Annotated in this window: 98 protein-coding genes, 4 tRNA genes, 1 other RNA gene and 1 pseudogene (1 of these 104 running past the window's edge); 36 read left to right on the forward strand and 68 right to left on the reverse strand. The window is 69.1% G+C overall.

The window, feature by feature from the left end; translation table 11 throughout:
• Positions 1 to 73 precede the first annotated feature (73 nt).
• The 11 genes from aroB to AC3RXY_RS05320 all read right to left on the reverse strand — a co-directional run bounded on the left by aroB (position 74) and on the right by AC3RXY_RS05320 (position 12,032).
• Positions 74 to 1,147: a 3-dehydroquinate synthase gene (gene aroB / locus AC3RXY_RS05270; protein WP_491510143.1), complete on the reverse strand. Its 1,074-nt coding sequence runs from the start codon at positions 1,145 to 1,147 to the stop codon at positions 74 to 76.
• A gap of 17 nt (positions 1,148 to 1,164) precedes the next feature.
• Positions 1,165 to 1,644, reverse strand: a complete 480-nt coding sequence (locus tag AC3RXY_RS05275; protein WP_491510144.1) for a shikimate kinase — start codon at positions 1,642 to 1,644, stop codon at positions 1,165 to 1,167.
• Positions 1,645 to 1,691: 47 nt separating this feature from the next.
• Positions 1,692 to 2,933 carry a chorismate synthase gene (aroC, locus tag AC3RXY_RS05280; protein ID WP_491509856.1) on the reverse strand — a complete coding sequence of 414 codons (1,242 nt, stop codon included), beginning with the start codon at positions 2,931 to 2,933 and terminating at the stop codon, positions 1,692 to 1,694.
• A 4-nt stretch (positions 2,934 to 2,937) separates the two neighbouring features.
• Positions 2,938 to 3,810 carry a shikimate dehydrogenase family protein gene (locus AC3RXY_RS05285; protein ID WP_491509857.1) on the reverse strand — a complete coding sequence of 291 codons (873 nt, stop codon included), beginning with the start codon at positions 3,808 to 3,810 and terminating at the stop codon, positions 2,938 to 2,940.
• 10 nt (positions 3,811 to 3,820) lie between these two features.
• Positions 3,821 to 5,170, reverse strand: coding sequence for an endolytic transglycosylase MltG (gene mltG / locus AC3RXY_RS05290; protein ID WP_491509858.1), 1,350 nt, complete (start codon positions 5,168 to 5,170; stop codon positions 3,821 to 3,823).
• Complete coding sequence (gene ruvX / locus AC3RXY_RS05295; RefSeq protein ID WP_491509859.1) at positions 5,167 to 5,667, reverse strand: Holliday junction resolvase RuvX; 501 nt, start codon at positions 5,665 to 5,667, stop codon at positions 5,167 to 5,169. Before ruvX ends, mltG begins: the two co-directional genes overlap by 4 nt.
• On the reverse strand, positions 5,664 to 8,324 hold the full coding sequence (gene alaS / locus AC3RXY_RS05300; protein WP_491509860.1) for an alanine--tRNA ligase: 2,661 nt from the start codon (positions 8,322 to 8,324) through the stop codon (positions 5,664 to 5,666). The genes ruvX and alaS overlap by 4 nt, the downstream gene beginning before the upstream one ends.
• Positions 8,325 to 8,519: a hypothetical protein gene (locus AC3RXY_RS05305; protein WP_491509861.1), complete on the reverse strand. Its 195-nt coding sequence runs from the start codon at positions 8,517 to 8,519 to the stop codon at positions 8,325 to 8,327.
• Between the two features lie 135 nt (positions 8,520 to 8,654).
• The gene (gene rpsD, locus AC3RXY_RS05310; RefSeq protein ID WP_491509862.1) at positions 8,655 to 9,284 is read right to left on the reverse strand and encodes a 30S ribosomal protein S4; all 630 of its coding nucleotides are present in this window, start codon (positions 9,282 to 9,284) and stop codon (positions 8,655 to 8,657) included.
• A gap of 204 nt (positions 9,285 to 9,488) precedes the next feature.
• Positions 9,489 to 10,490 carry a hypothetical protein gene (locus AC3RXY_RS05315; protein ID WP_491509863.1) on the reverse strand — a complete coding sequence of 334 codons (1,002 nt, stop codon included), beginning with the start codon at positions 10,488 to 10,490 and terminating at the stop codon, positions 9,489 to 9,491.
• 207 nt (positions 10,491 to 10,697) lie between these two features.
• Complete coding sequence (locus tag AC3RXY_RS05320; RefSeq protein ID WP_491510145.1) at positions 10,698 to 12,032, reverse strand: replication-associated recombination protein A; 1,335 nt, start codon at positions 12,030 to 12,032, stop codon at positions 10,698 to 10,700.
• Positions 12,033 to 12,197: 165 nt separating this feature from the next.
• Between AC3RXY_RS05320 and AC3RXY_RS05325 the strand changes: the two genes are divergently transcribed.
• Complete coding sequence (locus AC3RXY_RS05325; protein WP_491509864.1) at positions 12,198 to 13,535, forward strand: DUF349 domain-containing protein; 1,338 nt, start codon at positions 12,198 to 12,200, stop codon at positions 13,533 to 13,535.
• A 94-nt stretch (positions 13,536 to 13,629) separates the two neighbouring features.
• Complete coding sequence (locus AC3RXY_RS05330) at positions 13,630 to 14,196, forward strand: type IV toxin-antitoxin system AbiEi family antitoxin (RefSeq protein WP_491509865.1); 567 nt, start codon at positions 13,630 to 13,632, stop codon at positions 14,194 to 14,196.
• Here the strand turns inward: AC3RXY_RS05330 and AC3RXY_RS05335 are convergent.
• The 10 genes from AC3RXY_RS05335 to pdxS all read right to left on the reverse strand — a co-directional run bounded on the left by AC3RXY_RS05335 (position 14,175) and on the right by pdxS (position 24,531).
• On the reverse strand, positions 14,175 to 16,424 hold the full coding sequence (locus tag AC3RXY_RS05335; protein WP_491509866.1) for a RelA/SpoT family protein: 2,250 nt from the start codon (positions 16,422 to 16,424) through the stop codon (positions 14,175 to 14,177). The genes AC3RXY_RS05330 and AC3RXY_RS05335 overlap by 22 nt on opposite strands.
• A 105-nt stretch (positions 16,425 to 16,529) precedes the next feature.
• Entirely contained in the window at positions 16,530 to 17,513 is a 984-nt protein-coding gene (gene secF, locus AC3RXY_RS05340) for a protein translocase subunit SecF (protein WP_491509867.1), read from the reverse strand.
• Positions 17,513 to 19,213, reverse strand: coding sequence for a protein translocase subunit SecD (gene secD, locus AC3RXY_RS05345; protein ID WP_491509868.1), 1,701 nt, complete (start codon positions 19,211 to 19,213; stop codon positions 17,513 to 17,515). The genes secF and secD overlap by 1 nt, the downstream gene beginning before the upstream one ends.
• 79 nt (positions 19,214 to 19,292) lie before the next feature.
• A complete protein-coding gene (locus AC3RXY_RS05350) occupies positions 19,293 to 19,697 on the reverse strand; it encodes a preprotein translocase subunit YajC (RefSeq protein ID WP_491509869.1) in 405 nt (134 codons plus the stop codon).
• 75 nt (positions 19,698 to 19,772) lie between these two features.
• Positions 19,773 to 20,801, reverse strand: coding sequence for a Holliday junction branch migration DNA helicase RuvB (gene ruvB / locus AC3RXY_RS05355; RefSeq protein WP_491509870.1), 1,029 nt, complete (start codon positions 20,799 to 20,801; stop codon positions 19,773 to 19,775).
• On the reverse strand, positions 20,794 to 21,414 hold the full coding sequence (ruvA, locus tag AC3RXY_RS05360; protein WP_491509871.1) for a Holliday junction branch migration protein RuvA: 621 nt from the start codon (positions 21,412 to 21,414) through the stop codon (positions 20,794 to 20,796). The genes ruvB and ruvA overlap by 8 nt, the downstream gene beginning before the upstream one ends.
• A 9-nt stretch (positions 21,415 to 21,423) precedes the next feature.
• Complete coding sequence (ruvC, locus tag AC3RXY_RS05365) at positions 21,424 to 22,005, reverse strand: crossover junction endodeoxyribonuclease RuvC (RefSeq protein WP_491509872.1); 582 nt, start codon at positions 22,003 to 22,005, stop codon at positions 21,424 to 21,426.
• 71 nt (positions 22,006 to 22,076) lie between these two features.
• Complete coding sequence (locus AC3RXY_RS05370; RefSeq protein WP_491509873.1) at positions 22,077 to 22,835, reverse strand: YebC/PmpR family DNA-binding transcriptional regulator; 759 nt, start codon at positions 22,833 to 22,835, stop codon at positions 22,077 to 22,079.
• 213 nt (positions 22,836 to 23,048) lie between these two features.
• A complete protein-coding gene (gene pdxT / locus AC3RXY_RS05375; RefSeq protein WP_491509874.1) occupies positions 23,049 to 23,651 on the reverse strand; it encodes a pyridoxal 5'-phosphate synthase glutaminase subunit PdxT in 603 nt (200 codons plus the stop codon).
• On the reverse strand, positions 23,641 to 24,531 hold the full coding sequence (gene pdxS, locus AC3RXY_RS05380; RefSeq protein ID WP_491509875.1) for a pyridoxal 5'-phosphate synthase lyase subunit PdxS: 891 nt from the start codon (positions 24,529 to 24,531) through the stop codon (positions 23,641 to 23,643). The genes pdxT and pdxS overlap by 11 nt, the downstream gene beginning before the upstream one ends.
• 111 nt (positions 24,532 to 24,642) lie before the next feature.
• Between pdxS and AC3RXY_RS05385 the strand changes: the two genes are divergently transcribed.
• A complete protein-coding gene (locus tag AC3RXY_RS05385) occupies positions 24,643 to 25,992 on the forward strand; it encodes an aminotransferase class I/II-fold pyridoxal phosphate-dependent enzyme (RefSeq protein ID WP_491509876.1) in 1,350 nt (449 codons plus the stop codon).
• A 7-nt stretch (positions 25,993 to 25,999) separates the two neighbouring features.
• Complete coding sequence (gene pdxY, locus AC3RXY_RS05390; RefSeq protein WP_491509877.1) at positions 26,000 to 26,851, forward strand: pyridoxal kinase PdxY; 852 nt, start codon at positions 26,000 to 26,002, stop codon at positions 26,849 to 26,851.
• A gap of 68 nt (positions 26,852 to 26,919) precedes the next feature.
• On the opposite strand, the gene AC3RXY_RS05395 is transcribed toward pdxY, so the two are convergent.
• The 6 genes from AC3RXY_RS05395 to AC3RXY_RS05420 all read right to left on the reverse strand — a co-directional run bounded on the left by AC3RXY_RS05395 (position 26,920) and on the right by AC3RXY_RS05420 (position 31,883).
• Complete coding sequence (locus AC3RXY_RS05395) at positions 26,920 to 27,504, reverse strand: HIT family protein (protein ID WP_491509878.1); 585 nt, start codon at positions 27,502 to 27,504, stop codon at positions 26,920 to 26,922.
• Positions 27,501 to 29,483 (reverse strand): threonine--tRNA ligase, encoded by a 1,983-nt coding sequence (thrS, locus tag AC3RXY_RS05400; protein WP_491509879.1) that lies wholly within the window; start codon positions 29,481 to 29,483, stop codon positions 27,501 to 27,503. The genes AC3RXY_RS05395 and thrS overlap by 4 nt, the downstream gene beginning before the upstream one ends.
• Positions 29,484 to 29,620: 137 nt before the next feature.
• Positions 29,621 to 29,692 (reverse strand) — tRNA-Val (locus tag AC3RXY_RS05405).
• 26 nt (positions 29,693 to 29,718) lie between these two features.
• Positions 29,719 to 29,789, reverse strand: a tRNA-Cys gene (locus tag AC3RXY_RS05410).
• 55 nt (positions 29,790 to 29,844) lie between these two features.
• Positions 29,845 to 29,917: transfer RNA gene (locus AC3RXY_RS05415), tRNA-Gly, on the reverse strand.
• Between the two features lie 160 nt (positions 29,918 to 30,077).
• Positions 30,078 to 31,883, reverse strand: coding sequence for a D-alanyl-D-alanine carboxypeptidase family protein (locus tag AC3RXY_RS05420; protein ID WP_491509880.1), 1,806 nt, complete (start codon positions 31,881 to 31,883; stop codon positions 30,078 to 30,080).
• Positions 31,884 to 31,934: 51 nt separating this feature from the next.
• On the opposite strand from AC3RXY_RS05420, the gene AC3RXY_RS05425 reads away from it, so the two are divergent.
• The 7 genes from AC3RXY_RS05425 (at position 31,935) to glpK (ending at position 36,909) form a co-directional block, all read left to right on the forward strand.
• Positions 31,935 to 32,010 (forward strand) — tRNA-Val (locus AC3RXY_RS05425).
• Positions 32,011 to 32,292: 282 nt separating this feature from the next.
• On the forward strand, positions 32,293 to 32,466 hold the full coding sequence (locus tag AC3RXY_RS05430; protein ID WP_491509881.1) for a hypothetical protein: 174 nt from the start codon (positions 32,293 to 32,295) through the stop codon (positions 32,464 to 32,466).
• 178 nt (positions 32,467 to 32,644) lie between these two features.
• Entirely contained in the window at positions 32,645 to 32,815 is a 171-nt protein-coding gene (locus AC3RXY_RS05435) for a hypothetical protein (protein ID WP_491509882.1), read from the forward strand.
• Between the two features lie 5 nt (positions 32,816 to 32,820).
• A complete protein-coding gene (locus AC3RXY_RS05440) occupies positions 32,821 to 33,216 on the forward strand; it encodes a hypothetical protein (protein ID WP_491509883.1) in 396 nt (131 codons plus the stop codon).
• Positions 33,206 to 33,430, forward strand: a complete 225-nt coding sequence (locus AC3RXY_RS05445; RefSeq protein ID WP_491509884.1) for a helix-turn-helix transcriptional regulator — start codon at positions 33,206 to 33,208, stop codon at positions 33,428 to 33,430. Before AC3RXY_RS05440 ends, AC3RXY_RS05445 begins: the two co-directional genes overlap by 11 nt.
• Before the next feature lie 1,172 nt (positions 33,431 to 34,602).
• Positions 34,603 to 35,358 carry an MIP/aquaporin family protein gene (locus AC3RXY_RS05450; RefSeq protein ID WP_491509885.1) on the forward strand — a complete coding sequence of 252 codons (756 nt, stop codon included), beginning with the start codon at positions 34,603 to 34,605 and terminating at the stop codon, positions 35,356 to 35,358.
• A 36-nt stretch (positions 35,359 to 35,394) separates the two neighbouring features.
• Positions 35,395 to 36,909, forward strand: a complete 1,515-nt coding sequence (glpK, locus tag AC3RXY_RS05455; RefSeq protein ID WP_491509886.1) for a glycerol kinase GlpK — start codon at positions 35,395 to 35,397, stop codon at positions 36,907 to 36,909.
• A 99-nt stretch (positions 36,910 to 37,008) separates the two neighbouring features.
• Here the strand turns inward: glpK and AC3RXY_RS05460 are convergent, their stop codons facing one another.
• The 5 genes from AC3RXY_RS05460 to zapE all read right to left on the reverse strand — a co-directional run bounded on the left by AC3RXY_RS05460 (position 37,009) and on the right by zapE (position 43,525).
• A complete protein-coding gene (locus AC3RXY_RS05460; protein ID WP_491509887.1) occupies positions 37,009 to 38,217 on the reverse strand; it encodes an acetate/propionate family kinase in 1,209 nt (402 codons plus the stop codon).
• The gene (pta, locus tag AC3RXY_RS05465; protein WP_491509888.1) at positions 38,214 to 40,373 is read right to left on the reverse strand and encodes a phosphate acetyltransferase; all 2,160 of its coding nucleotides are present in this window, start codon (positions 40,371 to 40,373) and stop codon (positions 38,214 to 38,216) included. The genes AC3RXY_RS05460 and pta overlap by 4 nt, the downstream gene beginning before the upstream one ends.
• 52 nt (positions 40,374 to 40,425) lie before the next feature.
• Positions 40,426 to 41,046, reverse strand: coding sequence for a type II toxin-antitoxin system PemK/MazF family toxin (locus tag AC3RXY_RS05470; RefSeq protein WP_491509889.1), 621 nt, complete (start codon positions 41,044 to 41,046; stop codon positions 40,426 to 40,428).
• Between the two features lie 18 nt (positions 41,047 to 41,064).
• Positions 41,065 to 42,333, reverse strand: coding sequence for an ammonium transporter (locus AC3RXY_RS05475; protein WP_491509890.1), 1,269 nt, complete (start codon positions 42,331 to 42,333; stop codon positions 41,065 to 41,067).
• A gap of 157 nt (positions 42,334 to 42,490) precedes the next feature.
• Entirely contained in the window at positions 42,491 to 43,525 is a 1,035-nt protein-coding gene (gene zapE, locus AC3RXY_RS05480; protein ID WP_491509891.1) for a cell division protein ZapE, read from the reverse strand.
• A 125-nt stretch (positions 43,526 to 43,650) separates the two neighbouring features.
• On the opposite strand from zapE, the gene AC3RXY_RS05485 reads away from it, so the two are divergent.
• Together AC3RXY_RS05485 and AC3RXY_RS05490 are read left to right on the forward strand one after the other, a co-directional pair.
• On the forward strand, positions 43,651 to 44,547 hold the full coding sequence (locus AC3RXY_RS05485) for a sulfurtransferase (protein WP_491509892.1): 897 nt from the start codon (positions 43,651 to 43,653) through the stop codon (positions 44,545 to 44,547).
• A gap of 33 nt (positions 44,548 to 44,580) precedes the next feature.
• A complete protein-coding gene (locus AC3RXY_RS05490; protein ID WP_491509893.1) occupies positions 44,581 to 45,018 on the forward strand; it encodes a SufE family protein in 438 nt (145 codons plus the stop codon).
• Positions 45,019 to 45,035: 17 nt separating this feature from the next.
• On the opposite strand, the gene AC3RXY_RS05495 is transcribed toward AC3RXY_RS05490, so the two are convergent.
• Positions 45,036 to 46,199 (reverse strand): alpha/beta hydrolase, encoded by a 1,164-nt coding sequence (locus AC3RXY_RS05495; RefSeq protein WP_491509894.1) that lies wholly within the window; start codon positions 46,197 to 46,199, stop codon positions 45,036 to 45,038.
• Positions 46,200 to 46,227: 28 nt separating this feature from the next.
• Between AC3RXY_RS05495 and AC3RXY_RS05500 the strand changes: the two genes are divergently transcribed.
• The 4 genes from AC3RXY_RS05500 (at position 46,228) to AC3RXY_RS05515 (ending at position 51,455) form a co-directional block, all read left to right on the forward strand.
• A complete protein-coding gene (locus AC3RXY_RS05500; protein WP_491510146.1) occupies positions 46,228 to 46,806 on the forward strand; it encodes a DUF3000 domain-containing protein in 579 nt (192 codons plus the stop codon).
• Positions 46,799 to 48,016 carry a ribonuclease D gene (locus tag AC3RXY_RS05505; protein WP_491509895.1) on the forward strand — a complete coding sequence of 406 codons (1,218 nt, stop codon included), beginning with the start codon at positions 46,799 to 46,801 and terminating at the stop codon, positions 48,014 to 48,016. The genes AC3RXY_RS05500 and AC3RXY_RS05505 overlap by 8 nt, the downstream gene beginning before the upstream one ends.
• An 80-nt stretch (positions 48,017 to 48,096) precedes the next feature.
• A complete protein-coding gene (locus AC3RXY_RS05510) occupies positions 48,097 to 49,299 on the forward strand; it encodes a thiolase family protein (protein WP_491509896.1) in 1,203 nt (400 codons plus the stop codon).
• 14 nt (positions 49,300 to 49,313) lie between these two features.
• Entirely contained in the window at positions 49,314 to 51,455 is a 2,142-nt protein-coding gene (locus AC3RXY_RS05515) for a 3-hydroxyacyl-CoA dehydrogenase NAD-binding domain-containing protein (protein WP_491509897.1), read from the forward strand.
• A 175-nt stretch (positions 51,456 to 51,630) separates the two neighbouring features.
• Here AC3RXY_RS05515 and dxs read toward each other — a convergent pair whose 3' ends face one another.
• The 6 genes from dxs to AC3RXY_RS05545 all read right to left on the reverse strand — a co-directional run bounded on the left by dxs (position 51,631) and on the right by AC3RXY_RS05545 (position 58,942).
• Positions 51,631 to 53,571, reverse strand: a complete 1,941-nt coding sequence (gene dxs / locus AC3RXY_RS05520; RefSeq protein WP_491509898.1) for a 1-deoxy-D-xylulose-5-phosphate synthase — start codon at positions 53,569 to 53,571, stop codon at positions 51,631 to 51,633.
• Positions 53,572 to 53,704: 133 nt separating this feature from the next.
• Positions 53,705 to 56,539, reverse strand: coding sequence for an aconitate hydratase (locus AC3RXY_RS05525; protein ID WP_491509899.1), 2,835 nt, complete (start codon positions 56,537 to 56,539; stop codon positions 53,705 to 53,707).
• A gap of 250 nt (positions 56,540 to 56,789) precedes the next feature.
• Entirely contained in the window at positions 56,790 to 57,542 is a 753-nt protein-coding gene (locus tag AC3RXY_RS05530; RefSeq protein WP_491509900.1) for a DUF3159 domain-containing protein, read from the reverse strand.
• Complete coding sequence (locus AC3RXY_RS05535) at positions 57,539 to 58,114, reverse strand: DUF3710 domain-containing protein (protein ID WP_491509901.1); 576 nt, start codon at positions 58,112 to 58,114, stop codon at positions 57,539 to 57,541. The genes AC3RXY_RS05530 and AC3RXY_RS05535 overlap by 4 nt, the downstream gene beginning before the upstream one ends.
• A complete protein-coding gene (gene dut, locus AC3RXY_RS05540; protein ID WP_491509902.1) occupies positions 58,111 to 58,611 on the reverse strand; it encodes a dUTP diphosphatase in 501 nt (166 codons plus the stop codon). Before dut ends, AC3RXY_RS05535 begins: the two co-directional genes overlap by 4 nt.
• 49 nt (positions 58,612 to 58,660) lie before the next feature.
• Positions 58,661 to 58,942 carry a DUF4193 domain-containing protein gene (locus tag AC3RXY_RS05545; protein ID WP_491509903.1) on the reverse strand — a complete coding sequence of 94 codons (282 nt, stop codon included), beginning with the start codon at positions 58,940 to 58,942 and terminating at the stop codon, positions 58,661 to 58,663.
• A gap of 223 nt (positions 58,943 to 59,165) precedes the next feature.
• On the opposite strand from AC3RXY_RS05545, the gene sepH reads away from it, so the two are divergent.
• On the forward strand, positions 59,166 to 60,338 hold the full coding sequence (gene sepH, locus AC3RXY_RS05550) for a septation protein SepH (protein WP_491509904.1): 1,173 nt from the start codon (positions 59,166 to 59,168) through the stop codon (positions 60,336 to 60,338).
• A 42-nt stretch (positions 60,339 to 60,380) separates the two neighbouring features.
• Here sepH and AC3RXY_RS05555 read toward each other — a convergent pair whose 3' ends face one another.
• A complete protein-coding gene (locus AC3RXY_RS05555) occupies positions 60,381 to 61,508 on the reverse strand; it encodes an alkaline phosphatase family protein (protein ID WP_491509905.1) in 1,128 nt (375 codons plus the stop codon).
• A 139-nt stretch (positions 61,509 to 61,647) separates the two neighbouring features.
• On the opposite strand from AC3RXY_RS05555, the gene AC3RXY_RS05560 reads away from it, so the two are divergent.
• A complete protein-coding gene (locus tag AC3RXY_RS05560) occupies positions 61,648 to 64,095 on the forward strand; it encodes a DNA gyrase/topoisomerase IV subunit A (RefSeq protein ID WP_491509906.1) in 2,448 nt (815 codons plus the stop codon).
• Positions 64,096 to 64,130: 35 nt separating this feature from the next.
• On the opposite strand, the gene AC3RXY_RS05565 is transcribed toward AC3RXY_RS05560, so the two are convergent.
• Together AC3RXY_RS05565 and AC3RXY_RS05570 are read right to left on the reverse strand one after the other, a co-directional pair.
• The gene (locus AC3RXY_RS05565) at positions 64,131 to 64,376 is read right to left on the reverse strand and encodes a DUF4287 domain-containing protein (RefSeq protein ID WP_491509907.1); all 246 of its coding nucleotides are present in this window, start codon (positions 64,374 to 64,376) and stop codon (positions 64,131 to 64,133) included.
• 47 nt (positions 64,377 to 64,423) lie between these two features.
• Complete coding sequence (locus tag AC3RXY_RS05570) at positions 64,424 to 66,502, reverse strand: DNA gyrase/topoisomerase IV subunit B (protein WP_491509908.1); 2,079 nt, start codon at positions 66,500 to 66,502, stop codon at positions 64,424 to 64,426.
• A 179-nt stretch (positions 66,503 to 66,681) separates the two neighbouring features.
• Here AC3RXY_RS05570 and AC3RXY_RS05575 point away from each other — a divergent pair, with 179 nt between their 5' ends.
• Positions 66,682 to 66,897: a DUF7455 domain-containing protein gene (locus tag AC3RXY_RS05575; protein ID WP_491509909.1), complete on the forward strand. Its 216-nt coding sequence runs from the start codon at positions 66,682 to 66,684 to the stop codon at positions 66,895 to 66,897.
• A gap of 99 nt (positions 66,898 to 66,996) precedes the next feature.
• On the opposite strand, the gene AC3RXY_RS05580 is transcribed toward AC3RXY_RS05575, so the two are convergent.
• Together AC3RXY_RS05580 and AC3RXY_RS05585 are read right to left on the reverse strand one after the other, a co-directional pair.
• Positions 66,997 to 68,046 (reverse strand): alanine racemase, encoded by a 1,050-nt coding sequence (locus AC3RXY_RS05580; protein WP_491509910.1) that lies wholly within the window; start codon positions 68,044 to 68,046, stop codon positions 66,997 to 66,999.
• Positions 68,034 to 68,741 (reverse strand): alanine racemase, encoded by a 708-nt coding sequence (locus tag AC3RXY_RS05585; protein WP_491509911.1) that lies wholly within the window; start codon positions 68,739 to 68,741, stop codon positions 68,034 to 68,036. Before AC3RXY_RS05585 ends, AC3RXY_RS05580 begins: the two co-directional genes overlap by 13 nt.
• A 116-nt stretch (positions 68,742 to 68,857) precedes the next feature.
• Between AC3RXY_RS05585 and AC3RXY_RS05590 the strand changes: the two genes are divergently transcribed.
• Entirely contained in the window at positions 68,858 to 69,880 is a 1,023-nt protein-coding gene (locus AC3RXY_RS05590; RefSeq protein ID WP_491509912.1) for a sugar-transfer associated ATP-grasp domain-containing protein, read from the forward strand.
• Between the two features lie 71 nt (positions 69,881 to 69,951).
• Here the strand turns inward: AC3RXY_RS05590 and AC3RXY_RS05595 are convergent, their stop codons facing one another.
• The 3 genes from AC3RXY_RS05595 to AC3RXY_RS05605 all read right to left on the reverse strand — a co-directional run bounded on the left by AC3RXY_RS05595 (position 69,952) and on the right by AC3RXY_RS05605 (position 73,216).
• A complete protein-coding gene (locus AC3RXY_RS05595) occupies positions 69,952 to 70,656 on the reverse strand; it encodes a coenzyme F420-0:L-glutamate ligase (protein WP_491509913.1) in 705 nt (234 codons plus the stop codon).
• The gene (locus AC3RXY_RS05600) at positions 70,653 to 72,065 is read right to left on the reverse strand and encodes an RNA polymerase sigma factor (protein ID WP_491509914.1); all 1,413 of its coding nucleotides are present in this window, start codon (positions 72,063 to 72,065) and stop codon (positions 70,653 to 70,655) included. Before AC3RXY_RS05600 ends, AC3RXY_RS05595 begins: the two co-directional genes overlap by 4 nt.
• 206 nt (positions 72,066 to 72,271) lie before the next feature.
• Entirely contained in the window at positions 72,272 to 73,216 is a 945-nt protein-coding gene (locus AC3RXY_RS05605; protein ID WP_491509915.1) for a proteasome assembly chaperone family protein, read from the reverse strand.
• 153 nt (positions 73,217 to 73,369) lie between these two features.
• On the opposite strand from AC3RXY_RS05605, the gene AC3RXY_RS05610 reads away from it, so the two are divergent.
• From AC3RXY_RS05610 to sucB, 3 genes are all read left to right on the forward strand, one after another.
• Positions 73,370 to 74,845, forward strand: a complete 1,476-nt coding sequence (locus AC3RXY_RS05610; RefSeq protein ID WP_491509916.1) for a leucyl aminopeptidase — start codon at positions 73,370 to 73,372, stop codon at positions 74,843 to 74,845.
• Complete coding sequence (lpdA, locus tag AC3RXY_RS05615) at positions 74,845 to 76,218, forward strand: dihydrolipoyl dehydrogenase (RefSeq protein ID WP_491509917.1); 1,374 nt, start codon at positions 74,845 to 74,847, stop codon at positions 76,216 to 76,218. The genes AC3RXY_RS05610 and lpdA overlap by 1 nt, the downstream gene beginning before the upstream one ends.
• Before the next feature lie 63 nt (positions 76,219 to 76,281).
• Complete coding sequence (gene sucB, locus AC3RXY_RS05620; RefSeq protein ID WP_491509918.1) at positions 76,282 to 78,045, forward strand: 2-oxoglutarate dehydrogenase, E2 component, dihydrolipoamide succinyltransferase; 1,764 nt, start codon at positions 76,282 to 76,284, stop codon at positions 78,043 to 78,045.
• 90 nt (positions 78,046 to 78,135) lie between these two features.
• On the opposite strand, the gene AC3RXY_RS05625 is transcribed toward sucB, so the two are convergent.
• On the reverse strand, positions 78,136 to 79,527 hold the full coding sequence (locus tag AC3RXY_RS05625; RefSeq protein WP_491509919.1) for a hypothetical protein: 1,392 nt from the start codon (positions 79,525 to 79,527) through the stop codon (positions 78,136 to 78,138).
• Positions 79,528 to 79,685: 158 nt separating this feature from the next.
• Between AC3RXY_RS05625 and AC3RXY_RS05630 the strand changes: the two genes are divergently transcribed.
• Entirely contained in the window at positions 79,686 to 80,393 is a 708-nt protein-coding gene (locus tag AC3RXY_RS05630) for a DUF4191 family protein (protein ID WP_491509920.1), read from the forward strand.
• A gap of 66 nt (positions 80,394 to 80,459) precedes the next feature.
• Here AC3RXY_RS05630 and AC3RXY_RS05635 read toward each other — a convergent pair whose 3' ends face one another.
• Positions 80,460 to 80,855: an RDD family protein gene (locus AC3RXY_RS05635; protein ID WP_491509921.1), complete on the reverse strand. Its 396-nt coding sequence runs from the start codon at positions 80,853 to 80,855 to the stop codon at positions 80,460 to 80,462.
• Between the two features lie 162 nt (positions 80,856 to 81,017).
• On the opposite strand from AC3RXY_RS05635, the gene glnA reads away from it, so the two are divergent.
• The gene (gene glnA, locus AC3RXY_RS05640) at positions 81,018 to 82,442 is read left to right on the forward strand and encodes a type I glutamate--ammonia ligase (RefSeq protein WP_491509922.1); all 1,425 of its coding nucleotides are present in this window, start codon (positions 81,018 to 81,020) and stop codon (positions 82,440 to 82,442) included.
• A gap of 178 nt (positions 82,443 to 82,620) precedes the next feature.
• Here glnA and AC3RXY_RS05645 read toward each other — a convergent pair whose 3' ends face one another.
• From AC3RXY_RS05645 to AC3RXY_RS05660, 4 genes are all read right to left on the reverse strand, one after another.
• On the reverse strand, positions 82,621 to 83,544 hold the full coding sequence (locus AC3RXY_RS05645) for a diacylglycerol/lipid kinase family protein (RefSeq protein WP_491509923.1): 924 nt from the start codon (positions 83,542 to 83,544) through the stop codon (positions 82,621 to 82,623).
• A 79-nt stretch (positions 83,545 to 83,623) separates the two neighbouring features.
• Positions 83,624 to 86,617, reverse strand: coding sequence for a bifunctional [glutamine synthetase] adenylyltransferase/[glutamine synthetase]-adenylyl-L-tyrosine phosphorylase (locus AC3RXY_RS05650; protein WP_491509924.1), 2,994 nt, complete (start codon positions 86,615 to 86,617; stop codon positions 83,624 to 83,626).
• Between the two features lie 17 nt (positions 86,618 to 86,634).
• Positions 86,635 to 87,972, reverse strand: a complete 1,338-nt coding sequence (locus tag AC3RXY_RS05655) for a glutamine synthetase family protein (RefSeq protein WP_491509925.1) — start codon at positions 87,970 to 87,972, stop codon at positions 86,635 to 86,637.
• A gap of 3 nt (positions 87,973 to 87,975) precedes the next feature.
• The gene (locus AC3RXY_RS05660; protein ID WP_491509926.1) at positions 87,976 to 88,215 is read right to left on the reverse strand and encodes an SPOR domain-containing protein; all 240 of its coding nucleotides are present in this window, start codon (positions 88,213 to 88,215) and stop codon (positions 87,976 to 87,978) included.
• A gap of 57 nt (positions 88,216 to 88,272) precedes the next feature.
• On the opposite strand from AC3RXY_RS05660, the gene ppgK reads away from it, so the two are divergent.
• Positions 88,273 to 89,016 (forward strand): polyphosphate--glucose phosphotransferase, encoded by a 744-nt coding sequence (ppgK, locus tag AC3RXY_RS05665; protein ID WP_491509927.1) that lies wholly within the window; start codon positions 88,273 to 88,275, stop codon positions 89,014 to 89,016.
• A gap of 624 nt (positions 89,017 to 89,640) precedes the next feature.
• Here the strand turns inward: ppgK and AC3RXY_RS05670 are convergent.
• The 7 genes from AC3RXY_RS05670 to AC3RXY_RS05700 all read right to left on the reverse strand — a co-directional run bounded on the left by AC3RXY_RS05670 (position 89,641) and on the right by AC3RXY_RS05700 (position 96,419).
• Complete coding sequence (locus AC3RXY_RS05670) at positions 89,641 to 90,279, reverse strand: DUF6518 family protein (protein WP_491509928.1); 639 nt, start codon at positions 90,277 to 90,279, stop codon at positions 89,641 to 89,643.
• Positions 90,280 to 90,549: 270 nt separating this feature from the next.
• Positions 90,550 to 90,928, reverse strand: an RNA gene (rnpB, locus tag AC3RXY_RS05675) — RNase P RNA component class A.
• A gap of 39 nt (positions 90,929 to 90,967) precedes the next feature.
• Positions 90,968 to 92,707, reverse strand: coding sequence for a bifunctional 3'-5' exonuclease/DNA polymerase (locus AC3RXY_RS05680; RefSeq protein ID WP_491509929.1), 1,740 nt, complete (start codon positions 92,705 to 92,707; stop codon positions 90,968 to 90,970).
• 82 nt (positions 92,708 to 92,789) lie between these two features.
• Positions 92,790 to 93,281: a reverse transcriptase-like protein gene (locus tag AC3RXY_RS05685; RefSeq protein WP_491509930.1), complete on the reverse strand. Its 492-nt coding sequence runs from the start codon at positions 93,279 to 93,281 to the stop codon at positions 92,790 to 92,792.
• Positions 93,278 to 94,012 carry a zinc ribbon domain-containing protein gene (locus tag AC3RXY_RS05690; RefSeq protein ID WP_491509931.1) on the reverse strand — a complete coding sequence of 245 codons (735 nt, stop codon included), beginning with the start codon at positions 94,010 to 94,012 and terminating at the stop codon, positions 93,278 to 93,280. Before AC3RXY_RS05690 ends, AC3RXY_RS05685 begins: the two co-directional genes overlap by 4 nt.
• Before the next feature lie 17 nt (positions 94,013 to 94,029).
• Positions 94,030 to 95,586 carry a 5-oxoprolinase subunit B/C family protein gene (locus tag AC3RXY_RS05695; protein WP_491510147.1) on the reverse strand — a complete coding sequence of 519 codons (1,557 nt, stop codon included), beginning with the start codon at positions 95,584 to 95,586 and terminating at the stop codon, positions 94,030 to 94,032.
• A gap of 65 nt (positions 95,587 to 95,651) precedes the next feature.
• Positions 95,652 to 96,419 carry a LamB/YcsF family protein gene (locus tag AC3RXY_RS05700; protein WP_491509932.1) on the reverse strand — a complete coding sequence of 256 codons (768 nt, stop codon included), beginning with the start codon at positions 96,417 to 96,419 and terminating at the stop codon, positions 95,652 to 95,654.
• 70 nt (positions 96,420 to 96,489) lie between these two features.
• On the opposite strand from AC3RXY_RS05700, the gene AC3RXY_RS05705 reads away from it, so the two are divergent.
• Positions 96,490 to 97,938 carry a gamma-glutamyltransferase gene (locus tag AC3RXY_RS05705; protein ID WP_491509933.1) on the forward strand — a complete coding sequence of 483 codons (1,449 nt, stop codon included), beginning with the start codon at positions 96,490 to 96,492 and terminating at the stop codon, positions 97,936 to 97,938.
• A gap of 31 nt (positions 97,939 to 97,969) precedes the next feature.
• Positions 97,970 to 99,145, forward strand: coding sequence for an aminotransferase class I/II-fold pyridoxal phosphate-dependent enzyme (locus tag AC3RXY_RS05710; protein WP_491509934.1), 1,176 nt, complete (start codon positions 97,970 to 97,972; stop codon positions 99,143 to 99,145).
• A gap of 98 nt (positions 99,146 to 99,243) precedes the next feature.
• Here the strand turns inward: AC3RXY_RS05710 and AC3RXY_RS05715 are convergent, their stop codons facing one another.
• Complete coding sequence (locus AC3RXY_RS05715; protein ID WP_491509935.1) at positions 99,244 to 99,813, reverse strand: DnaJ family domain-containing protein; 570 nt, start codon at positions 99,811 to 99,813, stop codon at positions 99,244 to 99,246.
• Between the two features lie 428 nt (positions 99,814 to 100,241).
• Between AC3RXY_RS05715 and AC3RXY_RS05720 the strand changes: the two genes are divergently transcribed.
• Positions 100,242 to 100,679: a hypothetical protein gene (locus AC3RXY_RS05720; protein ID WP_491509936.1), complete on the forward strand. Its 438-nt coding sequence runs from the start codon at positions 100,242 to 100,244 to the stop codon at positions 100,677 to 100,679.
• Positions 100,680 to 100,891: 212 nt separating this feature from the next.
• Here the strand turns inward: AC3RXY_RS05720 and AC3RXY_RS05725 are convergent, their stop codons facing one another.
• From AC3RXY_RS05725 to AC3RXY_RS05740, 4 genes are all read right to left on the reverse strand, one after another.
• Positions 100,892 to 101,800, reverse strand: a complete 909-nt coding sequence (locus AC3RXY_RS05725; protein ID WP_491509937.1) for a phosphotransferase family protein — start codon at positions 101,798 to 101,800, stop codon at positions 100,892 to 100,894.
• Between the two features lie 152 nt (positions 101,801 to 101,952).
• A complete protein-coding gene (gene secA2 / locus AC3RXY_RS05730; protein ID WP_491509938.1) occupies positions 101,953 to 104,286 on the reverse strand; it encodes an accessory Sec system translocase SecA2 in 2,334 nt (777 codons plus the stop codon).
• 809 nt (positions 104,287 to 105,095) lie between these two features.
• Entirely contained in the window at positions 105,096 to 105,482 is a 387-nt protein-coding gene (locus AC3RXY_RS05735; RefSeq protein ID WP_491509939.1) for a hypothetical protein, read from the reverse strand.
• A gap of 113 nt (positions 105,483 to 105,595) precedes the next feature.
• Positions 105,596 to 106,417, reverse strand: a complete 822-nt coding sequence (locus tag AC3RXY_RS05740; RefSeq protein ID WP_491509940.1) for a hypothetical protein — start codon at positions 106,415 to 106,417, stop codon at positions 105,596 to 105,598.
• Between the two features lie 1,021 nt (positions 106,418 to 107,438).
• Between AC3RXY_RS05740 and AC3RXY_RS05745 the strand changes: the two genes are divergently transcribed.
• The 6 genes and pseudogenes from AC3RXY_RS05745 to AC3RXY_RS05770 form a co-directional block, all read left to right on the forward strand.
• The gene (locus AC3RXY_RS05745) at positions 107,439 to 108,599 is read left to right on the forward strand and encodes an ATP-binding protein (RefSeq protein WP_491509941.1); all 1,161 of its coding nucleotides are present in this window, start codon (positions 107,439 to 107,441) and stop codon (positions 108,597 to 108,599) included.
• Positions 108,596 to 109,246, forward strand: coding sequence for a response regulator (locus AC3RXY_RS05750; protein WP_491509942.1), 651 nt, complete (start codon positions 108,596 to 108,598; stop codon positions 109,244 to 109,246). The genes AC3RXY_RS05745 and AC3RXY_RS05750 overlap by 4 nt, the downstream gene beginning before the upstream one ends.
• Positions 109,247 to 109,326: 80 nt before the next feature.
• On the forward strand, positions 109,327 to 110,064 hold the full coding sequence (locus AC3RXY_RS05755) for an ABC transporter ATP-binding protein (protein ID WP_491509943.1): 738 nt from the start codon (positions 109,327 to 109,329) through the stop codon (positions 110,062 to 110,064).
• Positions 110,061 to 110,837 carry a hypothetical protein gene (locus AC3RXY_RS05760; protein WP_491509944.1) on the forward strand — a complete coding sequence of 259 codons (777 nt, stop codon included), beginning with the start codon at positions 110,061 to 110,063 and terminating at the stop codon, positions 110,835 to 110,837. The genes AC3RXY_RS05755 and AC3RXY_RS05760 overlap by 4 nt, the downstream gene beginning before the upstream one ends.
• Before the next feature lie 7 nt (positions 110,838 to 110,844).
• A complete protein-coding gene (locus tag AC3RXY_RS05765) occupies positions 110,845 to 111,588 on the forward strand; it encodes an ABC transporter permease (RefSeq protein ID WP_491509945.1) in 744 nt (247 codons plus the stop codon).
• Between the two features lie 107 nt (positions 111,589 to 111,695).
• Positions 111,696 to 111,860, forward strand: a pseudogene (locus tag AC3RXY_RS05770) (IS3 family transposase); the annotation flags it as partial.
• A 1,320-nt stretch (positions 111,861 to 113,180) separates the two neighbouring features.
• On the opposite strand, the gene AC3RXY_RS05775 reads toward AC3RXY_RS05770, so the two are convergent.
• The 3 genes from AC3RXY_RS05775 to AC3RXY_RS05785 form a co-directional block, all read right to left on the reverse strand.
• Positions 113,181 to 114,008 (reverse strand): AraC family transcriptional regulator, encoded by an 828-nt coding sequence (locus AC3RXY_RS05775; protein WP_491509946.1) that lies wholly within the window; start codon positions 114,006 to 114,008, stop codon positions 113,181 to 113,183.
• Positions 114,005 to 114,448 (reverse strand): GyrI-like domain-containing protein, encoded by a 444-nt coding sequence (locus AC3RXY_RS05780; protein WP_491509947.1) that lies wholly within the window; start codon positions 114,446 to 114,448, stop codon positions 114,005 to 114,007. Before AC3RXY_RS05780 ends, AC3RXY_RS05775 begins: the two co-directional genes overlap by 4 nt.
• An 86-nt stretch (positions 114,449 to 114,534) precedes the next feature.
• Positions 114,535 to 115,343, reverse strand: the final stretch of a protein-coding gene (locus tag AC3RXY_RS05785) for an ATP-dependent DNA helicase (RefSeq protein ID WP_491510148.1). 1,564 nt of this gene lie beyond the right edge of the window; 809 of the gene's 2,373 nt are visible here — the last part of the coding sequence; its start codon lies beyond the right edge, outside the window; the stop codon is at positions 114,535 to 114,537.

Consider the following 115,343-nt stretch of genomic DNA (forward strand, 5'->3'; position numbering starts at 1 on the left):
CGTTCAAGACCCCAAGTCAGTCAGGCGCAGAGTCAGGACGACCGCTGCGGGACTCCCACCACCATCATCACTGTCAGGCGCCGATCTCCTGGTAGGCGGCGAAGAGCAACGACTCGTCCGGCGCCTGCAGCACCGTCGGGCGGGCGATGTCATCGAGAACGATGAAGCGCAGCATCCCGCCGCGGCTCTTCTTGTCGCGCTGCATCGTGGCCTGCAACTGCGGCCACGCACCGGCCCGGTACGTCGTCGGCAGGCCGAGCGACTCCAGCACGTCGCGGTGGCGGGCGGCGGCGGCATCCGGGAGCCGCCCGGCGAGCCGCGAGAGCTCGGCGGCGAACACCATGCCGACCGAGACCGCCGCGCCGTGCCGCCAGCGGTAGCGCTCCGCGTGCTCGATCGCGTGCCCGAGGGTGTGCCCGTAGTTGAGGATCTCGCGCAGACCCGCCTCCCGGAAGTCCTCGGAGACGACAGACACCTTCATGTCGATCGCCAGCTCGATGCAGCGACGGAACTCGGCGCTGCGGACGTCCACGGCACGCTCAGGATCGCGCTCGATGATGTCGAGGATCTCTGGATGACGGACGAAACCGGCTTTGACCACCTCGGCGAAACCCGCCACCGCCTCGTTGCGAGACAGGCTCCCCAGCTCGTCGAGATCGCAGATCACCTCGCCAGGGGCCCAGAAGGCACCCACCAGGTTCTTGCCCTCCGCGGTGTTGATGCCCGTCTTGCCGCCGATCGATGCGTCCACCATCCCGAGCACGGTGGTCGGGATCTGGATCACCTGGATCCCCCGCAGCCAGGTCGCGGCGACGAAACCGGCGAGGTCGGTGACCGCACCCCCGCCGTACCCGATCACCGCGTCGGTGCGGGTGAAGTCGGACTGTCCCATGATCTGCCAGCAGAACGCTGCGACCTCGGCGCGCTTGCCCTGCTCCGCGTCGGGGATCTCGGCCAGCAGAACCTCACGCTGACCGTGCGTCGTGTCGGCCAGGATGCGCTCGCGCAGCGCAGCGGCCCGATCCGCCAGGGTGGGCGGATGCACCACCAGCACCTTGCGCACAGCGGGATCCAGCGCCTGCGACGCACGGTCGAGCAGATCGCGTCCCAGGGTGATCGTCGAGGCCGCAGCCCCGGTCACGTTCATCGTCGTCACCTGATCGTTCACCGGTTCTCCTTCGCCCATTCTGCGACCTTCTCGGCCACCCGGTACATCGGCGTGCTCGACGTGTCGAAGGTCACGTCTGCGACCTCGTCGTAGAGCGACCGCCGCTCTTCCATGATCGCGCTCCAGCGCGCGACCGGGTCCTCGTCCGCCGCCAGGAGCGGCCGGCCGGCTCCCCCGCGCAGACGCTCGGCGACCGCCGCGGCAGACACCCGCAGCTGCACCACCCACGTCCGGCGCAGCAGCGCACGCGTCTCCGGGTCCGTGACAGCCCCGCCGCCCAGCGAAACGACACCGTCGCCCGTCACCGCCTCCGCAACGGCCTGGCGTTCCCAGCCGCGGAAGACGGACTCGCCGTGGACGGCGAAGATGTCCGGGATGGGGCCGTGCTCCCGCACGATCTCTTTGTCCGTGTCGGTGAACGGCACGTCGAGGATCTTGGCGACCCGGCGCCCGACACTCGTCTTGCCGGCACCCATCGGACCGACCAGCACGAGCGCCGGGGACCGATCATCGGACGCGGGGGTCACAGCGCCGGGCCGGCGGCTTCCTCGTGGGCCAGCAGCGCCGCCTCCGAGGCCGGCGCCGTGCGCAGCTCCGCGGGGATCGCGGCCAGGTAGGACGCGAGGTTGCGCTGTGTCTCGGTGACGCTGTCGCCGCCGAACTTCTCCAGGACAGCGCGGGCCAGCTCGATCGCCGTCATCGCCTCGGCGACGACGCCCGCTGCCGGCACGGCGCACACGTCGGAGCGCTGGTGGTGAGCGGACGCGGCCTCGCCGGAGGCGACGTCGACCGTGCGCAGCGCCTTCGGCACCGTTGCGATGGGTTTCATGCCGGCGCGCACCCGCAGGACGGTTCCGGTGGACATGCCGCCCTCCGTTCCGCCGGCCCGGTCGCTCGAACGCGTGATGCCGTCCGCGGTGCTGAACAGCTCATCATGCGCTGCGGAGCCGCGGCGGCGGGTGGTCTCGAAGCCGTCGCCGACCTCGACGCCCTTGATCGCCTGGATGCTCATCAGCGCCTGGGCAAGGCGGCCGTCGAGTCGGCGGTCGAAGTGCACGTACGAGCCCAGACCCGGCGGCAGTCCGTATGCGAGTACCTCGACGATGCCGCCCAGGGTGTCGCCGTCCTTGCGGGCGTCGTCGACCTCTGCCACCATCCGAGCCGACGTCTCAGGGTCGGCGCAGCGCAGCGGGTCCTCGTCCAGACGCTGCACATCGTCCGGGGTGGGCAGCGGCGCTCCGTCGGGGACAGCGACAGGGCCGATGGAGATCGTGTGGCTGACCAGGCGGATGCCGAGCTCGGCGAGGAACGCCTTCGCGACGGCGCCGAGTGCGACGCGCGCAGCCGTCTCGCGCGCGCTCGCCCGCTCCAGGATGGGTCTGGCTTCGTCGAAGTCGTACTTCTGCATGCCCACGAGGTCGGCGTGGCCGGGGCGGGGCCGCGTGAGCGGGGCGCCACGCCCGCGGGAACGCTCCGTGAGCTCGACGGGCTCCGGGTTCATGACCTCGACCCACTTCGGCCACTCGGTGTTGCCGATGCGCAGGGCGATCGGGCTTCCGAGGGTGAGTCCGTGGCGGATACCGGTCGAGAGGGTCAGCTCGTCCTGCTCGAACTTCATCCGCGAACCGCGGCCATATCCCAGCTTGCGTCGCGCGAGATCGGCTTGGATCGCCTCCGCGGTGACGGGGACGCCGGCGGGAAGCCCCTCCATGAGGGCGATCAGTTCTTGACCGTGCGATTCGCCGGCCGTGAGCACACGAAGCATTCCCCTAGTCTTCCACGATTGCGGTGTCGTCCACGCCGGCCGGGCTCTCGATGGCGGCCCGCATCGCCACCACCACCGCAGACTCGTCCGGAAGGGGCGCTTCCGGGTCGCCGAGGAGAAACACCCGGACCTGCCGCACGGCCTGGTGCAGCAGCATCCCGCGTCCATCGACGGCACGGTGGCCTGCGGCCTGCCACGCCGCGGCGAGATCGGTCGGCCAGTGCCCGTAGACGACGTCGTAGAGCAGACCGCCAGACGCCGCGAGCACCGGCGCGAAGGCCGGATCCAGCCGCGCACCGCCAGGAAGGGTGGAGAGGGTCAGCGGGAGCGCGGGGTGCGGGCGGGCGTCGAAGGTGCCGGTGCGCACCGCGATGCCGAGCCGCTCCCCCAGGCCTGCCAGGGGCGCGGCGGCGTCCGGTCGCCGCACGATCATCTCGATGCCGCGCACGCCCAGCTCGCTCAGCGCGACCACAGCGGACGTCGCCGTCGCCCCGGCCCCGATGATGCGCACCTCGTCGGCCCCGTCGAAGCCGTGCTCGCGAAGATCCGCGACGATGCCGGCGACGTCGGTGTTGAAACCGTGCGGCCCACCCGCGCCGCCGAGCAGCAGCGTGTTGACCGCGCCGGTGAGCTCGGCCCGGCGATCGAGCACCGCGGCGGCGGCGTGCGCGACGCCCTTGAGGGGCATCGTGAGCGAGAGACCGCGCCAGCCGTCGTCCAGACCCGCCAGGGCGACGGCGAAGGCCCCCTCATCGACCCGGCGTCGGCCGTACGTCCATTCCCGTCCGAGCACCCGGTAGGCCGCCGCGTGGAGCTCCGGCGATCGACTGTGGGAGATCGGGTCGCCCCAGACGGCGAGCCGGGTGCGCGCGTTCATGCCACGCGCCTCAGCATCCGGAGTCGGGGTTCTCCGAGCACCACTGCTGCATCTGCTCGACGAAGACGAGGTGATCGGCGTAGGTCTCGGTGAACTCGGTCTGCCCGGTGTCGAGGTTGACCGTGACGAAGTACAGCCACGGGCCGTCCGCGGGCTTCAGAGCAGCGTCGATGGCGAGGTCTCCCGGATTGGCGATCGGCCCGGCGGGGAGGCCGGGGTGCACATACGTGTTGTACGGATTGTCGTCGTGCTGCGCCTCCTCCGACGTGCTCGCAGACCCCGCGTGCAGCTGCCCGTAGCCGTACTGCGCCGTCGAGTCCATCTGGAGCAGGCCATGCGTCTCCGGATTGTCCGGCAGCAGGCGGTTCTGGATCACGCGGGAGACCTTGTAGAAGTCGTCCTCGAAGCGAGCCTCGCGCTGGATGATCGACGCGATCGTGAGGACGCGCTGCTCATCACCGGCGGCGACGCCCGCATCGTTGAGCGACGTGCGGGTCCGCTCGACGAGGCGCGCGATGACGTCCGTGGCGGTCACGTCGGGCTCGAACTCGTAGAGCGCGGGGAACAGCCAGCCCTCCAGCGAGTCGGCCTGGACGCCGTAGGCCGACGGGTCGGCGACGGCAGCCTCCAGGTCTGCGAGGGGAATGCCCAGGCTCTCCGAGATCAGGGCGAGGCTCGCCGCCACGGTCAGCCCCTCTCGCAGCAGCACCGAGTTGTCCAGCTTGCTGGCGGGATCCAGGAGCGCGGTGAGCGCGTCCTCAGCCGTCATCTGCAGCTGCAGCCGGTACACCCCCGGGTAGAAGGTCGGCGATTCGTCCTTCTTCACCAGCAGATCGTAGAAGACGTCCTCCGTCTTGGTCACGCCGGCCTGGTAGAGCGACATCGAGACATCCGACCCGAGGTCGCCCTCGCTGATCGTCACCAGGGTCTCGCCATGCGCGAGCCCGGATTCGTAGTCCTTCGGCTCCCCCCAGCCCATCACCGCCACGATGCGGTCGCCGAACGCGTTCCACAGCGCCGCGACGCCCGCCCCGGCGCCGCCCAGGATCAGCAGCAGCACGATCACGCCCACCAGGCAGCCGCGCTTCTTGCGCGGTCTGTCGACCTTCCCGCCGCCGTCTTCGGTGAACAGCGCCGCGAGCGTGTCGGTGTCGTCAGGCACCGGTGCCGGGGTGGTCTGGCGTGGATCGGCTGCGACGGGTGCCGCCGCCTCTCCCGCCGTCAACGGCGCTGGGGCCGTGCCATCGTGCGGCGCCTGCCCGAGCGCGGCGGCCTCCGCTGCCTCCCGGGCAGCGCGGCGGCTCATCGGGGCGGGCGCTGCAGGGCCCGCGTCAGCACCATCGGGGGGCAGGTCGCTCATCGCTCTCCTTCTGTGCGGCTCCCCGGGGCTGGCTCATCAGGAGCCTCCCAGAGGATGCCGGCCGGTCCCCCCGTGCTCTTCTCGGTATCGATCGCGTGCTGCAGCAGCACGACAGCGGCGGCCTGGTCGATCACCGACCGCGAGGACCGCTGGCTGCGTCCGGCGGCGCGGAGCGAGGCGTGCGCGGTCACCGTGCTCAGACGCTCGTCCACGAGCCGTACCGGCACGGCGGCAGCCGCGGCGAGAGCGCCCGCGAACGCGCGCGCATCCTCGGTCGACGCGGTGTCCTCGCCGCGCAGATTCAGGGGCAGGCCGACCACCAACTCGAGCGGCTCATACTCCGCGGCGAGCTCCACCAGCCGGGCCACCGAGGCATCCGAACGGGGCACCGTCTCGACCGGGACGGCGAGAAGGCCGTCCGCATCGCAGCGCGCGACGCCGATCCGGGCTTTGCCCACATCGATCCCGAGCCGGATGCCCCGTCGGAAACCCGTCACGAGGCCGCCAGCGCCCGTTCGACGGCGACCAGCGCGGCCGGAATCGCTCCGGCATCGGCTCCGCCGCCCTGTGCGACGTCGTCCCGTCCGCCGCCGCCGCCCCCGAGCACCGACGCTGCCGTCTTGGCCAGCGCTCCGGCGCGCGCTCCCGCATCGCGTGCGGCGGGATTGGTCGCGACCACCACGAGCGGCCGTCCGGCGGCGACACCGGCCAGGGCAACGACAGCGGCGTCTGCGCCGAGCCGTTCCCGCACCGCGAGAGCGAGCTCACGCACGTCATCGCCGGAGCCGACGTCGCCGATCGACGCGCCGACGAAACGCACGCCGCCGACGACCGTCGCGGTCTCGGCGATGGCGGGGACCCGTCCCGCGCGCTCCTGGGCTTCGAACTGGGCGATCCGCTTCTCGGCAGCGCGCAGGTTCGCCGCGATCTCCGCGATCCGCTCCGGAAGCTGGTCCCGCGGGGTCTTCAACGCCCCGGTGAGCTGCGACACGATCGCGCGCTCCGCCGCAAGCTCACGGAACGCCTGCTGGCCGACGAGTGCCTCGATGCGGCGGTTGGAGGCACCCACCGACGACTCACCGACGATGCTGACCAGACCGACCTCCGCGCTCGTGCGCACGTGGGTGCCGGCACACAGTTCGCGCGACCACGGACCGCCGATGTCCACCATCCGCACCACGTCGCCGTACTTCTCGCCGAACAGCGCCATGGCGCCGGCGTCCTTCGCTTCATCCAGGCTGACGATTCGCGTCGTCACGTCAAGCGCATCCTGGACGGCGTTGTTGGCGATCTCCTCGATCTCGGTGCGCGTCTCGCCGGACAGCGCCTGGTTCCACGCGAAGTCGAAGCGCAGATAGCCCGGCCGGTTGAGCGACCCGGCCTGGGTGGCCGTGGATCCGAGCGTGTCGCGGAGCGCGGCGTGCACCAGGTGCGTGGCCGAGTGCGCCTGGCGGGCGGAGCGACGCCCCACGGCGTCGACGACGGTCGTGGCGCGATCATCGACCGCGACCGTCCCGCGTGAGACCTCCACGGTGTGGCTGATGAGGCCGGGCACCGGTCGCTGCACGTCCACGACGTCCAACGCGAAACCCGCGCCGATGATCGTGCCCTTGTCTGCCACCTGCCCGCCGGACTCGGCGTACAGCGTGGTCTCGGCGAGCACGACCTCTGCGGTCTGTCCCTCGGTCGCCTCGGTCACCGGCACGCCGTCGACGAGGATGCCGAGCACGCGCGACTCCGTCTCGAGGTCGTCATAGCCGACGAAGGCGGTCTCGCCGAGACCGCGCAGCTCGCGGTACACGGTGGTGTCGGCCAGCTGCCTGCGGCGGCTCTTGGCATCGGCCTTGGCGCGCGCCCGCTGCTCCTGCATCAGTGTGTCGAAAGCACCGCGGTCCACCTGCAGCCCGGCTTCCTCCGCGATCTCCAGAGTCAGGTCGATCGGGAACCCGTAGGTGTCGTGCAGGAGGAAGGCCTCGGACCCGGCCAGGGTCTCCGATCCGCTGTCCTTGGTCTCGGTCAGCGCGAGATCGAGGATCGTGGACCCCTGAGCGAGCGTGCGCAGGAAGGTCTCCTCTTCCGCGACCGCTGCGGAGGACAACCGATCCCAGTCCTCGACGAGCACCGGGTAGGCGGATCCCATCGCATCACGGGACGCGGTGAACAGTTCGGGGAATGTCGGCGCGTCGACCCCCAGCAGCCGCATCGCGCGGATGCTCCGGCGCATCAGGCGGCGCAGGATGTAGCCGCGGCCCTCGTTACCGGGACGCACCCCGTCGGAGAGCAGCATCAGCGAGGAACGCACATGGTCCGCCACGATGCGGAAGCGCACGTCGTCCGCATGGTCTGCGCCGTAGCGACGCCCGGACAGTTCGACGGCGCGGTCGAGCACCGGGCGCACCTGATCGGTCTCGTACATGTTCTCGGCGCCCTGCTTGATGAAGGCGACGCGTTCGAGACCCATACCGGTGTCGATGTTGCGCTTGGGCAGCGGACCTGCGATGTCGAAATCGACCTTGGAACGCACCTGCGTCAGCATGTCCTGCATGAAGACGAGGTTCCAGATCTCGGTGAACCGGCTGTCGTCGACCGCCGGTCCGCCGTCGTTGCCGTACCGGGGGCCGCGATCGAAGTAGATCTCGGAGCACGGGCCGCCAGGACCGGGCTGACCGGTGTGCCAGTAGTTGTCCTCCTTGCCCATGCGCTGAATACGCTCCGGGGGCAGGCCGGCGATCTCGCGCCAGAGGTCTGCGGCCTCGTCGTCGGTCTCGTAGACCGTGACCCAGAGGTCGCGCTCGGCGAAGCCGAGGCCGCCGTCCGCCTCCGATGAGGTCAGCAGCTCCCATGCGTAGCCGATGGCCTCGCGCTTGAAGTAGTCGCCGAAAGACCAGTTGCCGAGCATCTGGAAGAAGGTTCCGTGCCGGGCGGTCTTGCCCACCTCTTCGATGTCGTTCGTGCGGATGCACTTCTGCAGGTCGGCCGCCCGCGGGAAGGGTGCTGGCACGACTCCGGTCAGATAGGGGACGAAGGGCACCATGCCCGCGATGGTGAACATCACGGTGGGGTCGTCGCTGACCAGCGACGCCGACGGAACGATGGTGTGGTTGTTCTTCTCGAAGTAGTCGAGGTATCGCTGGGCGATCTCCGCGGTTCTCATTCAGCTCTCGTCGTCGTCAGTTGCGGAAAGGCGAGCCTCCTGCGCATGGAAGGCTTCGGTGATGAGCCCGGTGAACTCGTCGATGCGGGCATCGACCTCCGCCAGGACCTCATGCGTGCGCGGGTCTTTGTTCATGAAGTGCGCGGCGACGAATCCGCCGATCACGCCGGTCAGGAACCACACCAGGTTCTTCATGTCGTCTTCCTCGCCTTCGGGGCCGTGTTGTGCGGCCCGTCCATCGTATGCAGAAAGACCGCCGGCGGGTGGTTCTCGCGGGCGGGCGGATACGACAGGGGGCGCCGGTCTCCCGGCGCCCCCTGTCGCGCGCGATCAGCGAGCCGCGTAGTACTCGACCACGAGCTGCACCTCACAGGTCACGGGGACCTCGGCGCGCTTGGGGCGACGCAGCAGGCGGGCCTGCAGCTTGTCGAGCTCGACCTCGAGGTAGCCCGGAACCGCGGGCAGGACCTCGGCGTGACCACCGGCAGCGGCGACCTGGAACGGCTCCAGCGCCTCGCTCTTCGGCTTGACGTGGATGAGCTGCCCCGGCTTCACGCGGAACGACGGGCGGTCGACGAGCTGGCCGTCCACCATGATGTGGCGGTGCACGACGAGCTGGCGAGCCTGTGCGGTGGTGCGGGCGAAGCCGGCGCGGAGGACGAGGGCATCGAGACGCATCTCGAGCAGCTCGACCAGGTTCTCACCGGTCAGGCCGTCGGTGCGGCGGGCCTCGTTGAACGCGATGCGCAGCTGCTTCTCGCGGATGCCGTACTGCTCACGCAGACGCTGCTTCTCGCGCAGACGGACGGCGTAGTCGCTGTCGGCCTTGCGCTTGGTGCGACCGTGCTCACCCGGAGCGTACGGACGCTTCTCGAGGTAGCGGGCGGCCTTCGGGGTGAGTGCCACGCCGAGAGCGCGGGACAGGCGGACCTTGCGGCGGTCCTGGGACTTCGTGACCACGAAGCATTCCTTCCGATGACGCGGCCGTGGCTTTCACGACTCGCGGACGTATCGCCCCGCTCCGCCCGACCGCGCGCACGCCGGGGCGCAGTGGTTCGGTGTTCCAGAAGCAGGGGGATGCCCGAAAACACGGTTTCGAGCCGATCCAGCTTATCAGGTGTGGCCCCGCCCTTCTCCCGCCGAACGCGGTCGGCGCCGGCGGGCTCAGTCCACCGGCCGGAGCATCGAGTCGACCAGCACGGTCCCTGCGCCGAAGCGCCGGTCCATCTCCCGCTGGATGCGGCCGTCGTCGTGCACGACGCTGACCAGGACGACACCGGCCACGGGGTTCCACCCGACGCCCTGGTATGCACCCCAGCCGTTGCCGGGCCCGTTCTCCGCCTCGATTCCCGCGATCACGTCGTCCACGACGGCCGCGATCTCTGCCGCGGACCGCGACGCCTCGCTCACGCACAGCATGCCGCCCCACACCTCACGCAGCGCGGCCTCGGCGGCGACCGTGTCTCCCACGAGGCTGACGTTGTAGATCGTGAGCATCGGATCGTTCATCCCGGAGAGCTGGGCCTCGATCTCCGCCGTCGTCGCGTCGTCGCCCCGTTCGACATCCGACCACGGGTTCGGCGACGGGTCTGCCCACATCGCCGCGTATCCCTCGAGCTGCTCCGCGCGGGCCCCGAGCTGCTGTTCTGCCTCGAAAGTGGCGCGCTCCGGATCGAGCACGCGCCAGCCGCCGGTCGGCTCCGGGCAGGGCGTGGTCGGCTCGACGTCGGCCGCGGACGCGTTCGCCGGCGCATCGGATCCGTCGGCGGATGCCGCATCGACCAGCACGGCCGTCCCGGCCGCCTCGTCCCACCGCACCTCCACGAGGTAGACGCCCCACCGGATCCCGCCGGCGTCCTCGTAAGGTCCGGGAGCCGTCTCCCAGTCCCAGCCCGTCAGCTCCGGCCCACCGCAGCCGGGTGGGATGGTCTGCACGAGGCCGCCAAGACACAGCTGGGTACGTCCCCCGTCGGTCAGCACCGTCACCGGGTGCCCCGGTGTCAGGAGCCGGTCCGCCGCGGCCGAGGCCCCGGCCCCGGGAGCGCTCTCCTCGGCGGATACCGGCCCGGTGCACCCGCTGGCGAGCAGGATCATCACGGTCGCCACGCCGGCCGTCGCCGCGCGGCGCGCGCTTCGCTCGCCGATGCTGTTCCTCCGACCGATCATGTCTCCCCCTCCGCGCCGCTGGCTCCTCCGCTGCCCCTCGCAGAACCGGTGTCGCTGGCACCCGAATCGTCTCACGATCCCTCCGCAGGCGCAGATATCGGTGTCAGACGGGCACGCGGCCGGCTCTGGCGTGGCGATTCGTCGACGCGGCCGACCTCGGGGAGCCGTCGACGGAGAGCGGGTTCTGACCCGGGGCGGGGAGGGCGTTCAGCCGCCGTCGAGGATCTTCCGGATGCGCTCGAGCCGCGCCCCCACCTCGCGTTCGGTACCGGCGGGCTTCGGGGTGTAGTAGCGCCGGCCGCGCAGCTCGTCGGGCAGGTACTGCTGCGGCACCACGCCCAGCTCGCTGTCGTGCGGGTAGACATATCCCTTGCCGTGGCCGAGGCGCTTCGCTCCCGGGTAGTGCCCGTCGCGCAGGTGCACGGGGACCCGCCCGAAGCCGCCCGCCCGCACATCGGCGATCGCCGCGTCGATACCCGTGTACGCGGCGTTCGACTTCGCCGCCGTGGCGAGGTACACGGTCGCCTCCGCGAGCGGGATCCGTCCCTCCGGCATCCCGATGAACGCCACGGCATCCGCGGCCGCCACCGCCAGCGGCAGCGCATGGGGGTCGGCCAGGCCGATGTCCTCCGCGGCGGAGATCACCAGCCGCCGGGCGATGAAGCGGGGATCCTCCCCCGCCTCGACCATGCGCGCGAGATAGTGCAGCGCCGCATCCGGATCGGAACCGCGGATCGACTTGATGAAGGCGCTGATGACGTCGTAGTGCTCATCGCCCTGACGGTCGTAACGCAGCAGCGCACGATCGACGGCCTGCGCCACGTCGTCGGCGGTGACCTCTGGCGCCGCTCCCTCCACAGCGCGATCCGGAGCGCCCGCGACCGAGGCCGCCGCTTCCAGACCCGTCAGAGCGCGGCGGCCGTCGCCCGAGGCGAGCCGCACGAGAGCAGCACGGGCGTCCTCCCCCACCACGATCCGCCCGGCGAAGCCGCGGGCATCGGCGACCGCGCGGTCGATGAGGTCGCCGATGTCGTCATCGCTGAGCGGCTGCAGCGTGAGCAGGAGCGATCGGGACAGCAGCGGGGATATCACCGAGAACGAGGGGTTCTCCGTGGTCGCCGCGATCAGGATCACCCACCCGTTCTCCACGCCCGGCAGCAGCGCGTCCTGTTGCGCCTTGGTGAACCGGTGGATCTCGTCGAGGAACAGGATCGTCGATTGACCGTACAGATCGCGCTGGGTGAGCGCCTCCTGCATCGCCTCACGCACGTCCTTCACCCCGGCGGAGATGGCCGACAGCTCGATGAAGCGGCGGCCGGAGGACCGGGCGATCGCCTGAGCCAGGGTCGTCTTGCCGGTGCCCGGCGGGCCCCAGAGAATCATCGATACCGTGCCGCCGGACCGCAGCGGACCCTTCTCCTGCGAGTCGGGATCGGCAAGGGTGACGATCGGCGAGCCGGGCCGCAGCAGATGCTTCTGCCCGGCGACCTCATCGAGCGACACCGGGCGCATGCGCACGGCCAAGGGCGTATGACCGCTCATCAGGGGCGCAGGCGAACTCACCCGTCCAGGCTATCCGGGGCGTCCGACATCCGGCGCGGAACTCCGGCTCGCGCAGATCGCACGCCGCCTCCGGCCGCATCATCGCTAGGCTGACTGTTGTCCTGTCCCTACTCCCGCGGGCACGTCCCGCGCAAGGAGCTCCCCGTGACTGCCAACGAGTCCGCCGTCCCCACCCCGCCGCAGCCCGCGCCGACGCCCGCACCGGGTCCGCGCCCGGCCGCACCGAGCGTCGTCCCCGCCGCAGCCCAGCGCTCGGCATCGGCGTCGGAATGGGGCCGTGTCGACGACGCCGGCGTCGTCTCCGTCCGTGAGGGCGACCAGTGGCGCGTCGTCGGCGAATACCCAGACGGCACCCCGGACGAAGCCCTCGCCTACTTCGTGCGCAAGTACGACGACCTCTCCTTCAAGGTGCGCACCATCGAGCAGCGCCACGCGGGCGGCGGCGCATCGGCGTCTGAGCTGCGCCGCCAGGCGACACACCTGCTGGGCGAGCTCGCCGATGCCGCCGCCGTCGGTGACCTCGCCGCCCTCCGCGCTCGCCTCGACGTGCTCGTCGCAGAGCTCGCGGAGGCATCGGCCGCCGAATCGCAGCAGGCCAAGGAGGCCCTGGATCTGGCTATCGCTGAGCGCACCCAGCTCGCCGAGGCCGCGGAGGCTCTTGCGGCGAAGGATCCCGCGACGGTCCAGTGGAAGGCGATGACGGCCGATATGACGGCCCTCTTCGACCAGTGGCAGCAGCACCAGCAGACCGCGCCGCGCCTGCCCAAGGGTGTCTCCCAGCAGCTGTGGAAGCGCTTCCGCGACGCGCGCTCGATCGTCGATCGCAACCGTCGGGCGTTCTTCGCCGATCTGGATGAGCAGCACAAGAGCGCGCGTGATCAGAAGAACCGCCTGATCGCGCAGGCCGAGGCGCTCGCTCCCCGTGGTTCCGACGGCATCCCCGCCTACCGCGACCTGCTCGACGAGTGGAAGCGCAGCGGCCGGGCGGGACGCAAGGCGGACGACGCGCTCTGGGCCCGTTTCAAGGCGGCGGGCGATGCGCTCTACGCCGCGCGGGCCGAGCAGTCCGCCGCGGACGAGGCGGAGTCTGCCCCCAAGATCGAGCTGCGCACAGCGCTCCTCGAGGAGGCGAAGGCCGTCGCGGACGAGGCCGATATCGCCAAGGCCCGCGCCCTGCTCACCGGCATCCAGCGTCGCTGGGACGAGGTGGGCCGCATCTTCCCGCGGGACAAGGAGCGCGCCCTCGACGACCGCCTCCGCGTGATCGAGCAGGCGCTCAAGGCGCGCGAGGATCTCGACTGGAAGCGAAACAACCCGGAGACCAAGGCTCGCGCCGGATCGATGGCACAGCAGCTGCAGGATGCGATCGCGCGTCTCGAAGGCGAGAAGGCCGCGGCCGAGGCCGCCGGCAACGCCAAGGCGGCTGCCGAGGCCGCTGAGGCCCTCGAAGCGCGCCGGGCGTGGCTCGCCGCCCTCAGCTGAGCCCGGTTTTTCCGACTCCACCGGATGCCGCGGGTTCTCCACATCGTGTGGAACCCGCGGCATCCGGCATGGCGGTGCGGTGCATGCTCGTGGCATGAGCACACTCCTGCTACGTCCCTTCGATCGGCTCTCCCTCGCTGAGCTCAGCGCGGCGCGGCTCGACGGGCACCTCGTCGAGCTGGGCGACGCCTATGTCCCCGCAGACACGGCGGAGGACGCCGCCATGCGTGCGGCGTCCATCGCGCATCTCATCGCCGTATCGTCGCAGCTCGCGTTCTGCGGGCGCAGCGCCGCGTGGATCCACGGGGCGCGCGACGCCCCTCCCGCGCACCACGAGGCCCGGTCTGCGGGCTCGCAGCACGCTCGCACGACGCTCTCCGCGGCCATCGCGCTGCGCGCCAGGCCGATGCTCCCGACCGAGGTACAGCAGATCGGCGGGGTGCGCGTCGCCACGGCGGATGCCGTGCTGCTCGAGCTCGCGATGGACGTCGAACGCAGGCCGGACAGCATCGACTGGGTGCGCGCGCTCGCGGCGATCTCCCCCCACGCGCTCGTCCGCGCCCTCGCCCGCCTGGACAGCATCCGACGACGCCCCGGCAGTCGCACTGCACGGCGCGTGCTCGCCGCGTGCGCGACGGATCAGGACGAGGTCACGCGGTAGACGTCGTAGACCGCTTCGATCCGACGCACGGCGTTGAGCACCCGATCGAGGTGGACGATGTCGCCCATCTCGAACACGAAGCGGCTGAGCGCCAGCCGGTCGTTGGTGGTGGACACGGTGGCAGAAAGGATGTTCACGTGGTGCTCGCTGAGCACGCGAGTGACATCGGAAAGCAGTCCGGAACGGTCAAGCGCCTCGACCTGGATGTGCACGAGGAAGACGCTCTTCGACGTGGGCGCCCAGCTGACCTCGACCAGACGCCCCGGCTCGGCAGAGAGGGCCGCCACGTTGACGCAGTCCGTGCGGTGCACCGAGACGCCGCTGCCGCGCGTGACGAAGCCGACAATCTCATCGCCCGGCACCGGGGTGCAGCACTTGGCGAGTTTGACGAGGATATCCGACGCGCCCTTCACCAGCACACCGGAGTCGCCGCCCCGCGATGGTCGGCTGGGCACCGGAACCTCGATGGCTCCCGTGCTGGTGTCCTCCGCCGGCCCGACCAGCGCGGTCACCTTCTCGAGCACCGACTGGGTGGACACGTGTCCTTCGCCGACGGCGGCGTAGAGGGCCGAGACGTCCTCGTAGCGCATCTGCTGCGCCGCCTTGAGGAAGATCTCCTGGCCCATCAGGCGCTGCAGCGGCAGGTTCTGGCGGCGCATCGCGCGGGCGATGGCCTCCTTGCCCTGTTCGATCGACTCCTCGCGGCGTTCCTTGGTGAACCAGCCGCGGATCTTGTTGCGGGCACGGGTGCTCTTGACGAAGTGCAGCCAGTCCTGGCTCGGGCCCGCATCCGGGCTCTTCGAGGTGAAGACCTCGACGACGTCCCCGCTGTGCAGCTCCGTCTCGAGCGGCAGGAGGCGGCCGTTGACCTTGGCGCCCATGGTGCGGTGACCGACCTCGGTGTGCACGGCATAGGCGAAGTCCACCGGCGTCGCCCCAGCGGGAAGCCCGATCACGCGTCCCTTCGGCGTGAAGACGTAGACCTCCTTGGCGCCGATCTCGAAGCGCAACGAGTCAAGGAACTCGCTCGGGTCGGCCGTCTCCGCCTGCCAGTCCGAGATGCGCGCCAGCCACGCCATGTCCATGTCGGTATTGGTCGGCAGCGCATCGGACCGGCCACCCGCCATCCGCTCCTTGTACATCCAGTGCGCGGCGACGCCGAACTCCGCCTGCTGATGCATCTCGTGCGTGCGGATCTGGATCTCGACCGTGCGCCCTCCTGGGCCGATCACCGTCGTGTGCAACGACTGGTAGAGGTTGTACTTCGGGGTGGCGATGTAGTCCTTGAACCGGCCGGGCAACGGCGTCCAGCGCGCGTGAATCGCGCCGAGCACCGCATAGCAGTCGCGCACCGAGTTCACCAGCACACGAATGCCGATCAGGTCGTAGATGTCGTCGAACTCGCGCCCCCGCACGACCATCTTCTGGTACACCGAGTAGAGCTGCTTGGGGCGTCCGGCGACCTTGCCGCGGATGCGAAGATCACGCAGATCCTCCTCGACCGCGACGACCACCTGCTGCAGATAGCTTTCGCGCTGCGGGGTGCGCTGGGCGATGAGACTCTCGATCTCGGCGTAGATCTTCGGGTGGAGCACAGCGAACGAGAGGTCCTCGAGCTCGCTCTTGATGGTCTGGATACCGAGTCTGTGCGCAAGCGGCGCGTAGATCTCGAGGGTCTCCTTGGCCTTCCGCGCCGACTTCTCCGGCGGAACGAATCCCCAGGTGCGAGCGTTGTGCAGCCGATCCGCGAGCTTGATGAGCAGCACGCGGATGTCCCGCGACATCGCCACGATCATCTTGCGGACCGTCTCGGCCTGGGCGCTCTCGCCGTACTTGACCTTGTCGAGCTTGGTGACCCCGTCCACGAGCATCGCGATCTCCGCGCCGAACTCCTCGGTGAGCTCGGTCAGCGAGTATCCGGTGTCCTCGACGGTGTCGTGCAGGAGCGCGGCAGCGATCGCGCGGGGACCGAGGCCGAGGTCGGCGAGGATCTGTGCGACAGCGAGCGGGTGGGTGATGTAGGGCTCGCCGCTCTGGCGCTTCTGACCGGTGTGCTTCTCCGCGGCTACCGCATAGGCGCGCTCGATGATCGTCAGATCGCCACGGGGGTGGTTCGCCCGCACGGTGCGCAGGAGGCCGTCCAGCCCCATCACCTTGGGCGCACGAGAGAAGATCCGCGGCACCAGACGGCGCAGACTGGATCCCTGTGCGACGCCGACCTCGCTCATCGCCACCTCCCTAAGAGTTCAATCTTAGGGGGCCGCGCAGGCTCCCGATGTCCGGGGAGCGGAGTCCGCTGTCGCTGTGATGGGCGACAGCGGACTCCGGGGGATTCAGTCGTCTGCAGAGGCGTTGCGCTCGCGCTCCTCGCGCAGGCGGCGATCATGCCGGGCGATGTCCGACTCCCCTTCACGGAAGAGGGAGTACAGCGGTGCGGCGACGAAGATCGTCGAGTAGGTGGCGACGATGATGCCGACGAAGATCGACAGCGAGATGTCGGTGAGGGTCTCCGCCTTCAGCCAGAGCGCACCGAGGAAGAGGATCGCGCCGACCGGGAGAGCGGCGACCACGGAGGTGTTGATCGACCGGACCAGGGTCTGGTTGACCGCGAGGTTCACCGACTCCCCGAATGTTCGCCCGGATCCCCCTGTGGTGTTCTCCCTGATCTTGTCGAACACCACGGTGGTGTCGTAAAGCGAGTACGCCAGGATCGTCAGGAACCCGATCACCGCGGCCGGGGAGATCTCGAATCCCGCCAGAGCATAGACGCCCACGGTGATCACCAGCACGTCGAGGAGCCCGATGATGGCTGCGGCCGACATCTTCCAGGTGCGGAAGTAGATCGCCAGGATCAGGAATGTCAGGGCCAGGAAGATGGCCAGCCCCCACAGGGACTGCCGGGTCACGCTCTCGCCCCAGCTGGGGCCGATGAACGAGTCGTTCACGGCCTCCGCGTCCACGTCATAGGCGGCGGCCAGGGCGGCGGCGACCTGCTGGGTCTCGGTGGCGCTGAGCTGGTCGGTCTGGACGCGGATGTCCTGGCCGCCGATCGTCGTCACACGCGACGTGGCGCCCGGCACGATGTTGCGCACCGTCTCGGTCGCCAGGCCCTGGTCGGTGTTCGCCGGGGCCTCGACGGTGAACTGCGAGCCGCCGGTGAACTCGATCGAGAACTGCACCGGCCGGATCAGCGGGACCAGCGCAGACCCGACGACCAGCGCGATAGCGATGATGAACCACAGGCGGCGCTTCCCGACGAAGGGGAACGAGGTCTTGCCGGTGTAGAGATCGTTTCCGAACTGTTCGATGGTGCGCATCACGCGTCTCCCTCTCCGGTGCCGGCCTGAGCCTCGGCCCGTTTGCGCTCTGCGATGGTCTGACGACGCTCTGCCTCCCCGCGCGAGCGGGCGTTGCGTGCTGCGCGTCCCTCCGAGCCCACCCGCACCTGCCGGTAGCTGGTGCGGGAGTCGTAGACGGCGCCGAGTGCCTGCGGATCCATGCCAGAGAGTGGATGGCCGCCCCCGAAGAACCGGGTGCGCGCGAGGATCTGCATCACCGGGTGCGTGAACACGACGAAGATCAGCACGTCGATCACCGTGGTGAGGCCGAGAGTGAAGGCGAAGCCCTTCACCGTGGCGTCGGCCAGGATGAACAGCACCACCGCGGCGAGGATGTTGATGGACTTGGAGATGTAGATCGTCCGCTTGGCGCGCCCCCAGCCGTCCTCGACGGCCGCCGTGATCGACTTGCCGTCGCGGAGCTCGTCTCGGATGCGCTCGAAGTACACGATGAACGAGTCCGCGGTGAAGCCGATCGACACGATGAGACCGGCGACACCGGCCAGCGACAGGCGGAAGCCCATGCGCCACGCGAGGATACAGACGGCGATATAGGTGAGCACGGCCATCACAGCGATCGACGCGATGATGACGAAGCCGAGCGCGCGATAGCTGATGAGCGAGTAGATCGCCACCAGCGCGAGGCCGACGAGACCGGTGATCAGACCGATCTGCAGCTGCTGCGAACCGAGGGTGGCGGAGATCGTGTCGGAGCTGACCACGGTGAAGCTCAGCGGCAGCGCACCGTAGCGCAGCTGATCGGCGAGGACCGTAGCACTCTCCTGGGTGAAATCACCGCTGATGCTCGGGCGGCCGTCCAAGATGAGCGCCTGCATGCGCGGGGCGGAGATCACCTGGCCGTCGAGCACGAACGCGAACTGGTCCTGCGGAGACGCAGCCTGATAAAGACGGTTGCTGATCTCGGCGAAGGTCTTGGTGCCGGGGTCGTCGAAGGAGAGCTGCACGACCCACAGGCCGCGCTGCTGCTCGAAACCGGAGCGGGCGTCGGTGATCGCGGTGCCGTCCATCTCCACCGGGCCAAGCAGATAGCGCACCGCGCCGTCCGGGCTGCAGGCGACGAGGGCTTCGTCGGTCGGTGCATGGGCGGCGTCGTTGGACGAATCTGCGCAGTCGTAGGACAGCAGTTCCGCCTGCTTGTACTCGGTCATCCACGCCACGTCGCTGCCGTTGGTGGGCTCCGGCGACGGGGTCGACTGCATCGTCGGGTCCGGCGTCGGGTACGGCGTCTCGTTGCCGTCCTCCCCGACGTAGCTCGTAGGGCGATCGGTCGCGGCGATCACCGCGCGCAGCTGAAGCTGGGCACTGGCCTGGATGCGCTCGCGGGTCTCGTCATCGGCACGCCCGGGGATCTGGACGACGATGTTGCGGCCGCCCTCGGTGGTGATGTCCGACTCCCCCACGCCGGAGGCGTCGACGCGCTGACGGATGATCGCCGCCGCCTGATCGAGCTGGTCCTGCGTCGGGTTCGAGCCATCGGGTGTGTCGGCCTCGAGGATGATCTGGGTGCCGCCCTGGAGGTCGAGGGCGAGCTCGGGGGTCCAGGAGCTCTGCTGGAATCCGTAGACGCCGAGGGCGTTGATCCCGAACAGGACCGCCGTGGCGATGATCAGGCCGGCGAGGACACGCCGGGCATGACGGACGGGGGATGAAGCTGCCAAGGGGTTACGGACTTTCTAGGAAGCTCGCGAGAGCGCTGTCAGGAAAGCGGATTCACGAGGGTGAGCCGCCGAAGCGGGGTCACTTCTTGTCGTCGGCGTCGCCCTCGAGGCGGGCGCGGGTCTCCTCGGGCGTCTCGAGTGTCGCCTCAGAGGGGAGATCGTCGAGGATGACCTGCTCCTCCTCGACGTCGGCGCTCTCGTCGGTCGGGTCGATGACGCGCAGGATGGCCTGCGAGTGCATGTCGATCACGACGCCCGGGGCGATCTCCACCCGGACCGGGGCGTCGAGGTCGTCGACGTCGTAGGAGACGATCGTCCCGTAGAGGCCGCCCTGCATGAGCACGCGGGCGCCGGGAACCGTCTCGCGGCGCTTCTTCTCCTGCTCGTCGCGCATCCGCTGATTGCGGCGGCGGGTGCTCATGATCATGAAGACGAGCAGAGCGCCCAGGAGGATGAGCATGCCGTACTGGCCGAGGAAGTCCATAGTGAGGCGGGGCCTTTCGAAAGCGTTGCGCGCCGTCGACGACGCCGGACATGGGGCTGAGGACAGCCTTCAGAATTATAGGCCATCGAGCACGGCGTCGCCCTCGGATCTCGGCAGGCCCAGGTGCACGTAGGCCTCCGGCATGGCGATGCGTCCGCGCGGCGTGCGCCCGATGAAGCCGATGCGCACGAGATACGGCTCCACCACGCTCTCCACGGTGTCTGGTTCTTCGCCGACGGCGACAGCGAGGGTGCTGAGGCCCACCGGTCCCCCGCGGAAGCGACGCACCAGGGCCTCGAGCACGGCTCGGTCGAGGCGGTCCAAGCCGATGCTGTCGACGTCGTAGAGATCGAGGGCGCGACGCACGTCGTCGAGGGTCGCCGAGGGGCCGTCGCCGTGGACCAGCGCATAGTCGCGCACCCGGCGCAGAAGACGGTTGGCGATACGCGGGGTGCCGCGAGACCGCAACGCGATCTCATCGCGCGCCACCGCGGGGAGCGCGACGCCCAGGACACGGGCCGAACGGTCGATCACCTGCTCGAGCTCGTCCGCCCCGTAGTACTCCAGGTGACCGGTGAAGCCGAAGCGGTCGCGCAGCGGGTTGGGCAGGAGCCCGGAACGCGTGGTCGCGCCGACGAGGGTGAACGGCGCGAGCTCCAGGGGGATGCTCGTCGCGCCGGCGCCCTTGCCGACCATGATGTCGATGCGGAAGTCCTCCATCGCCAGATACAGCATCTCCTCTGCGGAGCGCGCCATGCGGTGGATCTCATCGATGAACAGCACTTCCCCCGGGGTGAGGGAGGACAGCAGGGCGGCGAGATCGCCCGCGTGCTGGATCGCCGGTCCGCTGGAGAGCCGCAACGGACGCGCGCTCTCGTGCGCGACGATCATCGCGAGGGTGGTCTTGCCGAGACCAGGCGGGCCGGCGAGGAGGATGTGATCGGCGGGACGGCTCTGGATGCGTGCGGCATCGAGCAGGAGCTGCAGCTGTCCGCGGACTTTGGGCTGACCCACGAAGTCGCCGAGACTCGACGGGCGCAGTGCGCCCTCGATGGCGAGCTCGACGTCGTCGACCGGCTCCGATGCGTCGAGGTGCTCAGCCACGCGCGCCGCCCGGAGCCCGGCCCAGGGAGGCCAGCGCCACGCGCAGCAACGCGGCGACGGAATCGCGGTCGCCGGGTGCGGCGTCTTCGATGGTCTGCGCTGCGGCCTCTGCGGCGATCTTCTCGCTCCAGCCGAGTCCGACCAGTGCTGCGGACAGCTGCTCCGTGACGGCGGGCGTCGACGGCGTGGCTGCGCCGCCGGGGGCCGTGGCGAGGGCGCCCAGCTTACCGCTGAGCTGGACCACGATGAGCTTGGCCGTCTTCGGGCCGATTCCCGAGACGCGTCGGAACGGGGCATCGTCATCGGCCGCCACGGCCCCGGCGATCTGCTCGACCGTGAGGTGCCCGAGCACGCCGAGAGCAGATTTCGGCCCCACTCCGCTCACGCTCAGGAGATGCTGGAAGACCTCGAGCTCGAGAGCGTCGCCGAAACCGTAGAGCGACAGCGCATCCTCACGCACGATCAGCGCCGTGTGCAGGAAGGTGTCGTCGCCGACCACGGCGGACGCCGCGACGGCGCCGGTCACGGCGACGGCGAAGCCGACACCGCCCACCTCGACGACGAGGGAATCGGTCCCGCGCGAGCGCACGGTTCCACGCAGGGAGGAGATCACCCTTCCACCCTAGACGCGCGGTCGTATATATGTTCGAGCGACACGCTCGGCATCAGCCCACGCCCGCTGCGCCGGGGTGAGCGCCGAGGAATCGGCCACGGCGCCGCCGGAACGCCAGGCGTGGCACAGCGCGATCGCCAGGGCGTCCGCGGCGTCCGCGGGGGTCGGCGGGGCATCGAGCCGCAGGATGCGGGCGATCATCGCCTGCACCTGCCGCTTGTCCGCGGCGCCGTAGCCGGTCACGGCGGCCTTGACCTCGCTCGGCGTGTGGGTCGCTGCCGGGAGACCGGCCTCCGCTGCGACGAGAAGCGCGACGCCACTGGCCTGCGCTGTGGCCATCACGGTCTGCTTGTTGTGCTGCGCGAACACCCGCTCGACGGCGACGGCATCGGGGCTCACCGCGACGATCACCTGGCGGATACCCGCTGCGACCGCCGCGAGCCGCTCGTGCACGGGGGCATCCGGCGGGGTGCGCACGACGCCGACGTGCACCAGGGTCGCCCGCCGCGAGCGATCGACGTCGACCACACCGACGCCACACCGGGTGAGACCGGGGTCGATGCCGAGCACGCGGCGGGTCGCAGACGTCACCGTCTCAGCGTATGCGGCGGCGCCCGGCCAGGGTCTCCCCCGCGCCGGGCGCCGCCGGATGCACAGGACTCTCAGTCGTCGTTCTCGAGCTCCGCCTGCACGTCCGCGGTCAGGTCGAAGTTGGTGAAGACGTTCTGCACGTCGTCGCTGTCCTCGAGGGCGTCGATCAGCCGGAAGACCTTGCGGGCGGTGTCCGCGTCGATCTCGACCTTCAGGTTGGGGACGAACTCCACGTCGGCAGACTCGTAGTCGATCTCGGCCTGCTGCAGCGCAGAACGCACCGAGACGAGATCGGAGGCCTCGGTGATGACCTCGTAGCCCTGGGCGTGCGGCTCGATCTCCTCGGCGCCGGCCTCGAGAGCCGCGATCATGACGTCGTCCTCGGTGGTGCCCTCCGAGCCGACCACGATGACGCCCTTGCGCGTGAAGTTGTACGCGACGCTGCCCGGGTCTGCGAGGTTTCCGCCGTTGCGCGAGAGCGCCGTGCGCACCTCGGCGGCCGCACGGTTCTTGTTGTCGGTCAGACACTCGATCATGAGCGCGACGCCGCCGGGGCCGTAGCCCTCGTACATGATCGAGACGTACTCGACGGCCTCGCCGCCGATGCCGGCTCCACGCTTGATCGCACGCTCGATGTTGTCCTTGGGGACCGAGGTCTTCTTCGCCTTCAGCACCGCGTCGTACAGCGTCGGGTTACCGGCCTGGTCGGGACCGCCGAGCTTCGCCGCGACCTCGATGTTCTTGATGAGCTTGGCCCAGGACTTCGCACGGCGTGCGTCGATGACCGCCTTCTTGTGCTTGGTCGTGGCCCACTTGGAGTGTCCGGACATATGTCTCCGCTCGTATCTGCACGCCCGTGCTCTGCGGGCGGTGGCTCGCGACGGTTCCGCGCCGGAGCCGTCGTCCATTGTAAAGGAGGGCGTGTCTGACCGTCGTTTCCGCGATCGGCCGCGCGCCGTTCTCGCACATGTGCACCGGACTCGGCCTGCCGGAGGGTCGCCGTGCGAGCGAGCACACATGGGCGAACGACGCGGCGAGACGACCTACGAGGCGCGTTCGGCCACCCGCTCGAGGAAGCGGCGGTGGAACCGCGTCTCCCCCGTGATCTCCGGGTGAAAGCTCAGACCCAGCAGATTGTCCTGTTCGACGGCCACCACCCGGCCATCGCCGAGGGCGGCCAGAACCGACGCCGCCGGTCCGACCGCCTCCACGACCGGGCCACGGATGAACGCTGCGTGCACGGCCTCCCGGCCGAGCGCCGGCACGTCGAGGTCGACCTCGAAGGACTCCGTCTGCCGCCCGAAGGCGTTGCGGCGCACCACGATGTCCAGGCCGCCGAACGACTCCTGCCCGGCGATCGCGTCGAGCACGGTGTCGGCGAGCAGGATGAGCCCGGCGCACGTGCCGAGCACCGGCATCCCCGCAGCGATGGCAGCACGGATCGGCTCCTGCATCCCGAACGCTCGCGCCAGCTTGTCGATCACGCTCGACTCGCCCCCGGGCAGCACCAGGCCGTCGACCGCGGCGAGCTCCGCAGGCCGCCGCACCAGCACCGTGTCGGCGCCCAGGTCCGCGAGCACGGACGCATGCTCGCGGACGTCGCCCTGCAGGGCGAGGACGCCGACCCTCAGGTTGTCACCAGCCACGCTCGGCCAGGCGGTGGGGTGCGGGAAGGTCGGCGACGTTGATGCCGACCATGGCCTCGCCGAGCCCGCGCGACACCTCGGCGATCACGGCGGCGTCGTCGGCGAACGTGGTCGCCTTCACGATCGCGGCGGCACGCTTGGCCGGCTCCCCCGACTTGAAGATGCCGGAGCCGACGAACACGCCGTCGGCGCCCAGCTGCATCATCATCGCGGCATCGGCCGGCGTCGCCACGCCGCCGGCCACGAACAGCACCACGGGCAGCTGACCGGTCTCCGCAACCTCTGCGACCAGGTCGTACGGCGCCTGGAGGTCCTTCGCCGCGACATACAGCTCGTCACGGGAGAGACTCGACAGGGCCGCGATCTCGCTGCGGATCCGACGGATGTGCTTCATCGCCTCCGAGATATCCCCCGTGCCCGCTTCGCCCTTCGAACGGATCATGGCTGCACCCTCGGTGATACGGCGCAGGGCCTCGCCGAGATTCGTGGCGCCGCAGACGAACGGCACGTCGAAGCCCCACTTGTCGATGTGGTTGACGTAGTCGGCGGGCGAGAGCACCTCGGACTCGTCGATGTAGTCGACGCCGAGCTCCTGCAGCACCTGGGCTTCGACGAAGTGACCGATGCGTGCCTTGGCCATGACCGGGATCGAGACGGCCTCGATGATGCCGTCGATCATGTCGGGGTCGCTCATGCGCGAGACACCACCCTGCGCGCGGATGTCGGCGGGCACCCGCTCGAGGGCCATGACGGCGACGGCGCCGGCGTCTTCCGCGATCTTCGCCTGATCGGGCGTGACGACGTCCATGATGACGCCGCCCTTGAGCATCTCGGCGAGGCCCCGCTTGACGCGGGCGGATCCGGTGGTGGCTTCGGTCATGGCCGCTCCCTGGGTTCGGTGCTGTCGCGGATGGCAGCGACGCACAGTTTGTCATAGGCCAATGATTGACCTATGCCAGAATCTACCATGTTCCTCTCGTACACTTCGAACATGCCTCGAACCGCGTCGGACCTCCGCACCGGAATCCGCGGCACCTCCGCCGCCGAGATCGCCGACAGCATCCGTGAGCTCCTCGAACGCGGCGAGCTCGGGGCGGGCGACGCGCTCCCTCCGGTGCGCTCCCTCGCCGAGACACTCGGAGTGAACCGCAACACGGCGATGGCCGCATACCGCCTGCTCGCCCAGGCCGGTCTGGTCATCTCGCGCGGACGGGGCGGAACCGTCGTCGCCGAACGCTCCCGAGCGCCGCAGGAGGGCTTCGCCGGAGCCACCGCGCTGCACGACATCGGCACAGGCAACCCTGACCCGCGGCTCATCCCGAGCCCCGCCGCAGCCCTGCCCCGCGTGACCGGCCGCCCTGTCCTCTATGGCGAGCCCGTGATCGACGCCGATCTGGAACGCTGGGCGGCGGCGTGGATGTCCGACGCCATCCCTGCCCGGCGGGCGTTCCGTCTGACGATCACCGCCGGGGCGGTTGACGCCGTCGAGCGCCTGCTCAGCCAGGCCCTCACCCGCGACGACGCCGTCGCGTTGGAGGACCCCTGCTTCCTCGCGAGCATCCAGACCGTGAAGCTCGCCGGATACCGCGTGGTGCCCGTTCCGGTCGATGCGGAGGGCATGACCCCCGACGGACTGCGCGCGGCGATCGCCGCCGGCGTGCGGGCGGTGGTGTGCACACCGCGCGCCCAGAACCCGACCGGCGCCAGCCTGAGCCGGCGACGCGCGGCCGAGCTCCAGGAGATCCTCGCGGCGCACCCCTACCTTCTGGTGATCGAAGACGATCACTTCTCGATGCTGTCGCAGCGCCCCTACCAGTCGCTCATCGGCGCGGGGCACCAGCGCTGGGCACTGGTGCGCTCTGTGTCGAAGTTCCTCGGCCCGGACATGTGCCTCGCCGTGACGGCGTCGGACCCGGAGACCGCGGACCGGCTCGGCCTTCGCCTGAGCCCGGGCACGACCTGGGTGAGCCACCTGCTGCAGCGCCTGACGGCGGCCCTCGTGACCGAGCCGGAGATCGTGGCGTCGATCGCCGAGGCCGGCCGTCACTACGCCGTGCGCAACGCCGCGTTCGCGGACCGCCTGCGCGCCCACGGCCTGGTCGCCGAGGCCGCCGACGGGCTCAACCTCTGGGTGCGGCTGCCGGTGCCCGCGCGCACGGTGGCGACCCTCCTGGAGGCCCGCGGCTGGCTGGCCCGCACCGGAGACGAGTTCGTGCTCGACGGCGCGAGCGCGCGGGATCATCTGCGCCTCACCGTGCATGACCTCGATGACGCCGACGCGGCGCGGCTGGCGGCCGATATCGCCGCGACCGTCTCGGCGGCCGCCGCAGAGGTGGGATGATCGAGCGATGAAGATCCTCTCCATCCAGTCCGCGGTCGCCTACGGCCACGTCGGCAACTCGGCAGCGGTGTTCCCGCTGCAGCGGATCGGCGTGGAGGTGCTTCCGGTCTACACCGTCACCTTCTCCAATCACACCGGGTACGGCGCGTGGCGCGGTCCGCTGATCGACCCGGCTGACGTCGCCGAGGTCATCACCGGCATCGAGGAGCGCGGCGTGTTCGGCGACATCGATGCCGTGCTCTCCGGCTATCAGGGCGGCGAGGGCATCGCCGACGTCATCATCGACGCCGTGGCACGGGTCAAGGCGGCGAACCCGCGCGCCGTCTATGCGTGCGACCCGGTGATGGGCAATGCGAAGTCCGGTTGCTTCGTCGCACCGGCCATCCCGGTGCTCCTGCGCGACCGGGTCGTACCGGTCGCCGACATCATCACTCCGAATCAGTTCGAACTGGGGTTCCTCACCGGCACGGAGCCGGACACACTGGCGTCGACCCTGGACGCGGTGGACGCGGCCAGGGCGATGGGGCCGCGCACCGTGCTCGTCACCAGCGTCGAGCGCCCGGACCGGGAGGCCGACACCATCGAGATGCTCGCCGTCGACGACCGTGGCGCGTGGGTCGTGCAGACCCCGCAGCTGCCGATGAAGGCGAACGGCTCCGGCGATGTCACCGCAGCGCTGTTCACCGCGCACTATGTGCGTACCGGCGACGCCGCCGACGCGCTCGCGCGCACAGCGTCGAGCGTCTTCGATCTGCTGTCGAACACGCTGACGTCCGGCGAGCGTGAGCTGCAGCTGATCGAGTCGCAGGAGGCCTACGCGCACCCGCGGATGCAGTTCGCGGTCCGGCAGGTGCGCTGACGCACCGCACGCACACCCACAGAGTGCACCGGCAGCGCTGACGGCCACCACCCGGGACCGTCTGGACGCTACGCCGGCCAGGCCTCGGCCATCAGCACGCGCACATCGCCGAGCAGCTGCGGCAGCGGCTTGGTCTTCGCGATGATCGGGAAGAAGTTCGCGTCGGACATCCACCGCGGCACGACATGCTGGTGGAGGTGGCCGGCGACCCCGGCCCCGGCGACCTCGCCCTGATTCATCCCGATGTTGAAGCCGTCGCAGTGCGAGACCTCTCGGAGAACGCGCATCGCGGTCTGGGTGAGCGCTCCGATCTCAGCGACCTCCTCGGGGGTCGCGAGATCGTACGTGGGAATATGCCGATACGGACATATGAGAAGGTGGCCGGAGTTGTACGGGAAGAGGTTGAGCAGGGCGTAGGCGGTTTCGCCGCGGGCGACGATCAGCGTCTCCGCATCCTCGTGGCGCGGAGCCTCGCAGAACGGGCAGTCGACACGCAGCGGTTCCGGACCCGCCGTGATGTAGGCCATCCGGTGCGGCGTCCAGAGCCGCTGGAACTCGTCGGGGACACCGACGAGGTGCTCGGACCCGGGCGTCGCGCTCCGCGCGGTCCCGGAGGACGACGCCCCCGGGACCGCAGCGGAGCCCTCGCTCATGCCAGGTCCTCAGCCGTCAGCACGCGGGCATGCGAATCGACGGCAGCGCGGATGCGGGCGATCGCCTCGCCGAGAGGAACACCGTTCTCCTGGCTGCCGTCGCGGAAGCGGAACGAGATGGTCCCCGCTGCCCTGTCCTGCTCCCCCGCGATGAGGAGGAGCGGAACCTTCGCGGTGGTGTGGTTGCGGATCTTCTTCTGCATCCGGTCGTCGGAATGATCGACCTCGGCGCGGATGCCTGCGGCACGCAACTGCCCGATGACCTCGTCGAGGTAGGGTGCGTACTCCTCGGCCACCGGAACCCCGACCACCTGGGCCGGCGCGAGCCACAGCGGGAAGTCCCCGGCGTAGTGCTCGAGGAGGATCGCGAAGAAGCGCTCGATCGACCCGAACAGGGCACGGTGAATCATCACCGGACGGTGCTTGAGACCATCCGGGCCGGTGTACTCCAGTTCGAAGCGCTCCGGCTGGTTGAAGTCGAGCTGGATGGTCGACATCTGCCAGGTGCGCCCGATCGCGTCCCGCGCCTGCACCGAGATCTTCGGGCCGTAGAACGCTGCACCACCCGGGTCAGCGACCAGCTCGAGCCCGGAGGATTCCGCGACCCGGCGCAGGGTGTCGGTGGCCGCCTCCCACTGCTCGTCCTCGCCGAGGAACTTGTCCTTGCTGTCGTCCTTGGTCGACAGCTCGAGATAGAAGTCGTTGAGGCCGTAGTCGCGCAGCACCTGGAGGACGAACTCCAGATTGCGGGTCAGCTCCTCTTCCACCTGGTCCTGAGCGACGTAGATATGCGCGTCGTCCTGCGTGAGGCCGCGCACCCGGGTGAGCCCGGACAGCGTGCCGCTCTTCTCGTAGCGGTAGACGGTCCCGAACTCAGCCAGCCGCAGCGGCAGCTCCCGGTAGCTGCGTCCGCGCGAGCGGAAGATCAGGTTGTGGAAGGGGCAGTTCATGGGCTTCAGGTAGTAGTCCTGGCCCTGACGGGTGACGTTTCCCTCGTCGTCGACCGCCTCATCGAGGTGCATCGGCGGGAACATGCCATCGGCGTAGGTCTGCAGATGACCGCTGGTCATGAACAGATCCGCCTTGGTGATGTGCGGCGAGTTCACCATCTCGTAGCCGTGGCGCAGCAGCTGTTCTCGCATGTAGCGCTCGATCTCGTACCGCACGATCCCGCCGCGAGGGTGGAACACGGCGAGCCCCGGCCCGACCTCGTCGGGGAACGAGAACAGGTCCATCTCCGCACCCAGGCGACGGTGATCCCGCTTCGCGGCTTCCGCCAGGCGCTCCTGGTAAGCGCGCAGTTCGTCCTTGGTGGGCCATGCGGTGCCGTAGATGCGCTGCAGCTGCGGGTTCTTCTCGCTGCCTCGCCAGTAGGCGGCGGCGACGCGGGTGAGGTCCCAGCCGTTGCCGAGCATGCGGGTCGAGGGAACATGGGGGCCCCGGCAGAGGTCCTTCCAGGCGACCTCGCCGTCTTTGGTGACGTTGTCGTAGATGGTCAGCTCACCGGCGCCGATCTCGACGGAGGCGCCCTCGGCAGCATCCGCGCCGGATCCGGGGCCGCCGGCGAGGTCGATGAGCTCGAGCTTGAACGGCTCGTCCGCCATCGCGGTACGCGCTTCCTCCTCGGTCACGACCCGACGGCTGAACCGCTGGCCTTCGCGGATGATCCGCTGCATCTCCTTGGAGATCGCTTTGAGGTCTTCCGGGGTGAACGGGGTGTCGACGCCGAAATCGTAGTAGAAGCCGTCGACGATGGGCGGACCGATACCGAGATTCGCCTGCGGCCGGATGCGCTGCACGGCCTGGGCGAGCACGTGCGCGGCGGAGTGGCGCAGGATGGCGAGTCCATCGGCACTGTCGATGGTGACCGGCTCCGTCGTCTGCCCGTCGGTGACCTCGGTGGCGAGGTCTTTGAGCTCACCGTCGACGCGCAGCGCGACGACGTTCTTGTCGGGGTACAGATCGAATCCTGAGGTCACTGACCCATCCTACGGCCGGGCTCCGGCCGCGAGAGAACGGCAGCCGTCCGAGACGATCGTGATGTCGGACGAGTGCACCGACAGCGGCGCTCGGCAGGAACGAGAAAAGCCCCTGATCTCTCAGGGGCTTTCGTCTGTGCGCGATACTGGGATCGAACCAGTGACCTCTTCCGTGTCAGGGAAGCGCGCTACCGCTGCGCCAATCGCGCCTAGAAGGCTGTTCAGTTATGAGGAGAGGTGGCGACGGGATTCGAACCCGTGTAAACGGCTTTGCAGGCCGGTGCCTAGCCTCTCGGCCACGCCACCGCGAGGTGGATTCGAACCCACATGCCGAAAACCCCCGGAGGGGTTCCTGCACTCGAGCGGATGACGAGACTCGAACTCGCGACCCTCACCTTGGCAAGGTGATGCGCTACCAACTGCGCTACATCCGCATTTTCTCGCCAGGATTTTGTCCCGGCGACAAGAATTACTCTAGACGAACTTGGCGCGGACGGCAAAACCTGAGGGTGATCCCGCGCGTGTCGCCCAGGGGTCGCGCACAGAAACCCGCGGTGAACGGCGAGAAACGGCATCGGTAACAGAACAGGGCGATCAGTACCCGGGAGCGGCGGCGTACCCGAGGTACTCCTCCAGCGAGTGGAAGCCGCTCGCCCGGTAGTCCAGAGCCAGCTCCGGCCCGACGTAACGCAGGTGCCACGGCTCGGAGATGTACCCGGTGATGTCGGTCTTTCCGCTCTCGTAACGGATCACGAACCCGTATTCCGCCGCGTGCTGCTCGACCCACCGATGCTGATCTGTTCCGCCGAAGTCCTCGATGGATCCGCAGACGCCGTCGCTGCAGGCCTGCACGTCCACGGCGAGCCCGGTCTGATGTTCGCTGTAGCCGGGGCGCGCCGATTCGAGCTCAGCGACGGCCTGGCCGCTGCTCTCGACGAATCCCGCGTGGAGCTCGACCTGATACTCGTACGACCGGTAGGCGCTCGCGGCCCGGATCTCTCCGGCGCCCGCGTCACGGGCAGCCGACACGAGCGTCTCGAATGCCGTCGCCGCATCGGCGCGCATGAGATAGCCACCGGACGCAAGCGTGACGAGGTCAGCGGGGGCGTAGTCGATCGGGCTGAGCGGGTTCCGCTTGTTCACCAGCACCCAGATGCTGTCCGGCTCCGTCGTGCTCCGACACTCGGCACGATCGGCCACGAGGCCACGCACCGATTGGGCACCACCGACCACGGTGACTTGCCCGGAGCCCTGCTGGTCGAGGTACGAGCGCAGCGCCTCGTCGGCGCACACCGGAGTCGAGACGATGATCGGGGCGCTGCGCGCCTCGGCGAGCCCGACTGTCGCCTGCGCCTCGGCGTAGTCACTGCCCGAGACCACGATGGCCGCACCGGCCGACGTCGGATACTGCTTGGCGATCTCCACCGATGTCTCCGACCTCGTCGCGCCGGCCACGCGTGCCACCGCGATCCCGGTGGCACGGATGTCCTCCTCGATGCCGGCCGAGATCTGCTCTCCGCCCCCGAGGAGGGTCGCGCTCGTGACACCAAGGTCCGTGAGGAGCTGAAGGAACGCCGCGCTGGGGTGCTCGGCATCGCCCGGAAGAATCAGCAGCGGCGCACCGGTGGCTGCCGCCAGCGCTCCCCCGCTCAAGGCGTCCGAGAAATCCGACCCATCCGCGACGTAGACGTGGGAGGCCGCGGCCTGTGCCGGGCGCGAGGCCTCATTCTCGGCCACCGCACGGATGTCGACCGCCTCCGCCGCGGCCGCGCCGGAGGCAGGCGCCGCCGTCGGCACAGCGGCCGCTGCGCCCGCTGGGAAGGCCAGCCGGACCAGGCGGTCGGCCAGCTCGAACTGGTCTGCGCCCTCGACCCGGATGATGTTGGGGGTGACTCTGCTGAGCTCCGCGACGACCGCGGAGGACACCACGGTCTCGCCGCCCACCACAACGACGCGACTCGGACGCAGGCGGCGCAGCTCGGCCAGAACGTCATCGCGGACCATCTGGCCGTCGGTGAGAAGCAGCGGTCCCCCGAGCTGCGCGGCGATCGGGCCGGCGCTCACACCGCCCGTCGCGTCCGCTCCGGCCGCGATCGTGACCGTCGACACGCCCGAAGCGTCGGGATAGGCGGCTTGAGAGAGCGCCACGGCCGTGGCATAGCTGTCGGCGCCCGCGATCCGCTCCACCGGCGGCGGATCGCTCGGCGGGGTCTCGGCGGGCGACGCGGCAGAGCCCGCTGTCGCACCAGCCGGGGACGCTGACGGCGTCACCGCGGAGGCCGGTGCGATCGGGGCGAGCGCGACGACGGCCGCGACCGCGACGGCCGCGAGGCACGACAGCGCCCGCTTGTTCTCCATGAATCCTCGTTCTCCCCCGAGCGAGCGCGATTCGTCACCCACCGTGGCCATACTATAGAGTTGGTTCTCGGCCCGAGAGTTCATCGGGCCAGAGGGCGATTGGCGCAGTTGGTAGCGCGCTTCCTTCACACGGAAGAGGTCGTCGGTTCGAGTCCGGCATCGCCCACCAGAAAGAGGCCCGGTCAGGAGAAAAATCCTGACCGGGCCTTCGTCATCCAGCGGCGCGATGTGGAGCACGTTCACGATGCCCGCTCCGCCGCGCACCCTCTCGCGAGGGTTCGAGATGAGCAGCCGCGTTGGCATCCGGCGCTGGCGACGCACGAGCCGGAGCCGCGAAAACCCGCCAGGCGTGGCCGCGGACGACAGCCCCGCCCCGGAGGAGCACCAGCGGTCCGCATCACCGCGGTGCAACCCGGGGCTCTGGACATGCACAGGGACCTAGGCTCTGGACATGGACATGGACCTCATGAATCTCATCGGACCGCACCTGATGATCACGCTGGCGATCTGGGGACTCATCATCCTGATCTTCTGGCTCCTCATCTACAGCGCCGTCCGCGCCGGCGCCCGCGCCGCTCTTCGGGGACACGCCGCGGAGGAACGCCGCCGCTCTCGCCACACGTGAACATTGACAGCCAAACCACCCCCGCTTCATCACGATGCGGAAGAGGGGACGATTCGCGTTGAGGGGTCGGGCGCGGCGGTCGCGGCCCAGCTGCGCGCGACGTGATCGGTTCACGTGCGCACGGTGGGACTGTCTGATCTCCGGCGTCTCTTGCAGGCCTGACCCAAAGGAACGGGCCGTGATGGACACGACACAGGTGATCGATCCCGTGACCAGGGAGATCATCGATGAGCAGCAGCGCGGGGAGCAGCTGCTGAAGCAAGCGAAAGAAAAGCGTGTCGATCTGCTGGGCCCGGATGAGCTGCCGCTCGGGCAGCATGTAAGACCAACTTTACATTCCGTGAGGTGAGAGATATGACGATCGGGAAGTTCTTCGTCGTTTTGGCCGTCACGCTGTCGTTGCTCGTCGCTGGTTTGGCGCTTGCGCATCAGCTCGATCTGCAGTGGCTGCGGACGGTGTCGTTCGTCGTTCCGATGCTGCTCGGAAGCGCCGCGGTGATGGTGATCAAGACGCGCGCACAGCGACGGTCTCGGTCGATGGCCGAGGGCAGCGTAGAGCGGGAGATCGACGTCCGCGCGCGGGCTGGCGCGTTCATCGATACGATCGTGCTGGCCGCCGTGACTCTGGCGGCATGCGCTGTGTTCCCCCAGGTGGCGAGCTGGATCTTCTTGCTCATCCTCATCCTCGCGATCATTGTCTCGTGGTGGGTGCGCCGGGCGTGGGAGGGTCGTCGTGCGGGTGGTGAATAGCCTCCGGGAGGCTCGACGTGACGCCGGGCTGACACAGGAGGAGCTCAGCAGCAGATGCGGTGTCTCACGTCAGACGATCATTGCGGTCGAGCGCGGAGCGCACGTTGCATCCCTGACCCTCGCATTGCGGCTCGCCGATGTGCTCGGTCATCCGGTATCCCGTCTGTTCGCGCTCGAGCGCACCTCGTCGGATGACGAGATGCGCTCGGCGTGAGGACGGCCTGACAGTGACAGACGACCGGTCGTCCTGCTGAAAGAGGTGGAGCCTGACCTGGTCAGGGCAGAGCGATGGCTGCGGGCTCCGCACGACCGAAGCAACGGCAAGAGCAGTCTGGATGATGCCGCATAAGACGCATCCGATGCCGGGCAGAGCGCACGCGGCCAGACCGATGACGGGGATGGCGCCAGAGGCGTGACAGGTGCATGCGGTCAACGCCGGGGCTCCGTCCATGAGCGGCAAGCGACGTGCCCGAGAACAGACGTCACCACGGCAACGAAAGACGGCGGCCAGAGCAACGACACGTGCCACCCGCGAGGAGCAGCACGTGGCCCACCGTCTTGGCAGCGGCCTCGAAGCGAGTCGCGATCTGCTCCCGACCAGTTCCGCGCGCCGTTCGGACTCAGCCGGTCGGCGTTTCCAGCGTGTTCGGAGGCACGATGCGCACAGCAGACCGGCCGGAGCATGTCGTGATGCCGTGTCGACGGGGAACCGTTCGAATCGTCCACGGTGCGTCCATGCTGTGGCCATGCGGCATGCAGCACAGCTGCGCAGCCCGCCGGCTGACCTGCACGAGTGTGCGCGAACGCGGAGGTCAACGATTCCCGCGTCCTGCACGTTCGTCTCAGCCGCCTCCTCCGCGCGCAACTCATACCAAATTGCTTGCACCTCCGTGCAGGCCACCGCCACTCTGAAGCGATCCGTCAGCGAACAGGAAAGGGCGGGGTCATGACCATCGCGTCCGGCAGAGCAGGCGGCACGGGCAGCACCGTCACGGTGCACCCGCCCGCCGACGTTCTCACCATCGGCACGGCCCCCGCTGATCCCCGCTCTGTTTCCGCCGTCGCCGTCGAAGCTGCCCCGGCCCGGCAAAACACGGCACAGCCATTCCCCCGCGCGACGCCCACGGCTACGCTGACGGGGGTGAGCGAAGCCACCGCGGAAACGCCGGGATCGATTCGGAAACCTGTGCCTACTCCGCGATCCACCGCCACGCCACGGAGCGCGCAGCAGCAGAGCGCGCACCGGCGGCACGCGGACCAGGTAGACCAGCCCGGGCACACGGACCGAGTCCCGACCGGCGCCTAACACGGCAGCGCCATCGCGCTGCCTCCCCCTGTCGCCGGCGTGGACGCCTGCGATATCGATAACGAAAGGTCGATGTAGACATGAGTGAGATTCACCTCGGGCTGTATTTCTTGTCTGAGCTCGTCGGAACCTCGATGCTGCTTCTGCTCGGTGGCGGTGTCGTGGCGAACGTCATCCTCGCCAAGACAAAGGGCAACGGCGGCGGAACGCTGATGATCAACTGGGGATGGGGTCTCGCGGTCTTCGTGGGTGTCATCGTCTCGGCGTACTCCGGCGCCCAGCTCAACCCCGCGGTGTCCCTCGCACTGCTGATCGCCGGGAAGATCGGCTTCACGCTGTTCCTCACCGCCGTCTCCGCCCAGCTCCTCGGCGGCATCCTGGGTGCGGTGCTCTGCTGGCTGGCATACCGTCAGCACTTCGACGCAGAGCCTGACGCCGCCACCAAGCTCGGCGTGTTCTCGACCGGCCCGGCGATCCGTTCGTACGGCTCCAACCTGGTCACCGAGATCATCGCCACGTTCGTGCTGGTTTTCGCCATCTTCGCCTTCGCCGACTACGGCGACATCCAGATCGGCACCCCCGGTGCGCTCGGCCCGCTGACCGCACTCCCGGTCGCCCTGCTCGTGGTGGGTATCGGCGCCTCGCTCGGTGGCCCGACCGGGTACGCGATCAACCCGGCACGTGACCTCGGACCCCGTATCGCCCACGCGATCCTCCCCATCAAGGGCAAGGGCTCGAGCGACTGGTCGTACGCCTGGGTTCCTGTCGTCGGCCCCCTCATCGGTGGCGCGCTGGCCGCCGTCGCCGCCCCGGCTCTGCTGAGCCTCGCCTCCTGATTACCCGCACACCCTCAAGATAAGGAAGTCAACAGCATGTCTGACTACGTCATCGCGATCGACCAGGGCACGACGTCGAGCCGCGCCATCATCTTCGACCGGTCCGGGAACATCGTCGCCACCGGACAGAGCGAGCACGAGCAGATCCTCCCCCGCGCGGGCTGGGTCGAGCACGACGCGATGGAGATCTGGCGCAACGTCCAGCTCGTCATCGGCATGGCTCTCGCCAAGGCGGATCTGACCCGCCACGACATCGCCGCCATCGGCATCACCAACCAGCGTGAGACCGCGGTCGTCTGGGACAAGAAGACGGGCAAGCCGGTCTACAACGCGATCGTCTGGCAGGACACCCGCACCCAGGCGCTCGTCGACGAGCTCGCGGGCGATGAGGGCGTCGAGCGCTTCAAGGAGATCGTCGGGCTGCCGCTCGCCACCTACTTCTCCGGCACGAAGATCCGGTGGATCCTGGACAACGTCGAGGGCGCGCGCGAGCGCGCCGAGGCCGGCGACCTGCTCTTCGGCACCACCGACACGTGGGTGCTGTGGAACATCACCGGTGGCGTCGACGGCGGCGTGCACGCCACCGACGTGACCAACGCCTCGCGCACCCTCTTCATGGACCTGGAGACCCTGGAGTGGCGTGACGACATCCTCGCCGAGTTCGGCGTTCCGCGGTCGATGATGCCGGAGATCCGCTCGTCGTCCGAGATCTACGGCTATGCGGAGAACTCGTCGCTGCTGCGCGAGGTGCCCGTCGCTGGCATCCTCGGCGACCAGCAGGCGGCGACGTTCGGCCAGGCGGCCTTCGACGCCGGTGAGAGCAAGAACACCTACGGCACGGGCAACTTCCTCATCTTCCAGACCGGGACGGAGATCGTGCGCTCCGACAACGGCCTGCTCACGACCGTCGGGTACAAGCTCGGCGACGGCCCCGCGCACTACGCGTTGGAAGGCTCGATCGCCGTGACCGGTTCGCTGGTGCAGTGGCTGCGCGATCAGCTCGGCCTCATCTCCTCCGCCCCTGAGGTGGAGACGCTGTCCGAGACGGTCGAGGACAACGGCGGGGTCTACTTCGTTCCGGCGTTCTCCGGCCTGTACGCACCGTACTGGCGTCCTGATGCCCGCGGCACCATCGTGGGCCTCACGCGGTTCGCGAACCGCGGCCACATCGCCCGGGCAGCGCTCGAGGCCACGGCGTTCCAGACCCGCGAGGTGCTCGACGCGGTCAACGCCGACTCTGGTGTGGCGCTGACCGAGCTGAAGGTCGACGGCGGCATGACCGCGAACGACACGCTGATGCAGTTCCAGGCGGACATCCTGGGTGTCGAGGTCGTTCGGCCGGTCGTGTCGGAGACGACCGCCCTGGGCGCTGCCTACGCCGCCGGTCTCGCCGTCGGATTCTGGGCTGACCTGGATGACCTGCGCGCGAACTGGCAGCAGGACCGCCGCTGGACCCCGGGCGCCGACGTCGAGGAGCGCGAGCGTCTGCTGCGCCAGTGGAAGAAGGCCGTCACGAAGTCGATGGACTGGGTCGACGAAGACGTGCGATAACACGTTCTGAAGCGAAGTGGGCTGCGACGGTTTCCCGTCGCAGCCCACTTCGCTTCCCGAGAGGCCGCATAGCGCTGCCATTTCGGGAAAATGGCAGCGCTATTCGGCCTCTCGCGGGGAGGAGATCAGGTCGAGGGTCTGGCGCGCGATCTGGAGCTCTTCATTGGTCGGCACGACCAGCACCGCCACGGCAGAGGCATCCGACGAGATCCGCCGGACGCCGCGCCCCGGCGCCTGGTTGCGCTCCTCATCGATCTCGACACCAGCGAAGCCGAGGGTGCTCAGCGCCCCGCTGCGCACGGCGGCGTTGTTCTCTCCCACGCCGGCGGTGAACGAGATGACGTCGGCACCGCCGAGCTGCGCAAGATATGCGCCGGCGTAGCCGCGCAGCCGGTGCACATACACGTCGAAAGCGAGCTGAGCGGCCTCGTCACCCGCCGCGATCTGCTCCTGGAGGTCTCGCATGTCGGAGACGCCGGCCAAGCCCGCCAGGCCGCTCCGGCGGTTGAGCAGGGTGTCGAGCTCGTCGATCGACATGTCGCCCTGCCGGGCCAGATGGAAGAGCACGCCGGGATCGATGTCTCCCGCTCGCGTGCCCATCACGAGTCCCTCCAGCGGGGTCAGGCCCATCGACGTGTCGATCGCCTTCCCGCGGTCGATCGCGGTCACCGATGCGCCATTGCCGAGGTGAAAGACGATCTGCCGGAGCTCGGAGACGGGGCGGCCGAGGAAAGCCGCAGCCGCCTCGGAGACGAACTGATGCGATGTGCCGTGGAAACCGTAGCGGCGCACCCGGTACTTCTCTGCGACGTCACGGTCGATCGCATAGGTGTAGGCCTCCGGCGGCAGGGTCTGCAGGAACGCGGTGTCGAACACGGCGACCTGCGGAAGGTCCGGATAGGCCGCACGCGCAGCACGAATGCCCTGGAGCGCTCCCGGGTTGTGCAACGGGGCGAGGACGGCGAGCTCCTCGATCCGCGACTCCACCTCCGGCGTCACCTGCACCGGGTCGACGAACTCCGCACCGCCGTGCACCACGCGGTGTCCCACGGCGAGAGGCGGGTGCTCCGCGAGCGACGGACCGTAGGCCGCGAAGGCGTTGAGCATGGCGTCGAAGCCGACGGTGTGATCCGGGATCGGCAGGTCGAGCGTGTGCTCTGTCCCTGCGGCATCACGATGCACGATACGACCGTTGTCCTGGCCGATCCGCTCCACCAGGCCCGACGCGAGCACCGCGCCGGAGGTCGGGTCGACCAGCTGATACTTGAACGACGAGGAACCGCTGTTGATCACCAGCACCGTGCTCATGCGAAAGCGCCTTCCTGTGCCTGGATCGCGGTGATCGCGATGGTGTTCACGATGTCGTCGACGAGGGCGCCTCGCGAGAGGTCGTTGATCGGCTTGTTCAGGCCCTGCAGCACCGGACCGATCGCGACAGCGCCCGCCGACCGCTGGACGGCCTTGTAGGTGTTGTTCCCCGTGTTCAGGTCGGGGAAGATGAAGACCGTCGCCCGGCCGGCGACGGCGGATCCCGGCATCTTGGCTGCGGCCACCGCCGCATCGGTGGCCGCGTCGTACTGGATCGGCCCCTCCACCAGGAGCTCAGGAGCCCGGGTGCGGACGAGCTCGGTGGCCGCACGGACCTTCTCCACCTCGGCCCCGCTGCCGGACTCGCCTGTCGAGTAGGACAGCATGGCGACCCGGGGCTCGATGTCGAAGCCGGATGCGGTCGTCGCGGACGAGATCGCGATGTCGGCGAGCTGCTCCACGGTGGGATCGGGGATCACCGCGCAGTCGCCGTAGATGAGCACGCGATCGGCGAGCGACATCAGGAAGACCGAGGAGACCACCGACACGCCAGGGCGCGTCTTGATGATCTCGAAAGCGGGCCGGATCGTGTGCGCTGTCGTGTGCATCGCACCCGAGACCATGCCGTCGGCGAGCCCCATGTGCACCATCAGCGTGCCGAAGTAGGACACATCGGTGACGACGTCGGCGGCCTGCTGATAGGTGATGCCCTTGTGGGCTCGCAGCCGCTCGTATTCACGGGCGAACATCGCGACGTACTCGGGGTCGAAGGGCGAGAGCACCTGGGCCCGGGAGATGTCGATGCCGAGCTCGCGTGCGCGCTCGCGCACGGCGGCTTCCTCGCCGAGGATGGTGAGCTCTGCGATCCCCCGGGACAGCACAGTCGCCGCTGCCCGGAGCACCCGGTCGTCCTTGCCCTCCGGCAGAACGATGTGGCGCGGGATGGAGCGGGCGCGTTCCATCAGCTGATACTCGAACATCAGCGGGGTGAGCACATTGACGCGGGCGACCCCGATCGCGGCGGTCAGTTCATCGCCGTCCACGTAGCGCTCGAAGGCGGCCAGAGCGGTGTCGTAGCGGCGCTGCGAGTCCACCGCGATGCGCCCGCGGGTCCGTGTGATCCGGGTGGTGGTCTCGTAGGTGCCGAACTCGGTCGTGATGATCGGCAGCGTCGGGTTCAGGCCGTCCAGGAGCCGGTCGATGGGCTCCGGCAGCTCGAACGGCCCGTTGAGCACGATGCCGGCGATCGAGGGGAAGGTGCCGGACGCCTGGGCCAGGAGCACCGCCAGCAGCACCTCCGTGCGATCGGCGGCGATCACCACGATCGCGCTCTCGGTCAGTCGGGGCAGCACGTTCACCATCGACATCCCGGCGACGACCACACCGAGGACCTCCCGGGTGAGAAGCTCGGTGTCGCCGCGAATGAGGGTGCCGTCGAGAGCTCGCATCACGCCACGCACGGACGGCGCGACCAGATAGCGGTCCTCGGGGATGGCCCAGACCGGGATCGGGTGCTCGTCGGCGGCCGCAGCGGGGGGCGCCGCCTCGAACATCGTGTCGATCACCGAGCGCACGGCGCCGATCGCTGCCTTTCGCGCGTCGGGTTCGACGCGGTTGACGATGACGCCGAGAAGCGCGGCGCGCTCGTCCTGCAGTTCCGCGAGTGCGAGCGAGGCGAGCTGGGCGATCTCGGCGGCGCTGCGGCCGTCGCTGATGCCGAGCTGCTCGCCGGATCCGGCCTGCGCTCGTCCGCCGAGGACGAGCAGCACCGGGGTGCCGAGGTTCGCCGCGATCCGCGCGTTGTAGCCCAGCTCTGCCGGGCTGCCGACGTCGGTGTAGTCGCTGCCCAGCACGACGACGGCGTCGCATGCGGCCTCGACCGCCTTGTACCGCGAGACGATCCGTGCCAGAGCGGCGTCCGGGTCGACGTGCACGTCCTCGTAGGTGACGCCGATGCAGGTGTCGGCGTCGAGGTCGACGCCGTCGTGGTCCAGCAGCATCTGCAGCACGTCATCGGGCTCGGAGGCCGAGCGCGCGATGGGCCGGAACACCCCGACCCTCACCCCCGCGCGGCCGAGGAGATCGATGACGCCGAGCGCCGCGATCGACTTTCCGGAGTGCCCCTCCGCGGACGTGATGTATATGCTCTGCGCCACATGCCCAGCCTAGGTGGTGCTTTTTCTCGGCGCCGGAGTACCGGGCGGATGCTCAGCCGATGCGCCATCCGTGGCGCGCAGACAACGCTGCGGCCACCCGGTCGAATCGGGTGCGATCGAGTTGCGCTGCCTCGCGGCGCATCCCCCGCGTGTGCACGCTGTAGAGCTGGTCGATGTCGACCCACGACTCCCGCCCCTGGGAGTCCCACGCCCCGGTGCCGATCGAGAGGAAGTCCCGGCGGCCGTCATGCGACTTGCTGGTCATCTTCACGGCGAAGACGCGCTCCGACCCGTCCTGCCCAATCACGAGGACGGGTCGATCCTTGCCGCGTCCGTCGTTCTCGGCGTAGGGCACCCAGGTCCAGATCACCTCGCCGGCGTCGGGATCGCCGTCCGGATTCGGTGCGTAGAGGATGCGCAGATCGCGGACGCGCGACGGATCGAGCTCGATCGTCTCGGTGCCGGAGCCCCGCCCCGTCTCGCCCGCCGGAGCGCCCGAGACGCCACCTTCCGAGCCCCGCGGAGTGCGCGGTTTCGGCGTGAGCACGGCGGTGGGCGCGCCGGAGCGCCCCGCCGAAGAGCTCGGACGGGGCGCTCGGGGCCGACCACGCGATGACAGCAGAGACGTCGCGAGGTCGATCAGCACGGTGAGCCAGCGGGTTCCGGAAGTCACTCCGTCACCCTACTCACCTCAGCCGGCGGAGGACGGCGCCGGTGCCGTCTGCTCCACCAGGATCGCGTAGCCTTCCTCGCCGTGCACGGCGAGGTCGACACCCGCGAGCTCCTCCTCGTCGCGAACGCGGAAGCCGATGGTCTTCTCGATCGCGAGGCCGATGACCAGCGCCGCGACGAAGGCGTAGAGGCCCACTCCGACGGCCGCGATCACCTGGACGATCAGCTGGCGGACGTCGCCACCGGTGAACAGTCCGGTACCGGTTGCGAAGAAGCCCAGGTAGACCGTGCCGAGCAGTCCGCCGACGAGGTGGATGCCCACGACATCGAGCGAGTCGTCGAAGCCGAGCGAGAACTTCATGTCGACGGCGATCGCGCACAGCACCCCCGAGAGCGCACCCAGCAGCAGAGCCCAGCCCGGAGTGAGGTTGGCGCAGGCCGGGGTGATCGCGACCAGACCGGCGACGGCACCCGATGCAGCGCCGACGGCGGTGGGCTTGCCGCCCCGGATGCGCTCGATGAGGATCCAGCCGAGGATCGCCGCCGCGGTGGCGCCCAGGGTGTTGATGCTGATGAGGCCGACCCCGCCCATGTCCTCGGACGCCCACTCCGCGCCCGCGTTGAATCCGAACCAGCCGAACCACAGCAGAGCCGCGCCGAGAAGCGTCAGCGGCACGTTGTGGGGCTTGAAGACGCCCTTGCTGAACCCGATGCGCTTGCCGAGCACGATCGCCAGAGCGAGCGCTGCAGCACCGGCGTTGATGTGCACCGCGGTTCCCCCGGCATAGTCGATGACCTCGACCCCGCTGTCGGCGCCGAACATGATCTCACCGAGGCTGCCGGCCCAGCCGCCGCCCCACACCCACGCGGCGATCGGGAAGTAGCCCAGCGTGCCGAACAGCCCGGCGAAGATCATCCAGGAGCCGAAGCGCGCCCGGTCGGCGATCGAGCCGGAGATGAGAGCGACGGTGATGATCGCGAAGGTCGCACCGTAGGCGACTCCCAGCAGACCGACGTTCGCGTCCGGCGCCTGAGCCATCTCGGACAGCCCGACGTCGGCGAAGGGGTTGCCCGCGAACTGCCACGGGCTGTCGACGGCGCTCATCGAGAAGCCATACAGGATCCAGAGCACGGCGATCAGCCCGATCGAGCCGAAGCTCATCATCATCATGCTGACCACGCTCTTGGCCTTGACCAGGCCGCCGTAGAAGAACGCCACGCCGGGTGTCATCAGCAGCACCAGCGCGGTGGCCGTGATCGCCCAGGAGATGTTTCCGGGAGCATCCATGGGGAGCCTCACTTCCGTTATCAGGAGACTCCCAGTGTCGGGAGGGGATGTTTCCGGAGCTGGCTCGATCTGTTACGGCGGCGTTAAGAGTCCGGCGTCGATGTGAACACCGTGTGACGATCGGCCGCCGGGGCCGTCGACGTTCAGCCGAAACGGGTCAGGAGTGCGTGAGCGCGACCAGACGGGAGATCGCGCGCAGATACTTCTTGCGATAGCCCCCGCCGAGCATCTCCGCGCTGAAGACGTCGTTGAGCGGGGTTCCGGTGGCCAGGATCGGGATCTGCGCGTCGTAGGCGCGGTCGACGAAGGCGACGAAACGCAGGGCTTCAGACTGGTCGGTGAGCTGGTGCACATCGCGCAGGCCGATCGCATCAACGCCGTCGATCAGACGGATGTACCGCGACGGGTGCACCTGCGCGAGGTGACGCACGACATCCCCGAATGCGTCGTCCGAGACCCGTTCCGATTCCGCGCGGTCGGCGATCGCCGCGGCGTACTCCGCGACGGAGAGCACGCGGGCTCCCCCGTCGAGCGAGCGCTGGCGGAAGTCGGTGCCGTCGATGCGGATGGTCTGGAAGCTGTCCGACATCTGATGGATCTCGCGGAGGAAGTCCTGCGCGGCGAACCGTCCCTCCCCGAGGGCGTTGGGCGGGGTGTTGGACGTGGCCGCCAGCCGTGTGCCCGTCGGCACGAGCTCGCCCAGGAGGCGCGTCATCACCATCGTGTCGCCCGGATCGTCCAGCTCGAACTCGTCGATGCAGAGCAGGTCGGCACCCCGCAGCAGGTCCACCGTGTTGCCGTAGCCGAGCGCCCCGACCAGGGCGGTGTACTCGATGAACGATCCGAAATACTTCCGTCGCGCCGGCATCGCGTGATAGATCGACGCGAGCAGATGGGTCTTGCCGACGCCGAAGCCGCCGTCGAGGTAGACGCCGGGCTTCATCTCCGGCTCCTTCGGTGCCCGACGGAACAGCCCGGAGCGCTTCACGGGCCCGCCGCGGTCGGCGAAGCGCACCAGGAGCTGCTTGGCATCCTCCTGGGACGGATACGCCTCATCGGAGCGGTAGCTGTCGAAGGTCGCACCGTCGAACTGCGGCGGCGGGACGAGACTGGCGAGCATCTCCGTGCCGGACACCTGCGGGTTCCGCTCGATGAGGTGGACAGTACCGGTCGGGGTGGTGCTGGAGGTCATGCGAGTCCTGTGTCGTCTTTTTACGGCGCGAGTGCACCCCCTCCGGTGGCGGTCTACCGTAGAAGGGACGGCTCAACCATACGCCGCCCGCGGGTCGTTCCCGCACCACACCGGAGGAGGATCCCGTGACGATCGAGTTCGACACCACGACCGAGAAGTTCGCCGCGTACGCGGAGCCCGGACGCCTGGTCAGCACGCAGTGGCTCGCCGATCGCCTCGGCACCCCCGGACTGGTGGTCGTGGAGTCCGACGAGGACGTGCTGCTCTACGAGACCGGGCACATCCCCGGCGCCGTCAAGGTCGACTGGCACACCGAGCTCAACGATCCCGTGGTGCGCGACTACGTCGACGGCGAGGGCTTCGCCCGCCTGCTGAGCGCGAAGGGCATCTCGCGGGACGACACCATCGTGATCTACGGCGACAAGAGCAACTGGTGGGCGGCATACGCGCTCTGGGTGTTCTCGCTCTTCGGTCACGAGGACGTCCGCCTCCTCGACGGCGGCCGCGACAAATGGATCGCCGAGGGCCGCGAGCTCACCACGGAGCCAGCGGGCCGCCCCGCCACGGAGTATCCGGTCGTGGAGCGCGACGACAGCGTGCTGCGTGCGTACAAGGAGGATGTGCTGGAGCACCTCGGCCGTGGACCGCTGGTCGACGTGCGTTCCCCGGAGGAGTACTCGGGCGAGCGCACGAGCGCCCCCGCGTACCCGGAGGAGGGTGCGCTCCGCGCCGGCCACATCCCGAGCGCGCACAGTGTCCCCTGGGCGAAGGCAGTCGCCGAGGACGGCACGTACAAGACCCGTGCCGAGCTGGAGAATCTGTACCGCGATGGCCTGGGTCTGCAAGACGACGACGCGATCGTCGCCTACTGCCGGATCGGGGAACGCTCGAGCCACACCTGGTTCGCCCTGAAGCACCTGCTCGGCTTCGACGACGTGCGCAACTACGACGGATCCTGGACAGAGTGGGGCAGCGCGGTGCGGGTGCCGATCGCGACAGGAACAGAGCCGGGCACGGTCTGACCGCGGGCTGCGCGGCGTGACACAATCGGGGTGATGACCGACGCGCCCGTTCCCGCGGCTCTCGCCGAGATCCGCGACGACTTCCTGTCCCTCCCCGCGGATGACCGCCTGCAGCTGCTCCTGGAGTTCTCCGGCGAGCTGCCGGACGTCCCCGAGGAGTATCGCGACAACCCCGCGTTCCTCGAACGGGTTGTGGAGTGTCAATCGCCGGTGTTCATCCTCGTCACCGTCGAGGACGGGGTCGTCGCGATGCACGCGACCGCGCCTGCCGAGGCGCCGACGACCCGGGGTTTCGCCAGCATCCTCGCGCAGGGCCTCACCGGGCTGTCGGTCGAGGAAGCCCTCGGGGTGCCGGACGACTACCCGCTCACCCTGGGGCTCACCCGCCTGGTCTCGCCGCTGCGCATCGGTGGCATGACCGGGATGCTGATGCGCGCCAAGCGTCAGATCCGGGAGAAGACCGCGGCCTGACGCCTGCCCCGCCCGGTTCAGCCGGCGAGCACGTTCGCACGCAGCCAGTCGACGATCGCCGTCGTCCAGCGCTTCTGGTCGTAGTTCCACAGCTTGGTGTGGCGCGCGACCTCGAAGGCGTGCAGCTCAACGAGGTCGGGCCGTGCAGCGGCGAGGGCATGAGAGGCCGACGACGGCACGAAACCGTCGTCGTCGCTGTGCAGGACGAGGATCGGCGTGCTCAGCTCGTCCGCGCGGGCGACCATGTCGAGCCTGTCGAAGGAGATCGCATCCTCCGCCCCGCTCAGCCGTGCCGTGAACGGCGCGGAGAGCGCCTGCATCGCCAGCCGCGGAACCGGCTCGCGCAGGCGTGCCTCGCGCGCCTGGAAACGCAGCACATCACGCCAGTCGACCACCGGCGAATCCAGCACGATACCGGCGATCCGCTCCCGGTAGGCCGAGGCGACCGCTGCCTGCAGCACGATCGCGCCGCCCATCGACCAGCCGACGAGCACGATGCGCTCGGCGCCGTGATCGATCGCGTATCCGAGAGCCGCCTCGATGTCGCGCCATTCGCGGTCGCCGAGCGCGTAGTCGCCCCCGCGGCTGGCGGGTGCCTCGCCGTCGTTGCGATAGGAGACGACGAGGTTCGTCAGACCCTCGGAGTGGAACACCGGCACGCCGCGCAGGCACTCCGCGCGCGCCGCTCCCCTGCCGTGCACATGGATCGCCCAGATCTCGGCGGCAGCGGACCCCGTCGCCGCCGGGAAGAACCAGGCAGGGCACGGTCCGACGGGCGCGTCGATCGACACCGGCTCATAGGGCAGGTGCAGTTCGCTCGGCGCCGCGTAGTACCACCCGCTGAAGGTCGCTCCGCGGTCGACCTGCGCGCCCGGCTCGATCTGGGTGAGGAGCTTGCGGCGCACGCGCTCGCCGTCCTGACCGAGCACGGCGCCCAGCTTGACGTAGCCGTAGGTCCCGCCGGTGAAGAGTCCGTACCGCCCGGGCAGCTCGGTGTCCGGGGTGCGGGCGAGCTCGATCGTCTGCGCTCCGGTGTCGACGCCGAGGATGATCGTGTCCCGTTGACGCGGCACGGGTGTGACCACCCGGCGCGCGACCCGGAGGATCACGAGTGCCCCGAGCGTCACCCCCGCCATCGCTCCGATGAGCAGGAGAGCCGCGGCGTGCCTGAGTCTGTTCATCGCCTCCTGACTCTAGTCTGTCGGCGTGATGGGTCTTCCCGGCGCAGACGCCGACTTCGACGCCGCCGTCGCGGAGTTGCGCGCGGTGGGTCTGCGTGACGACGTCGTCGTCGGGGATCTTCCCGCGCCCACCGGCATCGCCCCGTTCGCCGCGGCGTTCTCCGCGGATGTGCGTCCGGGCCCCGACGGTGAGTCCGTCTACGGTACGGGGCGCCTCGTGCTGCTCCACGATCCGGACGAACCGGACGCATGGGGCGGCGCCTGGCGCATCGTGATCTTCGCCCAGGCCCCCCTGGAACCCGAGATCGGGACCGACCCGCTGCTGGCCGACGTGGCCTGGTCGTGGCTGGTCGACGCCCTCGATGCGCGCGATGCCCGATACGATCATCTTTCCGGCACCTCCACCAAGACGTTGTCCCGCGGCTTCGGCGGTCTCGCCCATGAGGGCGATGGCGCGCAGATCGAGTTGCGGGCGTCCTGGACTCCGGCGGCACCATTCGGTCCGCATGCCGCAGCCTGGGTCGAGCTGGTGGGGATGCTCGCCGGCCTCCCTCCGGGGTCGGAGGGCATCGCCGTGCTGGGCGCACGAAAAGGAATCCATGACTGAAACGCCCTCCGACGCTCTCCCCGGCTACGCGGTGATCGACGATCCGCGCGACTTCGAGCGTGCTCTCGACGCCCTGGCCTCCGGCTCCGGTCCGGTCGCCGTGGACGTCGAGCGCGCGTCCGGCTTCCGCTACTCGCAGCGGGCCTATCTTGTCCAGGTCTTCCGCCGGGGCGCCGGTGTGCACCTGATCGATCCGGTGGCCCTGCCCTCCGTCGCCGGTTTGCAGGACGCCATCGGGGACGTGGAATGGGTGCTGCACGCCGCGAGCCAGGATCTGCCGTCCCTGCGTGAGGCCGACCTCGTTCCGGCCGCCATCTTCGACACAGAGCTCGCCGCGCGCCTGGCCGGATTCGAGCGGGTGGGCCTGGGCGCCGTCGTCGAGGAAACCCTGGGCATCTCGCTCGCGAAGGAGCACTCCGCCGCCGACTGGTCGACGCGCCCGCTGCCTGGTCCGTGGCTGGAGTACGCCGCCCTGGACGTGCTGCACCTGATCGACGTGCGTGACCGTCTCGCCGAAGAGCTGGAGAGCCAGGGCAAGGCGGAGTTCGCCGCGCAGGAGTTCGACGCCACCCTGCACCGGCTGCCCAAACCACGGCGCGCAGACCCGTGGCGCCGCCTCAGCGGGCTCCACCAGGTGCGCGGGGCCCGCAACCTCGCGGTCGCGCGCGAGCTGTGGACGGCACGCGAGGAGTACGCCAGGGAGCAGGACGTCTCCCCCGGGCGCCTGGTGCCGGATCGTTCCCTCGTGGCTGCTGTCCTCGCCGCTCCGCGGAGCCGTGGAGAGCTCGCCGCGCTGCAGTCCTTCACCGGGCGGGCGAGCCGTTCCCAGCTGGACCGGTGGTGGGCGGCCATCGAGCGCGGCCGGCAGTCCCCCGAGACCCCGCGGGAGCGCGTTCCCTCCGACGCCCTGCCCCCGCCCCGCGCCTGGGCCGATCGCAACCCGGAGGCCGATGCCCGGCTCCGTGCCGCGCGTCCCGCCGTCGAGGCGATCGCCGAGCAGCTGCGGATGCCGACCGAGAATCTCCTCACGCCGGAGTACCTGCGCCGCGTCGCGTGGGAGCCGCCCGGCACGGGCGCCGAGGAGATCGCTGCTGCGCTGCACGAGCAGGGCGCCCGGCCCTGGCAGATCACGCAGACCGCTGAGGCGATCGCGGCCTCGTTTGTCGCTGCCGCGCAACAGCAGGCCGCTCCGGAGACACCTTCCTCGTAGAGACGATCCAACCAATTCCGTGAGACTCAATCTCACCGTTTGGATCTAGACTGTTGTCCACCCTTAACAATGGAGGCAGAGTGGCCGAGATCTCAGAGGTCTTCTTCGTCGATGGAATGCGTACCCCCTTCGGGCGCGCCGGCGAGAAGGGCATGTACTGGAACACCCGCGCGGACGACCTCGTGGTCAAGGCGATCATCGGGCTCATGGAACGCAATCCCGAGGTTCCCAAGGACCGCATCGAGGAGGTCGCGATCGCGGCCACCGCGCAGACCGGCGACCAGGGCCTCACCCTCGGCCGCACCACGGCGCTCCTCGCCGGCCTCCCGCAGTCGGTTCCCGGTTACGCACTCGAGCGCATGTGCGCCGGTGCGATGACCTCCGTGGCGACGATCGCCGGCTCCATCGGCTTCGGCATGTACGACATCGCCCTCGCGGGCGGCGTCGAGCACATGGGCCACCACCCGATCGGCAGCAACGTCGACCCCAACCCGCGTTTCGTCGCCGAGAAGCTGGTCGACCCGCAGGCGCTCAACATGGGCAACACCGCCGAGCGTCTCCACGACCGCTTCCCCCAGCTCACCAAGGAGCGCGCAGACCGCTTCGGGATGCGCAGCCAGCAGAAGGCGCAGGCGGCCTACGAGGCCGGCAAGATCCAGCCTGATCTCGTGCCGGTGTCCGTCAAGGACGCCACCGGCGCCTGGGGCCTGGCGACCGAGGACGAGGGTCGTCGTCCCGGGACGACGATGGAGGATCTGGCGGGGCTCAAGACGCCGTTCCGTCCCCACGGCCGCGTGACCGCCGGGACGTCCTCGCCGCTCACCGACGGTGCCACCATCAGCCTCCTCGCCAGCGGCCACGCCGTGCGGGAGCTCGGCCTGACGCCGAAGATGCGCCTGGTCTCCTACGCCTTCTCCGGCGTCGAGCCCGAGGTCATGGGAATCGGCCCGATCCCTTCGACCGAGAAGGCCCTCGCCAAGGCCGGCCTGACGATCGACGACATCGGCCTGTTCGAGCTGAACGAGGCTTTCGCCGTGCAGGTGCTGTCGTTCCTGGACCACTTCGGCATCGATGACGACGACCCGCGCGTCAACCCGTGGGGCGGCGCGATCGCCGTCGGACACCCGCTGGCCTCGTCCGGCGTGCGCCTCATGATCCAGCTCGCGGCGCAGTTCGCCGAGCACCCCGAGGTGCGCTACGGCCTGACCGCGATGTGCGTTGGCCTCGGCCAGGGCGGCAGCGTCGTCTGGGAGAACCCGCACTACACCGGCCGCAAGAAGTGAATGAGAGATCAGAGATGACCGACTACGACTCCATCGACTTCAGCACGCTCGAAGAGCAGTCCGACGACGAGGTCGTCACGCACGCGCTGGTGCGCGACGTGACCCTCCCCAGCGGCCGGGTGCTCGCGCTCGTGACGCTGGACAACGGGCGCGACCACACCCGCCCGAACACCCTGGGCCCGCGCACGCTCGCCGAATACGGGCAGGTCCTCGACACCCTGCGCGATCGCGCAGCCGCCGGAGAGATCCAGGCGGTCGGCGTCACCGGAAAGCAGTACATCCTCGCCGCCGGCGCCGATCTCTCGCAGGTCTCCAGCGTCCCCTCGCGCGACATGGTCAAGATGCTCGCCCAGCGCGGACACCAGGTGCTCGGCAAGCTGCACGACATCGGGGTCCCCTCGTTCGTGTTCGTCAACGGCCTCGCCCTCGGCGGCGGCCTCGAGATCGCCCTGCACGCCGACTACCGCACGGTCGACGCATCGGCCGCGGGGATCGCCCTCCCCGAGGTCTTCCTCGGCATCATCCCCGGCTGGGGCGGCGCCTACCTGCTGCCGAACCTGATCGGCATCGAGAACGCCCTGGAGGTGGTGATCTCGAACCCGCTCAAGCAGAACCGTATGCTCAAGCCCGCGCAGGCGCACCAGCTCGGCATCATGGACGAGATCTTCCCGGCGGCCTCCTTCCTGGAGGACTCGCTGCGCTGGGCCGATGGCGTGATCGGCGGCACCGTCAAGGTCGAGCGCAAGAACGAGCCGGGCAAGATCGAGCGCATGACCAAGTGGCCGCTCGCGATCAAGGCGGCCCGCGGAATGCTCGAGTCGCGCATCGGCAAGGTGGCGCGTTCGCCGTACGCAGCGCTCGAGCTGCTGGACAAGGCCAAGAGCGGCACGCGTGAGGAGGGCTTCGCCCGCGAGGACGATGCCCTGGCCGACCTCGTCGTCGGCGACCAGTTCGCCGCATCCATGTATGCGTTCGACCTCGTCCAGAAGCGCGCGAAGCGCCCCGTCGGCGCACCGGACAAGGCACTCGCCCGCCCGGTCACCAAGGTCGGCGTCATCGGCGCTGGTCTCATGGCCAGCCAGTTCGCCCTGCTGTTCCTGCAGCGCCTGCAGGTGCCGGTCGTGATCACCGACATCGATCAGGAGCGCGTGGACCGTGGCATCTCCTACATCCACGATGAGATCGCCAAGCTCCAGGCGAAGGGGCGGCTCGACGAAGACGGCGCGAACAAGCTGCGCGCCCTGCTGCACGGCACGGTCGACCGCGGTGCGTTCGCCGACTGCGACTTCGTGATCGAGGCCGTCTTCGAGGAGGTCGGCGTCAAGCAACAGGTGTTCGCCGACATCGAGAAGATCATCTCCCCCGAGGCGATCCTGGCGACCAACACCTCATCGCTCTCCGTCGAGGAGATCGGTGCGAAGCTGGAGCATCCGGAGCGCCTGGTGGGCTTCCACTTCTTCAACCCGGTCGCGGTCATGCCGCTGGTCGAGATCGTCAAGCACCCGAAGGTCAACGAGCAGACGCTCTCGACGGCTTTCGTCGTGGCGAAGAAGCTCCGCAAGAACGCGATCCTCACCGACAACGCCCCGGGCTTCGTGGTCAACCGCCTCCTTGCCCAGGTGATGGGCGAGGCTGCGCGCGCGGTCTACGAGGGCACCCCCATCGCCACGGTCGAGAAGGCGTTCGCGCCGCTCGGCCTGCCGATGGGCCCGTTCCAGCTGATCGACCTGGTCGGCTGGAAGGTCGCCGCGCACGTGCAGGACACGATGACGGGCGCGTTCCCCGACCGCTTCTTCACGTCGGAGAACCTGCACGAGCTCGCCGCGCTCCCGAAGGTGGTCGAGAAGGACAAGGCCGGCAAGGTCACCGGCTGGTCCAAGGAGGCCCAGAAGGTGCTCAAGACCGACAACAAGCCGGTCTCGGAGGAGGAGATCCTCCGTCGCGTGCAGGACGGCCTGGCGCGGGAGATCCACATCATGCTCGAGGAGGGCGTGGTCCCGGAGGTCGAGGACATCGACCTCGGTCTGATCCTCGGCGCCGGCTGGCCGTTCATCGACGGCGGCGCATCGCCCTACCTCGACCGCGAGGGAGCGTCGGAGCGCGTGTTCGGCGGGACGTTCCACAACCCGCAGATCCGCGGCGCAGCCAACCGCTGACGCCCGACTGCCAGAAGGCCGCGACCCCGAGGGGGTCGCGGCCTTCTGCTTGCCGAGTCCTCAGAATATTCAGGTCGGCGGGGCGCGAAAGCGCCCCGCCGACCTGAATATTCTGAGGACTCGGCAGCCGCGCACAGCGCGGACTGCCGATCCGGGGATCGGCGGCGGGGCGTGGTCAGCGCTGGTCGTGCACCGGCACGTCGATCGCACCGGTCTGATCAGAGCCGCGCGCAACCGGGATACGGGTGCCGAGCACCTGCGCCACGACGTCCTGCGCGATCTTGGCCGCCGTCAGGCCGGCGTCCGCGAGGATCTGCTCCCGCGAGGCGTGATCGATGAACTCATCGGGCAGGCCCAGCTCGTCGACGGCCGTGTCGATCCCCGCCTCGCGGAGCACCTGACGCACGCGCGTGCCGATACCGCCCACCCGGATGCCGTCCTCGAGGGTGATGACCAGGCGATGCCGCGCAGCCAGCTCCACGATCGCGGGCTGCACCGGGATCGCCCACCGGGGGTCGACCACGGTCGCACCGATGCCCTGGGCGCGCAGGCGTTCGGCGATCTGCACCCCCAGCGCGGCGAAGGGCCCGATGCCGACGATCAGCACATCCTCGTCCTCGTCGCGGAAGAGCACGTCCGTGCCGTCTGGAAGCTGCTCGAGAGCCGCCAGGTCGTCGGCTACGGCCCCCCGGGGGAAGCGGATGACCGTGGGGGCGTCCGTCACCGTGACAGCCTCGGAGAGGGCCTGCTGCAGGCGCACGCCATCGCGGGGGGCCGCGATCCGGATGCCCGGCACGATCTGGAGCATCGCGAGGTCCCACATGCCGTGATGACTGGGGCCGTCCGGCCCGGTCACCCCGGCGCGATCGAGCACGAAGGTCACCCCGGCACGGTGCAGCGCGACGTCCATCAGCACCTGGTCCATGGCGCGCCCCATGAAGGTCGCGTAGATCGCCACGACAGGGTGCAGACCCCCGAACGCCATGCCGGCCGCCGATGCGACCGCGTGCTGCTCGGCGATGCCCACGTCGTAGACGCGATCCGGGAACCGTTCGGCGAAGGGGGCCAGCCCCGTGGGCCGGAGCATGGCGGCGGTCATCGCGATCACCTCGGGGTGCCGCTCCCCCACGTCGACCAGCGCGTCGGCGAAGACGTCCGTCCAGCCACGACCACCGCTGGAGAGGGCCCCGCCGGTGGCCGGGTCGATGCGGCCGACGGCATGGAACTGGTCGGCCTCATCGTTCAGCGCCGGCTGGTAGCCGCGCCCCTTCTCGGTGATCGCGTGGACCAGCACCGGGGCGCCGTACGCCTTCGCCAGCTCCAGCACCTCGATCAGGGCCGGCAGATCATGCCCATCGACCGGGCCGAGGTACTTGATGTCGAGATTCGAGTACAGCTCGTCATTGCCGGTGAAGCGCGAGAGGAAGCCACGGGTTCCGCCGCGCACGCCGCGGTAGAAGGCGCGCGTGAGCGGTCCGAGGCGGTGGAAGACGCGTCCGGACTTGTGCTCGAGATCGCGGTAGGTCTCGGCCGTGCGCATCCGGTTGAGGTAGCGGGCCATCCCGCCGATGGTGGGCGCGTAGGAGCGGCCGTTGTCGTTGACGACGATCACCAGGTTGCGATCATTGTCGTCGGTGATGTTGTTGAGCGCCTCCCACGTCATGCCGCCGGTGAGGGCGCCGTCTCCCACCACCGCCACCACATGCCGGTCGGAGCGCCCGGTGGCCGTCAGCGCCCGGGAGACACCATCGGCCCAGCTGAGCGAGCTGGAGGCGTGGGACGACTCCACCACGTCGTGCGGGCTCTCGGTGCGTTGCGGGTAGCCGGCGAGGCCGCCGCGCGATCGCAGATCGGAGAAGTCCTGGCGCCCCGTGAGCAGCTTGTGCACGTAGGACTGGTGCCCGGTGTCGAAGATGATCGGATCGTCCGGTGAGCGGAACACCCGGTGCAGCGCGATGGTGAGCTCGACGACACCGAGGTTCGGGCCGAGGTGCCCACCAGTACGGGCGACGTTCTCGATCAGGAATCCGCGGACCTCCGCTGCCAGTTCCTGAAGCTCGTCGATCGAGAGCGGATCGAGATCCCGGGGGCCGGTGATTCCCGACAGTGACGTCATACCCGCTCCCCTCATCGCGATCGCGGCCGCTCCGACGGCGACCTGACAATTCTACTCCCGGCCCCTGACGCAACGCCGGAGGGCCCGGTCGCGCTTCTCGCGTGACCGGGCCCTCCGATGGGGCTCTGTCGATTCAGACCAGCGAACGAAGCACGTACTGCAGGATGCCGCCGTTGCGGTAGTAGTCGGCTTCACCCGGGGTGTCGATACGCACCACGGCGTCGAAGACGACGGGCTCCTTGCCGGCCGGGGAGTGCTCGCTCGGGGCGGCGGTCACCCGGACGGTCTTCGGGGTCACCCCCTCGTTGAGCTGCTCCAGCCCTTCGATCGAGACGATCTCGGTGCCGTCCAGTCCCAACGACTCCCAGCTCTCGCCCGCGGGGAACTGCAGCGGGACGACGCCCATGCCGACCAGGTTGGAACGGTGGATGCGCTCGAAGCTCTCGGCGATGACCGCCTTGACGCCGAGCAGGTTGGTGCCCTTCGCCGCCCAGTCGCGCGAAGAGCCGGTGCCGTACTCCTTGCCGCCGAAGATCACGAGCGGGATACCAGCGGCCTGGTAGTTCATGCTCGCGTCGTAGATGTAGGACTGCGGACCGTCCGCCTGGGTGAAGTCGCGGGTCCAGCCGCCCTCGATCTGCTCCCCATCGTTCACGGCCTTGACCATGGCGTTCTTCAGGCGGATGTTCGCGAACGTGCCGCGGATCATCACCTCATGGTTGCCGCGACGCGAGCCGAAGGAGTTGAAGTCCTTGCGCTCGACGCCGTGCGCGACCAGGTAGTCCGCCGCCGGGGTGCCCGGCTTGATCGGACCAGCGGGCGAGATGTGGTCGGTGGTGACCGAATCGCCGAGCGTGGCCATGACGCGGGCACCCGAGATGTCGGCGACCGGGGTCGGCTCCATCGTCATGCCGTCGAAGTACGGCGCCTTGGCGACGTAGGTGGACTTCTCGTCCCACTCGAAGATCGGCCCCTCCGGGGTGGGGAGGCTGCGCCAGCGCTCATCACCGTCGAACACCGTCGCGTACTGCTTGATGAACTGCTCACGGGAGATCGACGTGTCGATCGTCGCCTGCACCTCATCGGCGGTGGGCCAGATGTCGCTCAGGAACACGTCGTTGCCCTCGGGGTCGGTGCCGAGCGGATCGTTCTCGAAGTCGAAGTGCATCGAACCGGCCAGCGCGTAGGCGACGACCAGCGGCGGCGAGGCCAGGTAGTTCATCTTCACGTCGGGGCTGATACGTCCCTCGAAGTTGCGGTTGCCGGAGAGCACAGCGGTCACGGCGAGGTCGTTCTCGTTGACGGCGGCCGAGACCTCCTCGATCAGCGGACCGGTGTTGCCGATGCAGATCGTGCAGCCGTAGCCGACCGTGTAGAAGCCGAGCGCCTCGAGGTCCTCGTTGAGACCGGACTTCTCGTAGTAGTCGGTCACGACCTTGGAGCCCGGACCGAGGGTCGACTTGACCCACGGCTTGCGGGTGAGCCCCTTCTTGCGCGCGTTGCGGGCGAGAAGACCGGCGGCGAGCATCACCGAGGGGTTCGAGGTGTTGGTGCAGGAGGTGATCGCCGCCAGCACCACGGCACCGTTGTCGAGGCGATAGCTGTCGCCGTCCGCGGTGGTGACCTTGACCGGCTTGGAGACGGTCGCCGGAGCACCGCTGGAGATCAGCACGTCGCGGGTGTCCGCGTCCTCATCACCGGGCACGGGGCCCGGGTCGGAGGCCGGGAAGGACTCCTTGCCCTCGAGGTCGGTCATCTCGTTCGACACAGCAGGCGCGGCGTAGCTGACGATGTCCTTCTCGAACTGCTGCTTGGCCTCCGAGAGCAGGATGCGGTCCTGGGGACGCTTCGGGCCGGCGATCGAGGGGACGACCGTGGAGAGGTCGAGCTCCATGTACTCGCTGAAGACCGGCTCGTTGGCCGGGTCGTGCCAGAGCTTCTGCGCCTTGGCGTAAGCCTCGACGAGGGCGACGGTCTGGTCGTCGCGACCGGTGAGGCGCAGGTAGTCGAGCGTGACGTCGTCGATCGGGAACATCGCGGCGGTCGAGCCGAACTCCGGGCTCATGTTGCCGATGGTGGCCCGGTTGGCCAGCGGCACAGAGCCGACGCCCTCACCGTAGAACTCGACGAACTTGCCGACGACGCCGTGCTTGCGGAGCATGTCCGTGATCGTCAGCACCACGTCGGTCGCGGTCACGCCGGCCGGGATCTGCCCGGTGAGCTTGAAGCCGACGACACGCGGGATGAGCATGGACACCGGCTGGCCGAGCATCGCGGCCTCCGCCTCGATGCCGCCGACGCCCCATCCGAGCACGCCGAGGCCGTTGACCATCGTGGTGTGCGAGTCGGTGCCGACACAGGTGTCCGGGTAGGCGCGCAGCACGCCGTTGACCGCGCGGTCGTAGATGACCTTCGCCAGGTGCTCGATGTTCACCTGGTGCACGATGCCGGTGCCGGGAGGAACGACCTTGAAGTCCTGGAAGGCGGTCTGGCCCCAGCGCAGGAACTGGTAGCGCTCACCGTTGCGCTCGTACTCGATCTCGGTGTTGCGCTCGAGCGCGTTCGGGGTTCCGAACAGGTCGGCCATCACCGAGTGGTCGATCACGAGCTCCGCCGGCGACAGCGGATTGATCTTGGCGGGATCGCCGCCGAGGTCCGTCATCGCTTCGCGCATCGTGGCGAGGTCGACGATGCAGGGCACACCGGTGAAGTCCTGCATCACGACGCGGGCGGGCGTGAACTGGATCTCCGTGTTGGGCTCCGCCGCGGCGTCCCAGTTGCCGAGCGCCTGGATCTGCTCCTTGGTGACGTTCGCGCCGTCCTCGGTGCGGAGCAGGTTCTCCAGCAGAACCTTCAGGCTGAAGGGCAGCTTGTCGTAGCCCTCGACCGTGTCGATACGGTAGATCTCATAGTCGGTGCTGCCGACCGTCAGGGTGCTCTTGGCACCGAAGCTGTTCACCGTGGACACGAATCCGTCTCCTTCTCCGTCGGATGGGGCGCGCTCGACGCGCCTCCATCATGCTCGCCCGGACCCTCTGATCACTAGCAAGGCGGACCTAACCAGCCGAGCCAGGGAATCCCGAGGCCCGTCGGCGACCGGGCGGCGTGCGGAGACCCGAGGAACATCCGGATCGCCGTACCGCCAGCACGCTGGGCAGTCGCGTTCGATGGGCGCATATTTATCTTGATGTCAAGATAAATCTACCATGCGGAATGCATCACTCCTGCCGCGCTGCCGTCGTGGCACGCGCGTTGACGGCCCGGATCACGAGCCACGTCACCGCGACCATCGGCGCGAACAGCGGAAGGCCCATGATGAGCTTGATCGTTCCGAGCGCGACAGCGCCGGCATCCGGGTCCCCCGAGGCGATCGCGCTGAAGTAGATGGGCAGCTGCACCCCGAGGCGCAGGAAGAACAGCCCGGCCCACCCGAGCGACAACATCGCGTAGGCGCGACGGCGGCGCCGATCGGCCCGCCAGGCGCTGCCCTCACCCGTGAGGAAACCCGCGACCAGCCCGATGAGCGGCCAGCCGACAAGCACCGACACCAGGAACGCGGTGCCGTATCCCGCGTTCGTGACGAAGCCCCAGACGAAATTGTCCGCACCGCGCCCCGTCCACATCGCCAGCGCCGCTGCGCCGACCGTGGCGACGAGCCCGCCGATGGCGGCGGCCGGAGGAGACTTCATCACCAGCCGGACAACGGTGAACACCACGGCCATTCCCACCGAGATGACCAGAGACCAGAACAGGTCCTGGGTCAGGGTGAACACCACGATGAACGCCAGGCTCGGCAGGATCGATTCGAGGATGCCACGCCACCCGCCGATCGCGCGCCAGACCACGGTCGGTGCACTGGCGTCGTCGGGGATGTCCACACCGATCCGGCGCACCGCGTCACCGACGGCCGACTCCAGGCTCGGCGTCGCGTCCGGGGCAGAGCCTTCGTCGCCCCCGCGGTCCTCGCTCACGCGGAACCGGGGGTTGCCGGGACCTTGAGCGGGATGAGGTCGCGCGGGGGCATCGGCGTCCCGCCGCGCACCACGACCAGCGAACGGAAGAGGTCTTCGACCTGGGCGGCAGCATCGACATCCGCCGCCGCCGCGCCGGAGATGACGCCGCGCAGGAACCAGCGCGGTCCGTCGACGCCCACGAAACGAGCCAGGCGGGTCTGACCCGCCTCGCCACCGGGGAGCTCGGCGAGCAGCTCGGGGCCCAGCGGGCCATCGCGCTCTTCGATGCGACCGCCCTGCTGGGTGACCTGGTCGCGGATCTGCTCGCGCGTCTCCGGCCACAGCTCACCGGAACGCGGCGCGGCAAAGGGCTGCACCTGCAGCGATGAGTTCGCGTAGTCCAGCCCCACCGCGACAATGCGCTTGGACTGCTCCTCGATCTCCAGGCGGAGGTTGAGCCCCTCGCGGGGCAGAACCTTGATGCCGCCGAGGTCGATGTACGGCCGTACCGGGTTCGCCTCGGACTCGTCGAACGGCCCGTCGACGGAGCGTTCGCCCTGCAGGGCCGCCGGCTCCTGGATGTCACTCATCGTGGTTCTCCTGTCTGCGCAGCGTCCTGCGCGGCGGTGCCGGATGTCGGCGCCGCGATCTCCGCGGCGTGGTAACCGGTCGAGCCGAAGCCGCCAGCACCGCGCACGGTCTCGTCGAGTTCATCGACCGGGATGAAGCGCGCCCGCACCACCGGCGAGACAATCAGCTGGGCGATCCGGTCCCCCGGCTCCACCCGGTAGGCGTTCTCGCGGTCGGTGTTGAGCAGGCACACCCGGATCTCACCGCGATAACCGGCGTCGATCGTCCCCGGGGTGTTGAGCACGGTGATGCCATGCTTGGCGGCCAGGCCGCTCCGGGGCACCACGAACGCCGCATAGCCCTCGGGCAGCGCGATGCGGACGCCTGTTCCGACGAGCTTGCGCTCGCCCGGCGCGATCACGGCGGACTCTGCGGCGACCAGATCGGCACCCGCGTCACCGGGGTGCGCGTAGTGCGGCAGCGTCGAGGCGACGACGGGAAGGTCGATGGGTTCCATCACAGGCACGGGCCGCGGTGAGACGGGGCGGACATCGTCCGCCCGCTCATCACGCGGCGCACTCCTTGCAGATGCCGTCGTGGGCGAGCTGCGAGCGGTGCTTCACGAGGAAGCACTCCGCGCAGGTGAACTCGTCTTCCTGAGCGGGGAGGACCACGACGTCGAGCTCGACGTCGGACAGGTCGGCACCGGGCAGCTCGAAGCCGGACGGGTTGTCCGAGTCCTCGACGTCGACGGACCCCGAGAGCTTGTCCGGAACGCGCTCCTTGAGCGCCTCGATCGACTCGCTTTCGTCCTCGCTCTTGCGGGGGGCGTCGTAATCGGTAGCCATGAATCTCCATCTCCTATCGAAGCGCCGGTCGAATGCACGGCGCTGCCCCAGGCAGCTCGGGCGCGGGTGCGGCGCTGACAGTGTGCAGGAGCGCCGCGCGATTCGCAAATGCGCACACCCAGAACCGCCGGACACAGAGGAAACTCACGGCGCGCCCGCATTATTCCCGCCCTCTCCCCCGTGCGCGTGAAAGCATGAACCGAACGACTGGAGGACACTCGCCATGGAACACGTCACCATCGTCGGCATCGAAGACAGCCTCCTGATCCTGGCAACCGAGTCAGGGGCGCGTTTCGCTCTGCCGGTCGACGATGTGCTGCGCTCGCATATCCGACGCGCGTCCGCGGCCGACCCCAAGCCGGCGCGCACCCTCGCGGCGAGCCCGAAAGAGATCCAAGCCCATATCCGGGCCGGGCTTTCCGCGCCGGAGGTCTCCGAACTGCTCGGCATCTCGATCGAGGACGTCGAACGGTTCGAAGGGCCTGTCCTCGCGGAGCGCGAGCATGTCGTCGATCAGGCCCTCGCCATCCCGGTGATGATCGGCAGTGACGTCGAGCCGGACGCGCAGCCCACCTTCGGCGCGGTGATCCGCGAGAAGCTCGAGAGCCTGCACGCACAGGGCGAGCGATGGACGAGCTGGAAGGACGACACCGGCTGGGTCGTCAAGCTCGAGTTCTCCGCGAACGAGGTCGACCACGACGCCCGCTGGAGTTTTGACCCGCGGCGCAGCGCCCTGGCACCGCAGAACGCCGATGCCACGCAGCTCTCGCGTCAGGGATCCTTGCCGGAAGGACTGATCCCCCGCCTGCGTGCTCTCGACTCCGACCGCGTGAGCGCCTACAAGGACGACTCCCGCTTCGACTCCGGTGCGTTCGGCCCGCGCGTGCTTCCCGATCCGGAACCGCAGCACTCGTCGCCCGAGGTGCAGGACGCCGCGATCAACAGAGCACCGGATGTGAGCGAACCCGCCCCCGAGACGGCTGACCTTCTCGCGGCGCTGCGTCGCCGACGGGGCCAGCGCGACTCCGACCCCCTCGTGCCGGGGCCCGCTGCGCCCTCGTCCGTCCCCGATGATGCGGAGACGGGCACCCCGTTCGCTCCGGCGCTGCCGGCGCGCGATCACGCGAACGAGCACCTTCCCGAAGCGCCGATCGCGTTGTTCGACGCCCTCGAGCCCGGTTACGAGCCCACGCGCCGTACCACGGCGCACGAGGAAACGCTCTTCGATGCCGCTGCCGACGAGGACGACGACGTGGTGGATGACTCCGCGGGCGCGCCGCGCCCGCGCAGCGCATCGTCCGCCTCGGAGCGCGAGCATCCCTCCTCCGCCTCGCGGCGACGGCGGGAGATGCCCTCGTGGGACGAGATCGTGTTCGGCGCTCGCACCGACGACTGATCGCCGGTTCACGCGTATCGATCCAGCGCGAACACACCCAGGTCAATCCGGCGCGAAGGCGCCGAGGCGGATCCAGGGAACCTGGCGTTCCTCCGGTGTGACCGATCCGTGCTGGCCGACCATGCGCAACGCGGTGAGATCGCCGCGGGCGTCGTAGAGTGCCCACCGGCCGCGTGCCGCCACCACGAGGTCGCCGATCCGCGGCGCCACCGCCGCGGTCACCTCGGGCCCGAACAGGCCGCCAGAGATCGCCTCGGCACGCGTGGCGACGTCTGCCACGCCCGCGCAGCCCGCGCGCCACGCCTCCGCGGCACGGTCGGGGTCCATCCCCTGCTCCAGGTAGACATGCAGCATCCGCGGCTCACCGGCGATGTGCCGCACGCCGTCCCAGCGCGCGTCGCCCTCCTCGATGAGCACCTGGCGATGCGCCGGAACGTCGACCATGCCGTGATCGGCGGTCACGAGAACCCCGACGCCAGCCGGGGGCCGGGCTGCCAGCGCGGCATCGATCTCCTCGACGGCCGCCAGCCATTCGGGCGAGCCGACGCCGTGGCGATGCCCGGCCTGGTCGGCCTCGGGCAGGTAGCAGTACACCACGGCACCGGGCTGGTCTGCGGCGATGGCATATGCTCGCGCGACGCGCTCCTCCGGCGTATCCGCCGAGACGAACTCTGCTCCGCGCAGGATCGCCCTGCTGAAGCCGCTGCCGCGGTACGCGCCGCTGAGCACCGCGAAGGCAGGGCGCCCGGCGGCCCCGGCCTGCTCGAAGAGCGTCGGCGCCGCCTGCCAGGTCAGCGGGTCGATGCGCGCACGATCCCAGTCAGAGATCTGGTTGAACACGCGGTCGCGATCCGGGTCGAGCACCCGGTAGCCGACCAGGCCGTGCCGGCCGGGATCGACGCCGGTGAGGATGCTGGTCAGCGCGGCGGTCGTGGTGGACGGGAAGACCGAATGCGCCACGTCCTTCCTGCCCATGCGCGCGGCGAGTCGGCGCGCATGGCCGGCGTGCTCGCGCAACTGGATCGCGCCGAGGCCGTCGATCACCGCCAGCACGACCGAGCGGGCAGGGGCGAGGTCGGCGCTCGCGCCCTCGAGGGAGGACAGCAGCGCCCGCGCCACCCCGGTCAGGCTCCGCGCTGTGGCCGCTCCGGCCGGTAGCATAAGGGTCATCCGGGCCAGTCTCCCACAGGGGATGCGCGCTCACCCGAGGTCGTGTCCCGCGCATCTGGATGCGCCGCCCGGACCGCCCGGATAGCATCCGACCTCATCGACTTTGACGTGCGACGCCGCTCGCACGCTGGCAGGAACCATGGCACGCAGCAACGCATCAGCACCGGAGCCGACTCCGGAGCGCATCCAGGACATCGATCTCGCCGATGAGATGCAGGGTTCCTTCCTGGAATACGCCTACTCGGTGATCTACTCCCGCGCCCTTCCCGACGCGCGCGACGGCTTGAAGCCCGTGCAGCGCCGCATCCTGTACCAGATGGCCGAGATGGGCCTGCGCCCGGACCGCGGCCACGTCAAGAGCGCCCGCGTCGTTGGCGAGGTGATGGGCAAGCTCCACCCGCACGGCGACGCTCCGATCTATGACGCCCTCGTGCGCCTGGCCCAGCCCTTCGCGCTGCGGGTGCCCCTGGTCGACGGTCACGGCAACTTCGGCTCCCTCGACGACGGTCCCGCCGCGGCGCGGTACACCGAGGCCCGCCTGGACCCGGCATCGCTCGCTCTCACCGAGGGCCTCGACGAGGACGTCGTCGATTTCGTGCCGAACTACGACGGCCAGTTCCAGCAGCCCGCGGTGCTGCCGGCCGCGTTCCCGAACCTCCTGGTCAACGGCGCCGCCGGCATCGCGGTCGGCATGGCGACGAACATGGCCCCGCACAACCTGGTCGAGGTGGTCTCCGCCGCGATCCACCTGCTCGAACACCCCGAAGCGACGGTCGAGGAGCTGATGGACTTCGTTCCGGGCCCCGACTTCCCCTCCGGCGGGATCGTGATGGGTCTGGACGGCATCAAGGACGCCTATCTGACCGGTCGCGGCGCCTTCAAGGTGCGAGGCAAGGTGTCGGTCGAGTCCCTCGGACCGCGCCGCACCGGCATCGTCATCACCGAACTGCCCTACATGGTCGGCCCGGAGCGCTTGATCGAGAAGATCCGCGACGCCGTCCAGGCGAAGAAGCTGCAGGGCATCAGCGACGTCACCGACCTGACCGACCGGATGAACGGCATGCGCGTCACGATCGGCATCAAGACCGGTTTCGACCCCAACGCCGTGCTCGAGCAGCTCTACCGGCTCACCCCGCTGGAAGACTCCTTCAGCATCAACAACGTCGCCCTCGTCGAGGGCCAGCCCCGCACCCTCGGGCTGCGCGAGCTGCTCGGGGTCTACGTCGGGCACCGGCTCGAGGTCGTCACCCGGCGCAGCCGATACCGACTGGCCCGCAAGCAGGAGCGCCTGCACCTGGTCGAGGGTCTTCTCGTCGCGATCCTCGACATCGACGAGGTCATCCAGGTCATCCGCTCCTCCGACGACTCCGAGCAGGCCCGCACCCGGCTCCGCCAGGTGTTCGACCTCTCCGAGCCGCAGGCGGAGTACATCCTCGAACTGCGGCTGCGTCGGCTGACGAAGTTCTCGCGCATCGAGCTGGAAGCCGAGCGCGATCGGCTGCGCCAGGAGATCGCCGAACTCATCGAGCTGCTCGGCAGCGAGGCGCTCCTGCGAGCCCAGGTCGCCCGTGAGCTGGATGCCATCGCCACAGAGCTGGGCACGCCGCGGCGCACGCTGCTGATGAACGCGAAGCCCGCCGCCCCCCGCCGGACCGCGAAGACGGCAGACCTCGAGATCGCCGACGGCCCCACCACCGTGGTGCTGTCGACCACCGGCCGTGCGGTGCGCGTCGATCTCGCCGAGGGGCAGACGATCGTCGCGCCGACCCGCCGCAGCAAGCACGATGCGCTCAGCGCTGTCCTGCCCGCCACGGTGCGCGGCGAGGCGGGGGCGCTCACCTCGGCCGGTCGTCTGGTGCGCTTCAGCCCCGTCGACCTGCCGTCCGTGCCGGGAAGCTCTGTCCAGCTCGCCGCGGGGGTCCCGCTGCGCGACTATCTCGGCCTCACCGACCGGTCTGAGCAGATCGTCGGCCTCGTCGATCTCTCCTCGGACACCCCCGTGGCCCTCGGGACCGCTGAGGGCATCGTCAAGCGCTTCGTTCCGGCCGCGCTCCCCGCCCGGCCCGAGCTCGAGGTGATCGGGCTCAAGACCGGCGATCGTGTGATCGGCGCAGCCGAGGCTCCCGATGACGCCGAGCTGGTCTTCATCGCGTCCGACACGCAGCTGCTGCGCTTCGCCGCTTCCTCCGTGCGTCCTCAGGGCGCATCGGCGGGCGGCATGGCCGGGATCCGATTGGGCTCGGGCGCCACAGCGATCTTCTTCGGAGCCCTGGCGCCGGACGCCGACGCTGTGGTCGTGACCATCTCCGGCTCTGATGCGATGATCGCCGGCGCCGATCCGGGTCGGGTCAAGGTGTCCGCGTTCGCGGACTTCCCCGCGAAGGGGCGCGCCACCGGCGGCGTGCGTGCGCACGCCCTGCTCAAGGGCGAGGATCGCCTGACCCTCGGGTGGGTCGGCGCCGTCCCGGCTTTGGCCGCAGGACCCGACGGCGCCGCGCGCTCGTTGCCGGCAGAGCTGTCGCGTCGCGACGCCTCAGGGCAGCCGCTCGATGCGGTGGTCGGGTCGATCGGGCATGCGCTGTCGTGATGGGCGCAGCCTGATCTGACAGGCACAGATCGGGCTCAGTCCAGCTCAGCGCGCACGTAGGCGACGATGGCGTTCGCGTGCCCGTGGCCGAGCCCGTGCTCCTCCTTGAGCCAGGCGACGACCTCGCCATGCCTCCTGCCGTCGAGGTGATCGACGACGAGATCGAGCCACTCCTGGATCGGCCGACCGGTGTTCTTCTCGATGCTCGGGAAGTACGACGCCGGCCCTTTCGGCTTCTGCCCCGCGGCGATGACGGGTGCGGTCACACGATGCGCGCTCATGGCCCCACCCTACGCAGGCACGGCGCCGCGCGGCAGGTTTGCCGTGGTCAGGCGTCGATCGTCTCGCGCGAGAGCCGGTCGGACGAGTCTACGATGAACTCCCGTCGGGGAGCGACCTCGTTGCCCATCAGCAGCTCGAACACGCGGCCTGCGGCCTCGGCGTCCTCCATGCGCACGCGCCGCAGCAGGCGGCCGGACCGGTCCATCGTGGTCGTCGCCAGCTGGTCGGCGTCCATCTCACCCAGGCCCTTGTAGCGCTGCACCGGCTCGTGCCAGCGCTTGTTCGCCTTGCGGAGTTTGGCCAGCAGCGCGTGCAGCTCCTGCTCGGAGTACGTGTACATGGTCTCGTTGGGCTTGGAGCCCGGGTTGATCACGATCACCCGGTGCAGCGGCGGCACGGCGGCGAACACACGCCCGTCCTCGATGAGGGGGCGCATGTAGCGGAAGAACAGCGTCAGCAGCAGGGTGCGGATATGGGCGCCGTCGACATCGGCGTCGCTCATCAGGATGACCTTGCCGTAGCGCGCAGCGGACAGATCGAACGAACGCCCAGAACCGGCCCCGATCACCTGGATGATCGACGCGCACTCCGTGTTGGAGAGCATGTCGCCGACGGAGGCCTTCTGCACGTTGAGGATCTTTCCCCGGATCGGCAGCAGCGCCTGGAACTCGCTGTTGCGCGCGTTCTTCGCGGTGCCGAGCGCGGAGTCGCCCTCGACGATGAACAGCTCGGACTGCGCGACGTCATTCGTCCGGCAGTCCACCAGCTTGGCGGGCAGCGAGGAGGATTCCAGCGCGTTCTTCCGACGCTGGGTCTCCTTGTGGGCGCGGGCCGAGACCCTGGCCTTCATCTCCGCGACGATCTTGTCGAGCAGCTGGGAAGCCTGGTTCTTGTCATCCCGCTTGGTCGAGGAGAACCGTGCGGCCAGCGCGGTGCGCACCACCTTCGCGACGATCTGTCGCACGGCCGGCGTGCCGAGCACCTCCTTGGTCTGGCCCTCGAACTGCGGCTCCGGCACGGTGACGTTGATCACGGCCGTGAGCCCGGCGAGCACGTCGTCCTTCTCGAGCTTGTCGTTGCCGACCTTGAGGCGCCGCGCGTTCTGCTCGACCTGCGCCCGCAGCACCTTGAGCAGCTCCTGCTCGAAGCCCTGCTGGTGGGTGCCGCCCTTCGGCGTGGCGATGATGTTCACGAAGGAGCGGATGACCGTGTCGTACCCGGTGCCCCAGCGCAGAGCGATATCGACCTCGCACGTCCGCTCCAGCTCGGTCGCGACCATCGCGCCGTTCGGCTGCAGGACGGGAACCGTCTCGGTGAACGTGCCGCTCCCCTGCAGCCGCCAGGTGTCTGTGACCGGAGCATCGGTCGCCAGGAACTCCGCGAACGCGCTGAGCCCGCCCTCGTAGTGGTAGGAGACCTCGATGGGCTCCTCGCCGCGCTCATCGCGCACGACGATCTCCAGGCCGGGAACGAGGAACGCTGTCTGGCGGGCGCGGGTCTCCAGATCGGCGAGCTGGAAGGCCGCATCCTTGGTGAAGATCTGTCGGTCGGCCCAGTACCGCACGCGCGTCCCCGTGACGCCGCGGGCCGCTTTGCCGACCACGCGCAGCTCACTGCCGTCCTCGAAGGGGGCGAACGCCGTATCGGGCCGCGGATCGCCGGAATCGGTGAAGACACCCGGCTCTCCGCGGTGGAACGACATCGCCCAGGTCTTGCCGCCCCGATCGACCTGGACGTCCAGGCGCTCGGACAGAGCGTTCACGACCGAGGCGCCCACGCCGTGCAGGCCACCGGATGCCGCGTAGGATCCACCGCCGAACTTGCCGCCGGCGTGGAGCTTCGTGAACACGACCTCCACACCGGTCAGGCCAGTGCGAGGCTCGACGTCGACCGGGATCCCCCGGCCCTCGTCGCGTACCTCGACGCTGCCGTCGGGATAGAGGACGATCTCGATACGCGAGCCGTTCCCGGCGACGGCCTCGTCGACGGAGTTGTCGATGATCTCCCACAGGCAGTGCATCAGGCCGGGAGAGCCGTTCGAGCCGATGTACATGCCGGGGCGTTTGCGAACCGCCTCCAGTCCTTCGAGGACCTGGAGGTGATGGGCGGAGTACTCGGTGCTCACAACCGTCCATGCTAGGACGCAGGCGCGCTGCCGGGCCGGAGGACACCGGCGATGCGCGGGAATCGGCTGCACGCTGTACGCGTTGAGCGAAACCGGCCGCAATCCGGGCATACACCACCCATCCGCATGGTTGTATTGATCAACGTCAGCGACCGCACCGCGACAGAGGGAGGCACCACATGAACGCGACGACCGAGACCCCGACCACCGCCGTTGCCCACCGTCTCACCGCCCTCGACCGCTGCGATTCGTGCGGCGCGCAGGCCTACATCGCCGCCGAGGTCAACGGCAGCGAGCTGCTGTTCTGCGCCCACCACGGCCGCAAGTACGAGGAGAAGCTCCGCGCGGTGGCCGCCAGCTGGCACGACGAGACTTCTCGCCTGCTTCAGGACTGAGAGGGAGGGCACCAGCCCTCCCCGCGCGTGATCGCCCGGTGTCCGAGTGACACCGGGCGATCATGCTTCTTCTGCGGCCCTCTTCGCGCCGATCGCGGCTCAGGCGTCCACGCGGAGCACGTGCGGCGTGAGCCGGCAGAGGATCTCCTCACCGACGGTGCCGATCGCCTCGGCGAGAGTGGTCGGTGTCGCCTCGCCGCACCGGCCGCGCCCGAAGAGCACGACCTCGTCGCCGATCGCCGCGCCCGGCCAGGCCGTGACGCGCGCGGTATCCTCCGCGACGGCCACCAGGTCGCGCGGACCGGCAGGGGTACCGACACGCACACGTCCGGCGAGACTGCTCGGCAGTCCGTCGAACGATCCGATGCCGATCACCGCTTCACCATCGGTGACCCCCAGCACCGGGGCGACGAGCTCGGCGGCGGGCTCGATGCCGGCGAGGTCCGGACCGTCAGCGGAACGGATCCCGTAGCAGAACGCGCCGACCCGGACGAGCGTGCCGCGCAGCTCCGGTCGCGCCCATGTCGCCGCGGACGCCGTCAGATGCCGGTGCGGAAGCATCGCCCCCTGCTCGACGGCACGTTGCACAGCGCGCTGGAACCGCTCGTGCGCATCGTCGTCGTCTGCGTCACTGGCCTCACTGAGGTGGCTCCATGCGCCGACCAGCCGCAGCCGGCCCTCTCGCTCCGCCTCCAGCGCGGTGGCGACCGCCGCGTCCCACTCCGCCTCGGTGAGTCCGTTGCGATGCAGCCCGGTGTCGATCTTGAGGTGGATGCGCGCCCGGACGCCGAGCTCGGCAGCCACGCAGATCACGCGGTCGAGGTAGTCCACGGTTCCGACACCGAGATCGATGTCGGCCAGCAGTGCCGCGCGTATTTCTGCATCGTCGGAGGTGACCCAGGCGAACAGCCGCGGCGTCGTCCCCACGGCGGCACGGAGGCGCACCCCGGTGGGGATGTCGTAGCAGCCGATCCAGCCCACACCCGAGGCCACGGCAGCCTGCGCGGCCCGGAGGGCGCCGAGACCATACGCGTCGTCTTTCACGACGATCATCAGCTCCGCCGGGGCCACCCGTGCCATCACGGCGGCGATGTTCGCCCGCAGCACCGCCCCGTCGACACGCAGCACCGGCCTGCTCACGCCTCCCATGCTCGCTCCGTTCGCTGTCCGGCGACGGCCACCAGCTCACCAGCCGTCAGCCCGGTCGCACGCACCCAGTCGGCCAGCGCACCGGCAAGCGGTCCGCGCCCTCCGAAGTACGTCGCCGCTGCGCCATCGGCGACGTCATGGTCGCCAATGTCCGCCACGCAGACGTCCATCGCGATCCTTCCGACGATCGGGTGCACGATCCCGCCGATCTCGACCGCCGCCCGGCTGCCGAGGGCGCGCACGACGCCCTGCGCATAGCCGCCGGTGACCAGGGCCAGCCGCGAGTCCTTCTCTGCCCGGTGCAGATAGCCGTAGGAGACGCCGCCCCCCGCGGCGATGGGCTTGATCGACAGCACCCGGCCGACCACCCGCATCACGGGCTGGCCGGGGAGCTCGCCGGCAGCATCCGGCAGCCCATAGAGCAGCCGCGGATCGAGGTCGGGCTGCTCATCGCACGTCGCCGCGATGCCATGCCCGTGCAGCGCCGACACCTCATCCGGACCGTCCACGCGCACCGACAGGGCGCCGGCCTCGGTCACCGCCCGTGCCACGTCGAGGAGACCGTGCCCCCAGGCGTCGCGGCGCAGATCGGCGATGCCACGCCCGCCTGCCGCGACCGACCTGGCTGCACCGGACGCAAGCGCCGTTCGGGAGATCAGCGAGCGCAGGGTCACGCTCCCGGTCTGCTGTTCCACCATGACAGCCTACTCGCGGTTCTGCCGGCGCACCTCGGAGCCGCGGGCGTTCCGGGGGTCTCGGAGGAGGCCCTGCCTAGAATAGAGCGGTCCCTCATCCTCGACCCGGAGAACGCATGCCCTCCAACGGCCTCGGCCTCACATCCCGTCTCAGCTACCTGGCCGAGCGCGCCCGTCGCATCAACGTCGGCTCGGTGATCGAGCGGGCCAAGGAAGCCTCTGCGCAGCATGGCAAGGCGCTCCCCCTCGTCGTGGTGGACATGCTGTGGTCGGCAGGCCGGCACAACGTCGGCTTCCAGGACTACATCGACTTCGACTTCGCGATCCTGTCGAAGGCGGAGCGAGACACCTACATGACGCACCCGATCTCCAACCAGATCTCGGAGCGGTACGCGCATCCCGACTACCGTCATCTGTTCCACGACAAGATCGAGTTCGATCGGCGCTTCAGCGACTTCCTCCGCCGCGAGTGGATGGTCGTCGAACAGGGCAACGCCGCAGAGCTGCGCGACTTCGTCGAGCGCCACGGCACGGTCATCGTCAAGACGCCCATGGGACAGGCCGGTTCCGGCGTGTTCCGGTATCACGCGGCGGACATCGCCGACTGGGAGGGATTCCACCGCGACCTGCTCGCACAGGGCCGCCTGCTGGTGGAAGAGGTGATCGCCCAGCACCCCGACCTCGCAGCCGTCTGCCCCGGCACGGTCAACACCACGCGCGTGACGGCGTTCTTCGATGGCGAGAAGACGCACATCCTCGCGATGGCGCAGAAGTTCGGGCGTGGCGAGGTGAGCGACCAGATGTCCTTCGGCGGCTTCTACACGATGCTCGACGAGCACGGTCACGCAATCAGCGCCGGATACGACTCCCACGGACACGTGCATGAGCTGCACCCGGATTCTGGCTTCCGGATCGCCGATTTCCAGTTGCCGCTCATGGACGAGGTCACGGCGTTCATCGACCAGGTCGCGCGGGTGGTTCCCGAGGTGCAGTACGTCGGCTGGGACATCGTGGTCGGACCGGACGGCCCGGTGCTCGTCGAGGGCAACTGGGGTGCGGGTGTCTATGAGAACAAGCCCAGCGTCTCCGGCATCCGCACCGGGCACAAGCCGCGCTATCGCGCCGCGATCGGGTTCTGACCCGGAACGTCTTCGCGCCGGCCCCATGACGGGACCGGCGCGAAGACGTTCCGCGGGAGGACGACGTGCTCTCAGGCCGGGCGGATGATGCCCATCGGCGTCGACTCCGCGCCCTGACCGAGCGGGTTGTCCTTCAGGATCGACACCAGCCGGCGCTCGGCCGCGCGATCCAGGGTGGAGCCCAGGATATTGCCGCCCAGGTCGTTGATGTCGACCACGGCGACATCGCAGACGCCTCCGATGAGGTCGTGCACGTGACGGGCGACCTCCCGAGGGCGGTCCGGACCGAGCACCACGGCCCGATCATAGGGCGGCATGGTGCCCGCCGTCGGTCCATCGATCGCGCGTGCCTTGTCTCCGGCGATCCGGTAGAAGTCGCCCTTGCGTCCGAAGGCCTTCGTCACGGCCGCGACAGCAGCGGCGAACAGGATCCGCGGGGTGCCGCATTCCCGCAGCGCCATCTCCATGGTCTCCGGCATCCCGAGGCCGATGCCGTGCGGGGTCCGGGTAACATACCGGGAGAGGAAGACCGCAAGGCGGCGCGGCTGGATCTCATCGAGCATGAAGGAGCGGCCCTGGGTGATCCCGACGATCTTCTCCGTGATGAAGAGGATGTCACCGGAGCGCACCTGATCCAGCGCGTACTCACGGACGATCTCGTCGAGCACATCGCCGGGCATGACGACGCGCGTCCGGATCGGGAGCCGCGCGTAGCGGCCCCCGTCGACCGTGATCTCGAGACTCTTGCCGTCGTTCGGCCGGCCGGAACCGCTCACTCGAGGTAATCCCGCAGCGACTGGGAGCGGCTGGGGTGTCGCAGCTTCGCCATGGTCTTCGACTCGATCTGACGGATCCGCTCACGCGTGACGCCGAAGGTGTCGCCGATCTGGTCGAGGGTCTTGGGCTGTCCGTCGCCGAGACCGAAACGCATCCGGATCACACCGGCCTCGCGCTCCGACAGCGAGTCGAGCAGCTGCTCGAGCTGACGCTGCAGCATCGTGAAGCCGACCGCGTCGGCGGGCACGACGGCCTCGGTGTCCTCGATGAGGTCTCCGAACTCGCTGTCGCCGTCCTCGCCGAGGGGGGTGTGCAGCGAGATGGGCTCACGCCCGTACTTCTGCACCTCGACGACCTTCTCCGGGGTCATGTCCAGCTCGCGGCTGAGCTCCTCCGGCGTGGGCTCACGGCCCAGGTCCTGCAGCATCTGCCGCTGCACGCGGGCGAGCTTGTTGATGACCTCGACCATGTGCACGGGGATACGGATCGTCCGCGCCTGGTCGGCCATGGCACGGGTGATTGCCTGTCGGATCCACCACGTCGCGTAGGTCGAGAACTTGAAGCCCTTGGTGTAGTCGAACTTCTCGACCGCACGGATCAGGCCCAGGTTCCCCTCCTGGATGAGGTCGAGGAACTGCATGCCACGACCGGTGTAGCGCTTGGCGAGGGAGACGACCAGACGCAGGTTGGCGCCCAGGAGGTGGCTCTTCGCGCGCTGACCGTCACGGGCGACCCACTGCAGATCGAGACCGAGCTGGCTGGATTTCTCCGCCTCGCTCATGTTCGAGAGCTTCTCCTCGGCGAACAGGCCGGCCTCGATGCGCATCGCGAGCTCGACCTCTTCGGCCGCGTTCAGCAGCGCGACCTTTCCGATCTGCTTGAGGTAGTCCTTGACCGGGTCGGCCGTGGCGCCGGTGATCTGCGTCGAGTAGACGGGGATGTCGTCCTCGTCGTTGGAGGTGATGACGATCGCGCCGGTCGGCAGCGGCTCGGAGAACGCCGGCTTGGGCTTCTCCTCGTCGTCTTCTGCGTCGTCGGCCTTGTCGTCTTCTGGCGCGTCCTCGGTGACGTCCGCGACGGCCTCGTCGTCGAGAGCCTCCTCGTCATCCTCCGGCTCATCGCCTCCGGCCTTCGCGCGTCCGCGCGCGGGGGCCTTCTTCTTGGCGGCGGGCTTGGTCGCAGCGCTGGAACGCGCGGTCTTCTTCTCCGCAGGAGCGCCGTCGTCGGCGGCGTCCGCGGTGTTCTTGGCGGCGGTCTTGCGGGCGGTCGCGGGCTTCGCCGCAGCCGTCTTGCTGGTTCCCGTCGTCGATGCGGCGGCCTTGGCGGCCGGCTTCTTCGTCGTCTTCGCGGGCGCGGCGGCCTCCTCAGCCTCCGCTTCGGTGGCCTTCACGGTCGTGGCAGCAGTCACGTTTCACCTTTCCCCCGGACGCCTGAGACGCCCCGAGCCGGTTCGGGCACTAGTAAGACCCTTGTCAAGTCCCGTCGGTAAGGACGGCTCTTGACAATGGGTCGGTATATCAGTATCGCACACGAGAGCCGGGTGGGGTGGCATCTGCGTCGATCATGCCAGAGAAAACCCGCAGAATGCGGGCCGGAACACCGTCGGGAGCCCGCTCAGGGCTGACCTGGGCGCTCGTCGTCCTGCCCGCCACGTGAGGCCAGATAGCGCTCCAGCTCCGCGGCCAGCTCGTCCGCACTCGGGAGACTGCCCTCAGTGAGGCCAGACGAGAAGGAGGGGTTGTCCTCGCCACCCTCCAGGCCTGCGACGTAGGCGTCATATCTCGTCTCGAGCATCTGCAGCATCTGCGCGAGCTCATCGTTCGCCTGCACCTGTTCGTCGACGCGCGCCAGGAACTCGGCCTCCTGCTCGCGCACATCGTCCGTGGTCAGCACGAGGCCGGTCGCAGCCATCACCCGATCCGCGGCGACCAGCACCGCACCGGGGTTCTCGGTCTCGGCAAGATAATGCGGCACCAGGAGGACGAAGCTCACCACCGGGCGCCCTTCCTCCGCGAAGCGGTACTCGATGAGATGGCCGGCCGTGGCGGGGATCTGGCTGCGCGGCGTCCACACCGAGTACGCGGCCGCGAGATCCTTCCGGTTGCCGCTCACCGTCGTGCCGATCGGACGGGTGTGGGGCACCGGCATCGCGATCGCATGCGTCCAGGTCAGTCCGGACACCTGGAACTCCTCGGCGAGGTCGAGAACGGCCTGAACGAAGGCGTTCCAGGCGAAGTCCGGCTCGTACCCGCTGAGCAGAAGGAACGGCTGGCCGAGTGCGTCGGTCGCGAGCGACAGCTCCAGACGTCCAGGGCGCAGCTCGCTCAGGTGGTCCTGATCGAACGTGGCGACCGGACGACGGGCGCGGTAGTCCAGCAGGCGGTCGTTGTCGAAGATCACGACCGGGCTCTGCTCGACGCTCTCCTCCAGGTGCGTCATCAGGCCCGCGACGGCGGATCCGGCGTCCGTGAAGCCGGTCAGCAGCATCACCAGGGGCAGCCCCGGCGGAACGTCGGGGGCGTTCGCCACGCGTTCGTACAGCTCGGCAGAGGAGGACATGCATCCATGCTACGAGCCGGGTGGGGAAGGCGGCCCCCCTTCCTGCGCGCTCTCAGCGAACACGCCGCCCAGGCCGCCCGCGGCTCGGTGCGCCGACACAGCGCGACACCGGCACTCGGCGCTGCGCCCCGGGGCGTCCCTAGGATGGATGGCATGACGACGCCCGTGCTCTCCCTCTCGCCAGAACCACTCGCCGAGACCACCGCGGACGCCGCGGTGCTGATCCTGCCCGAGCTCGAGTCGATCGGCGACGCCCTTCCTGCCGAGCTGACGGACGCGCTCACCGGCATCGGGTTCACCGGCGCGGCCGGCTCCTATGCACGCGTGTACGCCCCGTCGATCTCCCCCGTCCCGCTCGCCGTGGCGGGGGCCGGGAAGAACGCCGACGCCGCGAGCGTCCGTGCGGCGGCCGGCGTTGCGCTGCGCACCCTCACCGGTTTCGAGACGGTCGCGGTCGGCCTCGCCGATCCTCTTGCCGCGCATGCGGCGGCCGCGGCGAGTGGCGCCCTCCTCGGCGGATATCGATTCGACTCCTACCGGCGGACCCCCGGTGCCGCGCGCGCGACCTCCGTCGTGCTGCACGCGGAACTCGACGATGACGCCGCCCGACGCATCCAGACCGAGGCGGACGCCGTCGCGCTGGTCAAGGACCTCGTCACCATCCCCGCCGACCGCCTCGGTCCCGCAGAGCTCGCCGACCGGGCCGCGGACGCGGTGTCCGGCCTCGCCGATGTCACCGTCGAGGTCTATGACGAGAAGCGCCTCGCCGACGAGGGATTCGGCGGCATCCTGGGCGTCGGAGCGGGATCGGACCGCCCACCCCGGCTGGTCCGCGTCGACTACGCTCCCGCAGACGCCGTCCGCCACATCGCACTGGTGGGCAAGGGCATCACCTTCGACACCGGCGGCCTCTCGCTCAAGCCGCCGGCAAGCATGGTCGGGATGAAGTACGACATGGCGGGCGCCGCCACCGTGCTCGCCGCCGTGCGGGCCATCGCAGAGGAGCGCCTGCCGGTGCGCGTCACGGCGTGGCTCTGCATCGCGGACAACATGCCGTCCGGGCGGGCGGTCCGCCCCGGTGACGTGCTGACCCTGCTCGACGGAACGACGGTCGAGGTGCTCAACACCGACGCAGAGGGGCGGCTCGTCCTCGGCGACGGCCTCGCCGCCGCCAGCCGCGAGAATCCGGACCTCATCGTCGATGTCGCCACCCTCACCGGGGCGATCATCGTCGCCCTCGGCCATCGCCACACCGGAGTGATGGGCGAGGCGGAGGCCGTCGACGAACTCCTCGATGCGGCGGCCGCGACCGGCGAGCTCGCCTGGGCGCTGCCGCTTCCCGAGCACATGGAGGACGAGCTCGACTCCCCCATCGCCGACGTGCTGAACGCGAAGATCGGCGACCCCTCAGGCGGGGCGATGTTCGCCGGCCTGTTCCTGCGTCGCCTGGTCGGGCGCGTCGGAGACGACGAAGACGGCCCGCGCATCCCGTGGGTGCACCTCGATATCGCCGGAAGCGGCTCCACCACGAGCGCCCACGGCTTCACCGACAAGGGCCCCACCGCCAGCATGGTGCGCACCCTGATCACGCTGGCCGAGCGCAGCGCGATCGCCGAGAAGAGCCTCTGATGACGGCACATGAGGCCGACGTCGTCATCCTCGGCGCCGGAAGCGGCGGATACTCGGCCGCCATCCGCGCCGCGGAGCTGGGCAAGTCGGTCGTCCTGATCGAGAAGGACCGTGTCGGCGGCACCTGTCTGCACCGCGGCTGCATCCCCACCAAGGCGCTGCTGCACACCGCCGAGGTCGCCGAGACCGTGCGCACCGCCGCAACGGCCGGCGTGAACGCCACTCTCGACCGGGTCGACGGAGCGTCGGCCCGCACGTGGCGCGATGGCATCGTCGCCAAGAAGTTCGCGGGGCTCCAGGGGTTGATCGCCAAGCGCGGCATCACGGTCGTCCCCGGGGCAGGACGCATCGACGGCGCCCGGACGGTGCGCGTCGGCGACGACACCTACACCGGCACCGACCTCATCCTCGCGACCGGCTCGTACAGCCGCACCCTGCCGGGCCTGGAGATCGGCGGGCGCGTCCTCACCAGCGAGCAGGCCCTCGCTCTCGACGAGGTCCCCGCGCGCGTCGCGATCCTCGGCGGCGGCGTCATCGGCGTGGAGTTCGCCAGCGCCTGGCATTCGATGGGCGCAGAGGTCACGATCATCGAGGCGCTGGACCATCTCGTACCCAACGAGGACATCGCGCTCAGCAAGGGACTCGAGCGGGCCTTCCGCCGCCGCGGTATCCGTTCCTCGCTCGGCGTGCGGTTCCGCTCCGTCGCCCAGGACGCCGACGGCGTGACGGTGACCCTCGAGGACGGCACGGAGATCGCGGCGGACTATCTCCTCGTAGCGGTCGGCCGTGGCCCTGCCACCGATGAGCTCGGTCTGGACGAGGCAGGGATCTCTCGCGAACGCGGCTTCGTCGCGGTCGACGACCTCCTCCGCACGAGCGTGCCGCACGTATGGGCGGTCGGAGACATCACACCAGGGCTCCAGCTCGCCCACCGCGGCTTCCTCCAGGGGATCGCCGTGGCGGAGCGGATCGCGGGGCTCTCCCCCGCCCCCGTGCCGGACGCCCAGGTGCCCCGCATCACGTACTCCACCCCGGAAGTCGCGTCCGTCGGCGTGACGGAGGCCGCCGCGATCGCCGCCCACGGTGCGGAGGCCGTGCGCGCCTACGAGTACAACCTCGCAGGAAACGCCAAGAGCGAGATCATCGGCACCGGCGGCAGCGTCAAGGTGGTCCGCCTGATCGACGGCCCCGTGATCGGCGTCCATCTGATCGGCGACCGCGTCGGCGAGCTCATCACGGAGGGGCAGCTCGCTGTCGCCTGGGAGGCGCTTCCCGAGGATCTCGCGCCGCTGATCCATGCCCATCCCACGCAGAGCGAGGCGCTCGGCGAGGCTTTCCTGGCCCTCGCCGGAAAACCCCTGCACGCCCTGTGACCAGGAGCCGGACATTCTCACTAAGCTAGATCCGCCCCTACTTCTCAAAAAGGAGACTCGGACATGAGCACATCCGTCGTCCTTCCCGCGCTCGGTGAGAGCGTCACGGAGGGAACGGTCACCCGCTGGCTGAAGCAGGTGGGCGATACCGTCCAGGCAGACGAAGGCCTGCTCGAGATCTCGACCGACAAGGTCGACACCGAGATCCCCTCGCCTGTCAGCGGCGTGATCGAGGCCATCCTCGTCCAGGAGGACGAGACCGTCGAGGTCGGCGCCGAACTCGCGCGCATCGGTGACGGCAGCGGTGCCGCCCCGGCAGAAGCCCCGGCTCCCGCTGCCGCTGAACCTGCGGCTCCCGCTGCACCGGCTGAGGCCCCCGCTGCGGCGACGCCGGCAGAGGCACCGGCCGCTGAGGCACCGGCCGCTGAGGCACCGGCCGCCGCGCCCGCAGCCGGCGGCGACAGCGCCGAGATCCGCCTTCCGGAGCTCGGCGAAAGCGTCACCGAGGGCACGGTCACCCGCTGGCTGAAGCAGGTGGGCGACGAGATCGCCGTCGACGAGCCGATCCTCGAGATCTCGACCGACAAGGTCGACACCGAGATCCCGTCCCCGGTCGCCGGCGTGCTGCAGGAGATCCTGGTCGCCGAGGACGAGACGGCCGCCGTCGGCGCCGTGCTCGCCCGGGTCGGATCTGGTGCGGCTCCGGCAGCGGCGCCCGCTGCCCCGGCGGAGACGCCCGCCGCTCCGGCTCCTGCCGCCCCGGCGCCTGCCGCACAGCCCGCCGCTCCGGCTCCTGCCGCCCCGGCGCCTGCCGCACAGCCCGCTGCCCCGGCTCCTGCTGCCCCGGCTCCTGCCGCACAGCCCGCCGCCCCGGCTCCTGCTGAGCCGGCCGCTCCGAAGCTCAGCCTTCCGGACGATGACGACAGCATCTACGTGACCCCGCTGGTGCGCCGCCTGGCCGCACAGCACGGCGTCGACCTCGCCACGGTCGCCGGCACCGGCGTGGGCGGACGCATCCGCAAGGAAGACGTGCTCAAGGCCGCAGAAGGCGGCAGCACGGCGTCGGCTGCAGCCCCCGCCGCGGCAGCACCGGCGCCGCTGGAGGTGTCGCCCCTGCGCGGCACGACCCAGCCGATGTCACGTCTGCGCAAGGTTCTGGCGTCGCGCGCGGTCGAGTCGATGCAGAAGACGGCTCAGCTGACCACGGTCGTCGAGGTCGATGTCACGCGTCTGGCCGAGTACCGCAACCGGGTCAAGGGCGAGTTCCAGCAGAAGACCGGCGACAAGCTGTCCTTCCTGCCGTTCTTCGCTCTCGCCGCCGGCGAGGCCCTCAAGGCGTTCCCGATCGTCAATGCGACGGTCGACGGCGAGAACATCGTCTACCCCGCATCCGAGAACCTCTCGATCGCGGTCGACACCGAGCGCGGGCTTCTCACGCCGGTTCTCCGCGACGCGGGTGACAAGACCGTCGCCCAGATCGCGCACGAGATCGCCGACCTCGCTTCTCGCACCCGCGAGAACAAGCTGAAGCCGGACGAGCTCGCGGGCGGCACCTTCACGCTGACCAACACGGGTTCCCGCGGCGCGCTCTTCGACACGCCCGTGGTGTTCTTGCCGCAGTCGGCGATCCTGGGAACGGGTGTGGTCGTCAAGCGCCCGGGTATCGTGACCGTCGACGGCGCCGAAGCCATCGCCGTGCGGTCCTACGTGTATCTCGCTCTGTCCTACGATCACCGCATCATCGACGGTGCAGACGCCGCCCGTTTCCTGGGCGCGTTGAAGAGCCGTCTGGAGACCGCGGACTTCGCGGCCCAGCTCGGCATCTGATCGGCAGGTCCAGACGCTGAACGCCGTGAGGCCCGCCCCATCAACGATGGGGCGGGCCTCACGGCGTTCCCGAATCCGTCCGGAACGCCGTCAGCCGCCGTCAGCGACGTCGTAGATCGCGCGGATGAGCCAACGCTCTCCGTCCCGCTCCAGCACCACGATCTGCTGACGCGGATCCCCGGATGCCGCCGCATCGGACAGGCGGAGCACCGCGATGTCGCCATAGTCCTCGACCAGCTCAGGGACAGCATCGCTCAGACCATCGCCGTCGACAGCGAGCGTTCCGGTCGCCGCGGGCACGCGAGCATCAGCACACACCGGATCGCCGTGGGCGGCGCACATCGCCGCCGCCGCCAGCAGTGCCGGCAGCGCCGCGGCCGCGCTGCTGTCGGCGAGATCCGCCGGCGGTTCTGAGGGATCGGGACCGACGGTCGCCACGTCTTCCGCCGGCTGCTCCCCCACTGACCCGCTCCCCGACCTCCCCGACGACGGGGCCACGTCGTCAGACGCCGGTGCGGGCCGGGGGCTCGTGCTCGCCACCCCGGTGACTCCGGAATCGCCCGCCGTCGCCGCGCTGTCCTCCGGGGCCGCAGGCCACAGCATCCCGCCCGCGAGCACCAGCGCTGCGGCAGCCACGGCCACGATGACCGGGGTCCGCCGGACCGGCGAGCGACCCCGGTCGCCCCCGGGTTCTCCGGCCGCTCGGCCGCGCAGACCCGGCGGATGCGCCCGCAATCGTTCGCCGCAGGCCACGAGCCACCGGTGCACCCCGGTCAGGAGCGCTCTCTTCTGCCCCCGGTCCGGTTCGCCATCATCGACCGCCGCCGCGGGGACGGATGGCGGTCGACCCGCTGTCTCGTGCTCATGACCCCCGCCGCCCAGCGCCCGGGGCGCCGCGAGGGCGAGCATCTCCGCCTCCCAGCGGGCGGCGTCCGCGCGGACGCGCTTCGGTCGCTCGAGGGCCTGACCGAACCGGTCGATCAGGCGCTCAAGCGCACGATCCGCGACGGCCGCGCGCAGCCGGTCGAGCACGGCCGAGGTCGCGACGATGATCTCTTCCCCCGTTCCGATCACGAACAGCGGACGCCCGTCGTGCGTGAGCCACCATCGACCGTTCTGCACCGGGCAGCCGGCGCCCTCTTCGAGGCCCCGGAGGATGCTCACCAGGATCGTCACGATCTCGCCGGGGAGCAGCGCCGGCCCGTCGGCCTCACGCCGGCCCAGCACGCCGGCAAGCGTGGCCGTGCACCACGGCAGCAGCACATCGTGTCCGTCCGCGCGGCGGACCACGTCCACCGGCGCCGCGATGTGGGCGCTCCCCGCCAACGGCCACACCGGCGAGCCGGAGAGAAGAGCACCGTCGCACACCACGCGCGGCTCTCCGCTCGCCATGACCAGACGACCGGGAAAGGGACCCTCGTTGGCCGCGAGCATCCGCACCACTCGATAGGCCTGCAACGGGACCGAAGGCTGCGACGTCATGGTCCCAGTTCACGGCACCGGGCACGAACGCGGTTCCAGAAAAGCAGCGGCCGGGGAGAGATCGCGTTTCGGTGCCGCTGTGGAAGGCTGGGTCGGCCCCCACCGCCGCTCCACGCCGCCCGGCGGGGAGCGGCGTGGGAATCGGTAGGCTGGGAACTATGGCACGAACTCCCGAAGTCGAGAAGCGCCCCGGGTTCTTCTCGCAGATCCGATCCCTGTACCGGTTCACCCACGAGACCTACCGGTGGCTCCCGTGGCTGCTCGCCGGCATCCTGCTCGTCGTCGTGGGCATCGGCATCGGCATCGGGTTCCTCATCCGCCCGGTCACGTGGTGGTCCGTGCTGCTGTGGGGCATCACCGGCCTGATGGCCGGCTTCCTCGCTGTTCTGATGACTATGACGCGGCTGTCCACCAAGGCGATGTACGAGCGCATCGACGGCATGCCTGGAGCGGTCGGGCACGTGATGAGCACCGGACTCGGGCGGAACTGGCAGGCCGCGGACATGCCGGTCGGGGTGAACCCCAAGACCCAGGAGGCCGTCTATCGTGCGGTGGGACGCGGCGGCATCGTCATCGTGGGCGAAGGCGCCCGCGGCCGGCTGACCCGCCTCATCAACGACGAGCGCACGCGTGCGCAGCGCGTGGCGCAGGGTGTGCCCGTCCACGTCTTCTACGTCGGCCACGGCGACGAGGACATCGCGATCGCCGACCTGTCGAAGACGATCAAGAAGCTCCCCAAGAAGATCGACAAGGCCACCATGGCAGCCGTGATCCGGCGCCTGGAGTCGGTCTCGCAGTCGTTGTCCTCGCTGCCGATCCCGAAGGGGATCGACCCCCTCAAGGCGCGCGCACCGCGCCCCCGCTGATCCCTCGTGCCCGCGGGCCCCGGCGTGCTGACGCACCCGGGGCCCGCGGCGTCGGGGACGACGTGCTCAGGCGCGGATGAGAACCGTTCCGGCCGCCTTGTCGTGCAGCCCCCGCTGGTCCTGATCCCAGATGGCGGCGGGGATGACCAGCGCCAGCAGCAGCGTGCGGACGATCGGCCGCCACAACCCGACCCACCCGCCTGAGAGCGCGACCACGCGCATGCCGAGGATGCGATGGCCCGGACTGCCCCCGGCGGTCGGGATGAACAGGATCTGCACCAGGGCGAAGATCACGAGCGTCGCGAAGGGGTCGTAGTCGAAGAACGCGATGGAGATGATCATCGCGGCGGCCCAGTCGATCGCCAGAGCGGCGAGGCGACGGCCGACCCTGGCAACGCTGCCGGCTCCCGCCGGGGGAAGCCCCAGCCCTTTGCCCGGATACGTGGTGTCGGTCTGCGCCATCCCTCCAGCGTAGCCGGGACGGCGCTTCGAGCCGTTCCGCAACCGGCATCCCCCTGCCCCGGAACGGCGGACGTAACATCCCGGAAACACACGGGATACTCGAGGGAAACGCCACCCCCCTACCGTGGTCACCGGCAGCAGACCCTTCGAACAGGAGACTCCATGTTCACAAGTCCTTCGGAAGTGCTCGCTTATATTCGCGAGAACGACGTCAAGTTCCTCGACATCCGGTTCACCGACCTCCCGGGCGTGCAGCAGCACTTCAACATCCCCGCGGTTTCGGTAGACGAGGAGTTCTTCGAGGTCGGACAGCTCTTCGACGGGTCGTCGATCCGCGGCTTCGCGAGCATCCACGAGTCCGACATGCAGCTCATCCCCGACGTCACCACGGCCTACCTCGACCCGTTCCGCGAGGAGAAGACCCTCATCATGGTCTTCGACATCTACAACCCCCGTACCGGCGAGATCTACGCGAAGGACCCGCGGCAGGTCGCCAAGAAGGCCGAGAAGTACCTCTCCTCCACCGGCATCGCCGACACTGCATTCTTCGCCCCCGAGGCCGAGTTCTACATCTTCGACGACGTGCGCTACGAGGTCACCGCCGGCAAGAGCTTCTACGCGGTCGACTCCGACGAGGCCGCCTGGAACAGCGGTCGCAAGGAGGAGGGCGGCAACCTCGGCAACAAGACCCCCTTCAAGGGCGGCTATTTCCCGGTCTCCCCGGTCGACAAGCAGGCAGACATCCGCGACGACATCTGCCTCAAGCTCGCGGATGCCGGTCTCACCGTCGAGCGCTCCCACCACGAGGTCGGCACCGCCGGTCAGGCCGAGATCAACTATCGCTTCGACACCATGGTGCACGCCGCCGACGACGTGCTGAAGTTCAAGTACCTCGTCAAGAACACCGCGGAGCAGTGGGGCAAGACCGCGACGTTCATGCCGAAGCCGCTGTTCGGAGACAACGGTTCCGGCATGCACACGCACCAGTCGCTGTGGCTCGACGGCGAGCCGCTGTTCTACGACGAGAACGGCTACGGCCAGCTCAGCGACATCGCACGCTGGTACATCGGCGGACTCCTCAAGCACGCTGCAGCGGTCCTCGCGTTCACCAACCCCTCGCTGAACAGCTACCACCGGCTGGTGAAGGGCTTCGAGGCGCCGGTCAACCTGGCATACTCGGCCGGCAACCGCTCCGCGGCCATTCGCATCCCGCTGACGGGCTCGAACCCGAAGGCCAAGCGCATCGAGTTCCGCGTGCCCGATGCCTCCGGCAACCCGTACCTGGCCTTCGCCGCGCAGATGATGGCCGGCCTGGACGGCATCCGCAACCGCATCGAGCCGCTCGAGCCCATCGACAAGGACCTGTACGAGCTTCCCCCGGAGGAGGCGAAGAACATCCCGCAGGTGCCGAACTCGCTGCTCGACTCGCTCGAAGCGCTCCGCGAGGACCACGACTTCCTCCTCGAGGGCGGCGTGTTCACCCAGGAGCTCATCGACACCTGGATCGACTACAAGTACAACCAGGAGATCCTGCCCATCGCGCAGCGTCCGCACCCGTACGAGTTCGAGCTCTATTACGGGGTCTGACACCTCTCCGCCAGACCCGAGGGCCCGCTTCGCACCGTCGCGAAGCGGGCCCTTCGGCGTTGGCGGGCGGCGGCTGCGCCGCCCGCTTCGCCGAACCCAGGCAAAATCGGCAGAAACCCCGGTTTCCGGGGTTTCTGCCGGGCCGAGCCCGATTGTGCCTGAGTTGGGGAAGAGCGGCTCAGCGCACGCGGAGAGCACCGGGCTGGATGCGCACGGCGAAGGCGTCGACCTCGCCGATCTCCTCCCCGTCGATCTCGAACTGCTGCGGCTCAGCGAGCGTCACGCGGATGCGCTCCGCAGAGGCGTGCGTTGCGGAGTCCGTGCTCACCGCACCGTCGTTGGCCCCCAGGATCCGCAGGAGGCCGTTGTCCCAGAGCATCGACTTGGCAGTGTCGAACCAGCCGGCCACGCCGTCAGCGCTGATCATCAGCATGTCGAGTCGGCCGTCGTCCGGCTGCGCATCCGGCAACAGCGTGATGCCTCCCTGGATCGTTCCGCAGTTGCCGATGAGCATCGTGTGCACCCGGCATTCCTCGGCGTCCTCGTCGTCGAGGGCCACGGTCGCGTCCACGAGTTCCGTGGCCACGGCCGCACGGCCCAGGGCCTGGACGTATGCCAGCCAACCGATCTTGGCTTTGAGGTCGCTGTCGGTCTCGGCGAGCATCTGCGCATCGAGCCCCAGACCCACCATCACGGTGAACGCGTGCTCCGCTCCCTCATCTCCCACGGCCACCCAGCCGAGATCGATCTCCCTGGCGCTCCCCTCGCGTGCCCGCTCCACGGCCGCGCGGACATCGTTCAGCGGTACCGCGAGGTTACGTGCGAGCAGGTTGCCCGTGCCGCGCGGCACGATCGCCAGGTCGACGTCTGTGCCGGCGAGGGCTTCCGCGACGGCTCGGACGGTCCCGTCTCCGCCCACCGCGATCACCAGCGATGCACCGTCCGCGACGGCCTCACCTGCCATGCCGCGACCGGGGTCGTCTGCACTGGTCTCCCACCAGACGGTCTCGGTCTCGGCGCCGAAGACCCCGTCCACAGCGGGCCGCAGCTCGCTCTCGTCGACCTTGCTCGGGTTCCAGATGATCGCGATTTTGTCGGCCATCTCTCTACTCTGCGTCCGCGGGGTCGATGCGGCAAGAGTGCCGGAGAATATTCATCTGACACGCCGGTGGTCCGGCGTGTCAGCCGTAGAAGACCCGCTCGAAGGCCCGTCGCGCCCGCCTCGTGACCGCGAGGTAGTGCTCCTCCAGCGCCGTCGCCGAGCGGTCCGGATAACCGAGGATCGTGGCGAGACCGTCAAGCTCCCGCCGGTCGGTCGGGAGGACATCGCTCGGCCGGCCGGTCAGCAGCACGATCGCTGACCGCAGCCGCGCCGCGAGCAGCCAGCCCTCGCGCAGCAGCTCAGCGTCGGCCCCGTCCAGCACCCCGGCTCCGACCGCCGCTTCGAGGGCGTCGAGAGTGACCGGCGTGCGCAGCCCGGCGATATCGGCGGCGTGACGGAGCTGGATCAGCTGCACGAGCCATTCCACGTCGCTCAGCGTGCCGGGGCCGAGTTTGAGATGTCTCCGCGGATCGGCGCCCTGCGGCAGCCGCTCCCCTTCCACCCGGGCCTTGATGCGCTTGATCTCCCGGTCCGACTCGATCGACAGCCGCACCGGGTACCGGATCTCGTCGGCCAGCGCCGTGAACCGCGCGATCAGCGCTGCACTCCCGGCGACGCCCCGGGCGCGCAGCAGCGCCTGCACCTCCCACGGCTGCGCCCAGCGACGGTAGTACTCGGCATAGGCGTCGACCGTCCGCACCAGGGGGCCCTGCTTGCCCTCCGGTCGCAGGTCGGCGTCGATGTCGAGCGGGAGGCGGGCGTCGGCGACATCGTCGCGGAGCAGACCGACCAGGCGCACCGCGGCGCGCTGGGCCCGGTCCTGGTCGATCGGCTCCCCGTCCGCGGTGCGGGGCTCCATGACGAACAGCACGTCGGCGTCCGAACCGAAGCCGTTCTCCGCCCCTCCGAGGCGCCCCATCGCGATGACCGCGAACTCCGGCACCGGTACCCCCTCGGAGACCAGTTCCCGGCGCCCGACCTCGATCATCGCCTCGATCGTCGCGTCGGTGATGGCGCTGATCGCGCGCCCGAGCTCCTGCACGGTGATGTCGTCGAGAACGCAGGCCATCGCCACCCGGAGCGTCTCGCGTCGGCGCAGGCTGCGCAGCGCGCGCACTGTCGGGGGCCGCGTATCGTGCCGGGAGCGGATCGCTCTGGCCTCGTCGGCGAGAGCCTGGCGGCCACGCGGGCGCAGCGCGTCGGCATCGTCGAGCCACGCGACGGACTCCGGGATCCGCTCCATCCGGTCTCCGACGAACTTCGAGGTGGACAGCACGCGGGTCAGGCGCTGCGCCGCTCCGGACGAGTCGCGCAGCATGCGCAGGAACCAGGGCGTGTCGCCGAGGGCCTCGCTGATCCGTCGGAAGGCCAGCAGGCCCTGATCGGGGTCGACGCCCTCGGCGAACCAGCTGACCATGATCGGCATGAGGTGGCGCTGGATGGTCGCCTTGCGGCTGAGTCCAGACGTCATCGCGCTGATGTGCCGGAGCGCTCCGGCGGGGTCCCGGAACCCGATCGCCGCGAGACGGTCGTGCGCCTGCTCGGCGGAGAGCTCGCGCCCTTCTTCGGGGAGGGCGGCGACGGCACTCAACAGCGGTCGGTAGAACAGCCGGGTGTGCAGCTCACGCACCTCTTGCCGCACGCGATCCCAGACCCGCCCGAGGCCCTCGGCGGTATCGGTCACGCCGCTCGCCCTGGCGAGGACCCGCATCTCCTGCGGGTTGCGCGGCATGAGGTGGGTGCGTCCCAGGTCGCGCAGCTGCAGACGGTGCTCGAGCAGCCGGAGCGTGCGGTAGTCCTGAGCGAAGACGGCTGCCTCCGCACGACCGATGTACCCGCGTTCGACGAGCGCGTCGAGGCTTTCCAGGGTCCCCCGGGTGCGCAGTGCCACGTCGGTGAGGCCGTGAACCAGCTGCAGGAGCTGAACGGTGAACTCGATGTCGCGGAGCCCGCCGGGGCCGAGCTTGAGCTGATACGGTACGTCTTCCGGGGCGATATGCTCCGAGACGCGCTCCCGCATGCGCTGCACGCTCTCGACGAAGTTCTCCCTGGCGGCGCTTGACCAGACTTTGGGCTGCACGGCAGCGACGTAGGCGCCGCCTAGGTCGCGATCACCCGCGAGCGGACGGGCTTTCAGAAGCGCTTGGAACTCCCAGCTCTTCGCCCAGCGGTCGTAGTAGGCCAGGTGCGACGACAGGGAGCGCACCAGCGCGCCCTGCTTGCCCTCCGGCCGCAGGTTGGGGTCCACCTCCCAGAGCGCGGGCTCGGTCTCCATCGCGACGATCTCCTGGGTCATCTCGCGGGCCAGGCGCGTTGCCAGATCGATCGCGCGACTCTCGGAGAGACGCTCCTCGTCGGCTGTCGCCGCCACGTAGATCACGTCGACGTCGCTGACGTAGTTGAGCTCGCGTGCTCCGGCCTTGCCCATGCCGATCACCGCCAGGCGGGTCAGCGCGAGCTCGTCCCGCAGGTCACCGGTGGTGGACAGCCGCGACCGGGCGACCGCGATCGCCGCCTCGAACGCGGCTCCGGCGGCGTCCGCGAGCGCAGCGGAGACATCGGCGACCACATCGAGCGGCGCAGGAGCCGAGAGGTCGAACGCGGCGATCTCCGCGATGGCTCGCCGATACGCCACCCGGAGGGCGATGCGCGCCTCCGCGGGGTCGGCCAGCGCGACGCCCTCCGATGCGTCGACGGCGGCGAGGAGGCGTTCCTGCAGCTCCGCCGCATCCGGCAGCGCGGTGCGCGGGCGAGCGATGGCGTCCAGCTGCTCCGGGTGCCGCAGGAAGAACGAGCCGAGACCGTGCGACGCTCCGAGCACACGCCACAGCGTCGCGCGGGCGATGTCGTCCTCGAGCGCCCGCCCTGCCGCGGCGGGGTCGCGTCTGGCGATGCGCAGAATGCCCGTGAGAGCGCCGTCGGGGTCGGCAGCGGCCACCCCGTCGACCAGGCGCGCCCGGGCGATGCCGACCACCTCGGAGAGTTCCGCGAGACCGTCGACCGCGCGGCTCAGCTCGGTGAAGCCCAGCCGTGCGAGCGCTGTCAGTGAGGTCGCGTCGTCGGATCTGGCCATCGGTCAGGAGGGTGGGCCTAGAGCATGCCCAGGCTGCTCTGCAACTCGAACGGCGTCACCTGGGCGCGATACTGCTCCCACTCGCGACGCTTGTTGAGAAGAACATAGTTGAACACCTGCTCGCCGAGCGTCTCCGCCACCAGCTCCGATTCCTCCATCGCCTGCAGGGCGACATCGAGGCTCGCCGGGAGGGCTTCGTAACCGAGCGCACGGCGTTCGGCATCGGTGAGCTGCCAGACGTTGTCTTCGGCCTCCGGCGGCAGCTCGTACTCCTCCTCGATGCCCTTGAGCCCGGCGGCAAGGAGCAGCGCATAGGCGAGGTACGGGTTCGCCGCGGAGTCGAGCGCACGATACTCCACCCGGGCCGACTGGCCCTTTCTCGGCTTGTACATCGGCACCCGCACGAGCGCGGAACGGTTGTTGTGGCCCCAGGTCATGAAGCTGGGTGCCTCGTCGCCGCCCCACAGACGCTTGTAGGAGTTCACGAACTGATTCGTGACCGCGGAGATCTCGCGCGCGTGCCGCAGCAGGCCGGCGATGAATCGGCGCCCGATGACCGAGAGCTGGTACTCGGCACCCTCCTCGTAGAACGCGTTGACATCGCCCTCGAACAGCGACATATGGGTGTGCATGCCGCTGCCCGGCTGACCGCTGAGCGGCTTCGGCATGAACGTGGCGTAGACGCCCTGCTCGATGGCGACCTCTTTGATGACCGTGCGGAAGGTCATCACATTGTCGGCGGTGGTGAGCGCGTCCGCGTATCGCAGGTCGATCTCGTTCTGACCGGGACCGCCCTCGTGGTGGCTGTACTCGACGGAGATACCGAGGTCTTCGAGCATGCGCACCGCACTGCGACGGAAGTCGTGCGCGGTACCGCCGGGCACGTTATCGAAGTAGCCGGCGGAATCGACCGGGATCGGGCCGGCCGGGCCGACCTCGGAAGACTTCAGCAGGTAGAACTCGATCTCCGGATGGGTGTAGAACGTGAAACCCGCATCCGCCGCCTTCGCGAGCGTGCGCTTGAGCACGTGCCGGGGGTCGGAGACCGCCGGCTGGCCGTCGGGCGTCACGAGGTCGCAGAACATCCGCGCCGTCGGATCGACCTCACCGCGCCACGGCAGGATCTGGAAGGTCGTGGGATCCGGCTGCGCCAGCAGGTCCGACTCGAAGGACCGCGTGAGCCCCTGGATCGCCGATCCGTCGAACCCGAGCCCCTCAGCGAAAGCGCCTTCGACCTCGGCGGGGGCGATCGCGACGGACTTCAGCGTCCCGATGACGTCCGTGAACCACAGGCGGATGAACTTGACGCCGCGCTCCTCGATCGTCCGGAGAACGAAGTCCCGCTGCTTGTCCATCCCTCAGTCCTGCACCGCGGCGTCACCGCCGGCGCCCCAGGAGTCCTCCGCCGACTCCTCTTCGGCCCACGCCCGCGAACGCTCGCGGAGGGTGTCCAGCGCACGGGCCGCTTCGGCCTCGGTGTCGAACGGGCCGACCCGATCCGTCGATGGCGACTCCAGGCCGAACTCGACCGCTCCCGTGTGCATGTTGTACCAGTACTTGTGCTCGGCGTCCGACATCGCGCCCTCCTTCGTTGTCACACACTGATCCTAGCTTCGCGAAACGGGATACCTGTCCGACTCACTAGGCTGTTGCCCATGACTCAGGCGATTGGTGTGGACATCGGCGGAACCGGAATCAAGGCCGGTGTCGTCAATCTTGCTCACGGCAAACTCGATTCGGCGCGCGAACGCATCCCCACCCCGCGGGGCGCGACGCCGGACGATGTTCTCGCCGCCGTCAAGGAGGTGCTCGAGCGGCTCGATGTGACCGATTCCCGTCTGCCGCTGGGTGTCGCGTTCCCGGCGATCGTGAAGCACGGACGCACACTTTCCGCCGCCAATGTTTCGCCGGACTGGATCGACTTCGAGGCCGAGAAGTTCTTCGAGGACGGCCTCGGACGCGACATCGTCTTCATCAATGACGCTGACGCAGCGGGTGTCGCCGAGGTGCGGCACGGCGCCGCGCGCGGCACCACGGGGCTCACCATCCTCGCGACGCTCGGCACCGGTATCGGCTCGGCTTTCCTGAACGACGGCGTTCTGATGCCGAACAGCGAGCTCGGCCACCTCAACTGGGAGGGCGAATCGATCGAGAAGATCGCCGCCTACTCGGCGATGGAGCGCGAGAATCTCAGCTGGGAGGCCTGGTCGGCACGCTTGCAGACCTTCTTCTCCCACGTGGAGTTCCTGTTCAGCCCCGACCTCTTCGTCGTCGGCGGCGGCGTCTCCAAGCACCCCGAGAGCTTCCTGCCGCTGCTCGATCTGCGCACGCCGATCGTCACGGCGGTGCACCGCAACAACGCCGGCATCATCGGCGCCGCGTCCCTCGCCGCGGACTGACCGCCGCGCCGAACCCGAAGGCCGCTCACCCTCCGGTGGGCGGCCTTCGCTGTGCGATCGCGTCGTGAGGCGCCGGGCGCGGAATCACGTCGAGCGGGCTTTCGCGGACTCGCTGACCCCGCCGGGCAGGGCACGGTCCTCGTCTCCTGCGGCCCCTCCGGAAGCGCTGTCCGACCGATCTTGCGCCCGCGGACCCGGGAACCGGGAGTTGATGCGCGACGGTTTCCGACTCAGGCTCTGTCATCCGGAGTGCCGCTCTGTCTCCCGCTGTGCCGGTGCCCCTTCTCGCTCCTGGCCCCGCAGCTGGATAGGAGGTCATCGTCTTGATCGGAGGTCGTCCGCCGACATCGACCAGGACCGGCGTTCCGTTCGGCTGCTCCCGGAACGAACTGCTGCGTGGCCCGCGCCGGAACCGTCAGGTGTCCGGTCCGCCGAACGCGGTTGAGCCGTCGTGCGCCCCGGTGTCTCGGAGCTCCCGACCGCGCGACCGCGACCCCACCTGATCTTGCCCGGGCGACCCCGCCCGGTCGGCGCTCCAGAAGCTCGACGGCTGACGCATCGAGGCACCCCGGGTCGCAGGCGTGCCGTCATGCCCCGCCGCACGCCGTCGGTATGCGGCGGGCGCTATCCGAGCCGGAGATAGACGATGTTGAACGCCACGGCGATCGTTACCGGCCCGGAGAGGAGCACGACCCAGGGCAGCGTGCCTCGGACTCGTGTCGCAGCCGCATAGATGAGGAGCCCGACGCTCGCCACGATCATCGCGACCCAGTACACCGGACTCGTCGTCGCGCCGACCACGGTCAGGCCATAGAAGCCTTCACCGAGTCCGATGCCCGCGAGTACCGCTGCGCCCACGGCGGCCCGCAGATCACGCGAACGCAGCCAACACGCAGCGATCCCGACGAACGGCCCGACGATCACGCCGATGATGGAGAACATCAGCGGGTCATAGAAGAAGCCCCGCCAGGTGGAGACGATCGCGTATCCGACGGTGAGGGCGACGAAGCTTCCCGCGCCGAGAACGGCCGCGTAGGGCCAGCGAACCTTGGACAGCACGACCAGGATCATCGTGATGAGCGTCCACCCACTCGCGGAGTTCGCGAACGAGTGCAGCGAGCCCGGCAGAATCGTCTGCCCGTATGAGGTCAAGCCGCCCAGGATGACGCTGACGACGACGCCCGCGGTCGTCGCGACCAGCGCTGAGAACCCGGAACGATCTTCGGTATCCGGGCGGTGCGCTGGCAGAGCGACATCGACCATGCCAAAGATCGTAACGGAGCGGCTCACCGTCGTCCGGGAGGTCACAGCACCGCTCGGCACCTGTCCACCCGCCGGTCAAGCATCGGCGAAACGGCGTTCGATCATCACCGGTGGGTGCCCACTCCGTGCCCCGGTTCCGCAGCGCCCACGCCGCTGGCCGCTGGCGAAGAATCTCGCACAACCGGACAGCGCAGCGAGCGATGCAGAGCTGCTGCGACGGCGCAGAACGGGACGAACGCTCGAACGCACGCGCGGTCAGAAAGGCCAAGGCGAATGGGCCGGCCTGTACGCCGGGTTCTGTCCGGGGGCTTTCGCCCCGTAGACGGTCATCTCTCTCGGCGACATGTTGCCATGCCGCTCCAGCGGCCTACCCGGGGACTCGGCGAGCCGCGTCGTCATCCCCTGTCTGGCCTTGCTCCGGGCGAGGTTTACCTGGCGAGCCGTGTCACCACGGCCCCCGGTGGTCTCTTACACCACCCTTTCACCCTTACCCCGTTGGCCTGCGCCGGGCGCAGGTTCGCGGGGCGGTCTTCTCTCTGTGGCACTGTCTCGCGGATCGCTCCGGGTGGGTGTTACCCACCGCCCTGCCCTGTGGAGCCCGGACGTTCCTCGGTGCGGTTTCCCGCCACGCGACCGTCCGGCCGACCCATTCGCCCATCCAGTCTACGACCGCGAGCGGTGCCGTTCCTCACTTGCTCCCGTCATCGGCGATGCGGAGGTCGAGCGGAACCTCGACCGGGAACGCGGGGAACAGCCGTGCCGTGGCCGCAACTGCGGCATCTCGCACGGCTGCGGCAACGGCATCGGCCTGCGCCAGCGGCGTGTGCACGATGACCTCGTCGTGCAGGAAGTACACCAGATGAGGACGCCGGGAAAAGACAGGGCCCGACGCCGGCGCGGGTTCGGTGCGCTCGACGATCGGCAGACGCCACAACCGATGCCGGATCTCCGCCAGCCACAGCAATGACCATTCCGCCGCCGTGCCCTGCACCACGAAGTTCCGTGTGAACCTCCCCCAGGTCCGAGCCCAGCGCCGTGCCCGGGACTCGTCGGCCTCGCTGGCTTCCGGGCCCCCCGCACGGGCCTGAACGCCCAGCCAGTCCGCACCCGGCTCAGGGGACGAGCGGCCAAGGAGCGTGGACACCACCCCGCCGCGCTCGCCCTGCTCCGCCGCGGCATCCACGAGCGCGATCGCCGCGGGGTACGCCCGCCGCAACCGCGGCATCAGCCGGGCGCTGTCGCCGGTGGTCGCGCCGTACATCGCACCGAGCATCGCGTACTTCGCCTCATCCCGCGAGGTCACGACGCCCGCGTCGACGACCCCCGCGTAGAGGTCGACGCCGCGGGCGGCGTCCGCCATCTGCCGGTCGCCCGACATCGCCGCCAGCACCCGGGGCTCGAGCTGGGCCACATCGGCGAGCACGAGCGTCCACCCCGGATCAGCCCGGACGGCGGGGCGCAGACTCCGCGGAATCTGCAGCGCCCCGCCGCCGGACGACGCCCAGCGCCCCGTCGGCACCCCTCCCGGCAGATACACCGGGCGGAAGCGACCGCCGCGCACCCATTCGGCCAGCCACGCCCACCCGTTCGCGGTGTGCAGCCGTGCGAGACGCTTATAAGCGAGAAGAGGCGGGATCGCGGGGTGCTCGATCTCGCGCAGCTCCCAGCGTGAGGTGGAATGCACATCGATGCCCGCGCGGCGCAGCGCGCGGAGCAGCCGAGGAGGACTGTCGATGCTGAGCGCGGCGTCACCCAACGCGGCACGCACCTCGGCCGCGAGCTCCGCCATCCGGCGGGGAGGTCCCCCGGTGGCCGGTCGTGCGCCGAGGGTGTCGACCAGGATGCCCTCGTGCACGGCGGCGTCCCACGGGATGCCGGCGGCGGTCATCTCCTCCGCGACGAGGCCGCCTGCCGACTCTGCGCGGCACAGCAGAGCGAGCCTGCTGTCCGGCGCGCGGCGGAGTGCGGCGAGCTGCGCCGCGTGCTCGGCGAGGAGGTCGTCGACCGCGGCGACCGGGGCGCCCTGCTCGCCGCCGTCGCCCTCCCATTCGAACAGGGGGACCGCGGACGTGTCGCTCTCCCCCACGGGCTCGCGACGACGCCACAGCGCTGATCCCGCCAGCGGCGGGTGAAGCAGCGCGGTACCGGAGAGGATCGCATGGCACAGGGTGAGGTCGTGCGCGAGGCCGATGCGCACGCCGGATGCGAGAAGCGGGGCGTAGTCCTCGCGCACGCTGCGCACGACCCAGCGGGGTCCGCGCTCGGCCTCCACCGCCCTCACCCAGGCGATCACATCAGCACCCGGGAGCTCGATGCGCGCGACCTCCGCCCCGGCCGCATCGAGGGGCACCGCGGTCGCGTCCCCGCTCGCGCTGTCACGCCAGAGGACCACGGCGTCGGTCGTCGCGGGCAGCTCGGTGGTGATCACCCTCTGACGTTACGGCCTGCGACCGACATCACACGGCGCTGCCCGTCACGCCTCCCGGGACGGGCAGACACCGCGGAATCGGTCAGAACAACGTCTGCGGAGCCTCGGACACCGGCTCGGCCGCGCCCGCGACGCCGTCATGATCCCGCGCGAAGCTCGCGCGCAGGTCCATCGACTCGTTGGCCGCGGCGTCTGCGAGCCGGTTCTGCTCGCGCGGCACCCACTCGAAGGCGACCGTGTGCCCCGCGATGAGATCACGCGCGCGGCGGGCCAGCTCCTGCATGTCGGGGTGCTTGATCTTCCAGCGTCCGCTCATCTGCTCGACCACGAGCTTGGAGTCCATGCGCACGCGCAACGGCGCGGCGGGATCCCGCTCGAACGCGGCTTCGATCCCGGCGATCATGCCCCGGTACTCGGCGACATTGTTGGTGGCTGTGCCGACCCACACCCCACGTTCGGCGACGACCTCACCAGAGTCGGCATCGATCACCACCGCACCTCCGGCCGCCGGGCCGGGATTGCCACGCGAGCCGCCGTCCGCCTCGACGATCAACCGCCGCTTCGCGCCGGTCACAGGCCGGACTCGTCGGTGCGCACGAGGATGCAGTTGCACTCCGGACACACGACGACCGCGTCGGCGGCCGCTTGACGGATCCGGTTGAGATCGGTGCCGGAGAGCATCATCCTGCACCCCTCGCACGTGCCTCCGCGCAGGAGCGCCGCACCGGTATCGCCCCGGGCCGCCCGGCGATCGTAGTCGGCCACGAGGTCGGCCGGAATCGTCCCGACCAGCGCAGCGCGGTCCCGGCCAAGCTGCTCCTCCTCCGCGGTCGCTGCGGCGACGGCGGCTTTGGCGCGAGCGGTCAGCTCCGAGCCCTCCGCGGTGGTGGCGTCGATCAGTGCCTGCTGCGCGGCGACGGCGGCCTCTGCCTCCTCCAGGCGCCCCATCGCCTCGAGCTGGGCGTCCTCCAGGTCGCTCAGCCGCCGGGCAAGGCTCTCCAGCTCATGCTCGAGGGCGACGGCATCCTTCGGGTTGGTCGATGCCGCGAGTCGGTCGGTGTCACGAGCGCGGCGCTGCTCGACCAGACGCACGTCGGTCTCAAGCTTCGTGACCTCGGTGGCCAGGTCGTCACGGGCACCGGCGAGGTCGACGAGCTCACGCGTCTGCTCCTGACGCTGGGCGACCAGCTCCCCGATGCGGGCAGCCTCGACGGGCCGGGTGCGCGCATGCGCTGCCTGCGCCCGACGCCGGTCGTTGTCGGCGAGATCGAGCAGGATGCGCTGGTGTTCCGGAGAGGCGTTCACACCACCAATCTAATCGCTCACCCTCGCCCCGTCCGCGGCGACTCCGCTGCCACCGAGAACCGCACGATCCCGCCGGGGGGCAGCTGGGCCACCCGATCGAGGTCGGCGGGGTGCACGCGCGCGATCACGGGGTATCCGCCGGTGACCGGATGATCGCGCAGGAACACCACGGGCATCCCGTCCGGCGGCACCTGCACCGCCCCCGGCAGCATCCCCTCGCTCGGCAGCTCGCCGTCCCGCGCGCGCTGGAGAGCGGCCTCTGCCCGGAGACGGAGACCGACGCGATTCGTCTGCGCGGTCACCTCCCAGGGCTGGTCGCAGAGGCGTTGCAGCGACTCCGGCGTGAACCAGTCGTCCCGGGGGCCCAGGGTGACCCGAACCGTGGTCGGGTCGCCGGGTATCGGCAGCCCGGGCTCCGCCGGCAGATCGACCGCGGCGACCCTCTCAGCGGCACGCCGCACCACGGCGCCAGCGCCGAGTGCCGCGGGGCCGAGCCCGGCACGCAGATCGGAGGCCGCAGAACCCAGCGTCAGCGTCGCCGCGACGCCGCCGCGAAGGGCCAGGTAGCGATACACGCCGCCGAGAGACGGAGAGACCCGCACCAGGTCTCCCGCCGCGAGGGCGACAGGGCGGGCGGGGTCGTGCTCCACCTCACCGCCCGCCGCCTGCTCGACGAGCACTCGGCTGACCGCGCCGGTTGCTGCGACCACGCACGCCGTGAGCGCCGCGACGACCAGCTCTCCCCCGGCCTGTTCGATCGCCGCCGCACCGGCGGGGTTGCCGACCGCGGCGTTCGCGCGGCGCAGCGCGGCACGATCCATCGCCCCGCTTCCGGCGACACCCAGCACGGCATGGCCAGGACGCCCGAGGTCCTGCAGCAGGGCGACGGCTCCTGGCTGCACCACGCGCAGCACCGGTTCACCGGCGGGCGCGGGCGGCACCACGGATCCCGGCGCATCCCCGAGGACATCGACCGGACGGAACCGCACGCGCGACCCGGGTTGCAGACGGGCGGGGCGCGCGGCATCCGGCTCCCACATCGGAACGTCGGTGCGCCCCAGCAGCTGCCAGCCCCCGGGGCCAGGCCGCGGGTACACGCCGGTGAATTCTCCTGCGATCCCCACCGCGCCGGCCGGGACCCGTGTGCGCGGGGTCGCCCGCCGCGGCATCCGGAGCGCCGGATCGCCCCCGACCAGATAGCCGAATCCCGGCGCGAAACCGGTGAAGGCCACGCGATACTCCGGCGCGCTGTGCCGCTCAACGACCTCCGCGCTGGTCATGCCGGTCGCCGCGGCGATCACGGCGAGATCTTCTCCGTCATAGCGCACCGGGATCACGATGCACGCGGCACCCGCATCAGCGTCCGTCACGGGAGCCCTCACGGCGCGCCGGGCCGCGCTGAGGATCTCCGCGACGCTGCCGAGCCCGCGCGTGGTGCGGACCAGGACCGTGCGCGCAGCGGGCACCAGCTCCACGACGCCGGCAGGAGGATCTGCCCGGAGGCCGGCATGCACCCGCATCGACGCGGCGAGATCACGGCACTCGATCAGCACCGCATCGGGGCCGAACGGCATCGCCCTCACGGACGAACCTGTGACAGAGGCGTCTCGCGCAGCAGGTTCGGGCTCATCGCGCACACTCATCGGTCCGCGCAGAAGGCCGAGACGACCACGCCAGCGCCGACGAGCGCATCGCGCACAGCAGCGGCGATGGCCACCGCGGCCGGGGTGTCGCCGTGCACGCACAGCGAATCGGCACGGACGCCGATCGTCGACCCGTCGACGGCGATCACGGTGCCCGTCGTCGCGAGAAGCCGCACGCGTTCTGCCACCGCCGCAGCGTCGGTCACGAGCGCGCCGGGCTCGGAGCGGGGCAGGAGCGTGCCGTCGGCGGCGTACCCGCGATCGGCGAAGACCTCCTCGACCACCCGGATGCCGGCAGCACGCGCCTGCTCGGCGAGCACCGATCCAGACAGGCAGAGCAGCGCACCGTGCGGCAGGAGAGAGATCATCGCATCGACGATGGCATCCGCATGCGCCCCGCCGCGGGCCGCGACGTTGTACAGCGCGCCGTGCGGTTTGACATAGGTGACACGGGTGCCCGACACGGCGGCGAGGGCGTTGAGGGCGCCGATCTGGTACACGATGTCGGCGCTGAGCTCTGCGAAGGACGCGTCGATGAATCGCCTTCCGAAGCCCACGAGGTCGCGATAGGACACCTGCGCCCCGATCGCGACGTCTCTCGCAGCAGCCTCCCGCAGGACGGTGCGCAGGCTCAGCGGGTCGCCCGCATGAAACCCGCAGGCCACGTTGGCGCTCGTCACGATGTCGAGCATCGCGACGTCATCCCCCAGCGTCCAGCGACCGAACCCCTCCCCCAGGTCGGCGTTGAGATCGATCGACGTCATGGCGCCTCCTCGCTGTGTTCTGCCTCTCCCGTGCGACGTTACCGGCAGGATGGAGGCAGGAGGTCCGACCATGACACGCATTGCCGCCTCGACCGGCCACCCGCTCGCCACCGCGATCGCCGAAGAGATCGGCCGCGATGGCGGCACCGCGGTCGACGCCGCCATCGCCGCCCAGGCGGCCGTCGCGGTGCTGCTGCCCCAGGCGACCGGCCTCGGCGGCGACGCGCTCTCGATCGTCGACGACGGATCCGACGCCATCGCGGTGAACGGCACGGGGTGCGCGCCCGCCGTGTGGCCGGATCCCGACATGAGCAGGGTGGGCGAGCACGTGACCGTGCCCGGTGCGGTGAGCGGGTGGCTGGCCATGCATGCCAGCCATGGCCGGCTGCCGCTCGCCGACCTGCTCGCCCCCGCTGCCGCCCTCGCGCGCGACGGGTTCGTCATCGACGAGCACCTGCACCGGATGATCGATGCGCAGCGCGCACGGATCACCGCGGTCTCTCCCGAAGATCCGCTGCTGCGCGTGTCGATCGGCGATCGCTGGCACCAGGAACCGCTCGCCGTCCTCCTCGAGGCGATCGGCCGCGACGGCGCCAATGCCTTCTACCGCGGCGCCTCGGCCGACGCGATCGCTGCGGCCGTGCTTCGCCACGGCGGCAGCCTGAGCGTCGCAGACCTGGCATCGCACGCGCCGGAGGTCGCGCCTCCCCTGGGCGTTCCCTGGGCGGGCGGACAGGTGGCCGTGCAGCCGCCGATGTCCCAGGGCGTGCTGCTCGCCATGGCTCTGCACTGGCTCGACGACCGGTTCGACGCGGAGTTCCGCGCGCTGTCTGCTGCGGCGCGCGACCACCTGCTGATCGAGGTGACCGGTGCGGTGTTCGAACGACGCGACGACTGCGGGCTCGGCGCGCCATTGCTCGATCATCCTCTCGTCGTCGACCAGGACCGCGCCCGCCCGCGGTCGGGACCACGCGCTTATCTGCACACCACCGGCGTCGCCGTCGCCGACGAGAACGGCCTGGTGGTGTCGTCGCTGGTGTCGGTCTTCGATCTCTTCGGCTCGGCGATCCTGGTGCCGGAGCTCGGCATCCGCCTCAACGACCGCGCGCTCGGCTTCACCCAGGGGCGCAACGCCGCGCGGGCGGGAACACGGCCGGTGCACACGCTCGCTCCGGCCCTCGTGCGCGCCGCCGACGGTGCCCGCTACGCGCTGGCCACCCCTGGCGCAGACGGGCAGGTGCAAACCCTGCTGCAGGTCCTGGCCGCCCACCGGGCCGGAGTGAGTCTGCCGGCCGCGATCGATGCACCACGCTGGCGCTCCCAGGAGGGCACCGTGCTGGTGCCGGATGACCATCCTTCGGCGCCAGAGCTTGCGGAGCGCGGACACGTGCTGCGCTTCCTCCCCTCGAGCGACGACTACTACGGCGCCGTCGTGGTGGCAGGGCTCGACGCGGACGACGAGCTGTTCGCTGTTGCGGACTGGCGGCGCCAGACCACCGCGATCGTAGCCGCGCGCTGAGCACCGCCCGCAGATCCCCTCAGGAGGAGAGATGAAGCTCGCCCAGCGCGCCCTCGCCGTCGAGACCTTCCACGCGATGGCGTTCGGCCAGCGCGCCGGCGAGCTCACGGCCGCGGGTCACCATGTCGTGAAGCTGTCTCTCGGGGAGCCGGATTTCGGCGCTCCGCCCGCCGTGCGCGCGGCCATGACAGAGGTCATGGACGGCCGCCCTCTCCCCTACACGCCGGCGATGGGGTTGCCGCAGCTGCGCGAGGCGATCTCCGGCTTCTACCGCGACCAGCACGGCGTCGAGGTGGATCCGGCGCGCATCCTCATCACCAACGGTGCATCATCGGCGCTGCTGCTGGCCCTCGCGGCGTCGACGGACACCGGCGACGATGTGCTCATGGCCGACCCCTCCTATCCGTGCAACCGGGAGATGGTCCGGGCGTTCGGCGGCGAGCCGGTCGCGATCCCCACGACAGCGCGTTCGCGCTATCAACTGGACGCCGCAGCCCTCGCGGCGGCATGGACCGACCGGACGACGGCGGTGATGGTCGCCAGTCCCTCCAACCCGACGGGGACGACGATCCCCGCTGCCGAGCTCGCCGCGATCGTCGCGCACGCCAGAGCCCACGGAGCGTGGCGCATCGTCGATGAGATCTACCTGAACCTGTCCGATCGCGGTGCCGACGGCGCCGCGCCGCGGTCGGTGCTCAGCATCGACCCGGACGCGCTCGTCATCAACAGCTTCTCGAAGTACTTCGGGATGACGGGATGGCGGCTGGGGTGGCTCGTGGTGCCAGAGACGATCGTCTCCGCAGTCGAGAAGCTTGCGATGAACTACTTCCTGTGCGCGTCGGCACCTGCCCAGCACGCTGCCGTCGCGGCGTTCACGGCCGAATCGCTCGGCGTGTGCGAGCAGCGCCGGTCGGAGCTCGGTGCACGGCGGGCGCTCGTCCTCGACGGGCTCGCGCAGATCGGTCTTCCCGTTCCCGTGCCGCCGGACGGCGCCTTCTACGTGTACTTCGATGTCTCGGAGACGGGCCTCGGCGCGTGGGAGTTCTGTGAGAGGGCGCTCGAGGAGGTCCACGTGGCGCTCACGCCCGGGCGGGATTTCGGGCCGAGCACGGCGCAGACGCATGTGCGGCTGTCGTACGCGGCGTCCCGCGGCGAGCTGAGCGAGGGCCTGCGCCGACTCGGCACGTTCGTCGCAGCGCTCCGGTGACGCCACGCTCCCCTCGCTCGCACCTGTGCGTCCGGCTCTGCGCTATCCGCCGCGCACCAGCGCCGCAAGCGCACATGTGCGAGCCGACGGCGGGCCGGTCACCGGCGCCACCAGCGCCGCCGCCGCGCGCCGTCGGCTGACGACGGCGTTGCCGCGGCGTCCTGCGCGGCCCGCGATCGTTCCGCCGCTGCACGTCGCTCCCGCCAACGCTCGACGTCGGCTTCGATGTCACGTGTCGGGGTGACGACGGGAGGGCCGCCGAGCAACTGGAGGCGTGCCCCGATGATCCGCCGATTGAAATCCTCCAGGATGTCGCGAACCTCGTTCTCCTCGCGGAGGTCGTCGAGACGGCCATCGAGCTCTGCGTCCTCGACGCGCAGCGTCAGCGCCGCCGGCCCGAGCCCGCGCACATTCTCCTGCTCGATCTTGCGGCGGATCCACCGATCCGGATCGTGCTGCGCGCCGAGATCGGGAATCGGCTTCCCTGCGCCGGGGAGATTGTCAAAAGCACCCTCGCGCAGTGCCTGCTCGATAGCTGTTTCAACGATCATGACTTCCTCGACGAATTGCTGATCGCCCGTGCGCCGGGGCTGCTCTACCGGCTCCGGCGCGTTCTTCCCCTGCTGGATGCGCCGCGTGGCGGCCGCCCGGGGGTCCTCGTCTGCCATGCCCCCACACTAATCGCATGCCGGTGCGCCCTCGCCGCCGGCCGCAGCTGCTCGGAAAGCGGATTCCAGCGGAGGGCGGCCTGACGCTCGACGGCGGGTGGCACACCCCCGAAAGAAGTGAGATAGATATTATCAACACTTGACATTGTCCAAGCTCGGTCTTATCCGCTCCATCTTATTCTCTCCGATTCGCTCCGGAACAGCGCCCGACGGGGCATGAATGCGGCGGACTCCGCCGCCATCACCGGCCGGCTTCGCGGGCACCGCGAAAGATGACCCCTCTCGCGGACAGAGACCTTTCAACATTACATTGAAACGGTCGCGATTGTCTGTAGGACGAAGAGAGGACAGAGAGTCGCGACGATCCGCAATATGCTGAGCCTGAATACCGCCGCCATTCGGGCGGCAATAGCGAAGGGAACAGTGAAATGAAGAGACGGACATCTGCTATCGCAGCGTTCCTCCTTGTTGTCGCCGGCTTGTTCGCGGCGCAACCCGCAAGTGCCACGTCCGGCGGCAGCTGGGATCCGAAGGGCGGGTCGTTCTCTGCCCCCAGCAACTGGCACTGCGGCCCGACGATCGACAACCCGATGGTGAGCCGGCAGACGTGCGTGGTCCGCAGCGGCAACTATGTCCAGTCCGCGACGGTCGTCCGTAACCGGACGTCCGCGCAGTTCGCCACCGCTATCCGCCAGGAGCTTTTCTCGTACAGCGGGAGACTGACCTACGGAGAATGCGGTCTTTCGGGGATCGCGGCCAATAGCGTGTCGGTCTGCTTCACCCCCACGGTGATCAACCCGGGTCACGTGCAGTCACGGGCGATGCTGTGGCAGACGGACACGCTGTTCGTCAGCCCGTGGGCCTGATCGCACCAGCAGAGAACCGACGCTCGGGGAGTTGACAACGACGGCAGCCGACCCCGTAAGGAGACTCTCGGCCGCTGTTCCGCTCAGGCCTCATCCTCCGCTTCGCTCGCACATGTGCGCACTGCTCAGGCATACCCACGACTTTCGTGCGCAGGAAGAGCACATGTGCGAGCGAAGCGTCGGCGGTCCGCTCGCGCCAGGTACGCGAGCGGTCACGGTGCACCGACGGGACGGTTCAGCTGCGCTGCTGCCCACGGGATCAGCGCTTCGTCCATCGCGTAGTAGAGGGCGTAGAACCGTCGGTACACATCGACGAGCCAGGCTTCTGATCCCAGGCTCTCGCGCAACCGGCGGTCCAGCCAGGCGGCTTCTGCGCCACCGCCGGAGGACGGCGTCATCTCCACCATGACGGCTGCCCCGACCTCGTCGAGCACCGGGTCGGCGGCAAGGGCATGGCCGCTGATGTCCAGCAGAGCGGTGACGGCACCATCACTGTCGACCAGCACATTGGCTGGCGCCAGGTCCCCGTGGCAGAACGCCGGTGCGACACAGCGCTCGCGCACACGCGCCAGCAGGCTATCGACCTGAGCGCCGAGGTCCGGCACCATCGCCGCGAGCCGGCCACGGCTGAGCGCGATGCCGATGTCGATCTGCGCGGACAGAAGCTCCGGCAACGAGGCGTACCGCTGCGCATCGCCGAGCACCCGGCCGAATCCGGCCGCGGACAGCGGCAGCTCGCGCAGCCGCCTGGCCACGTCCAGCAGACCGGCGAGCGCGGCACGCCTCCGGCCGACGTCTGCGGTCTCGGCCAGCCACTGCGACATCGGGATGCCCGGAAGGCGTCGCTCGATCCGGATGCGCTGTTCACCCCGCCTCCCCTCACGCAGGATGCGCGGCAGCGCGATACCGAGAGACACGCCATCCCATCGGTCCAGGAGGTCAGCGAGCGCAGCGTCAGGACCAGCGTCGCCAGGCGCCTCGATGCGCAGCACCCGGTCATCGTCGAGCGCGAATACGCGCGCCTCGCCACCGCTGCCCAGCAGGTCGGATTCATCGATCCCGAACTCAGCGAGGATCGTCGGCTCGGCAGGCCCCGCCACGGTGTACGTCTGATCGACCATCCCCCGTCACCTCCCGCTGCTCGGTGTACGTCCATCCGCCCCCTCGGCAGACTCTATCCGGAGCGTCTTGTCGCACGAAGGGCCCAGAACCGTCCATGACGGAGGATCGCGCATCTCCGCTGGCCGGCGATGCCGCGTCCCGGTCGTTCCCGTCAGGTATAGGTCACCCGCGCGTCCCCGCGAAGCAGACGTGCGCCGAACGCGACCAAGCGATCGACCTCTGAGCCGAAAGGACTGTCGGAGACCATGTACGTCCACGTCGAGGCCGGTCGGCGCAAGCGGAGATCACCGAGGCTCACAGCGTCATCGGGAGCCGCCTCGAGGACACGACGGGCCTCGGCCCGGAAACCCGAACGGAACGCCCGAAAACGCTCGTTCGCCATCCGGTTGAACTCATCGATCGGGCTCTGCCTCCCGAGCGCCCGGAGATGAACGCCCTCACGAATGACCGCGAGGTCGTTCAGATGATCCGCCCAGCCGCGGTCGAGGAGGGCGAGCATCACGTCGGTGGCCAGACCGCGCCGCGCCGTCGCCCACGTTTGCGTACGGTCCCCGGCGTCGCCGAAGACCTCCACCAGCCAGCGATCCACGGCGTCGGGCTCGGTGAGAAGGCTCTCGCGTGCAGCGAGAAGCACCGCTCGGTGCTGGTCGGTCAGCGTGTGATCGTTCCGTGTCGTGCGATGCAATTGCAACTGCTTTCCCTCGGCCACGCGCTGCGCATGATCGTAAAGCCGCAGGAGCTTCTGATCACGGACCCCGCCGTCATCGGCCACGGAGCGCGGCTGACAGCCGATGCGCAGCTGCGTGCTCACCACGTCGTCGTCCAGGCTCGAGTAGAAGACCGACGTGCCGGGCGAGCCCTGTCGGCCGGATCTTCCGCGCAGTTGCCGATCGAGCCGCCTCGAGCTGTGCCGGCCCAGACCGATCACGAGAAGACCGCCGAGCTCTTCGACCTCTGGATCGATGCGGATGTCGGTTCCTCGGCCCGCCATCTGCGTGGAGACGGTGATCGCTCCTCGTGCCCCCGCACGAGCGATCATGGACGCCTCCGCCGCGTCGTTCTTCGCATTGAGCACCTGCGCTGCGACCTTCAGGTCAGCGAGAATGCGCGTGAAACGCTCGGAGTCAGCGACGCTGCCTGTTCCGATGAGAACGGGTTGCCCCACAGAATGCGCCTGCAGCACGGCTTGCGCAGCGGCCGTGTCCCGCCCTTCGCGCGTGGAAAAGAGTCGATCGGGGGCGTCTTCCCGCACACACGGGCGGCGCGGGGGAATGATCCCTGTCGCCAGATCGAGATCCTCGGCGAGGCGCACGGCCGCTTCGAGGGCACTCCCGCTCATCCCGGTGACGGTGCGATAGCCACGGGCCACGGTCTCGACGAGCACCTGATCGAGAATCTCCGTTTGCTCCGTGACCGGCAGTCCCTCCTTGCGTTCGACGGCGGCGTGGAGTCCTTCTGGCCAGCGCTGCCGCTCGGCCACCCGGCCTCGCGCATCATTGATGATCTGCACGCGATCGTCGGCGACGATGTCGTGCACGTCGCGCTCCAGCAGCGCTCGGGCATGCAGCGCAACGTGGGCTGCTGTCAGCAGCTCGAAGCATTCCGCGGCGTAGAGGTCATCGACGCCGAAGGAGGATTCCAGCCAGGCGATCCCGGCGTCCGTGAACGACACATTCCGCCGCTCGCCGTCGACGTCGAAGTGCGCCCCCTCCGTCAGGTTCGCGACGGCCGACGTGACCGTGTCATCTTCGGCGCACGCGTCGCGCTCTCCCGCGATGACCAGCGGCACCATGGCGTCGTCGAGGAGCACCGCATCGATCTCATCCACGACAGCGGTGTCGAGAGCAGCCAGCACGCGCGATGTGCCTGCGGGGCGCTGGCGGTCACGGAGCAGGTCGAATCCCACCTGATGCACGGTGGTGTAGACGATGTCTTTCCGGTAGACCTCGGCCCGCGCCGCCGCATCCATCTGCTCCGCCACCGCACCGCTACGGAGACCGAATGCGGCGAAGAACGGCGCTCCGGCCGCGGCGTCCCGTGCTGCCAGGTAGTCGTTGGCGGAGAGGACGTGAACCTGGCGGCCGGCAGCTGCGTACCCCGCAGCGACGAGCAGACCCACGAGAGTCTTGCCCTCGCCGGTGCCCATGTCGACCACCTGGCCGTGCAGCATGCTCACGGCGGCGAGCAACTGAACCTCGAACGGTTCCATCGCGAGACGGCGTCGTGCGACCTCGCTCGCCACGGCGAGAAAGCGGATAAGTTCCCCCTCGTCACGCAGGTCAACCGGCATCGCTTCGGCAACCTGGCGGCTCATCTCCCGGTCGCTGAGAACGCGCAGCGCCGCACGCCGCGATCCGATGCGTTGGACGATCGGCGCGTACCCGCGGACGTCTGTCGTACCCGGCTCCTGACGGAACCGGCTCAGCCATCCCGGGGCACCCTGGCGTCGAGTTTCCCCGTCGGGAAGCGTCCTGAAGCGCGGCATGGCGTAACGCTAACGCCCGGCCCTGGACTCGTGCCGTATGGCCACAACGTGCCCGCCCCATCTCCCCCGCCCCCGGCTCGCTGGGCGCATCGCTCTCAGGACGCACATACCCGGTGACAGCGACCTCCTCATCTCTGATCACTCATCTCTGATCGCCGGCTGCCGAGGCCTCGTTCGGCGTGGAGCGAGTATGAGTGACCTCAGACGACACCGTGGACGCGACATGCTCCCGACGGCCATCAGCCAGACACGCGTGTTTCCGAGGACTGGTGTTTCTGGTCCGGCTGTCACTAATCGCGTGAAGAGCGGATAACCCAACGGATCTCGACAAAGCCGGTCCAGGAACGGCAAGTCGTCTCTCCACGCGCGCGCCAGAGATTGCTGATCCCCGAACACTGGCTGCCTCACCTCGCGCCGAACTCCCGTACCGCTATCCCGCAGGACGCTTGATCGGAGCAGCACGCTTGATCGGGTCTGTGTAAACCGCTTGGAGACTCTTACCAATGTCCTCCCAGCCGTCCCGCAAGGCGAACCGGAACATGTGCGAATCAGGCAGGTGATGCAGACCTGCATCGTTACGAGCGGCCAGGCCGTGTTGATCGGCTTCGGCGACGCCTCAGAATCTGTCGCAGACCGCGATGCGGACGTTCTCTGTGCCGCGGTTTTTGATCTTGGTAACCACACCGCGCGGGGACTCCTCACCCTCGACCCGCCAGTGGCCCGGATCCCGAGAATTTCGCTATCCCCGTTAACGGTGAGTAGATCGGGTGGTTGCGCACGTGTTCCCCTCGTGGACCTTCACCAGGGCGTCAAAGGCCACCGCGGGACACAAGCAGCCCCATTCGTCCACTCCGGTACCCCGCTGCTGTCGTGTCTTCACGACAGCCGGCTCGAACGATCCCGACCCGCCACGCGGTCCGGCTGATCTCAACCGGGCTGCCCGCAGTCAGAGATGTGTTCGAACCGCTACCGTTACGGATGTTGTCGCTCTCAGCCTGCGCGCGCTTCGTGTCACCGAGGTGCTCGGTCATCCCCGTCTCGAAGGCTTTCTCCAAAACTCGTTTGGCGGGTTGCTCCAACAGCCCGACGAGGCCGAGGCACTGCGACCTCGCTGGCAGAGGCAGGTACTCCACGAGCTGCTGTTCGTCGATGATCTCTCCAGCCACAGGAGCGGTGATCTCGACGACATCGGTCATCGCCCTTCCTTTCGGTCAGACCCGACCAAATTCACCTTTCGTCGGACAATCTCGCCGCGAAGAGGCCCACCGGTCAGCGGGCCTCTTCGCGGTCTCATCGTTCGGCCGGGGCGTCAGATCGTGATCGCGCCAGAGCCTTTCTGCAGAGTGAGGGGTGAGCCTGAGTAGCTGAGCGATAGGCCGAGGAAGCTCGCAGAAACGCCGGTCAGTCCTCCACCCTGGTTGCCTTCGTAGATGAAGCCGACCTGGACGTCGGCGGATCCGCAGTTGGCCTTGTCATATGTGACAGAAACCTGCACCAGATCTGCCTGATTCGCGAAGCCACTGGTATATGCGTCCACATTCCAGGTCGGCGCGCCCGTGCCTGCACCGCCATCGCGCAATGTCGCAAGCCCGGTGCTCCCGCCGCCGAGCGCGTACGTGGCTGCAGAGTAACCGGAGAAGGTTCCACACTGGCTACTGAAGCCGAGCGACGCAATATCGTACGGGGCAGCCTGGCCTGCGAAGTCGTCACGCCAGTCGGCCGTGCCCGTAACACCCACCTTCGTGCTCGCCGGGTGCGCGGACGAAGTAATACTGACGGTGAAGACGTCCGAGGGGAAGTCCGCGCGCGGACCAATCTTCGGCGTGTCTCCAGGGGTGGAGTTATGCTCCATGACCGACTGAGCCTCCGCCGGTGACGTCGGTCCGGTGACATTCGTGGAGACCTGGATGCTGCCGCCGTACTCTTCGGCGACCTGCGCAAGGCCCTCATAGTCAGTCGGGTGAGCTTGTTGGTATTCCTCGACGGCGGCGAAAAACGCGTCGGGGTCGGATCCTTTTACGTCTGCCATGGCAGGCTGTGCGAATATAAGGGGCGCGAAAGCAACGGTCGTTGCAGCGGCCAGTGTCCACGTCGCGCGAGATTTGCTGGTTCGACTAGTTGTCTTCGTCATGACCATGCTCCTCCATTCGAGAACAGCCCATGGAGAGCGCCATCGATAATTCGGCGAGGTTGGTCACCTTACGGCGCTTCATCGGGCTAGTGATGTTATCCGCTCTATTAGCGAGGCTATCGTCAACCTCTTGACGGCCAGGCTACGTGCTATAAAGCACTTCTGCAACAGGAGTAGCAAATTCCCACCGAAGGAAGGACATCAACTCCTTCCGTCTTCTCCTAGTTCACCTGATCGTCTTGCAGCCCGTTGCTTATCGTAATCTCGCATCCCATCTCGCACACCCTTTTGTACAGCGCAATACACGACGTACGCCATGACCGCAAGCATGAGTGCCGTGAGCGCAAGTGATGACAGCGGATCCATCTGCTTTCCTCTCTCAATGACCTCTCTGCCCAAATAACGTTGCCGACGTGTGTTTCAGAACGTTTCGGGGTCTTCCGGAAGCTCGTGAGACGCCCTCGAGCAGCAACAGACAACGCAGCAGCCGGTTAGAATCCCGCGACCATCGCCGGAGATCTGGGAGACAGGACCTAAACCGCTGATTAAGCTCCTACCCACACGGTAGCAGCGCAAATGAGAACTGGGGCAGCCTAGATGAAAAACGCCGTTCGCAGATGCTCCGCAAACAACTGGATACGGACGATCGCGCCGCGCGACAGCAATGAACCCACAGCATATAAAGGCGCGTGATTCCCCTCTACTGCGGGTGGAACTCCGCGGTCGCTTGGCACTGGGGTGTGCCCTCGGGAGCGTAGCCAGCCCCGGTTTGCTTTCGACGGGTAGCCCTTGTCTGTCAGCATCCAGTGCGTCGCCGACGTCGGACCGGGGATGCCCGCGAAAACAATCGCGGCGACGTAGCGAGCGCATCGCGGGGGCTCCCCTGGTCCGAAGACGGTTCGCGATGCCGGTGTCGGCGCCGGGACAGAGGTTCGCCCGTGTGGTCGACAATCACGCGGGGCGTCTCCGCCCGCCTCTCGCTCCCCTCGGAGCGCGCGGAGGCCCCTCGTACGATTGATGGATGGGAACCACTGCGGAGCGTGAGCATCGTGATCGTCACGAATCGCGTGCGCGTGGTTTCTCCGTTCCTGGGATGCGATCGCGTCTGCTGACGAGTTCGGTGCTCGGGCTCGCGGTGTTCGTGGGGCTCTGGTTAACCGTCACACCGGACGACGTCATTGCTCGCGGGGCGCAGCTCGCGTTGGGTGCGGTTGCGGTAGCCGGTGTGATGTCCGGTTCACGTGTGCCGGTTGTTGCGGTGATCGTGACCGCGGTGGCGACTGCCGGCGCGTGGCTTCTCGGGGTGACAGCTGATCCTTTCGTGCTGACGGGGTTCGCGGTGTTTCGGCTTTCGGAGGCGCGTGGAGGACGCCGGTTTCCGTGGTGGATGTTCACCGGCGCGCTTGTCGTGGTGGTCGCATCTGCGATCTTCGGTGCGGAGGGCGCGGAGGATCGCTTCCGAGGGATGTTGCTGAGCGCGCTCGTGTTGTCCGTCGCGTGGGTGCTCGGTGTGCGGACACGAGAGGTCGAGCGCGAGGCTGCGGCGCGGTCACGAGCAGAGGAGCGTCTTCGCCTGGCGCGCGATGTGCACGATGTGCTGTCGCACTCCTTGGGGGCGATGGGGGTGCAAGCAGGCGTCGCCGCGCATGTCACCTCCCTGGGCACTGACGAGTTGCGTGCGGTGCTGCGCAGCGTCGAGAGCGACGCGCGGTCGTCGCTGTCGGAGCTGAAAGCGCTCCTGCAACGAGAGCGCGCAGACATCGATAGGGACGACGTGGCGTCGAGCCCTCTCTCGGCAGCGCTTGCCGGTGTTATGCGGACCGCGGAGAAGTCGGGTGTCGTCGTCCGCCTCGACGCAGAAGAAGCAATCGATGCGCTTCCGGCCGATGTGCGGACGACAGTGCTCCGGATCGTTCAGGAAGCGGTGACGAACGTGATCCGGCACGCGTCGGCGTCGTCCGCGGTCGTGACGCTCCGTGTGTCGTCGGAGACGGTGACGGTGGGCGTCCAGGATGACGGCCAGGGGGCACAGAGCGGGATCCGGCCCGGACACGGTTTGAGGGGGATGCGCGAGAGAGTCGAGCTGCTGGGCGGCACCGTGGCCTTCGCCTCCTCGGCTTCCGGCTTCCGGGTTTCGGCAGCCCTGCCGTGTCAGCGGCCTGCGGTCGGAGGTCACGCATGACGGCGATCCGGGTGTTGATAGCCGATGATGAGCCGGCGATCCGCTCGTCGCTTCGGCTGCTGGTCGACAGCGATGACGACATGGAGGTCGTCGGCGAGGCCGGTGACGGCGAAGCGGCGGTCGAGAGTGCTGCGCGGCTGGGCGCGGATGTCGTGTTGATGGACGTGCAGATGCCGCGGATGACGGGACTGGCAGCCACCCGCGCCCTGACCGGGCAGACCGACGGGCCGCGGGTGATCGTGCTGACGATGTTCGACGTGGACGAGTACGTGTATGAGGCACTGCGGGTCGGGGCGTCCGGATTCCTGTTGAAGAACAGCCCGCCCAGCGAGGTGCTGCACGCGATCCGCGTCGCACACGAAGGGAACGCGCTGCTCGCACCGGAAGTGACGAAGCGCCTGATCGGACGATTCGCGCCCGTGCGGGAGGATCACCGACTCGACCCCCTCACGGAGCGGGAGCGCGAGACCCTGACGCTCATCGGGCAAGGCAGATCGAATGCGGAGATCGCGGCTGAGCTGTTCGTCACCGTGACGACCGTGCGCACCTACGTCAGCCGCATCCTGACGAAACTCCAGACCCGCGATCGTGCGGGGCTCGTCGTGATCGCCTACGAGAGCGGCATCGTGACGCCGACATCTTTCTGATTCCGTCACCGCCTCCGGCGCATACGATTGTCAACTCTCGCAGACTGACATCCGCACGCAGGCTCGGTTGGCTGGGAGACATGATCGAAGTCAGTCACCTGGTCAAGCGCCACGGCTCACGCGCCGTCGTCGACGACGCGAGTTTCACCGCACTTCCGGGCCGGGTCACCGGGTTCCTCGGGCCCAACGGCGCCGGCAAGAGCTCGACCCTGCGCATCCTGCTCGGATTGGATCGCGCCACCAGCGGCACGGCGCTGATCGATGGGAGCCCCTATCGCTCGTTGCGGCGACCCCTGTGGAAGGTCGGTGCGATGCTCGACGGACCGGGCGCGCACACGGGCCGCACGGCACGGGCGCATCTGATGTGGGTGGCGCAGTCGAACGCGATCCCCGCCCGGCGCGTGGACGAGGTGCTGGAACTCACCGGGCTGCACGGCGCCGCGAAGACGAGGATCGGCGGGTTCTCGCTCGGCATGGGGCAGCGGCTCGGCATCGCCGCCGCGCTCCTCGGCAACCCCGACGTGCTGGTGCTGGACGAACCCACCAACGGCCTCGATCCCGACGGCATCCGTTGGACCACACGCTTCCTGCGCTCCCTCGCCGATGACGGCAAAGCGGTGCTGGTGTCCAGCCATCTGATGAGCGTGATGGAGGACACCGCAGACGACTTCGTGATCATCGCCCGCGGCCGAGTGCTCGCGGCAGGCACAGCGGCAGAGGTCACTGGCACGCACAGCACCGTGGAGGACGCGTTCTTCTCACTCACTGACGAGCACACGGAGTACCGCGCCACCGGCGGCGACGAGGCGACGTCGTGAACGGTCTCTTGCGAAGCGCTCTCCCCCTCGCGCGTTCGGAGTCCTCCAAACTGCTCACCGCTCGCGCAACCGGGATTCTCGGCGCCGTGACGATCCTCGGCACGTGGCCGATGGCATGGACAAACGCCGCGTCCGCCGTGGGCATCGCACCCGATGACCCCCGCCTGTTCTCCGCCGAACCGACCCGCCTCGCGTATCAGGGCTTCGAGATGGCCGGCTTCGGCTATGTCCTGGTCGTCGCGCTCGCCGCGTTGTGGGCCGGGAGCGAGTATGGCGGTGGCAAGCAGATTCGCACCACGCTCCTGGCCACCCCGCAAAGACTCCGCGTGTTCCTGATGAAGACACTGCTGCTCGCGGTGACGGTCGCGTCGGTCGCGTTCGTGACGATGTGGGGCACGCTGGTGATCACACATGCAGCGGGCGAGACCGGCGTCGCCCCCTGGGGGTTGACCTCGGAGATCTGGGCGAATCTCGGCAGCGTCACGATCGCGTGGACGTTCACCGCGCTCATCGCGTTCGCCGTCGGCGTGCTTGCACGCACCGCCATCCTGCCGTTGATCCTCGTCGTACCGCTCGTGATCGGCGTGGGCGACCTGCTCTCCGAATTCTGGGCGGGTGCGCGTTACCTCCCCGTTGCCGCCGGAGCTGCCCTCTACTCCGATCCTGCGGCGGGCCTCCACCTCGATCCGCTCACCGGGGGTCTCATCCAAGCCGCATGGGCAGTCGTGCTGCTCACCGCCGCGGCGCTGGCCTTCGTGCGCAGAGATCTGTGAGGCACCGATGATCCACACACTCCGCGCCGAATGGACCAAGGCGCTCACCCTACGCAGCATTCAGGGCACCCTCGCCGCCGCGCTCCTCGTGCCCCCGGCTCTCGCGCTCGCCTCCGGCCTCGCATTCGACGGCGAAAAAACCGCAGCGATGTCATTCCCCATCGCGTCACACGGGTTCGAGACGGCCGGATTCGGGCAACCCCTGATCATCCTGCTCGCAGCGCTCATCGCCGGGACCGAATACTCGGACGACCAACTCCGCACCACGCTGACCGCCACCCCCCAGCGGGGGCGTGTGCTCGCGGCGAAGTTCGCTGTGATCGCGGTGGTCGCCCTGCTCATCGGCGTTCTCGCCACGAGCGCCGCTGTCCTCCTCAAGCACGCGGTGCTCGGTGACCACGGTCTGGCTCTCGGGGAGTTCACCGCCGGAATGGGATGGAACGTGGTCGGCGTCGCCGTGAACTACACGCTGATGGGCCTGATCGCCGCAGCGATCACCGTCCTCGCACGCACGTTCATCGTGACGCTCGTCGTGCTCTTGCCTCTGGTGCTCGGGCTCACCATCTCCGTGCTCGCCGTCATCCCGGCGTTGAAGTTCCTGCCCGACCTCGCGGGCATACAGCTCCTGACCAGCTATCCGGGAGTCGGGCTCCTCGACCCGATACCTGGCGGGATCGTGATGGCGACCTGGACGCTCCTGCTCGCGGTGGGGTCCTGGATCGCCTTCCGAAAACGCGACGTCACGGGCTGAGAACGGCGTGGGCAGCCGGCCCCCGAACGGACTTCACGCCGTGGACGCACGCTCTGCGCGCTGGCTGGGCGGAAACGTGAAGGGCTGCATCATCCATTCGGATAGAGGATAGAGGATCGCAATTTCGAAGCAGGACGCTGCGCCGGGAACTCCGCTCCCATAACCTCGTCGGGCCAATGGGTGGGGTCGCTTCTTGCGGCGGCAACGCGGCGATGGAGTCGTTCTTCAGACTGCTGCAGAAGAACGTCCTGAACCGACGCCGCAGGGCCACCCCGCACGGGTCTGCGGATCGCGATCGTGTGGTCTTGCCCGAGGTCCAGGAAAGGTTCCGACGTTCAGCCCGTGAATACGGCGACAGCAGGTGCTTCGAGGACCCCGGGCTGAGTGATCGTGAACGGCAGATCAGCGAGCGGAGATCGACGCCGTCGTGGTCGCTACCGACGACGATTCCCCGGACGTTCGGCGCCGATGCCGCGCGGGCAGCGGGAGCGGACGAAGCAGCGATCGCGGATGACGCGGTCATCCTGGCCGATGCGGGCTGGACCATCGAAGGCGCCGACACCAGTCCTCTCGCGAGCGATACGGCTCTCATGGTCGTCACCGCATGCACCGGGTCTTCCCCGTACGGCGGTTACCTCTCCCGGATCGGATACCAGTGGGCGTTGAACTCGAATGACACGGATACATTCATCGCTGCTCTCACGGTGAGCGTTGCTGGGGGCTCGGGGGTCGCCGCTGTCGCGTTGCTCACCGAGATTGGCGCACCTGTTGCAGCTGTTTCCGCTGCCGTGATCGGGATTGCCGGGATCGGCGTCGCAGTGCCAGAGCTGTGTCAGACCGTGAGCACACAGAGCGCGGTCTCCATCAACTCGGTCGGAACTGTTCCGCCGTGCTGCTGGGGACAATGATCTGGCTATGTCGGGTGAGACGGCATATCGAGTGACGCTCTCCGCCGGAGCGGTGACCTCTTTCCTCGCCGTCACGCTGCCCTCGCCGTCACGCTGCTCGTCGTTGGTCTTTTCCTCGGTGCAGCCCAACGCTTCGGCTCCCCTTTCCCCCGTGGAACTGGCCTACGGGCACCGATCTCGTTCGGCACACGTGCTCTCTGCCTCGTGTGGAGATGGCAGCGGGGACGTCAAGCCGATTCGAGCACAGCGTCGTGACCTGACCGGAGGGCACCGCGTAACGCCATCAACACGCGGTAGCCATCGGTCGCCGGGGAAGGTCCGTTCAACGCAGGTTCGACAGGAAGCGTTCTCAGTCCCCCAGCGGGAAGCGTCGTCGGTTTGAAAATCGACACGTGGGGTGGAAGCAATTGGGCGCTGTGGGAACAGCCGACCACGGGTTCAGAAGCTCGTTTCCGCATGGAATCAAGGGGGTCGCGGGGATGCGGAATCCGAGAGGGGCGCCGACGACCCGTTGATCGGCGCCTCGGCGGAACCAAGTAAACGACCTCGAACTCGGCTCACAGACAGCGAAGTGGACGCTATGCGAACAGCTCGCGCGCAGGGGATCAGTGTGAAGGCTGTGGCGCGTCAGTTCGGGGTGCATCGGGGCACGGTGTGGTCGAAGACCCGCTGAAATCGTAGTGATCACTGGAGCGGGAGCAGGATTCTGGTCACCGCGTCGCCGGGGGCCGTCACCGCTGGATCGGTGAGGTATTCCTCGAATACCGGGTGGTCACGAGGTTCCTCCCCGGAGGCAGGAAGCCAGACACCGTACAACCACTGGTAAGCGGTGTGCATCGAAGAGTACGGCCCGACATAGTGGAGCACCGCGTGTCGTCCTGCGGGGATGCTGATTCGTTCCAGTCCGTCGGGAACGTGAGCATCAGCACTGATGATAACTCCCGCTGCGGAGCGAAGCGCTGCCCGAGGCGTGGCGTCGGGGTCATCGTGGTAGATCGCGATCATCCGACCGCTCTGCGCCATCCGGTCTCTCACACGCGAGAATGCTCGGCCGACGTTCATGTACGAGCCGGTGTGTCCAGAAGCGGCGAGTTCGATGAGTTCGTTGGTGGTGATCTCGACGGGGTGCGAGTCAGGATCGTGCTCGACCAAGACCGGCCTGGCAACGGTGCTGGTGGCGGACCCGCCGGTGCGAAATCCGCCCGGAGGCACGCCGTAAACACGGGAGAATGCTCGACTGAACGTGGTCGCATTCGTGAACCCGGAACGGCGGGCTATGCGTGTGATCGGCAACGCGGTATCCGTGAGTAGCGCCGCAGCACGTTCAAGCCTGAGCCGCTGCACTGTCTGCGCAGCCGTTTCGCCGCGCACCGCACGGTAGAGGCGATGCCAGTGGTAGGGCGAGAACCCAGCGACCTCCGCGAGGATGTCGAGACGGAGGTCGTCATCAAGGTGGGTGTAGATGTACTCCGTCACCTGATCGAGTTGATGCTGGTATTGCTCTGCTTTCATGGTTCCTGGTGTAGACCGAGTGAAATCTCGATGGTTCCGTCGCTGCCGTACCGCTCGTAGTCGGCCACATAGCTCAGCGGGAGGTCATCGCGCCTCCAGATTGTCTCCCACGCCGCAGGAACCAGGTCGCGACGTGCAGGTTCAACCGCGACGCGCTCACGCACTGAAGCAGGAACCGACACCGCGACAAGACCATCCGGTACGGGGTGGTTCTCGTCTACTCGATATCCGATGACGTGCGTATAGTCTCCCAGGTTGTCCACGCCTTCGTGCTCGTGATCGGTGTAGACGGCATAGACATCACCCGCAACACCAAGACGCTGACCCACCTCCGCCGCTGCGAACGCTTTCCAGTGCCCAGGGATCGTCTGCATCGCTTCCCGGTTATTCGTCCGAAGCGGAAGACCGATCACGCGGAACTGTTCCTGATGCGCACTCATGCGACCATCATCGCAACTACGGAATGACAAATCTTGCGGACATCTCGACGGGGGCAAGAGCGCCTGTAATGCTTTCAGGAATTCAGTCACAACGTCAGCTCCGACCCACTATCTCTTTGACTCGGCTCGCGGAACAGAGAGGCGCGGAGTTGCCGTTCACGCTCAGCAAGCATGCGGGCGGTCTCGCGCTCGGACTCCTCGGCTGCGCGGGTCTGCATGATTCGTTCGACGGCCTCGGCGGGAGTGAGTGCGCGCAGCGTCTCGGCTTCGGCTCGGGCGTGCTGGGCGGTGCGGGTCGCATCTTCGGCCTTGCGGGCTGGGCGCGCGTTTATGTAAGCACCGGGATTTTTCCGTACGGCGTCTGCTCCGAAGATGCGCGCGTAGACGCCCAGGCTGGGCCACGGGTTCGGTTCTAGCGCGGCGTGCAGGGCGTGAGCAGCGTTCGCTTGCTGTTGCTCGGCGTCGATTACACGCGGGTCGGCGTCGATCCGGGGCTGGGTGACGCGCTCGATCCATGCAGCCTGGTTCTCGTTCCAGCGGGACGGTTCACCCCAAGCCTTCGTGAGCTTCCGCTTCGCGTCGCGGGCGGCGCTTTGGGCGGTGTCGTGTTCGGCGGTCGCGCGGCGTTTCCTGAACCTCCCCACTGTCCGCGCCCTGTCGCGGGCGGTCTTCTCGGCAGCGTCAGCGGCTTGCCAATCGGTGAGCGCTTCCCCTGCCTGCGCGGTCAGTGGCTCTGCGACCTCAGAACGTACGAGTTCGACGTATCGCTTCGCCTCGTCGTTCGCCTGGGCTACCTGGTCGCGTTCGGCGCGCTGCCGCGCATAGAGGTCGTCCAGGGCGTCGGATGCTTGCCGCCAACGTGCCGCTCGCACCGCGGCGCGCCCGGCCCGTCGAA

This window comes from Microbacterium longlingense, assembly GCF_058349825.2.

Coding starts and splice junctions, on each gene's coding strand:
- aroB (WP_491510143.1), bottom strand. CDS start 1,147: ATGAACGTGACCGGGGCTGCGGCCTCGACGATCACCCTGGGACGCGAT.
- AC3RXY_RS05275 (WP_491510144.1), bottom strand. CDS start 1,644: ATGGGTGCCGGCAAGACGAGTGTCGGGCGCCGGGTCGCCAAGATCCTC.
- aroC (WP_491509856.1), bottom strand. CDS start 2,933: ATGCTTCGTGTGCTCACGGCCGGCGAATCGCACGGTCAAGAACTGATC.
- AC3RXY_RS05285 (WP_491509857.1), bottom strand. CDS start 3,810: ATGAACGCGCGCACCCGGCTCGCCGTCTGGGGCGACCCGATCTCCCAC.
- mltG (WP_491509858.1), bottom strand. CDS start 5,170: ATGAGCGACCTGCCCCCCGATGGTGCTGACGCGGGCCCTGCAGCGCCC.
- alaS (WP_491509860.1), bottom strand. CDS start 8,324: ATGAGAACCGCGGAGATCGCCCAGCGATACCTCGACTACTTCGAGAAG.
- AC3RXY_RS05305 (WP_491509861.1), bottom strand. CDS start 8,519: ATGAAGAACCTGGTGTGGTTCCTGACCGGCGTGATCGGCGGATTCGTC.
- AC3RXY_RS05315 (WP_491509863.1), bottom strand. CDS start 10,490: ATGATCGGTCGGAGGAACAGCATCGGCGAGCGAAGCGCGCGCCGCGCG.
- AC3RXY_RS05320 (WP_491510145.1), bottom strand. CDS start 12,032: ATGAGCGGTCATACGCCCTTGGCCGTGCGCATGCGCCCGGTGTCGCTC.
- AC3RXY_RS05330 (WP_491509865.1), top strand. CDS start 13,630: ATGAGCACACTCCTGCTACGTCCCTTCGATCGGCTCTCCCTCGCTGAG.
- AC3RXY_RS05335 (WP_491509866.1), bottom strand. CDS start 16,424: ATGAGCGAGGTCGGCGTCGCACAGGGATCCAGTCTGCGCCGTCTGGTG.
- secF (WP_491509867.1), bottom strand. CDS start 17,513: ATGCGCACCATCGAACAGTTCGGAAACGATCTCTACACCGGCAAGACC.
- AC3RXY_RS05350 (WP_491509869.1), bottom strand. CDS start 19,697: ATGGACTTCCTCGGCCAGTACGGCATGCTCATCCTCCTGGGCGCTCTG.
- AC3RXY_RS05370 (WP_491509873.1), bottom strand. CDS start 22,835: ATGTCCGGACACTCCAAGTGGGCCACGACCAAGCACAAGAAGGCGGTC.
- pdxS (WP_491509875.1), bottom strand. CDS start 24,531: ATGACCGAAGCCACCACCGGATCCGCCCGCGTCAAGCGGGGCCTCGCC.
- AC3RXY_RS05385 (WP_491509876.1), top strand. CDS start 24,643: ATGCCTCGAACCGCGTCGGACCTCCGCACCGGAATCCGCGGCACCTCC.
- pdxY (WP_491509877.1), top strand. CDS start 26,000: ATGAAGATCCTCTCCATCCAGTCCGCGGTCGCCTACGGCCACGTCGGC.
- AC3RXY_RS05395 (WP_491509878.1), bottom strand. CDS start 27,504: ATGAGCGAGGGCTCCGCTGCGGTCCCGGGGGCGTCGTCCTCCGGGACC.
- AC3RXY_RS05430 (WP_491509881.1), top strand. CDS start 32,293: ATGGACATGGACCTCATGAATCTCATCGGACCGCACCTGATGATCACG.
- AC3RXY_RS05440 (WP_491509883.1), top strand. CDS start 32,821: ATGACGATCGGGAAGTTCTTCGTCGTTTTGGCCGTCACGCTGTCGTTG.
- AC3RXY_RS05450 (WP_491509885.1), top strand. CDS start 34,603: ATGAGTGAGATTCACCTCGGGCTGTATTTCTTGTCTGAGCTCGTCGGA.
- glpK (WP_491509886.1), top strand. CDS start 35,395: ATGTCTGACTACGTCATCGCGATCGACCAGGGCACGACGTCGAGCCGC.
- AC3RXY_RS05460 (WP_491509887.1), bottom strand. CDS start 38,217: ATGAGCACGGTGCTGGTGATCAACAGCGGTTCCTCGTCGTTCAAGTAT.
- AC3RXY_RS05475 (WP_491509890.1), bottom strand. CDS start 42,333: ATGGATGCTCCCGGAAACATCTCCTGGGCGATCACGGCCACCGCGCTG.
- zapE (WP_491509891.1), bottom strand. CDS start 43,525: ATGACCTCCAGCACCACCCCGACCGGTACTGTCCACCTCATCGAGCGG.
- AC3RXY_RS05490 (WP_491509893.1), top strand. CDS start 44,581: ATGACCGACGCGCCCGTTCCCGCGGCTCTCGCCGAGATCCGCGACGAC.
- AC3RXY_RS05495 (WP_491509894.1), bottom strand. CDS start 46,199: ATGAACAGACTCAGGCACGCCGCGGCTCTCCTGCTCATCGGAGCGATG.
- AC3RXY_RS05500 (WP_491510146.1), top strand. CDS start 46,228: ATGGGTCTTCCCGGCGCAGACGCCGACTTCGACGCCGCCGTCGCGGAG.
- AC3RXY_RS05505 (WP_491509895.1), top strand. CDS start 46,799: ATGACTGAAACGCCCTCCGACGCTCTCCCCGGCTACGCGGTGATCGAC.
- AC3RXY_RS05515 (WP_491509897.1), top strand. CDS start 49,314: ATGACCGACTACGACTCCATCGACTTCAGCACGCTCGAAGAGCAGTCC.
- dxs (WP_491509898.1), bottom strand. CDS start 53,571: ATGACGTCACTGTCGGGAATCACCGGCCCCCGGGATCTCGATCCGCTC.
- AC3RXY_RS05535 (WP_491509901.1), bottom strand. CDS start 58,114: ATGAGTGACATCCAGGAGCCGGCGGCCCTGCAGGGCGAACGCTCCGTC.
- dut (WP_491509902.1), bottom strand. CDS start 58,611: ATGGAACCCATCGACCTTCCCGTCGTCGCCTCGACGCTGCCGCACTAC.
- AC3RXY_RS05545 (WP_491509903.1), bottom strand. CDS start 58,942: ATGGCTACCGATTACGACGCCCCCCGCAAGAGCGAGGACGAAAGCGAG.
- sepH (WP_491509904.1), top strand. CDS start 59,166: ATGGAACACGTCACCATCGTCGGCATCGAAGACAGCCTCCTGATCCTG.
- AC3RXY_RS05555 (WP_491509905.1), bottom strand. CDS start 61,508: ATGACCCTTATGCTACCGGCCGGAGCGGCCACAGCGCGGAGCCTGACC.
- AC3RXY_RS05560 (WP_491509906.1), top strand. CDS start 61,648: ATGGCACGCAGCAACGCATCAGCACCGGAGCCGACTCCGGAGCGCATC.
- AC3RXY_RS05565 (WP_491509907.1), bottom strand. CDS start 64,376: ATGAGCGCGCATCGTGTGACCGCACCCGTCATCGCCGCGGGGCAGAAG.
- AC3RXY_RS05575 (WP_491509909.1), top strand. CDS start 66,682: ATGAACGCGACGACCGAGACCCCGACCACCGCCGTTGCCCACCGTCTC.
- AC3RXY_RS05580 (WP_491509910.1), bottom strand. CDS start 68,046: ATGGGAGGCGTGAGCAGGCCGGTGCTGCGTGTCGACGGGGCGGTGCTG.
- AC3RXY_RS05590 (WP_491509912.1), top strand. CDS start 68,858: ATGCCCTCCAACGGCCTCGGCCTCACATCCCGTCTCAGCTACCTGGCC.
- AC3RXY_RS05605 (WP_491509915.1), bottom strand. CDS start 73,216: ATGTCCTCCTCTGCCGAGCTGTACGAACGCGTGGCGAACGCCCCCGAC.
- AC3RXY_RS05610 (WP_491509916.1), top strand. CDS start 73,370: ATGACGACGCCCGTGCTCTCCCTCTCGCCAGAACCACTCGCCGAGACC.
- lpdA (WP_491509917.1), top strand. CDS start 74,845: ATGACGGCACATGAGGCCGACGTCGTCATCCTCGGCGCCGGAAGCGGC.
- sucB (WP_491509918.1), top strand. CDS start 76,282: ATGAGCACATCCGTCGTCCTTCCCGCGCTCGGTGAGAGCGTCACGGAG.
- AC3RXY_RS05625 (WP_491509919.1), bottom strand. CDS start 79,527: ATGACGTCGCAGCCTTCGGTCCCGTTGCAGGCCTATCGAGTGGTGCGG.
- AC3RXY_RS05630 (WP_491509920.1), top strand. CDS start 79,686: ATGGCACGAACTCCCGAAGTCGAGAAGCGCCCCGGGTTCTTCTCGCAG.
- AC3RXY_RS05635 (WP_491509921.1), bottom strand. CDS start 80,855: ATGGCGCAGACCGACACCACGTATCCGGGCAAAGGGCTGGGGCTTCCC.
- glnA (WP_491509922.1), top strand. CDS start 81,018: ATGTTCACAAGTCCTTCGGAAGTGCTCGCTTATATTCGCGAGAACGAC.
- AC3RXY_RS05645 (WP_491509923.1), bottom strand. CDS start 83,544: ATGGCCGACAAAATCGCGATCATCTGGAACCCGAGCAAGGTCGACGAG.
- AC3RXY_RS05650 (WP_491509924.1), bottom strand. CDS start 86,617: ATGGCCAGATCCGACGACGCGACCTCACTGACAGCGCTCGCACGGCTG.
- AC3RXY_RS05655 (WP_491509925.1), bottom strand. CDS start 87,972: ATGGACAAGCAGCGGGACTTCGTTCTCCGGACGATCGAGGAGCGCGGC.
- ppgK (WP_491509927.1), top strand. CDS start 88,273: ATGACTCAGGCGATTGGTGTGGACATCGGCGGAACCGGAATCAAGGCC.
- AC3RXY_RS05670 (WP_491509928.1), bottom strand. CDS start 90,279: ATGGTCGATGTCGCTCTGCCAGCGCACCGCCCGGATACCGAAGATCGT.
- AC3RXY_RS05695 (WP_491510147.1), bottom strand. CDS start 95,586: ATGCCGTTCGGCCCCGATGCGGTGCTGATCGAGTGCCGTGATCTCGCC.
- AC3RXY_RS05700 (WP_491509932.1), bottom strand. CDS start 96,419: ATGACGTCGATCGATCTCAACGCCGACCTGGGGGAGGGGTTCGGTCGC.
- AC3RXY_RS05705 (WP_491509933.1), top strand. CDS start 96,490: ATGACACGCATTGCCGCCTCGACCGGCCACCCGCTCGCCACCGCGATC.
- AC3RXY_RS05710 (WP_491509934.1), top strand. CDS start 97,970: ATGAAGCTCGCCCAGCGCGCCCTCGCCGTCGAGACCTTCCACGCGATG.
- AC3RXY_RS05715 (WP_491509935.1), bottom strand. CDS start 99,813: ATGGCAGACGAGGACCCCCGGGCGGCCGCCACGCGGCGCATCCAGCAG.
- AC3RXY_RS05720 (WP_491509936.1), top strand. CDS start 100,242: ATGAAGAGACGGACATCTGCTATCGCAGCGTTCCTCCTTGTTGTCGCC.
- AC3RXY_RS05725 (WP_491509937.1), bottom strand. CDS start 101,800: ATGGTCGATCAGACGTACACCGTGGCGGGGCCTGCCGAGCCGACGATC.
- secA2 (WP_491509938.1), bottom strand. CDS start 104,286: ATGCCGCGCTTCAGGACGCTTCCCGACGGGGAAACTCGACGCCAGGGT.
- AC3RXY_RS05735 (WP_491509939.1), bottom strand. CDS start 105,482: ATGACCGATGTCGTCGAGATCACCGCTCCTGTGGCTGGAGAGATCATC.
- AC3RXY_RS05740 (WP_491509940.1), bottom strand. CDS start 106,417: ATGACGAAGACAACTAGTCGAACCAGCAAATCTCGCGCGACGTGGACA.
- AC3RXY_RS05745 (WP_491509941.1), top strand. CDS start 107,439: ATGGGAACCACTGCGGAGCGTGAGCATCGTGATCGTCACGAATCGCGT.
- AC3RXY_RS05750 (WP_491509942.1), top strand. CDS start 108,596: ATGACGGCGATCCGGGTGTTGATAGCCGATGATGAGCCGGCGATCCGC.
- AC3RXY_RS05755 (WP_491509943.1), top strand. CDS start 109,327: ATGATCGAAGTCAGTCACCTGGTCAAGCGCCACGGCTCACGCGCCGTC.
- AC3RXY_RS05765 (WP_491509945.1), top strand. CDS start 110,845: ATGATCCACACACTCCGCGCCGAATGGACCAAGGCGCTCACCCTACGC.
- AC3RXY_RS05775 (WP_491509946.1), bottom strand. CDS start 114,008: ATGAAAGCAGAGCAATACCAGCATCAACTCGATCAGGTGACGGAGTAC.
- AC3RXY_RS05780 (WP_491509947.1), bottom strand. CDS start 114,448: ATGAGTGCGCATCAGGAACAGTTCCGCGTGATCGGTCTTCCGCTTCGG.